The 114,431-nt window shown below is 67.9% G+C and carries 88 protein-coding genes, 1 tRNA gene and 25 pseudogenes (2 of these 114 running past the window's edge); 32 read left to right on the forward strand and 82 right to left on the reverse strand.

Annotated elements, in window-relative coordinates; all coding sequences use genetic code 11:
* The 5 genes and pseudogenes from miaB to lnt all read left to right on the forward strand — a co-directional run.
* Positions 1 to 792 carry the 3' portion of a tRNA (N6-isopentenyl adenosine(37)-C2)-methylthiotransferase MiaB gene (gene miaB, locus ACSJDS_RS16490; protein ID WP_473034194.1) on the forward strand. The gene continues 552 nt to the left of window position 1, outside the view, so the window shows 792 of its 1,344 coding nt (coding positions 553–1,344); its start codon lies off the left edge, out of view; it ends in the stop codon at positions 790 to 792.
* Between the two features lie 210 nt (positions 793 to 1,002).
* Entirely contained in the window at positions 1,003 to 2,097 is a 1,095-nt protein-coding gene (locus ACSJDS_RS16495) for a PhoH family protein (RefSeq protein ID WP_473034196.1), read from the forward strand.
* A complete protein-coding gene (ybeY, locus tag ACSJDS_RS16500) occupies positions 2,054 to 2,620 on the forward strand; it encodes an rRNA maturation RNase YbeY (RefSeq protein ID WP_473034197.1) in 567 nt (188 codons plus the stop codon). Before ACSJDS_RS16495 ends, ybeY begins: the two co-directional genes overlap by 44 nt.
* The gene (locus ACSJDS_RS16505) at positions 2,617 to 3,489 is read left to right on the forward strand and encodes an HlyC/CorC family transporter (RefSeq protein ID WP_473034198.1); all 873 of its coding nucleotides are present in this window, start codon (positions 2,617 to 2,619) and stop codon (positions 3,487 to 3,489) included. The genes ybeY and ACSJDS_RS16505 overlap by 4 nt, the downstream gene beginning before the upstream one ends.
* 25 nt (positions 3,490 to 3,514) lie before the next feature.
* Positions 3,515 to 4,989, forward strand: a pseudogene (gene lnt, locus ACSJDS_RS16510) (apolipoprotein N-acyltransferase).
* Between the two features lie 63 nt (positions 4,990 to 5,052).
* On the opposite strand, the pseudogene phaC reads toward lnt, so the two are convergent.
* The 5 genes and pseudogenes from phaC to prmB form a co-directional block, all read right to left on the reverse strand.
* A pseudogene (phaC, locus tag ACSJDS_RS16515) lies at positions 5,053 to 6,893 on the reverse strand (class I poly(R)-hydroxyalkanoic acid synthase).
* A 202-nt stretch (positions 6,894 to 7,095) separates the two neighbouring features.
* Positions 7,096 to 7,554: a phasin family protein gene (locus ACSJDS_RS16520; protein ID WP_473034199.1), complete on the reverse strand. Its 459-nt coding sequence runs from the start codon at positions 7,552 to 7,554 to the stop codon at positions 7,096 to 7,098.
* A gap of 139 nt (positions 7,555 to 7,693) precedes the next feature.
* Positions 7,694 to 8,107 carry a hypothetical protein gene (locus ACSJDS_RS16525; protein WP_473034200.1) on the reverse strand — a complete coding sequence of 138 codons (414 nt, stop codon included), beginning with the start codon at positions 8,105 to 8,107 and terminating at the stop codon, positions 7,694 to 7,696.
* A 71-nt stretch (positions 8,108 to 8,178) separates the two neighbouring features.
* Positions 8,179 to 9,263, reverse strand: a pseudogene (gene aroC, locus ACSJDS_RS16530) (chorismate synthase).
* A gap of 31 nt (positions 9,264 to 9,294) precedes the next feature.
* Positions 9,295 to 10,239, reverse strand: a complete 945-nt coding sequence (prmB, locus tag ACSJDS_RS16535) for a 50S ribosomal protein L3 N(5)-glutamine methyltransferase (protein WP_473035055.1) — start codon at positions 10,237 to 10,239, stop codon at positions 9,295 to 9,297.
* Positions 10,240 to 10,366: 127 nt separating this feature from the next.
* On the opposite strand from prmB, the gene ACSJDS_RS16540 reads away from it, so the two are divergent.
* Positions 10,367 to 10,942, forward strand: coding sequence for a Smr/MutS family protein (locus ACSJDS_RS16540; protein WP_473034201.1), 576 nt, complete (start codon positions 10,367 to 10,369; stop codon positions 10,940 to 10,942).
* 159 nt (positions 10,943 to 11,101) lie between these two features.
* Here ACSJDS_RS16540 and ACSJDS_RS16545 read toward each other — a convergent pair whose 3' ends face one another.
* From ACSJDS_RS16545 to ACSJDS_RS16555, 3 genes and pseudogenes are all read right to left on the reverse strand, one after another.
* Complete coding sequence (locus ACSJDS_RS16545) at positions 11,102 to 12,148, reverse strand: patatin-like phospholipase family protein (protein WP_473034202.1); 1,047 nt, start codon at positions 12,146 to 12,148, stop codon at positions 11,102 to 11,104.
* A pseudogene (locus tag ACSJDS_RS16550) lies at positions 12,145 to 13,062 on the reverse strand (alpha/beta fold hydrolase). Before ACSJDS_RS16550 ends, ACSJDS_RS16545 begins: the two are co-directional and overlap by 4 nt.
* Entirely contained in the window at positions 13,059 to 13,871 is an 813-nt protein-coding gene (locus ACSJDS_RS16555) for an alpha/beta fold hydrolase (protein ID WP_473035056.1), read from the reverse strand. Before ACSJDS_RS16555 ends, ACSJDS_RS16550 begins: the two are co-directional and overlap by 4 nt.
* Before the next feature lie 214 nt (positions 13,872 to 14,085).
* Here ACSJDS_RS16555 and ACSJDS_RS16560 point away from each other — a divergent pair, with 214 nt between their 5' ends.
* Positions 14,086 to 15,033 carry an AEC family transporter gene (locus ACSJDS_RS16560; RefSeq protein ID WP_473034203.1) on the forward strand — a complete coding sequence of 316 codons (948 nt, stop codon included), beginning with the start codon at positions 14,086 to 14,088 and terminating at the stop codon, positions 15,031 to 15,033.
* On the opposite strand, the gene sixA is transcribed toward ACSJDS_RS16560, so the two are convergent.
* The 7 genes and pseudogenes from sixA to ACSJDS_RS16595 all read right to left on the reverse strand — a co-directional run bounded on the left by sixA (position 15,030) and on the right by ACSJDS_RS16595 (position 23,044).
* Positions 15,030 to 15,503 carry a phosphohistidine phosphatase SixA gene (sixA, locus tag ACSJDS_RS16565; RefSeq protein WP_473034204.1) on the reverse strand — a complete coding sequence of 158 codons (474 nt, stop codon included), beginning with the start codon at positions 15,501 to 15,503 and terminating at the stop codon, positions 15,030 to 15,032. The genes ACSJDS_RS16560 and sixA overlap by 4 nt on opposite strands.
* Positions 15,496 to 16,580: pseudogene (locus ACSJDS_RS16570) on the reverse strand (NAD(P)H-dependent glycerol-3-phosphate dehydrogenase). The gene sixA and the pseudogene ACSJDS_RS16570 overlap by 8 nt, the downstream one beginning before the upstream one ends.
* A gap of 286 nt (positions 16,581 to 16,866) precedes the next feature.
* A pseudogene (locus ACSJDS_RS16575) lies at positions 16,867 to 18,307 on the reverse strand (NAD(P)(+) transhydrogenase (Re/Si-specific) subunit beta).
* 16 nt (positions 18,308 to 18,323) lie between these two features.
* Positions 18,324 to 19,892: a Re/Si-specific NAD(P)(+) transhydrogenase subunit alpha gene (locus ACSJDS_RS16580; protein WP_473034205.1), complete on the reverse strand. Its 1,569-nt coding sequence runs from the start codon at positions 19,890 to 19,892 to the stop codon at positions 18,324 to 18,326.
* Between the two features lie 259 nt (positions 19,893 to 20,151).
* Positions 20,152 to 22,055, reverse strand: a pseudogene (gene htpG / locus ACSJDS_RS16585) (molecular chaperone HtpG).
* A gap of 94 nt (positions 22,056 to 22,149) precedes the next feature.
* Positions 22,150 to 22,617 (reverse strand): PaaI family thioesterase, encoded by a 468-nt coding sequence (locus ACSJDS_RS16590; protein ID WP_473034206.1) that lies wholly within the window; start codon positions 22,615 to 22,617, stop codon positions 22,150 to 22,152.
* A complete protein-coding gene (locus ACSJDS_RS16595; protein ID WP_473034207.1) occupies positions 22,610 to 23,044 on the reverse strand; it encodes a PaaI family thioesterase in 435 nt (144 codons plus the stop codon). Before ACSJDS_RS16595 ends, ACSJDS_RS16590 begins: the two co-directional genes overlap by 8 nt.
* A gap of 276 nt (positions 23,045 to 23,320) precedes the next feature.
* Between ACSJDS_RS16595 and ACSJDS_RS16600 the strand changes: the two are divergent.
* A pseudogene (locus tag ACSJDS_RS16600) lies at positions 23,321 to 25,283 on the forward strand (transglycosylase SLT domain-containing protein).
* 361 nt (positions 25,284 to 25,644) lie between these two features.
* On the opposite strand, the gene ACSJDS_RS16605 reads toward ACSJDS_RS16600, so the two are convergent.
* Positions 25,645 to 25,896 carry a hypothetical protein gene (locus tag ACSJDS_RS16605; protein WP_473034208.1) on the reverse strand — a complete coding sequence of 84 codons (252 nt, stop codon included), beginning with the start codon at positions 25,894 to 25,896 and terminating at the stop codon, positions 25,645 to 25,647.
* Positions 25,897 to 25,970: 74 nt separating this feature from the next.
* Positions 25,971 to 26,614 (reverse strand): annotated as a pseudogene (locus ACSJDS_RS16610) (LysE family translocator).
* A 253-nt stretch (positions 26,615 to 26,867) separates the two neighbouring features.
* On the opposite strand from ACSJDS_RS16610, the gene ACSJDS_RS16615 reads away from it, so the two are divergent.
* From ACSJDS_RS16615 to ACSJDS_RS16625, 3 genes are all read left to right on the forward strand, one after another.
* The gene (locus ACSJDS_RS16615; protein WP_473034209.1) at positions 26,868 to 27,533 is read left to right on the forward strand and encodes a Tar ligand binding domain-containing protein; all 666 of its coding nucleotides are present in this window, start codon (positions 26,868 to 26,870) and stop codon (positions 27,531 to 27,533) included.
* Positions 27,518 to 28,549: a methyl-accepting chemotaxis protein gene (locus ACSJDS_RS16620; protein ID WP_473034210.1), complete on the forward strand. Its 1,032-nt coding sequence runs from the start codon at positions 27,518 to 27,520 to the stop codon at positions 28,547 to 28,549. Before ACSJDS_RS16615 ends, ACSJDS_RS16620 begins: the two co-directional genes overlap by 16 nt.
* Before the next feature lie 312 nt (positions 28,550 to 28,861).
* Positions 28,862 to 29,068 (forward strand): cold-shock protein, encoded by a 207-nt coding sequence (locus ACSJDS_RS16625; protein WP_163559488.1) that lies wholly within the window; start codon positions 28,862 to 28,864, stop codon positions 29,066 to 29,068.
* 130 nt (positions 29,069 to 29,198) lie between these two features.
* On the opposite strand, the gene ACSJDS_RS16630 is transcribed toward ACSJDS_RS16625, so the two are convergent.
* From ACSJDS_RS16630 to ACSJDS_RS16645, 4 genes are all read right to left on the reverse strand, one after another.
* Complete coding sequence (locus ACSJDS_RS16630) at positions 29,199 to 29,921, reverse strand: hypothetical protein (RefSeq protein WP_473034211.1); 723 nt, start codon at positions 29,919 to 29,921, stop codon at positions 29,199 to 29,201.
* Between the two features lie 90 nt (positions 29,922 to 30,011).
* Complete coding sequence (locus ACSJDS_RS16635; protein WP_473034212.1) at positions 30,012 to 31,340, reverse strand: M48 family metalloprotease; 1,329 nt, start codon at positions 31,338 to 31,340, stop codon at positions 30,012 to 30,014.
* Positions 31,310 to 31,945, reverse strand: a complete 636-nt coding sequence (locus ACSJDS_RS16640) for a M48 family metalloprotease (protein WP_473034213.1) — start codon at positions 31,943 to 31,945, stop codon at positions 31,310 to 31,312. Before ACSJDS_RS16640 ends, ACSJDS_RS16635 begins: the two co-directional genes overlap by 31 nt.
* Before the next feature lie 82 nt (positions 31,946 to 32,027).
* On the reverse strand, positions 32,028 to 32,624 hold the full coding sequence (locus ACSJDS_RS16645) for a LemA family protein (protein WP_473034214.1): 597 nt from the start codon (positions 32,622 to 32,624) through the stop codon (positions 32,028 to 32,030).
* Between the two features lie 182 nt (positions 32,625 to 32,806).
* Here ACSJDS_RS16645 and ACSJDS_RS16650 point away from each other — a divergent pair, with 182 nt between their 5' ends.
* Genes ACSJDS_RS16650 through ACSJDS_RS16665 form a run of 4 tightly spaced genes read left to right on the forward strand, consistent with a single transcriptional unit; the run spans position 32,807 to position 35,396 of the window.
* On the forward strand, positions 32,807 to 34,321 hold the full coding sequence (locus ACSJDS_RS16650; protein WP_473034215.1) for a DUF1538 domain-containing protein: 1,515 nt from the start codon (positions 32,807 to 32,809) through the stop codon (positions 34,319 to 34,321).
* Between the two features lie 6 nt (positions 34,322 to 34,327).
* Complete coding sequence (locus ACSJDS_RS16655) at positions 34,328 to 34,678, forward strand: P-II family nitrogen regulator (RefSeq protein WP_473034216.1); 351 nt, start codon at positions 34,328 to 34,330, stop codon at positions 34,676 to 34,678.
* 23 nt (positions 34,679 to 34,701) lie between these two features.
* Complete coding sequence (locus ACSJDS_RS16660) at positions 34,702 to 35,088, forward strand: CBS domain-containing protein (protein ID WP_473034217.1); 387 nt, start codon at positions 34,702 to 34,704, stop codon at positions 35,086 to 35,088.
* A gap of 20 nt (positions 35,089 to 35,108) precedes the next feature.
* Positions 35,109 to 35,396, forward strand: a complete 288-nt coding sequence (locus tag ACSJDS_RS16665) for a hypothetical protein (protein ID WP_473034218.1) — start codon at positions 35,109 to 35,111, stop codon at positions 35,394 to 35,396.
* Positions 35,397 to 35,468: 72 nt separating this feature from the next.
* Here ACSJDS_RS16665 and pepN read toward each other — a convergent pair whose 3' ends face one another.
* The 5 genes from pepN to ACSJDS_RS16690 all read right to left on the reverse strand — a co-directional run bounded on the left by pepN (position 35,469) and on the right by ACSJDS_RS16690 (position 40,423).
* Positions 35,469 to 38,102, reverse strand: a complete 2,634-nt coding sequence (pepN, locus tag ACSJDS_RS16670) for an aminopeptidase N (protein ID WP_473034219.1) — start codon at positions 38,100 to 38,102, stop codon at positions 35,469 to 35,471.
* A gap of 69 nt (positions 38,103 to 38,171) precedes the next feature.
* Positions 38,172 to 38,579 (reverse strand): YbaN family protein, encoded by a 408-nt coding sequence (locus ACSJDS_RS16675; RefSeq protein WP_473034220.1) that lies wholly within the window; start codon positions 38,577 to 38,579, stop codon positions 38,172 to 38,174.
* A 141-nt stretch (positions 38,580 to 38,720) separates the two neighbouring features.
* On the reverse strand, positions 38,721 to 39,254 hold the full coding sequence (locus ACSJDS_RS16680) for an Hsp20/alpha crystallin family protein (RefSeq protein WP_473034221.1): 534 nt from the start codon (positions 39,252 to 39,254) through the stop codon (positions 38,721 to 38,723).
* 147 nt (positions 39,255 to 39,401) lie between these two features.
* A complete protein-coding gene (locus ACSJDS_RS16685; RefSeq protein WP_473034222.1) occupies positions 39,402 to 39,887 on the reverse strand; it encodes a YajQ family cyclic di-GMP-binding protein in 486 nt (161 codons plus the stop codon).
* Between the two features lie 68 nt (positions 39,888 to 39,955).
* Positions 39,956 to 40,423, reverse strand: coding sequence for a GNAT family N-acetyltransferase (locus ACSJDS_RS16690; protein ID WP_473034223.1), 468 nt, complete (start codon positions 40,421 to 40,423; stop codon positions 39,956 to 39,958).
* Positions 40,424 to 40,589: 166 nt separating this feature from the next.
* On the opposite strand from ACSJDS_RS16690, the gene ACSJDS_RS16695 reads away from it, so the two are divergent.
* The 3 genes from ACSJDS_RS16695 to cobO are packed head-to-tail and all read left to right on the forward strand — an operon-like array spanning position 40,590 to position 42,787.
* Positions 40,590 to 41,525, forward strand: a complete 936-nt coding sequence (locus tag ACSJDS_RS16695) for a RimK-like ATPgrasp N-terminal domain-containing protein (protein ID WP_473034224.1) — start codon at positions 40,590 to 40,592, stop codon at positions 41,523 to 41,525.
* Positions 41,486 to 42,127, forward strand: coding sequence for an ATP-grasp domain-containing protein (locus tag ACSJDS_RS16700; RefSeq protein ID WP_473035057.1), 642 nt, complete (start codon positions 41,486 to 41,488; stop codon positions 42,125 to 42,127). Before ACSJDS_RS16695 ends, ACSJDS_RS16700 begins: the two co-directional genes overlap by 40 nt.
* A gap of 60 nt (positions 42,128 to 42,187) precedes the next feature.
* Entirely contained in the window at positions 42,188 to 42,787 is a 600-nt protein-coding gene (gene cobO / locus ACSJDS_RS16705; RefSeq protein ID WP_473034225.1) for a cob(I)yrinic acid a,c-diamide adenosyltransferase, read from the forward strand.
* Between the two features lie 88 nt (positions 42,788 to 42,875).
* Here the strand turns inward: cobO and ACSJDS_RS16710 are convergent, their stop codons facing one another.
* From ACSJDS_RS16710 to ACSJDS_RS16760, 11 genes and pseudogenes are all read right to left on the reverse strand, one after another.
* On the reverse strand, positions 42,876 to 44,171 hold the full coding sequence (locus tag ACSJDS_RS16710) for an adenylosuccinate synthase (RefSeq protein WP_473034226.1): 1,296 nt from the start codon (positions 44,169 to 44,171) through the stop codon (positions 42,876 to 42,878).
* Positions 44,172 to 44,270: 99 nt separating this feature from the next.
* On the reverse strand, positions 44,271 to 45,446 hold the full coding sequence (locus tag ACSJDS_RS16715) for an ATP phosphoribosyltransferase regulatory subunit (protein ID WP_473034227.1): 1,176 nt from the start codon (positions 45,444 to 45,446) through the stop codon (positions 44,271 to 44,273).
* A 160-nt stretch (positions 45,447 to 45,606) separates the two neighbouring features.
* Positions 45,607 to 46,491 (reverse strand): protease modulator HflC, encoded by an 885-nt coding sequence (gene hflC / locus ACSJDS_RS16720; protein ID WP_473034228.1) that lies wholly within the window; start codon positions 46,489 to 46,491, stop codon positions 45,607 to 45,609.
* Positions 46,492 to 47,718 (reverse strand): FtsH protease activity modulator HflK, encoded by a 1,227-nt coding sequence (gene hflK, locus ACSJDS_RS16725; protein ID WP_473034229.1) that lies wholly within the window; start codon positions 47,716 to 47,718, stop codon positions 46,492 to 46,494.
* A 141-nt stretch (positions 47,719 to 47,859) separates the two neighbouring features.
* A complete protein-coding gene (gene hflX / locus ACSJDS_RS16730) occupies positions 47,860 to 49,182 on the reverse strand; it encodes a ribosome rescue GTPase HflX (protein ID WP_473034230.1) in 1,323 nt (440 codons plus the stop codon).
* A 9-nt stretch (positions 49,183 to 49,191) separates the two neighbouring features.
* Positions 49,192 to 49,440 (reverse strand): RNA chaperone Hfq, encoded by a 249-nt coding sequence (gene hfq / locus ACSJDS_RS16735; RefSeq protein ID WP_473034231.1) that lies wholly within the window; start codon positions 49,438 to 49,440, stop codon positions 49,192 to 49,194.
* Between the two features lie 87 nt (positions 49,441 to 49,527).
* On the reverse strand, positions 49,528 to 50,466 hold the full coding sequence (miaA, locus tag ACSJDS_RS16740) for a tRNA (adenosine(37)-N6)-dimethylallyltransferase MiaA (protein WP_473034232.1): 939 nt from the start codon (positions 50,464 to 50,466) through the stop codon (positions 49,528 to 49,530).
* Positions 50,467 to 50,661: 195 nt separating this feature from the next.
* Positions 50,662 to 52,602, reverse strand: a complete 1,941-nt coding sequence (gene mutL, locus ACSJDS_RS16745; protein ID WP_473034233.1) for a DNA mismatch repair endonuclease MutL — start codon at positions 52,600 to 52,602, stop codon at positions 50,662 to 50,664.
* Positions 52,603 to 52,749: 147 nt separating this feature from the next.
* The gene (locus tag ACSJDS_RS16750) at positions 52,750 to 54,216 is read right to left on the reverse strand and encodes an N-acetylmuramoyl-L-alanine amidase (protein ID WP_473034234.1); all 1,467 of its coding nucleotides are present in this window, start codon (positions 54,214 to 54,216) and stop codon (positions 52,750 to 52,752) included.
* Entirely contained in the window at positions 54,213 to 54,713 is a 501-nt protein-coding gene (gene tsaE / locus ACSJDS_RS16755) for a tRNA (adenosine(37)-N6)-threonylcarbamoyltransferase complex ATPase subunit type 1 TsaE (RefSeq protein ID WP_473035058.1), read from the reverse strand. Before tsaE ends, ACSJDS_RS16750 begins: the two co-directional genes overlap by 4 nt.
* Before the next feature lie 28 nt (positions 54,714 to 54,741).
* Positions 54,742 to 56,318, reverse strand: a pseudogene (locus tag ACSJDS_RS16760) (NAD(P)H-hydrate dehydratase).
* Between the two features lie 101 nt (positions 56,319 to 56,419).
* On the opposite strand from ACSJDS_RS16760, the pseudogene queG reads away from it, so the two are divergent.
* A pseudogene (queG, locus tag ACSJDS_RS16765) lies at positions 56,420 to 57,539 on the forward strand (tRNA epoxyqueuosine(34) reductase QueG).
* Positions 57,540 to 57,690: 151 nt separating this feature from the next.
* Here queG and orn read toward each other — a convergent pair.
* Complete coding sequence (orn, locus tag ACSJDS_RS16770; RefSeq protein WP_473034235.1) at positions 57,691 to 58,275, reverse strand: oligoribonuclease; 585 nt, start codon at positions 58,273 to 58,275, stop codon at positions 57,691 to 57,693.
* A gap of 89 nt (positions 58,276 to 58,364) precedes the next feature.
* Between orn and rsgA the strand changes: the two are divergent.
* The 3 genes and pseudogenes from rsgA to asd all read left to right on the forward strand — a co-directional run bounded on the left by rsgA (position 58,365) and on the right by asd (position 61,251).
* A pseudogene (gene rsgA, locus ACSJDS_RS16775) lies at positions 58,365 to 59,394 on the forward strand (small ribosomal subunit biogenesis GTPase RsgA).
* 66 nt (positions 59,395 to 59,460) lie between these two features.
* Entirely contained in the window at positions 59,461 to 60,291 is an 831-nt protein-coding gene (locus ACSJDS_RS16780; protein ID WP_473034236.1) for a sulfurtransferase, read from the forward strand.
* Between the two features lie 118 nt (positions 60,292 to 60,409).
* Positions 60,410 to 61,251: pseudogene (gene asd, locus ACSJDS_RS16785) on the forward strand (archaetidylserine decarboxylase).
* A gap of 126 nt (positions 61,252 to 61,377) precedes the next feature.
* Here asd and epmA read toward each other — a convergent pair.
* Both epmA and efp read right to left on the reverse strand, forming a co-directional pair.
* A complete protein-coding gene (gene epmA / locus ACSJDS_RS16790) occupies positions 61,378 to 62,364 on the reverse strand; it encodes an EF-P lysine aminoacylase EpmA (protein WP_473034237.1) in 987 nt (328 codons plus the stop codon).
* A gap of 218 nt (positions 62,365 to 62,582) precedes the next feature.
* The gene (gene efp, locus ACSJDS_RS16795; RefSeq protein WP_473034238.1) at positions 62,583 to 63,149 is read right to left on the reverse strand and encodes an elongation factor P; all 567 of its coding nucleotides are present in this window, start codon (positions 63,147 to 63,149) and stop codon (positions 62,583 to 62,585) included.
* A 102-nt stretch (positions 63,150 to 63,251) separates the two neighbouring features.
* On the opposite strand from efp, the gene epmB reads away from it, so the two are divergent.
* Positions 63,252 to 64,298, forward strand: coding sequence for an EF-P beta-lysylation protein EpmB (gene epmB / locus ACSJDS_RS16800; protein WP_473034239.1), 1,047 nt, complete (start codon positions 63,252 to 63,254; stop codon positions 64,296 to 64,298).
* A 318-nt stretch (positions 64,299 to 64,616) separates the two neighbouring features.
* On the opposite strand, the gene leuA is transcribed toward epmB, so the two are convergent.
* The 8 genes and pseudogenes from leuA to pgi form a co-directional block, all read right to left on the reverse strand.
* The gene (leuA, locus tag ACSJDS_RS16805; protein WP_473034240.1) at positions 64,617 to 66,323 is read right to left on the reverse strand and encodes a 2-isopropylmalate synthase; all 1,707 of its coding nucleotides are present in this window, start codon (positions 66,321 to 66,323) and stop codon (positions 64,617 to 64,619) included.
* A gap of 332 nt (positions 66,324 to 66,655) precedes the next feature.
* Positions 66,656 to 67,514 (reverse strand): annotated as a pseudogene (locus ACSJDS_RS16810) (ion transporter).
* 151 nt (positions 67,515 to 67,665) lie between these two features.
* Positions 67,666 to 67,926 carry a TIGR02647 family protein gene (locus ACSJDS_RS16815; protein WP_473034241.1) on the reverse strand — a complete coding sequence of 87 codons (261 nt, stop codon included), beginning with the start codon at positions 67,924 to 67,926 and terminating at the stop codon, positions 67,666 to 67,668.
* Positions 67,927 to 68,004: 78 nt separating this feature from the next.
* Positions 68,005 to 69,225 carry a phosphoserine phosphatase SerB gene (serB, locus tag ACSJDS_RS16820; protein WP_473034242.1) on the reverse strand — a complete coding sequence of 407 codons (1,221 nt, stop codon included), beginning with the start codon at positions 69,223 to 69,225 and terminating at the stop codon, positions 68,005 to 68,007.
* An 86-nt stretch (positions 69,226 to 69,311) separates the two neighbouring features.
* Complete coding sequence (gene parC / locus ACSJDS_RS16825; protein WP_473034243.1) at positions 69,312 to 71,570, reverse strand: DNA topoisomerase IV subunit A; 2,259 nt, start codon at positions 71,568 to 71,570, stop codon at positions 69,312 to 69,314.
* Between the two features lie 397 nt (positions 71,571 to 71,967).
* Positions 71,968 to 73,847, reverse strand: a pseudogene (gene parE, locus ACSJDS_RS16830) (DNA topoisomerase IV subunit B).
* Positions 73,844 to 74,490, reverse strand: a pseudogene (locus ACSJDS_RS16835) (YqiA/YcfP family alpha/beta fold hydrolase). The pseudogenes parE and ACSJDS_RS16835 overlap by 4 nt, the downstream one beginning before the upstream one ends.
* A gap of 39 nt (positions 74,491 to 74,529) precedes the next feature.
* Positions 74,530 to 76,209 carry a glucose-6-phosphate isomerase gene (pgi, locus tag ACSJDS_RS16840; protein WP_473034244.1) on the reverse strand — a complete coding sequence of 560 codons (1,680 nt, stop codon included), beginning with the start codon at positions 76,207 to 76,209 and terminating at the stop codon, positions 74,530 to 74,532.
* 82 nt (positions 76,210 to 76,291) lie between these two features.
* On the opposite strand from pgi, the gene cmoA reads away from it, so the two are divergent.
* From cmoA to cmoB, 3 genes are all read left to right on the forward strand, one after another.
* Positions 76,292 to 77,032 (forward strand): carboxy-S-adenosyl-L-methionine synthase CmoA, encoded by a 741-nt coding sequence (cmoA, locus tag ACSJDS_RS16845; RefSeq protein ID WP_473034245.1) that lies wholly within the window; start codon positions 76,292 to 76,294, stop codon positions 77,030 to 77,032.
* 9 nt (positions 77,033 to 77,041) lie between these two features.
* Positions 77,042 to 78,472, forward strand: coding sequence for a phospholipase D-like domain-containing protein (locus tag ACSJDS_RS16850; protein ID WP_473034246.1), 1,431 nt, complete (start codon positions 77,042 to 77,044; stop codon positions 78,470 to 78,472).
* Positions 78,473 to 78,699: 227 nt separating this feature from the next.
* The gene (gene cmoB / locus ACSJDS_RS16855; protein WP_473034247.1) at positions 78,700 to 79,680 is read left to right on the forward strand and encodes a tRNA 5-methoxyuridine(34)/uridine 5-oxyacetic acid(34) synthase CmoB; all 981 of its coding nucleotides are present in this window, start codon (positions 78,700 to 78,702) and stop codon (positions 79,678 to 79,680) included.
* Between the two features lie 75 nt (positions 79,681 to 79,755).
* Here the strand turns inward: cmoB and ACSJDS_RS16860 are convergent.
* From ACSJDS_RS16860 to ACSJDS_RS16905, 10 genes and pseudogenes are all read right to left on the reverse strand, one after another.
* Positions 79,756 to 80,019: pseudogene (locus ACSJDS_RS16860) on the reverse strand (type II toxin-antitoxin system PemK/MazF family toxin); the annotation flags it as partial.
* Entirely contained in the window at positions 80,007 to 80,246 is a 240-nt protein-coding gene (locus ACSJDS_RS16865) for an AbrB/MazE/SpoVT family DNA-binding domain-containing protein (protein WP_473034248.1), read from the reverse strand. The gene ACSJDS_RS16865 and the pseudogene ACSJDS_RS16860, both read right to left, overlap by 13 nt.
* Before the next feature lie 68 nt (positions 80,247 to 80,314).
* A pseudogene (locus ACSJDS_RS16870) lies at positions 80,315 to 80,987 on the reverse strand (zinc metallopeptidase).
* A 351-nt stretch (positions 80,988 to 81,338) separates the two neighbouring features.
* Positions 81,339 to 82,762 (reverse strand): annotated as a pseudogene (gene cysN, locus ACSJDS_RS16875) (sulfate adenylyltransferase subunit CysN).
* A 53-nt stretch (positions 82,763 to 82,815) separates the two neighbouring features.
* Positions 82,816 to 83,175: a four helix bundle protein gene (locus ACSJDS_RS16880; RefSeq protein ID WP_473034249.1), complete on the reverse strand. Its 360-nt coding sequence runs from the start codon at positions 83,173 to 83,175 to the stop codon at positions 82,816 to 82,818.
* Between the two features lie 78 nt (positions 83,176 to 83,253).
* Positions 83,254 to 84,147: a sulfate adenylyltransferase subunit CysD gene (gene cysD, locus ACSJDS_RS16885; RefSeq protein WP_473035059.1), complete on the reverse strand. Its 894-nt coding sequence runs from the start codon at positions 84,145 to 84,147 to the stop codon at positions 83,254 to 83,256.
* Positions 84,148 to 84,344: 197 nt separating this feature from the next.
* On the reverse strand, positions 84,345 to 85,079 hold the full coding sequence (locus ACSJDS_RS16890) for a phosphodiesterase (protein WP_473034250.1): 735 nt from the start codon (positions 85,077 to 85,079) through the stop codon (positions 84,345 to 84,347).
* A 31-nt stretch (positions 85,080 to 85,110) separates the two neighbouring features.
* A complete protein-coding gene (locus tag ACSJDS_RS16895) occupies positions 85,111 to 85,557 on the reverse strand; it encodes a DUF1249 domain-containing protein (protein ID WP_473034251.1) in 447 nt (148 codons plus the stop codon).
* A gap of 1 nt (position 85,558) precedes the next feature.
* Positions 85,559 to 86,203, reverse strand: coding sequence for an NUDIX domain-containing protein (locus ACSJDS_RS16900; RefSeq protein ID WP_473034252.1), 645 nt, complete (start codon positions 86,201 to 86,203; stop codon positions 85,559 to 85,561).
* Positions 86,204 to 86,477: 274 nt separating this feature from the next.
* A complete protein-coding gene (locus ACSJDS_RS16905) occupies positions 86,478 to 87,113 on the reverse strand; it encodes a tetratricopeptide repeat protein (protein ID WP_473034253.1) in 636 nt (211 codons plus the stop codon).
* Between the two features lie 177 nt (positions 87,114 to 87,290).
* Here ACSJDS_RS16905 and greB point away from each other — a divergent pair, with 177 nt between their 5' ends.
* Genes greB through ACSJDS_RS16920 form a run of 3 tightly spaced genes read left to right on the forward strand, consistent with a single transcriptional unit; the run spans position 87,291 to position 88,321 of the window.
* Entirely contained in the window at positions 87,291 to 87,830 is a 540-nt protein-coding gene (greB, locus tag ACSJDS_RS16910) for a transcription elongation factor GreB (RefSeq protein WP_473034254.1), read from the forward strand.
* A gap of 10 nt (positions 87,831 to 87,840) precedes the next feature.
* On the forward strand, positions 87,841 to 88,092 hold the full coding sequence (locus ACSJDS_RS16915) for a DUF4160 domain-containing protein (RefSeq protein ID WP_473034255.1): 252 nt from the start codon (positions 87,841 to 87,843) through the stop codon (positions 88,090 to 88,092).
* Entirely contained in the window at positions 88,067 to 88,321 is a 255-nt protein-coding gene (locus tag ACSJDS_RS16920) for a DUF2442 domain-containing protein (protein WP_473034256.1), read from the forward strand. The genes ACSJDS_RS16915 and ACSJDS_RS16920 overlap by 26 nt, the downstream gene beginning before the upstream one ends.
* Here the strand turns inward: ACSJDS_RS16920 and ACSJDS_RS16925 are convergent.
* The 7 genes and pseudogenes from ACSJDS_RS16925 to ACSJDS_RS16955 all read right to left on the reverse strand — a co-directional run bounded on the left by ACSJDS_RS16925 (position 88,322) and on the right by ACSJDS_RS16955 (position 96,364).
* A pseudogene (locus ACSJDS_RS16925) lies at positions 88,322 to 89,390 on the reverse strand (methyltransferase).
* Positions 89,391 to 89,392: 2 nt separating this feature from the next.
* Positions 89,393 to 90,211 (reverse strand): methyltransferase domain-containing protein, encoded by an 819-nt coding sequence (locus tag ACSJDS_RS16930; RefSeq protein ID WP_473034257.1) that lies wholly within the window; start codon positions 90,209 to 90,211, stop codon positions 89,393 to 89,395.
* A gap of 162 nt (positions 90,212 to 90,373) precedes the next feature.
* Positions 90,374 to 91,954, reverse strand: a complete 1,581-nt coding sequence (locus ACSJDS_RS16935; RefSeq protein ID WP_473034258.1) for an amidase — start codon at positions 91,952 to 91,954, stop codon at positions 90,374 to 90,376.
* 15 nt (positions 91,955 to 91,969) lie between these two features.
* Positions 91,970 to 92,992, reverse strand: a complete 1,023-nt coding sequence (locus ACSJDS_RS16940) for an efflux RND transporter permease subunit (RefSeq protein WP_473034259.1) — start codon at positions 92,990 to 92,992, stop codon at positions 91,970 to 91,972.
* Positions 92,908 to 95,109 carry an efflux RND transporter permease subunit gene (locus tag ACSJDS_RS16945; RefSeq protein WP_473034260.1) on the reverse strand — a complete coding sequence of 734 codons (2,202 nt, stop codon included), beginning with the start codon at positions 95,107 to 95,109 and terminating at the stop codon, positions 92,908 to 92,910. The genes ACSJDS_RS16940 and ACSJDS_RS16945 overlap by 85 nt, the downstream gene beginning before the upstream one ends.
* Positions 95,106 to 95,525, reverse strand: a complete 420-nt coding sequence (locus ACSJDS_RS16950; protein WP_473034261.1) for an efflux RND transporter periplasmic adaptor subunit — start codon at positions 95,523 to 95,525, stop codon at positions 95,106 to 95,108. The genes ACSJDS_RS16945 and ACSJDS_RS16950 overlap by 4 nt, the downstream gene beginning before the upstream one ends.
* Before the next feature lie 11 nt (positions 95,526 to 95,536).
* Positions 95,537 to 96,364: an HlyD family secretion protein gene (locus ACSJDS_RS16955; RefSeq protein ID WP_473034262.1), complete on the reverse strand. Its 828-nt coding sequence runs from the start codon at positions 96,362 to 96,364 to the stop codon at positions 95,537 to 95,539.
* A gap of 172 nt (positions 96,365 to 96,536) precedes the next feature.
* Between ACSJDS_RS16955 and ACSJDS_RS16960 the strand changes: the two genes are divergently transcribed.
* A tRNA-Arg gene (locus ACSJDS_RS16960) sits at positions 96,537 to 96,613 on the forward strand.
* 11 nt (positions 96,614 to 96,624) lie between these two features.
* Here ACSJDS_RS16960 and ACSJDS_RS16965 read toward each other — a convergent pair.
* The 16 genes and pseudogenes from ACSJDS_RS16965 to ACSJDS_RS17040 all read right to left on the reverse strand — a co-directional run bounded on the left by ACSJDS_RS16965 (position 96,625) and on the right by ACSJDS_RS17040 (position 111,696).
* Positions 96,625 to 98,595 (reverse strand): sensor domain-containing diguanylate cyclase, encoded by a 1,971-nt coding sequence (locus ACSJDS_RS16965; RefSeq protein WP_473034263.1) that lies wholly within the window; start codon positions 98,593 to 98,595, stop codon positions 96,625 to 96,627.
* A 146-nt stretch (positions 98,596 to 98,741) separates the two neighbouring features.
* The gene (gene fnr / locus ACSJDS_RS16970) at positions 98,742 to 99,491 is read right to left on the reverse strand and encodes a fumarate/nitrate reduction transcriptional regulator Fnr (RefSeq protein WP_473034264.1); all 750 of its coding nucleotides are present in this window, start codon (positions 99,489 to 99,491) and stop codon (positions 98,742 to 98,744) included.
* Between the two features lie 282 nt (positions 99,492 to 99,773).
* Positions 99,774 to 100,760, reverse strand: coding sequence for a porin (locus tag ACSJDS_RS16975; RefSeq protein WP_473034265.1), 987 nt, complete (start codon positions 100,758 to 100,760; stop codon positions 99,774 to 99,776).
* 421 nt (positions 100,761 to 101,181) lie between these two features.
* Positions 101,182 to 101,784: a ProQ/FINO family protein gene (locus ACSJDS_RS16980; protein WP_473034266.1), complete on the reverse strand. Its 603-nt coding sequence runs from the start codon at positions 101,782 to 101,784 to the stop codon at positions 101,182 to 101,184.
* Between the two features lie 211 nt (positions 101,785 to 101,995).
* Positions 101,996 to 102,298: a hypothetical protein gene (locus ACSJDS_RS16985; RefSeq protein WP_473034267.1), complete on the reverse strand. Its 303-nt coding sequence runs from the start codon at positions 102,296 to 102,298 to the stop codon at positions 101,996 to 101,998.
* Positions 102,299 to 102,599: 301 nt separating this feature from the next.
* Positions 102,600 to 103,123 (reverse strand): annotated as a pseudogene (locus ACSJDS_RS16990) (dihydrofolate reductase).
* Positions 103,124 to 103,161: 38 nt separating this feature from the next.
* Positions 103,162 to 103,934, reverse strand: a pseudogene (locus ACSJDS_RS16995) (thymidylate synthase).
* Between the two features lie 92 nt (positions 103,935 to 104,026).
* Positions 104,027 to 104,545, reverse strand: a complete 519-nt coding sequence (locus ACSJDS_RS17000) for a hypothetical protein (protein WP_473034268.1) — start codon at positions 104,543 to 104,545, stop codon at positions 104,027 to 104,029.
* 20 nt (positions 104,546 to 104,565) lie between these two features.
* Positions 104,566 to 104,865: a nucleotidyltransferase domain-containing protein gene (locus tag ACSJDS_RS17005; RefSeq protein ID WP_473034269.1), complete on the reverse strand. Its 300-nt coding sequence runs from the start codon at positions 104,863 to 104,865 to the stop codon at positions 104,566 to 104,568.
* Positions 104,866 to 104,911: 46 nt separating this feature from the next.
* Positions 104,912 to 105,696, reverse strand: a pseudogene (lgt, locus tag ACSJDS_RS17010) (prolipoprotein diacylglyceryl transferase).
* 9 nt (positions 105,697 to 105,705) lie between these two features.
* Positions 105,706 to 106,499, reverse strand: a pseudogene (locus ACSJDS_RS17015) (sulfite exporter TauE/SafE family protein).
* Positions 106,496 to 106,990 carry a response regulator gene (locus ACSJDS_RS17020; RefSeq protein ID WP_473034270.1) on the reverse strand — a complete coding sequence of 165 codons (495 nt, stop codon included), beginning with the start codon at positions 106,988 to 106,990 and terminating at the stop codon, positions 106,496 to 106,498. The pseudogene ACSJDS_RS17015 and the gene ACSJDS_RS17020 overlap by 4 nt, the downstream one beginning before the upstream one ends.
* Positions 106,978 to 107,898: a hypothetical protein gene (locus ACSJDS_RS17025; RefSeq protein WP_473034271.1), complete on the reverse strand. Its 921-nt coding sequence runs from the start codon at positions 107,896 to 107,898 to the stop codon at positions 106,978 to 106,980. Before ACSJDS_RS17025 ends, ACSJDS_RS17020 begins: the two co-directional genes overlap by 13 nt.
* Positions 107,899 to 108,018: 120 nt before the next feature.
* Positions 108,019 to 108,828 (reverse strand): NRDE family protein, encoded by an 810-nt coding sequence (locus ACSJDS_RS17030; protein ID WP_473034272.1) that lies wholly within the window; start codon positions 108,826 to 108,828, stop codon positions 108,019 to 108,021.
* Between the two features lie 5 nt (positions 108,829 to 108,833).
* A pseudogene (gene ptsP / locus ACSJDS_RS17035) lies at positions 108,834 to 111,096 on the reverse strand (phosphoenolpyruvate--protein phosphotransferase).
* A 108-nt stretch (positions 111,097 to 111,204) separates the two neighbouring features.
* A complete protein-coding gene (locus tag ACSJDS_RS17040; protein WP_473034273.1) occupies positions 111,205 to 111,696 on the reverse strand; it encodes an RNA pyrophosphohydrolase in 492 nt (163 codons plus the stop codon).
* 195 nt (positions 111,697 to 111,891) lie between these two features.
* Between ACSJDS_RS17040 and ACSJDS_RS17045 the strand changes: the two genes are divergently transcribed.
* Positions 111,892 to 112,548, forward strand: coding sequence for a histidinol-phosphatase (locus ACSJDS_RS17045; RefSeq protein WP_473034274.1), 657 nt, complete (start codon positions 111,892 to 111,894; stop codon positions 112,546 to 112,548).
* A gap of 291 nt (positions 112,549 to 112,839) precedes the next feature.
* Here the strand turns inward: ACSJDS_RS17045 and ACSJDS_RS17050 are convergent, their stop codons facing one another.
* On the reverse strand, positions 112,840 to 113,814 hold the full coding sequence (locus ACSJDS_RS17050; RefSeq protein WP_473034275.1) for a malate dehydrogenase: 975 nt from the start codon (positions 113,812 to 113,814) through the stop codon (positions 112,840 to 112,842).
* Between the two features lie 452 nt (positions 113,815 to 114,266).
* On the opposite strand from ACSJDS_RS17050, the gene ACSJDS_RS17055 reads away from it, so the two are divergent.
* A protein-coding gene (locus ACSJDS_RS17055) for an efflux RND transporter periplasmic adaptor subunit (RefSeq protein ID WP_473034276.1) crosses the window boundary here: on the forward strand, positions 114,267 to 114,431 show its 5' portion. It continues 843 nt past the right edge of the window; only the first 165 of its 1,008 coding nucleotides appear in the window; its start codon is at positions 114,267 to 114,269; its stop codon lies beyond the right edge, outside the window.

The following is a 114,431-nucleotide window of genomic DNA, read 5'->3' on the forward strand; positions in this document are numbered from 1 at the left end:
GTGATCCACCTGGCCGATCAGGGGGTGCGGGAGATCAACCTGCTGGGCCAGAACGTCAACGCCTATCGCGGCGAGAATCAGCTCGGTGACGAGATCGACCTGGCCGAACTGATCGCCTGCGTGGCGGCGGTGGAGGGGATCGACCGCATCCGCTTCACCACCTCCCACCCGGTGGAGTTCTCCGACAGCCTGATCGAGGCCTACGGCGAGATTCCCGAGCTGGTCAGCCACCTGCACCTGCCGGTGCAGGCCGGCTCCGACCGCATCCTCGCCGCCATGAAGCGTGGCCACACCGCCGAGGAGTACGTCGAGAAGCTGGAGCGTATCCGCGCGCTGCGCCCGGATATCAGCTTCTCATCAGACTTCATCATCGGCTTCCCCGGCGAGACGGAAGCGGACTTCGAAGCGACCATGGACTTGATCGGTCGCATCGGCTTCGACCACTCCTTCAGCTTCGTCTACTCGGCGCGCCCCGGCACCCCGGCGGCTTCGCTGGACGATGACACGCCGGAAGCCACCAAGAAGCAGCGCCTGGCGATCCTTCAGGAGCGCATCAACCAGCAGGCGATGCAGATCAGCCGGCGCATGGTGGGCACCACCCAGCGCATCCTGGTCAGCGGCTTCTCGCCCAAGGACCCGGGCCAGCTCTCCGGACGCACCGAGAACAACCGGGTGGTCAACTTCCGCGCCGCCAACCCGGTGGAGCTGATCGGCTATTTCGTCGACGTGGAGATCACCGAGGCGCTGCCCAACTCGCTGCGCGGCGAGCTGGCCTCGCCCGAGATCTACTGAAACAGCCGGAGAGCACCACCCGGGCTGATCCGGGGCAAGCCTGCGGAGGAGGCGCTGTAAACCCATCCCTGGGCGCTACCGACGCCATCCCTGGCGTAGGACCTCCTCTTCGGCTCGCCCCGGCGCCCCTCACCCCAGTGCCATTATCGCCCCGGCGACCGCCGGGGCAGTAAGCTGAGCCTACATTCATCCTTTACGGACCGCCCTGTCTTGAGCCAACCTGCCTCTCAGGCCAACCGCATCATCACCCTGAGCCTTGAACCCAACGATCCCCAGCGCCTGGCCAACCTGTGTGGCCAGCGCGACGAGCACCTCAAGCTGGTCGAGTCACGGCTCGGGGTCACCCTGCGCAACCGCGGCAACGTCTTCCAACTGGCCGGCCCCGGCCCGCGGGTCAAGGCTGCCGCCAACGTGCTCGAACACCTCTACCGCGAGGCCGAGGCCAGCGACCTCTCGCCGGACACCGTCCACCTGTTCCTGCAGGAGTCGGGCCGCGAGGCCCTGGACGAAGAGGAAGGCATCGAGGACGACGAGGTGCTGCTGCGCACCCCCAAGGTGCTGATCAAGCCCCGCGGCGCCAACCAGCAGGGCTACGTGCAGAGCATCCGCGCCCACGACATCAACTTCGGCATCGGCCCGGCCGGCACCGGCAAGACCTACCTGGCCGTGGCCGCCGCGGTGGAAGCGCTCAACCAGCAGGAGGTGCGCCGCATCCTGCTGGTGCGCCCCGCCGTGGAGGCCGGCGAGAAGCTCGGCTTTCTGCCCGGCGACCTGGCCCAGAAGATCGACCCTGACCTGCGCCCGCTCTACGACGCGCTCTACGAGATGCTCGGCTTCGAGCAGGTGGGCAAGCTGATCGAACGCCAGGTGATCGAGATCGCCCCCCTGGCCTATATGCGCGGGCGCACCCTGAACAACGCCTTTATCATCCTCGACGAGAGCCAGAACACCACCCGCGAGCAGATGAAGATGTTCCTGACCCGCATCGGCTTTGGCTCCACCGCGGTGATCACCGGCGATGTCACCCAGGTCGACCTGCCCCGGGGCCAGAGCTCGGGGCTGATCCAGGTGCTCGAGGTGCTCAAGGACACGCCGGGGATCGGCGTCACCCACTTCGCCGCCAAGGACGTGGTGCGACATCCCCTGGTGCAGCGCATTATCGAGGCCTACGAGAGCTTCGAGGCCGACCAGGAGGTCGAGGAGCGGGCCCGCCGCGAGGCCCGCGAGCGTGAGCGGGAAGAGCGCCGGGAAGAGCGGCGCGATGAACGCCGCCGCGGCACCGCCCAGGACGACGACGCCAGATGAGCGCGCCCCCACCATCGACCGACAGGTGGCCCTGGCCACCGCCGAAGACGCGCTGCCGACCCCGGCGGCGCTGGCGGCCTGGGTCGGCGCCGTGCTGGCGCGCCACCCGGACGAGGAGCGCCACGAGGTCACGGTGCGCTTCGTCGACGCCGACGAGAGCCGCACCCTGAATCGCGACTACCGCGGCCGCGACAAGCCCACCAACGTGCTCTCCTTCCCCTTCGACAGCCCGCCGGGCCTCTCACTGCCGCTGCTCGGCGACCTGGTGATCTGCCATCCGGTGGTGGTGGAGGAAGCGCGAGCACAGGACAAGCGCCTGGAAGACCACTACGCTCATCTGGTGGTGCATGGCACCCTGCACCTGCTGGGCCATGACCACCTGGAGGATGACGAGGCCGAGGCCATGGAGCAGCTGGAGCGCGAGATTCTGGCCGGCTTCGGCATCGCCGATCCCTATGCGGCGCCCGACCCCGTGGGCGGCGAGCGACACATCGATACCGAGGACATGAGACGCGACCCATGAGCGAAGACCGAACGACCGGCCAGGCCGGGAAGTCCTGGCTGGACAAGCTGCTCGGCGCCCTCTCCGGGGACAGCGACGAACCCAGCTCGCGGGCCGAACTGATGGAGTTTCTGCGCCAGGCCGGCTCCCGGCTCAAGCTGGAAGAGGACGCCATGATGATCATCGAGGGCGCCCTGCAGATCAGCGATCAGCAGGTGCGCGAGGTGCTGATTCCCCGCTCCCAGGTGGCCGCTATCGCCGTCGACCAGCCCCCCGAAGAGTACCTGACGCTGATCTTCGAGACCGGCCACTCCCGCTACCCGGTGATCGGCGAGAATCTCGACGAGGTCAAGGGGCTGCTGCTGGTCAAGGACCTGCTCAAGCTGCTGCCCTGCACCAGCGAGGAGCGCGAGCGCTTCCGGCTCGAGGACGTGCTGCGCCCGGCGATGTTCGTGCCCGAGTCGAAGCGGCTCAACAGCCTGCTCAAGGAGTTTCGCGACACCCACAACCACATGGCGGTGGTGGTCGACGAGTACGGCGGCACGGCGGGCATCGTCACCATCGAGGATATCCTCGAGCAGATCGTCGGCGACATCGAGGACGAGCACGACACCGACGAGGATGACGATATCCGCGAGCTGGGCGACGGCCGCTACGCCATTCGCGCCCTCACGCCCATCGAAGACTTCAACGAGCGCTTCGGCACCCGCTTCCCGGATGACGAGTTCGATACCGTCGGCGGCCTGGTGATGCAGCGCTTCGGTCACCTGCCCGGGCGCGGCGAATTCGCCGATCTGGGCAGCTGGCGCTTCACCGTGCTCAACGCCGACAACCGCCGCATTCGCCTGCTGGAGGCGAGCCCCTGCGACGAGCTCAACCAGGACGAGTGATCGACCGCCAGACCAGGGACGACCCATGAACGAACTGCGCTTCTCTCCCCGCCTGGGCTACCTGGCGGCGCTGGCCGCCGGGGTGCTCACCACCCTGACCGCCTCCCCCTTCGAGCTGTGGTGGCTGGGCCCGGTAGCCGCCGGCCTGGTCTATCTGGGCATCCACGCCCTGACGCCCGGTCAGGCCGCGCTGCGCGGCTGGTGCTACGGCGTCGGACTGTTCGGCTCGGGGGCCTCCTGGGTGTACGTCTCCATCCATGACTACGGCTACACCGGCGTGCCCCTGGCGCTGTTTCTCACCGGGCTGTTCGTGGCCAGCATGGCGCTCTATTTCGCCGCCACCCTGTGGCTCTATCGCCGCCTGTGCGGGCCTCGCCTGGCATTTCTCAGCTTCGCTGGCGCCTGGGTGCTCGGCGAATGGCTACGTACCTGGCTGTTCACCGGCTTCCCCTGGCTGCTGCTGGGCGCTTCCCACGTGGACTCGCCGCTGGCCCCCTGGGCGCCTATCGGCGGCGTCTATGCCCTATCGTTGATCACCGTGCTCTCGGGCACCCTGGCGGTGGAGTTCCTGCGTCGACGCTGGTGGGCTACCGCGCCGGTGGCCGCACTCTGGCTCGCCCCCTGGCGCTGCCGACCCAGTGGACCGAGCCCGCCGGGGAGCCGCTAAAGGTGGCACTGCTGCAGGGCAACCTCGACCAGTTGATCAAGTGGACCCCCGAGGGGCAGCGCATCGCCGCCAACACCTATCTGCGCCTGACCCAGGAGCAGGAGGACGACGTCGACCTGATCGTCTGGCCGGAGGCGGCGCTGCCGATGTTCGAACAGGAAGCCGCACCGATCCTCGAACGCGCCCAGACCCACCTGGCCCCGGGCACCGCCCTGCTGACCGGCATCCTGCAGCGCGACGGCGACGGGCTCTACTACAACAGCGTGATCGGCCTGGGCAACGCCGAGGGGCAGTATCGCAAGGAGCACCTGGTGCCCTTCGGCGAGTTCCTGCCACTGGAGAACCTGCTGCGCGGCACCATCGCCTTCTTCGACCTGCCGATGCCGGCCATGACCCGCGGCCCCGCCGGGCAGCCACCGATGCAGGCCGCCGGCACGGTGATCGGCAACGCCATCTGCTACGAGATCATCTACGCCGACCTGGTGGCCGAGCGCGCCCGGGATGCCGAGCTGCTGCTGACGGTCTCCAACGACACCTGGTTCGGCGAGTCCATCGGCCCGCTGCAGCACCTGCAGATGGCGCGGCTGCGCGCCCTGGAGAACGGCCGCTACGTGGTGCGCGCCACCAGCAACGGTGTCACCGCGATCATCGACCCCCAGGGCCGGGTCACCGCCCGCGCGCCCCAGTTCGAGACCGTCGCCCTGACCGGCGAGGCCACCCCCATGCAGGGGCTGACGCCCTTCACCCGCACCGGCAGCTGGCCGGTGTGGCTGTTGGCCGCCCTGCTGGTCGCCCCGGGGCTACGGCTCCGCAACGTAAGCCGTAAGCCGTAAGCCGTAAGCCAGATAGTTAGCAAGACACTGGGCGCTACCCCTTACAGCTCATAGCTTACAGCTTCAAGCTCCCGGCGAAGCCGGGGGTTCGCCCAGCACCTCGGGGATGGTCATCTTGACGTAGCGGCCCGGGGCCTCCTCCAGCAGCGGCAGTTCGCCGTCGCCGGGCTGACGGGCGGGTACCCGCTTCTCCGGGTCGGCATAGCCGCCGTCTACCATCCACTGCTGCCAGTGCGGCCACCAGGAGCCTTCGTGCTGCTCGGCGCCGGCCAGCCACTGCTCATGGTCGTCCGGCAGCTCGGGGTTGGTCCAAAAGCCGTACTTGTTCTTGTGGGCGGATTGACGACACCGGCGATGTGGCCGGAGCCCCCCAGCACGAAGGTGACCGGCCCCTTGGGCAGCAGCGCTCCGTAGTAGGTGCTGTTCCACTTGGCGATATGGTCGTCGCGGGTGGAGATGAAATAGCTTGGCGTCGAGACCTTGCGCAGGTCGATCTTGACCCCGTCCAGCTCGATACCGCCCGGCTGCACCAGGCGGTTCTCCAGATACATATGGCGCAGGTACCAGCCGTCGGTGCCCGCCGGCAGGTTGGTGCCGTCGGTGTTCCAGTAGAGCAGGTCGAAGGGAGCCGGCCGGTCGCCCTTTAGGTAGTTGCTGATATAGAAGGACCAGAACAGGTCGTTCTCGCGCAGCAGGTTGAAGGTGAAGGCCATGGAGCGCCCATCCAGGTAGCCCTGCTCCTCCAGCTTGGCCTCGATGCCCTGCAGCACCGGCTCGTGGAGGAACACCCCCAGCTCGCCGGGGTCGCGGAAGTCCACCAGGGTAGTCATGTAGGTAGCCGACTTGACCTTGCGGCCCCGACGGGTGCTGGTCAGGTAAGCCACGGTGGAGGCCGCCAGGGTGCCGCCGATGCAGTAGCTGAGCAGGTTGACCGACTTCTCGCCGGTGGCCTGCTCGATGGCGCTCATGGCGTCTATGGGACCCATCTGCATGTAGTCGGCCCAGGTCAGGTCGCGCTGCTCGGGGCCCGGGTTGCGCCAGGAGATCAGGAAGACGGTATGGCCCTGATCCACCAGCCACTTGACCAGGGAATTGTCCTGGCGAAGGTCGAGGATGTAGTACTTGTTGATCCAGGGCGGCACGACCAGCAGCGGCGTCTTGAAGACCGTCTCGGTGGTGGGCGTGTACTGGATCAGCTGGATCAGCTCGTTCTCGTAGACCACATGGCCCGGCGTGACAGCGATGTTCTCGCCAATCTCGAAGGCGCTGCGATCGGTCATGGTCACGCTGAGTCCGCCGGCGGAGTTGGCCAGGTCTTCGCGCAGCTTGGCCAGGCCATCGACCAGGTTCTGCCCGCGAGTCTCCAGGGTCAGGCGCATCACTTCGGGATTGGTGGCGACGAAGTTGGTCGGTGCCATGGCGTTGACCACCTGGCGAGCGTAGAAGGCCAGGTTGCCCTTCTGCTGCTCCGGCAGGCCGTCCAGCTGCTCGATCAGTTCATCGACCATGCGCGAGAACAACAGGTACTGCTGCATGATCGCCTGGTAGTAGGGATCCTGGGTCCAGGCGTCGTCCTTGAAGCGGCGGTCGCCGCGCTCCGGGATCACCAGCGGGGTCGCCGGCTGGCCGGTGAGCGCCTGCAGGCCGTTTTGCCAAAGCTGCCACTGATCCTGGAGCAGCCGGGCCTGGGTCTGCCACAGCAGCTGCGGGTCACGCATCAGTGACTCGGCGCCGGCCCGGAAGGCCTCCCGAACGTCGGTCTGGATGGTATCGGCGGCCTCATCGGGGGCCATCCGTTCCAGCAGATCCTGCATCAAGGCCTGGTACTGCTGACCGATTTCCTGCAACTGCGCATTCCACTCTTCAAGTTCGGCCTGAGACGGACCTTCCAAACCTGGCTGCATTGACCCCTCCTGATCATCGACAACGGCGCAACATCAACGACACGAATGCCCCAAACAATACGAAGTTCCCGTTGCACCCGATCGCGGGGCCCGGGAAGCAAGATACCTTACGGCGGCCAGGCATGGCGCCACCTCAGGCCTTGTCCAACACGTCGCTGCGAGCCGGACAGCGCTCGGCTGGCGATCACGCCGAGCCGAGCACTCACCCATCACTTTCAACTCTTGCGCGAGGCCTGGCTGCTGGCCTTGGCCGGCGCGTCCGCCTTTTTGGCGGCTCCTTCAGCGCCCGGCTTGGCGGTCCCCCGGCCTGCTTGGCCTGGTCGGCCATCTGCTGGCCGGTTTCGCTGAACAGCTTCTCGAGCTCCGCCTTGAACTCCATGCTCATCTCGGAGAGGGCCTTGGCGTCTTCCATCATCTGCTGGGAAAGCTCGTTCATCATTTCGGCCTGCTGGGCGCCGAAATCCCGCAGCCCCTCGGGGTCGCTGACCTCGGTGGCGCTGCGCATGCGCTCGGTGCCCATCTGGCTGTAGCGCTTCATGGCCTCGAGCTGATACTCGGTCATCTTTTCCATGTTGCCCAGCATAAGCGAGTTGAGCTTGCGCATGGGCTCGAAGAACTGACGCGTTTGCTCGTTGAACTGCTCGGTCATCTTGTCCGACATGGTGAAACCTCCTGTGGAGCGGTAAACGCAAAGGTCGCAGCATTGCGACCCTCGCCATGCTGCACCGCACAAAGCGTAGTCTGCCAGGCAGCCGGATGCAACAGCCGGTCAGTGTCATCTGCGATGACGCCGGAGAGAGTCACTCCTTGCGCTGCGAACGCGACCGTGCGCTGGCCGTACTCTTGCGGCGACCGCCCTGAGCCTTGGCGCTGCCTGCCGCTTCCCCGCCGGACTCGGATTCGCTCTGCCCCGAGGCGGCATCGCCGCCGGAGCGGGCGCCGCTGGCGGCCTGGCGCAGCATGTCGAGCATCATCTGCTGGTAGGTGCCGAAGCTGGACAGCCCCTGGGAGAGGCCCTGGGAAAGCCCCTGAGGCATCCCCGGCTGCTGCAGGAAGGGCTGCATCAGGCTCATCGGATCATAGCCCTCCACCCCCGACTCCATCTGCTTCTGGATGCGGTTGAGCAGCTCCTGCTGAAAGGCCTCGATGTCGGGCAGGCCCAGGGCGCGACGGAACTCATCCGGTGTCAGATCGAACTCGACGTTGATTTTCATGGCAATCCTCTGCGCGGGTGTCACCCTCAGTGTAGCAGCCTGCGCCGACACTCAACGCAGCTCGCTTCCCTTCACCGTAGCACCGGTGTCTCGACGCTGACGCCGGCATTCTGGCCGCGATGGCGAAGCAGATGATCCATCAGCGTCAGCGCCATCATCGCCTCGGCGATGGGCGTGGCGCGAATGCCCACGCAGGGGTCGTGGCGCCCCTTGGTGACCACCTCCACGGAATTGCCGTGAACGTCGATGGAGCGCCCCGGGGTGGTGATGCTGGAGGTGGGCTTGAGCGCCAGGTGGGCGATCAGCGGCTGCCCCGAGGAGATCCCGCCCAGCACGCCGCCGGCATGGTTGGAGAGAAAGCCCTCGGGGGTCATCTCGTCGCGATGCTCACTGCCCCGCTGGGCTACCGACGCAAAGCCCGCGCCGATCTCCACGCCCTTGACGGCGTTGATGCTCATCAGGCCGTGGGCCAGCTCGGCGTCGAGGCGATCGAAGACCGGCTCGCCTAGCCCCGGCGGCAGCCCCTCGGCCACCACGGTGATCTTGGCCCCCACCGAGTCCTGGTCGCGGCGCAGCTGGTCCATGAAGGCCTCAAGCTCGGGCACCTTGTCCGGGTCGGGGCAGAAGAAGGGATTATCCTGCACGGCGTCCCACTGCTTGAAGGCGATTTCGATGGGACCCAGCTGGCTCATATAGCCACGCACGGTGATGCCCTGGGTGGCCAGGTACTGCTTGGCGATGGCCCCGGCGGCCACCCGCATGGCGGTTTCCCGGGCGCTGGAGCGCCCGCCGCCGCGGTAGTCGCGCCGGCCGTACTTGTGGTGGTAGCTGTAGTCGGCGTGGGCCGGGCGGAACTGGTCCTTGATGTTGGAGTAGTCCTTGGAGCGCTGGTCGGTATTCTCGATCACCAGGCCGATGGCGGTGCCGGTGGTGACCCCCTCGAAGACCCCGGAGAGGATCCTCACCCGGTCGGGCTCGCGGCGCTGGGTGGTATGACGCGAGGTGCCGGGGCGGCGCCGGTCCAGATCGCGCTGCAGGTCCGCCTCGGTCAGCGGCAGCCCCGGGGGCAGCCGTCGACGATGGCGCCCAGCGCCGGGCCGTGGCTCTCGCCGAAGGTGGTAACGGTGAACAGCTTGCCGAAGGTGTTGCCGGACATGGGCGCTCCTCGTGAGAGTCGGGTCGTAGGATCAGACGAAGGACGCCGCATGGGCGTCGAGTTGTGCGGCGGTGAGGGCGAAGACGCCCTGGCCGCCACGCTCGAATTCCAGCCACAGGAAGGGCACCTCGGGGAAGGCGGCCTCCAGGTGGCGGTCGGAGTTGCCCACCTCGACGATCAGCACCCCCTCGTCGCTGAGATGGTCGCGGGCCTCGCGCAGCAGGCGGCGCACGATATCCAGGCCATCGGCCCCGGCGCCCAGGGCGAGCGCGGGCTCGTGGCGAAACTCGGCGGGCATGGTGGCCAGATCCCGGGCATCCACGTAGGGCGGATTGCAGACGATCAGGTCATAGCGCCGCCCGACCAGGTTGGCGAAGAGGTCGGAGGCCACGGCGCGCACCCGCTCGCCGACGTCGTGGCGCACGATATTCTCGCGCGCCACTGCCAGGGCATCGTCGCTGATGTCGCTGAGATCCACCTCGGCGGTGGGCAGGTAGCGCGCGGTGGCGATGCCGATGCAGCCCGAGCCGGTGCACAGGTCGAGCACTCGGGCCGGCGGCTCCTCGGGAAACCAGGCGGCGAAGCCGTCCTCGACCAGTTCGGCGATGGGCGAGCGAGGGATCAGCACCCGCTCGTCGACGCTGAACGGAAAGCCGGCGAAGAAGGCCTCGCCAAGCAGGTAGGGCAGCGGCCGGCGGGTGGCGATGCGCTCGCGCACCAGGGCCACGATGCGCGAGCGCTCCATGGGCAGCAGGCGGGCGTCGAGCACCGCCGGGTCGACGTTCCAGGGCAGATGCAGGGCGCCCAGGGTCAGCGCCACCGCCTCGTCCCAGGGGGAGTCGGTGCCGTGGCCGTGGAAGAGCCCGGCCAGGTGGAATTCACTGGTCGCCCAGCGCAGGCAGTCGCGCAGGGTGATCAGCCCCGCGCAGAGCGACTCGTCGTCCAGGGTCAGCGTCGAGGGGAAACAGCGGTGGATTCGGCCACGGGAGATCCTGCGGGGTCGGTTGCGGATTGGGACAACGATTGTACCCGCGCCGGCGGGCGGTTCACAGCCGCGCTCAGGCCGCTATACTGGGCGCCCCGATCGAACTGCCGAGCCCCCTATGAGCCGACGCCGCCCGCCGCCGGACGATGACGATTTCAGCGCTTTCCGCCAGGCCCTGCGCGAGGCGGGGGTGCGCCGGATCGTGCATAACCGCGCCGACCCCGGGCGCTCCCGCCGCCAGGACGAAGCCGCCGCCCAGCGCCGCGCCGCCGCGGTGGCGGCCGACGGCAGCGAGACGGCCAGCCGCACCAGCGATGGACGAGTCGAGCCGGTGCGCCCCTCGCAGCCCCTCGACTTCGCACTGCCCGACCTGCCGTGGCGCATTCGCAGTCAGCTCAAGCGCGGCCGCATCGCCTGGGAGGCGGGGCTGGACCTGCACGGCTACACCCTGGACGAAGCGCGTCAGGAGCTGGAGAGCTTCCTGCGCGAATCCACCGCCCAGCGCCAGCGCTGCGTGCTGGTGGTGCACGGCAAGGCCTGGGGCTCCAGCGCCGACTATCCGGTGATCAAGAGCCACGTCAACGCCTGGCTCAGGGAGTGGCCCGGGGTGCTGGCCTTCTGTTCGGCGCGGGAGGCCGACGGCGGCACCGGCGCGGTCTATGTGCTGCTGCGGCGCCGCGGCCAGGACGCCTAAAAGGAAGCGCTGAACAAATCGCCGAGCGAGATGAAGCGCAAGGCGCCCGGAGCACAGGAACCGGAGCATATGGGGTATATGTGAGGATTCCGCCGGTCCGACGCTTCGGCACCGCGTAACGTAGCGATTCGCTCGCGCAGGCATTTGTGCAGTGTTTCCCTAGCCGCCGCCCGACTCCCGCTCGGAGGGCATCTGCGGGGGCTCGACGACCATCCCGCCGCCGCCCCCCTCGCCGCTATGGCGACGACCCTCGTAGCGGTCCAGCGCCTCCATGGCCAGGTGACGTCCCAGGCGAATCAGCGACCTGGCACGATGAAACTCGAAGGCGCCGCATACCGTCTTGGGCACTTCGATCAAGACGTCGGGGGGATAGCCGGCAATCTTGTACTTGGCCAATGACGCCTGGGTGATATCGAAGGAGGCCAGGATCATGTCCAGCCGGCCCCAGGCCCGCCGGCCGGTGGCGGGCCGCTCCTCCTCGCCGTTCTCCTCCCGTTCGCCGTTCTCGACCGCCCCCCGGCCCTCGAACAGCCAGCGGGTTGCGCCGCGCACGTCCATCCACCCCCGCGCGATCTCCTGCGCTTCCACCTCTTCCTGCTCGGGGGATGGCAGCAGGTCATCCAGCGTCACCGGACGGGCGCTATGGGCGGTCACGTTGACCGCCATCATCATGTCGGCATGGGACGAAACGGTGGGCGTGATGGGCAAGGGGTTGAGCAGGCCGCCATCGACCAGCGTCGTGTCGCCGATATGCACCGGGGTGATGACGCCGGGTATGGCAATCGAGGCGCGGATCGCACGCAGCAGCGGCCCCGACTGGAACCATACCTCCCGCTGCCGTGCCAGGTCGGTGGCCACGGTGGTCAAGGGGATCGGCAGGTCTTCGATCTGGATGTCACCGATAAGCTCCTCGAGCTTGCTCATCACCTTGCTGGCACGCATTGCCCCCATGGGGCTCCAGGTGACGTCCACCAGCCGCAGCACATCGAAGTAGTCCAGTTGGCAGACCCAGTCTCGATAGGCTTCCAGCTGGCCGGCAGCGAAGACGCCGGCAATGACCGAGCCCATCGAGCAGCCGGAGATGGCGCTGATCTCATAGCCACGCGCTTCCAGCACCTCGATCACCCCGATATGGGCATAGCCCCGCGCCCCGCCGCTGCCCAGGGTCAGCGCGACCCGCTTGCCCGCCTCCGTTTTCCTGCTCATGAGTCGTCCTCCTCTGAGGTCCCGTGCGCTGAGGTCCCAGGTGCTGAAATCACAGGGCCCGAACGCCCCTGCCAGGCGATGATGGCCTCCGCCACGCTACCGACTGTCGCCGGCTCCAGGTGCAGGTGATGCCCCCGGGCAGCACCCGGCGCGTCAGTGCGCCGAGCGCCCCACGGGCGGCGACCGCCTGCTCCCGCTCGCCGAGGATGCCACCATCGCCCTCCACCAGCAGTACCGGGCAGCATATTGCGCCCAGCAGCGCCAGGGCCTGCTCGGGCAGAGGCGCAGCGGCGAGGGCCACAGCAGCCGACCATCGGTGCGCAGGCGGACGTGACCGTCGCCCTCCTCCAGCAGATTGCGATGGACCAGCGGGGCGGCCGTCTCGGCATCAATCGGGGTCACCCCGCCGGCGACCCGGGCCGCCACCGCAGTCTTACCATCAGGATAGCGCGGTGCCGGAGAACGCGGGCGACGCGCCGCTTTCAGCCCCTTGCGCAGCTGGGCCGGTGCGCGGTCGGCGGCGGTGGTCACCGCTCCCAGGCCGTCGATCAGCATCAGCCGTGCCACCCGCTCCGGCAGTGCCGCGGCGGTGAGGCAGGCCACCCCGGCGCCCATGGAGTGGGCCAGCAGGGTCAGCCGCTCGATCCCCAAGTCATCGGCGGCGTCCAGCAGGTCGTGGCAGTAGTCCCAGAGGGCGTAGTCGCCCTGGCGATGCCGCGAGTGGCCGTGTCCGCTGAAGTCGAGGGCCACCACCCGGATGCCCAGCGCCTCGACCAGCCGCGGGGCGAGGCGCGTAAAGCTCGCCGCATTGTCGAGCCAGCCGTGCAGCGCCAGCCAGGTGGGAGCCTGCTCGTCCCCCAGGACAGGGCGGCCAGGCGGCCGTCGGCCAGGGTCAGTGTACGAGGCTCGCTCATGGCCGCTCCTCCGTCAGGGTGTCGAGCATCGTCAGCAGCGCCTGGCGGGTCTCCTCGGGATGCTCCATGGGAAACATGTGGGTGCCCGGCACCTTGGCCAGGCGGATGCCGTGGCGAATCAGGCGTCGGCGGCGGGCGGGGGTGATCAGGTCCGACTCGCTGCCGGCCAGCAGCCCGAAGGGTACCCGCAGTCGCCGGGGCAGCCGGGTCAGGTGGTCGGGCAGGTGACGAAAGATCTCGACCTCGACGGCCGGGTCGAAGAGCAGCTCCGCCTGGCCGTCGTCGCGCAGCCGGGTGCCACCCTCGATATAGTCGTGCAGTGCCTGCTCGGTAAAGCGGCGAAACAGCCCGCGGCGACGCAGGTAGTGGCCCATGGTATGCCGGTCGGGCCAGACCGCCCGGCGCCCCAGGGTCTTGCCCGCCGGGGTCACCCGGTCGACGAAGCCGAAGCGCTTGGCCACCTTCATGCTCCAGGCGTCCAGGCCCAGCATCAGCGGGGGGTCGAGCATCACCACGCAGCGGAAGCGTTCCGGCGCCCGCTCGGCAGCCATGGCCATCAGCACCCCGCCCATGGAGTGACCGACTCCGACAACCGGCTCGCCGCCGGCCGGCAGCTGGTCGAGCAGCTCCTCGCGCAGTGCCAGCCAGTTATCGCCGACGGGATAGCCGGGGTGGTGGCCCAGGCGGTCGACCGGGTGAACGTCGAAGCGCTCGGCGAGCGGCGCGAGCAGGCTGCGGTAGCTCATGCCGGGAAAGCCGTTGGCGTGGGCGAAGATCAGCCGCGGCCGAGAGGAGGCGTCGTGGGACATCATGCAACCCTGGTAGCGATAGCAGACTAACGGGATTACCATTCCCCTGTCGCCAACGCAAGCGGAAACAAACGCTTGTTCATTTTCTCCCCCCTCGATCAGGAGCTCCCGTGCCCGCCCCCAAGCCCCGACCCCGCGATACCCGCCTGCGTAACCGCCTGTTCTGGATCACCGCCAGCGTCGCCGTGATCGTCGGCCTGTGGCTGGCCCGCGGATGAACCTGCTCGAGGTCTTTCTCGGCACCCTGGAAGTCACCCTGCCGGTGTTCGCCATGGTGTTCATCGGGCTGGGGCTCAAGCGGCTGGGCTGGATCGACCAGGCCTTCGTCGCCACCGCCTCGCAGCTGGTGTTCAAGGCCACCATGCCCACGCTGATCTTCCTGAGCATCATCCGGGCCGACCTGGATGCGACCCTGAATCCCACCCTGCTGGGCTTCTTCGCCCTGGCCACCCTGGGCAGTTTCCTGTTCGCCTGGGGCTGGGCTGCCGCTCGGGTGCCCTACGCCGAACGCGGGGTCTACGTGCAGGGCGCCTTTCGCGGCAACTGCGGCATCGTCGGCCTGGCGCTGGCCGCCGGCCTGTACGGCGACTACGGCCTGTCGCTGGGCGGGCTGCTGCTGGGGGTGGTGATCCTGACCTACAACGCCTTCTCGGTGATCGCCCTGGTCACCTATCAGGAGGAGCAGCGCGCCGACTGGCGCAGTATCTTTGCCCACATCGCCCGCAATCCGCTGATCCTGGCGGTGGTGGCCGCCATTCCGGTGGCCGCTCTGGAGCTGCGCCTGCCCGGCTGGCTGATGACCTCCGGCGACTACTTCGCCTCGCTGACCCTGCCACTGGCGCTGATCTGCATCGGGGCCACCCTGTCGCTGGGTGCGATCCTAGAGTCGGGTCGCCTGGCCACCGGCGCCAGCCTGATGAAGATGGTCACCCTGCCGCTGCTGGCCACCGGCGCCGCCTGGCTGGCGGGCTTCGAGGGGCGCGAGCTGGGGGTGCTGTTCCTATTCTTCGCCAGCCCCACGGCCGCAGCGAGCTTCGTGATGGTCAAGGCCATGGGCGGCAATGCAGCACTCTCGGCCAATATCATCGCCCTGACCACGCTGATGGCCAGCGTGACCATCACCCTGGGGGTATTCGCACTGAAAGTGCTGGAGCTGATCTAGCCCAGGTCCGCGGGGGCGGTGAACCGCGCCAGCCGGGCGCAGCCCGCCGCCCATACCTCGGCCTCGAGCTCGGCCACGGCGGCGGTGGGAAAGCCGAGCCCGCGATCGCTTCGCCCCTCCACCAGCAGGCCGGTCAGGGCCCCCACCAGCGGCATATGGCTGACCAGCAGCAGCGGCCGCCCGGCCTCCTGCGCCAGCAGCCAATCGACCACGGCGGCAGGCGGGTCGTCCGGCGTGATGATCGACAGCGTCTCCACCTCGCCGTTCAGGGCGGCGGCCAGGTGCTCGGCCGTCTGGCAGGCGCGGCGATAGGGGCTGGCGAGAATCCGCGCCCCGTCCAGCGCCTGGTACTGCAGCCAGTCGGCCATGCGGGCGGCCTCGGTCTGGCCGCCGGCGGTCAGCTCGCGCCGGGCATCGGGGACACCGGGGCCGGCCTCGCCGTGACGCATGATTAGCAGGCGCTCACTCATGGCCCGCCTCCCGCTCGTCATGGGCCTCGACGCGGCGATGGGCCCGCTGCACGTCCTCGCGGGAGAGCAGGAACTCCACGTCGCTGCTCTGCTCGCCGCGCATCAGCATGCGCGCCATCTCCCGGGCCGGCACCCCCTGGAACAGCACCTGATAGAGTCCCTCGGCCAGCGGCATGTAGACACCGTCTTCACGCGCTTTCTCGCGCACCAGGCGCACGGTGTTGACCCCCTCGGCCACCTGCCCTAGGGCCGCCACCGCTTCATCCAGGGTCTTGCCCTCGCCCAGGGCGTAGCCGACCCGGTAGTTGCGCGACAGGCTCGACGAGCAGGTGACGATCAGGTCGCCGACGCCGGCCAGCCCCAGGAAGGTCATGGGGTTGGCGCCCTGATCGACGGCGAAGCGCCCCATCTCGGCCAGCGCCCGGGTCATCAGCATGCTGCGGGTATTCTCGCCCATGCCCAGTGCCGCAGCCATGCCGGCGGCGATGGCGTAGATGTTCTTGAGCGCCCCGCCGAGCTCCACCCGTAGCGGTCGTTACTGGCATAGACGCGGAAGTAGTCGCAGCTCAGCGCCTGCTGCACTCGGGTGCGGGTCAGGGCGTCATCGCTGGCCACCACCGTGGCGGTGAGCTGTTTCTGAGCGATTTCGGTGGCCAGGTTGGGGCCGGAGATCACGCCAATATGGGTAAAGCCGGTCTCCTCCTCGAGGATCCGGCTCATCAGCTTGAAGCCCTCTTCCTGGATGCCCTTGGTGGTGCTCACGAGGATCTGCTCGCGGGTCAGCCAGGGCAGCGCCTGGCGCACCACCTCGCGAAAGGCCTGGGAGGGGATCGCCACCAGCACCAGCTCGGCGCCACGCAGCACCTCGCCCATGTCGCTGGAGGCCTGCACCGCCGGGTTGATGGCGTAGTCGGGCAGGTAGCGGCCGTTGCGGTGCTCGCGGTTGATCTGGGCGACCAGCTCGGGGTCGCGCAGCCACTGACGGACGTCGGCGCCGTTGTCGGCGGCGATACTGGCAAGGGCGGTGCCGAAGCTGCCGCCGCCGAGCACCGCCACCCGCATGGATTCTTCTGACATGGTCGCCCCGAAAAGTGGGGTTCATCGCAGACTGGCGTGAATGGGCCTTGTGGGAGGGAGCTTCAGCTCGCGAAGTAGCGCGCAGCGCTACCCAGGGGGCGCCTGCGGCGCCTTCGCCCGGCAGAGCCGGCCTCCCACCATAGAACCTGCCAAACATGTTCACGCTAAAATGCGAAGAACCAAAAGTGGAAGGGTGTGCTAAGGATTGTAACGAAAAAACGCCCCGGCGAGGGGGCGCGTCGGTCACGAGACACCCGGGCCGGCGAGGCCAACCCGGGGGCCGCGGTCAGTCGAGCAGCGACAGCAGCGAGTCGATGCTCTCTCGGGCATCGCCGTAGAGCATGCGCGTGTTCTCCTTGTAGAACAGCGGGTTCTCGATACCCGAGTAGCCGGTACCCTGGCCGCGCTTGCAGACGAACACCACCCGCGACTTCCACACCTCGAGGACCGGCATGCCGGCGATGGGGCTCGAGGGGTCCTCTTGGGCGGCCGGATTGACGATATCGTTGGAGCCGATGACGATCGCCACGTCGGTTTTGGGGAAGTCGTCGTTGATCTCGTCCATCTCCATGACGATATCGTAGGGCACCCGCGCCTCGGCCAGCAGCACGTTCATGTGCCCCGGCAGGCGCCCGGCCACCGGGTGGATGGCGAAGCGCACCTCCTTGCCCGCGGCGCGCAGCTTGCGCACCAGTTCGCTCACCGCGTTCTGGGCCTGGGCCACCGCCATGCCGTAGCCCGGCACGATGATCACGCTGTCGGCGTTGTTCAGCGTGCTGGCCACGCCAGCGGCGTCAATGGCCACCTGCTCGCCCTCAATCTCTGTGGCCGGGCCTTGGGCCGCCCCAAAACCGCCCAGAATCACGCTGATGAAGTTGCGGTTCATCGCCTTGCACATGATGTAGGAGAGGATCGCCCCCGAGGAGCCCACCAGCGCGCCGGTGACGATCAGCAGGTCGTTGGAGAGCGTGAAGCCGATGGCCGCCGCCGCCCAGCCGGAGTAGCTGTTGAGCATCGACACCACCACCGGCATGTCGGCACCGCCGATGCCCATGATCAGATGGTAGCCGATGAAGAAGGCCAGCGCCGCCAGCACCAGCAGCGTCCAGAAGCCGGCACCGTTGACATAGAGGATGGCCAGCAGCAGCGACAGCGCCGCGGCACCGGCGTTGAGCAGATGCCCCCGGGCAGCTGCTTGGCCTTGCCGTCCACCTTGCCGGCCAGCTTGCCGAAGGCGATCACCGAGCCGGTGAAGGTCACCGCACCGATGAAGATGGCAAACACCACCTCGAGCTGCAGGAAGGTGAGCTCATCGGGTGCCTTGGTCGCCACCAGGGCGGCGAAGGCCGAGAATTCCTCGGTGGCCCCCTCCACGGCCTGGACGGCCAGCACCCGACGACGCTCCAGATCGGCGTTCCAGGCCACGAACACCGCGGCCAGACCGACAAAGCTGTGCAGCGCCGCCACCAGCTGGGGCATCTCGGTCATGGCCACCTGCTTGGCCACCTTCCAGCCGATCACCGAGCCGATCACGATCATGGGAATCATCAGCCAGTAGGCCCCGATGCCCGGACCGAAGGCGGTGAACAGCACCGCCACGGCCATGCCGACGATGCCGTACCACACCGCCCGCTTGGCCTTCTCCTGATTGCTCAACCCCCCAGCGAGAGGATGAAGAGCACGCTTGCCGCAATCGCCGCGGCCGATACAAATCCCTGACTTAACATGTTGTGTCTCCGCCGCTCACGATTTCTGGAACATGGCCAGCATCCGGCGTGTCACCAGGAAGCCGCCGACGATGTTGATGGTGGCGATCAGCACGGAGATGGCCGCCAACAGCACCACGATCCAGTTACCCGAGCCGATCTGCAGCACGGCGCCGAGAATGATGATCCCGGAGATGGCGTTGGTCACCGCCATCAGGGGCGTGTGCAGCGAGTGGCTGACGTTCCAGATCACCTGGAAGCCGACGAAACAGGCCAGCACGAAGACGATGAAGTGCTGCATGAAGGAGGCTGGAGCGATCTGCGCCAACAGCAGCATCAGGGCGCCCCCCACGCCGAGCAGAATCGCCTGGCGCTTGGTCTGCTCCACGAAGGTGGCGTGCTCGGCGGCGCGCTTCTCTTCCGGCGTGGGCTCCTTGACCTTCTCCTTGGGCTTGGCGGCGATGGCCTTGACCTTGGGCGGCGGCGGCGGGAAGGTGATCTCGCCCTGGTGGGCCACCGTGGCCCCGCGGATCACGTCATCCTCCATGTCATGCACGATCGTCCCGTCCTTGCCCGGGGTCAGGTCGGTGAGCATATGGCGGATGTTCGTGGCGTAGAGCGCCGAGGCCTGGGTGGCCATGCGCGACGGAAAATCGGTGTAGCCGACCACGGTCACGCCGTTGTCGCTGACCACCGTCTGGTCCGGCTGGGTGAGGTCGCAGTTGCCGCCCTTCTCGGCGGCCAGATCGATGATCACCGAGCCGCGCTTCATCGAGGCAACCATGTCCTCGAGCCACAGCTTGGGCGCCGGCTGCCCGGGAATCAGGGCGGTGGTGATGACGATGTCCACCTCGGGGGCCTGCTCGCGAAAGCAGGCCAGCTGCTTCTCGCGAAACTCGGGGCTGGAGGGCTTGGCATAGCCGCCGCTCTCCGAGCCGTCGGCGCTCTCCTCGAAGTCGAGGAACAGGAACTCGGCGCCCATGGACTCGATCTGCTCGGCCACCTCGGGACGCACGTCGAAGGCACGCACCACGGCGCCGAGACTGGTCGCCGTGCCGATGGCGGAGAGCCCCGCCACCCCGGCGCCGATCACCAGCACCTTGGCCGGTGGCACCTTACCGGCGGCGGTAACCTGGCCGGTGAAGAAGCGTCCGAACTGATTGCCTGCCTCAATCACCGCCCGGTAGCCGGCGATATTGGCCATGCTCGAGAGCGCATCCATCTTCTGGGCCCGGGAAATGCGCGGCACCATGTCCATGGCGATCACGGTGGCACCGGTAGCGCGGCAGCGCTCCAGCAGCGCCTCGTTCTGGGCCGGCCAGAAGAAGGCGATCAGCGTCTGGCCCTCGCGCAGGCGGTCGGCCTCCTCATCGGTCGGCTCGCGCACCTTGATGACCACCTCGGCGTCTTGCCAAAGGGCCTGGGCATCCGCCACCACGCTGGCGCCCGCCTCGCGGTAGGCCTCATCGGCGAAGCCGGCGGCCGTGCCGGCGCCGGCCTCGATGAGGCACTCGTGTCCCAGCTTGTGAATTTCCTTGACGCTCTCCGGGGTCAGGGCGACACGCGCCTCCCCCTTGGCGAGCTCTTTGGGTGCACCAATCTTCACGTTGGATCTCCCTTATGGTTATTGAAATCTGGCATAAATCGGTCCCGGTATTCATACCTGACGCTACTGCATTGCACAACTACCAAGTGAACCGATAGCGCTCTTTCCGGCGCGCTTTTTTGGCGTGACACGCCGCCCCTTGGCAAAAGGCTTCCCTTAACGTCAGCGTCAATTAACGCCTCAATATGGAAAAAAATGGCCGCCCAAAGGCGGCCATGAAGGGTGAATTGTCTCGGGCAACATGCCCGACTGAGAGGCGTCAGCGGATGAGCAGGGCGTTGAGCCGCTTCACGTAGGCCGCCGGATCGTCCAGGTGGCCACCCTCGGCGATGATCGCCTGGTCGAGCAGGATACGCGCGAGATCACCGAAGCTATCGCCCTCGGCGCTCTCCAGGCGCGCCACCAGAGCATGCTCGGGGTTGAGCTCGAGGATCGGCTTCACCTCCGGAAGGCTCTGGCCGGCCGCTTCCATGATGCGGCGCATCTGGAAGCCCATCTCGTGCTCGGGGAGCACCACGCAGGACGGCGAATCGGTCAGCCGGTGGGTCACCTTGACCTCTTGGACTTCCTCGCCAAGCGCCTCCTTGACCCGCTTGACCAGGTCCTCCTTGGCCTTGGCGGTCTCTTCCTGGGCCTTCTTCTCCTCCTCTCCCTCGATCTCACCGAGGTCAAGCTCGCCCTTGGCCACGTCCACAAAGCCCTTGCCGTCGAACTCGTGGAGATGGCTCATCAGCCACTCGTCGATGCGATCGTGCAGCAACAGCACCTCGATGCCCTTCTTGCGGAAGATCTCCAGATGCGGGCTCGACTTGGCGGCGTTGAAACCGTCGGCCACGATGTAGTAGATCTTTTGCTGGCCTTCCTTCATACGTTCGACGTAGTCGGCCAGGGACTGGTCCTGGGTGGCGCTGTCGGTGTGGGTGGTGGAGAAGCGCAAGAGGCCGGCGATCTTCTCGCGGTTGGCGAAGTCCTCCGCCGGCCCCTCCTTGAGCACGCTGCCGAAGGTGTTCCAGAAAGTCTGGTAGGCCGCCTTGTCCTTGGCCAGCTTCTTGAGCATGTCCAGCGCCCGCTTGGTCAGCGCGGACTTGATCTTCTCGACCTTGGGGTCCTGCTGAAGCAGTTCGCGGGAGACGTTGAGCGACAGGTCGCGGGTGTCCAGCACGCCCTTGATGAAGCGCAGGTAGAGCGGCAGGAACTGCTCGGCGTCGTCCATGATGAAGACGCGCTGCACGTAGAGCTTGACGCCCCGGGCGCCGTCGCGCTCGTAGAGATCGAAGGGCGCGCGGCCGGGCACGTAGAGCAGGCTGGTATACTCCAGCTTGCCTTCGACCTTGTTGTGGCTCCAGGTGAGCGGATCGGAGAAATCGTGAGCCACGTGCTTGTAGAAGGCCTGGTACTCCTCGTCGGAGATCTCGCTCTTGGGCGCACCCACAGCGCAGTGGCCTCGTTGACGGTCTCCCAACTGACCGTCTCGCTGCCCTCGATCTCCTTGCCCTCCTCGTCGCGGGCCTTCTCGACCTTGGGCATGCGCACCGGCACCTCGATATGGTCGGAGTACTTGCGCACCAGGCTCTTCAGGCGGAAGTCGTCGGCGAACTCCTTGGCGTCGTCCTTGAGGTGCAGGACGATCTCGGTGCCGTGGGCCTCGCGCTCGACCTCGGCAACGGTGAACTCGCCCTCACCCTTGGAGCGCCACTCCACGCCCTCGCCCTTGTCGCTGCCCGCCTTGCGGGTGCGCACCGTCACCTCGTCGGCGACGATGAAGCTCGAATAGAAGCCCACCCCGAACTGGCCGATCAGCCGGGCGTCCTTCTGCTGCTCGCCGGTGAGCTGCTTGAGGAATTCGGCGGTGCCGCTTCTGGCGATGGTGCCGAGGTTGGCGATCACTTCCTCACGGCTCATGCCGACGCCGTTGTCGCGCACGGTCACGGTGCCGGCCTCGGCGTCGTGATCGATCTCGATGCGCAGCTCGCTGTCGCCTTCATACAGGGCGTCGTTGTCCAGTGCCGCATAGCGCAGCTTGTCGCAGGCGTCGGCGGCGTTGGAGATCAGCTCGCGCAGGAAGATCTCCCGGTTGGAGTACAGGGAGTGAATCATCAGGTGCAGCAGCTGCTCGACCTCGGTCTGGAAGCCGAGGGTTTCCTCGCGGGTGGCAGTGGACATGGACCTTTTACCTCATGGCTTGAACCAGCGGCGACGCCCGAATGGCGCCGCCCGATAACAACTGGTCAGCGATATGGGGGCCGGTGCGATAATTTCAAGCGTCGTGTTCCGGCGGGCCCAGCACGAAGTGCAGCCGCGCCGTGGCCACCGGCTCCGACTCCTGCGCCTGCCAGGCGGTGACCCGGACGTTGGCCAGGCGCCGCCCCTCGCGCAGCAGGGCGCAGCGGGCGTGGGTCGGCACCACCCGCGCCGTGCGCAGGTAGTCGATGGAGAAATCGACGATGCGCGGCAGGCGCGGCTCCCGGGCGGCGAGCATCAGGTCCAGGGTCGCCGCGGTCTCCATGAAGGCCGCCACCACCCCGCCGTGCAGCGCCGGCAGCAGCACGTTGCCAATGTTGCGCTCCTGCGGCGTCAACACGAAGATCAGGCCATCGGCACGCGGGTCCGGCGCCGCCTCGACGCCGATGTGACGGGCATAGGGCACCAGCGCCAGCCAGGCGGCCACGTCGCTCTCGGCCCGGGTCCGCTCCAGCCAGGACACGTCGTGAAAGCCCTCAGGCATGGTCATCCTCCTCCGCGAACAGCGCCTCGACGAAACCCGGCGGCGTATTGCGCGGCCCCAGCCGCACGAAGTTGCCGATGCCCCGGGCAATGGGCCGCTGCGGCTGCTGCCACAGGGTACCCTCGGTGAACACCATGGACTCGGTGACCCGCAGCACCCGCGCCCGGGCGATGATGGTCTGGTCGGCCACCGCCGGGCGGTAGTGATCCACGCGCAGGTCCAGGGTCGGGCACACCTCGGGCGAGGGCAGCCCGCACAGCACCGAGGCGCCACAGACGGTGTCGAGCAGCATGGTCAGTGCGCCACCGTGGGCCAAGCCTTGGGAGGCATCGCCCAGCAGTGCCGGCTGCCAGGGCAGGCGCATGGTCACCTCGGGCGGCGCAACCGCCACCACTTCGAGGCCCAGCTCACGAGTATGGGGGATCACCGAGGCGAAGCGCTGCAGGGCGCGGCGCCAGGCCTCGGCGTCGGGACCGGCAAGCGCCGAGGGGGTGAATCGGTGGGGGCACGCCCTGGCTCCTTTAAAACAATCGTTTGATATCGTTGTTGCCTGAGCCTAGCCGGCAATTATCGACAGCACAAGCGCGCCCGTGTCGGTCAATGCTCACTCACCGGGAGAAAAAGCGTGGCTGTACCCTACTCAAACGCCACGCGATAGGCGACGATACTCTGGTCGAGTCATTTACCCCCGGAGACCCGCCCCATGCGCCAACGCCTTTCGCTGCGCCGCGCTGCCGCCTGGCTTGCCGCGGCCACCCTCTCGCTTCCGCTGCTGGCCGCCGCCCAGCCCGCTGCGGCGGCAAGCGATAGCGACCTTCGCGACGCCCTGGCCGCCGCCCGCGACCAGCAGTGGGACAAGGTCGATTTCGCCGCCATCGACGGCCATGTGCTGAGCGGCTATGTGGAGTACCATCGCCTGCGCAACCGCCTGCCCGACGTGTCCCCGCCCAGGTGCTGGACTACATCGATCGCCACGCCGACTCTCCCCTCGGCGAGTGGATGCGTGGCCAGGCGATCGCCCGCTACGGCGCGGCCCAGCGCCATGCCTACCTGCGCGCCGTGGCCGACGGCGAGCCCCGGGGAACGCACCGCCAGCGCTACTACTACACCGCACTGCTCGACGTGGCGCCCGAGCAGGCCGCCGAGGGCGGTCGAGCGCTATGGAACGTCGGGCGCTCCCAGCCCGATGCCTGCGACACCCTGTTCGATACCCTGCGCACCCGCGGTGAGATCGGTGAGCAGGAGATCTGGGAGCGCAAGATGCTGGCCTGGCAGGCGGGGGAAAGCGGCATGGTACGCTACCTGGGCCGAATGCTGGGCAGCCGCTGGGCCGAGGGCCGCGCGGCCGTGGAACGGCTGCAGCAGGACCATGCGGCAGTGACCCGAGTGCCGAGGTGCATCGGGCCGGAGTGCCGCGGCAGCGGGCCGCTGTTTGCCGCGGCCATGCACGGCCTCACTCGGGCCGATACCGAAGCAGCGCTGACGGCGTGGCGCCAGATCGCCGCGCAGCTGCCCATCGAGCCCGAACAGCGCCGGGCCATCGAGGAGGAGCTGGTCTTCTACTCGCTGGTCCGCGATATCGACAATAGCCGCGGCTGGGTCGACGAGACGCTGGCGCAGCTCGACTCCGACCGGGTGCTGGAGCTGCGGGTCCGGCGGGCCCTGACCGAGCGCGATTGGGCCGGCGCGCTGCGCTGGCTCGAGGCCATGCCCGACGACCAGCGCCAGCAGAGCCGCTGGCAGTACTGGACCGCCCGCGCCCATGAGCGGCTGGGCAACGCCGAGCGCGCCGAGGCCGCCTATGCCAGCTCCGCCCAGGGGCGCAACTTCTTCGGCTTCGCTGCCGCCGACCGGCTGGGCCAGCCCTACGCCCTCAACCTGGAGCGCAACGGCTTCGACGAGCGCTTCCGTGAGCAGGTGGCCGGCTGGCCTGCCGTGGTACGCACCGAGGCGCTGCTGCGCATCGGCGAGGATGGCCTGGCCGCCAGCGAGTGGTACGCGGCAGTGGCCCGAGCCGAGGAGCGCGAAGCGCGGGCGCTGGCCGACTATGCCCAGCGCCGCGGCTGGTACCCCAAGCTGGTGCAGACCACCATCACCGGCCAGATGTGGGACGCCCTGGAGTGGCGCTTCCCGGAGGCCTATCGCGAGCACTTCCTGCACTGGGGGCGCCTCAGCGGCGTCGACCCCTACCTGCTGATGGGGATCACCCGCCGCGAGAGCGCCTACAACCCTGAGGCCCTCTCCCCGCCGGCGCCCGGGGCCTGATGCAGATCATGCCGGGCACCGCCACCCAGCTGGCCCGCCAACTCGGGATCAGCGACCCGGGCCCCTATGGCGTGCTCGACCCTGAGCTCAACATTCGCCTGGGCAGCACCTACATCCGCGACATGATCGATCGCTATCGGGGCAACCGGCTGGCCGCCGCAGCGGCCTACAACGCCGGGCCAGGACGGGTGGATCGCTGGCTGCGCGATGCCCCGGATGAGTTCGACCTCTTCGTCGAGAGCATCCCCTTCCGTGAAACCCGCGACTATGTCCAGGCGGTGCTGACCTATCGCGTCATCTTCGAGAGCCTGGCCAACGGCGGCAGCAGCGAAGGGGTGTCGATGCTCAGCCCGGGAGAGAAGAGCGTGCGCTACGACCGTTCGCTGCTGGCGCGAAACTGACTTCCGGCGGTGTTGCCAGCGCTGGCGACACCGCCGGGGCGCCTACCGGCGCCAGTCGCGATGCGGAGCAGCGCTCCTACAAGGTCAGCGATTGCCGCGCTGTAGGAGAATCTTCAGATCGCGACTGGAGGCGACAGCCTCCCGGCGGTGTTGCCCACGCTGGCGATCAGCGCCCGCGCCAGCGACCTCCGCCGGCGACCTCCGCCAGGGCGCCGACGGCGCCAGTCGCGATGCGGAGCAGCGCTCCTACAAGGTCAGCGATTGCCGCGCTGTAGGAGAATCTTCAGATCGCGACTGGAGGCGACAGCCTCCCGGCGGTGTTGCCCAGCGAGCGACACGCACTGACATCGGCGCCCTGCCGTCAGGAGGAGGCATTGCCATTGGATGGCGATGACGGCCCGGCATCGGTCAGGAAATGCTTGGCGGCCTGGCCGCAAATCCAGAAAATGGCGGCCAGAATAATGAAGAACAGGCTGCCCGAAAGCAGATTAAAACTCAGTGGGTACCCATCGAAGGCAAGCAGATACACCAGACCGGCCACCAGAGCGAACATCACGACGATGGCCCCTGCCGAAAAGAGAAAGTACAGGGCAATTCCCAGCTTGTTGCGCATATTCCTCTCCTCTCGCAGCTCAAATATTCGTCTTAAGTATAGCCCATATCGGTGACGGCTACTCAAGCCGCCTATCAGACCGGCTGGCGCTCGAAGGCAAGTCGCACGCCCAGCACCACCAGCACCGCACCGGTGGCGCCGTTGAGCCCCCGAGCGAAGGCACGGCTGGCCAGCAGCCGGCCCGCCCCGCCAACCATCACCGCGATGGCGATCTGCCACAGGTTGGCAATGACGAAGTGCACCCCGGCCAGGAACAGCGACTTGACCAGCGCCGGGTCCCCGGGGGCGATGAACTGAGGCAGAAAGGCCATGTAGAAGACCACCGTCTTGGGGTTGAGCACATTGCAGAGAAAGCCCTCGCGCAGCGACTGCGCGGCCGGCACCGCCTGACGCTCACCGCTGACGCCGGCCACCGGCAGCCCCCGCCCGCGCCGTGCCGCCAGCAGGCTGGTGATGCCCAGCCACACCAGGTAACCGGCACCCGCAAGCTTGAGCACCCCGAAGGCCCATGCCGACTGCAGCACGATCAGCGAAATGCCCAGCGCCGACACCGAGGCATGAACGAAGAGCCCGCAGCAGATCGCCAGGCTGGTGAGTGCACCGTCGCGAACGCCACCGCGGGCGGTATTGCGAATCACCAGCAGGGTATCCACCCGGGACTCATGGTCAGCAGGGTGATGGCCACCAGGAAGGGCCAGAACTGAGCATCCACCAGCATCGCGACAACTCCTGCCAAACAAGGCCGTACGGCATTTCAAGGGGCAAAGACGGCATTGTACGCAAAAGCGGCGCCTCTTGATGGCCATCCTCACTGGTCGACATTTATCGATCAAATTGTATACATTAAGAAATACTCCAGGCATGCTAGAGAGCCCCTCGATAACGGCCGCCCCAGACGGCCAATCGGCCATGCCGGGTCGATGACCCCCTGCAACGGTCGCTATCGACTACAACAACAGGAGAGATGCCCAATGCGCCTACTGGACAACCTGTCGGTGAGAATGAGCTGGACCCTGGTCCTGCTGGTCTTTACCGCCCTGCTGATGGTGCTGAGCGGTGTAGGACTCTATGCGGTCAACCACAGCCAGCGCAGCCTCGAGGCGTTCAACGCCATCAACGTCAATCAGCAGGCCACCCTCAATCGCACCAACTCCACGCTCCAGGCGGCCCGCTTGGAGCTGGCACGCCTCTACGAGGCCACGATCGAGCCGGGTACCGTACTCTCCGACGCCGAGCGCCAGACCCGGGCCCGGGAGGCCGCCGACGCCTTGGCCTCCGCCGCCGATGCCATGGCCGACTTTCTCGCCCTGCCGGCCGAGCCCGAGCATGAACCGCTGATCGCCCCCATCGCCGAGAGCTTCGAGCGGCTCATGGCCGAGACGCTCCAGCCCCAGGCCGAGGCGCTGGCCAGGGGTGAGAGCGATGCCTACCGCTCGCTGCGTCCCGCCGCCTATGACCAGTACCGGGACTTCTATCAGGATGCCATCGGCTTCTTCCACAGGGTGGAGGCCGAAGGGAGCCAGCGCACCGACGGCTTCGAATGGGTGGTCAACACCGCCCGCATCGCCATCATCGCGGTATTCATCGCCGCCCTGCTCACGGTCTGCCTGGTCTTCTGGGGGTGGGCGCCAACCTGATCCGTCCCCTGGACAGGATCATCGAGCACTTCCAGCGCATGGCCAAGGGCGACCTGAGTGCCAAGATCGAGACCCGCGGGCGCAACGAGATCGGCAAGCTCTACGCCGCCCTGCGCGACATGCAGCGTGGCCTCTCGACCACCGTGACCACGGTGCGTGACAGCAGCGGCGAGATCCTCTCCAGCGCCCGCGAGATCGCCGGCGGCAACCAGGACCTGGCCGAGCGCACCGAGCGCCAGTCCGCCTCGCTGACCGAGACCGCCTCGAGCATGGAAGAGATGACCTCGACCATGGAGCGCAACAGCGAGAACGCCGCCCAGGCGAGTCACGTGGCACGCGAAGCGGCCGGCCGCGCCGAGCAGGGCAACCAGGTGGTGGCCAACGTGGTGGCGCGCATGCATGAGATTCGCCAGGGTTCGCAGCAGATCACCGAGATCATCGGCCTGATCGACTCCATCGCCTTCCAAACCAATATCCTGGCGCTGAACGCCTCGGTGGAGGCCGCCCGGGCCGGCGAGCACGGCCGCGGCTTCGCGGTGGTGGCCAGCGAAGTTCGCCAGCTCGCCACCCGCAGCGCCGAGGCGGCGACCGATATTCGCCAGCTGATCGAGACCTCGGTCGAACAGATCGCCGCCGGTACCCAGCAGGCCGATACGGCCAGCACCACCATGAGCGAGATCATGGCCTCGGTGCAGCGGGTCAATGACCTGATGGACGAGATCGCCGTAGCGTCGCGGGAGCAGCGCTCCGGCATCGGCGAGGTAAACACGGCGGTCGGCGACATGGACCAGACCACCCAGCAGAACGCGGCGCTGGTCCAGCAGGCCAGCCGCGCGGCCAACCAGCTGCAGACCGAGGCGCAGCGCCTCACCGAGGCGGTGGCCAAGTTCCAGCTGTCGGGACGCGAGCGGCCGTCGCGGCCCGCAACAGCCGCCGACCCAAGGCCGAGCCGGCGCCCGACGGCCGCGGCGCAACCCGCCCAGCAGCGCCGCGAGGCCGAGTGGGAGGCCTTCTAGTCCCGGCCGACGCTGCAACGGCGAGAGCGCCATCGGGGCGACGCCATGCCGCCCCCGAGGCGCTGGACGCTCTGGGATTTTCGCTCTACAGTGGAATTGGCGGGTATCGGCGCCGGCGACGAGCCGTCTGGTTGACGCTCCTCCGGCTCCCGATGCATGATCCGCTGCGTAGGACAGCAAGGTGAAAGTCGTCAGTTGTATTTCGATTTCTCGAAACACCCGAAGCGCACTTTTCCTGTTTGCCCACGCACTTCGGGCCTTCGGCACCGCCGAGTGCCCAGCACGATCCATCAGTATGCAAGGAAATCGACAATGGCAACTGGCACTGTCAAGTGGTTCAACGACACCAAGGGCTATGGCTTCATCTCACCGGACGACGGCGGTGACGACCTGTTCGCCCACTTCTCCGAGATTCAGGCAGAAGGCTTCAAGAGCCTGCAGGACGGACAGAAGGTCTCCTTCGACGTCACCCAGGGCAAGAAGGGCCTTCAGGCCTCCAACATCCGGGTCACCAACTGAGCCCAAGGCTCGACCAGCGGATGACGCTGCCGCCTTGTCACACAAGGCCAGCCGCCCCAGACGAAAGGCCCACCTTGCGGTGGGCCTTTTTCTTGGCTGGCGCTCCTAACGGCCGCGTCGGGTCGGTCCGCTACTCGTCGACGTCGCCGAACTCGTCGTATTCCAGCGGGTCGCGCTGCTCGGCCTCCTCGAACTGCTCGTCGAGGCGCCGCTGAGCCTCCTCGAAGCGCCGCTCGGTCTCTTCCAGCAGGGCGTCGATGTCCGTGCCGGTGGTTTCACCAGGCAGGGCAGCCTCGTCACCCAGGGTGCCAGTCATCTCCTGCTCCGAGTCGACCGGGTCGCCCTCGATCGGCTCGAGACGGGTGTCGAAATCCATGGTATCGCCCATGGGCTCGAACACCGGATCATCACTCTCCACCGCTTCGAACTGCTCTTCGATACGGCGCTGCGCCTCCTCGAAGCGGCGCTCCTGCTCTTCGATGATGGCGTCGATTTCATCAGGGGTGGTCTCGCCGGGCAGGGCCGCGCCCTCATCCAGGGTGTCCGCCGGGGACTCGCCCAGGGTCTCGGTATCCGCCGCGACCTCCTCCTCGGGCGTCAGGTCATCTTCGCCCAGGGCTTCTGGATCATCGACGAGGGCCTCTTCCTCGCCGGGAAGGGGCTCATCGGCCGCGGGCAGGGCCTCCTCTTCGGGCGGCGCTTCAGCCTCCAGTGCCTCGTCCTGCTCTGCCGCGACGGCGGGCACCTCGGTCTCTTCGGCGTCGGCTGTGTCCTCTTCGGCATCTCCACAGCCCGCCAGTCCCAGCGCGAGGGTCAGCGCCACCGCTGCCGGTATCCAGGCTCTCTTCGCCATTCAGGTATCTCCTGCACTGTCACGTGTCGGCCATCAAAGGAGTTACATTGCAGCAAAGCCTTGATGCACCTGCAAGTCTCCCAGTTTTTTTCAAGGTTCCTGACCCTTGGACACTGCCGCGGAAAAATGATCCGTCGCCGCCTCATCGATGGCGGTAACCGGCAGCGGGCAGCCCAGCGACCAGGCCACCGCACGCAGCAGCTCGGCCTCGGCCGCCGCGATCCGGCCATCATGGGAGACGCAGCGGGCCATGGCGGTGAGCAGGCGAATCCGGTCATCATCGACCAGCGCCCGGAGCTGCCCCATCGCCCAGTCGAGCTCGGCAGCGCTGGCGCAGGAAGCGACGTAGGTGAGCGGCAGGGAGTCGGCGGCTGCGGTGAAGGCCTCGCGGGCCTGCGTCTCCTCCCCCTCACCGGCCCGGGCCAGGCTCGACATCAGCAGCCCCGCTGGACCGGCGAGCTGCTCCAGCCGACGGCGATGGCGACCGGAACCGGCCTCCCCTTCGATACCGACCCGCACCAGCCGATGCAGCGCCCACTGCAGGGCGCCGGGAGCCGTCTCCTCGGCCAGCAAGCGGTCGAGACAGTGGCGAAAGCGGGCGTACTGGGCGGTGGAGAGCTGGCCCAGCACCGGCAGCACCAGCTCGATCAGCGGCAGCCGCTGCCCCGGACTCAGGCCGGCCAGGGGTTCGGCCAGGCGGTCGAGCTCCTCGAGCACCTCCGGCAGCGCCTGGTCGACCAGCGCCCGGCGCTGGCGCTCACGGCTCTCCGGCGCCACGCCCATCAGCATGCCGTAGACCAGCGCTCGGGCGGCGTAGGGATCATGGGCGGCCTCGAGCAGGAGCGGGTCGAGGCCGGCCAGGGCCTGGCGGGCGCGCACGAGGTCCTCCGGCCCCGGCTGTCCGACCCGCTTGCCAAGGGACTCGATGCCCGACCCGCTTGGTGCTGCACCACCGGGCGAGCGCCCCGCCGCCAGGCCGGCGGCCTCGGGCGCCCCCCTGCCCGGCGCCGCGCCGTCGGCTGCCGCAGCATCGGCTGCCGCACCGTCCGCGACGACCTCCGGCGCTTCGGGGCGCCTCGGCGCCGGCAGGCTGCCGTCCCAGCCGGGCTCCAGTCGCCGAATGCGCGCCTCGAGCGGAGGATGGGTGGCGGTGAGACCGCCAAGCCCCGCCACCCCGCGGCCAAAATAGAGATGGCTGAACTCGGCGGCCTGGGGGGCGCGCAGCTCGGAGCCCCGAGCATGGGCGGCCAGCCGCTTGAGGGCGCCGGCGATGCCCGCCGGGTTGCGGGTGTACTGCACCGCGCTGGCATCGGCGAGATACTCCCGCTGCCGGCTGACCGCCGCCTTGATCAGATTGCCGCTCAGCGTGCCGGCATAGCCCACCACCATCAGCGCCACCCCCACGCCGAGGATCGCCACATGCCCCCGCCGCGCCGCGCACCGCGCACCCGTCGGCGACCGCCCATCATGCCGCGTAGCAGCATCCGACCGGCCAGGCCGATCAGCAGAATGCCGTGGAGCAGCGCCACCAGGCGCAGGTTGAGGCGCATATCGCCGTGCAGGATATGGCTGAACTCATGGGCGACCACGCCCTGCAGCTCATCGCGATCCAGGGCCTGGATGGCGCCGCGGGTGACCCCGATCGCCGCGTCCTGGGGGGCGTGACCGGCGGCGAAGGCGTTGATCGCCGGCTCCTCCAACACATAGACCGAGGGCACCGGCACGCCCGAGGCGATGGCCATCTCCTCCACCACGTTGAGCAGGCGGCGCTCATCGGCGTTGCGGGTGTTAACGTTGAGCAGCCGTCCGCCCAGGGCCTCGGCCACCGCCGAGCCGCCGCGACGCAGCTGCAGGTGTCGCATCAGGCTGCCGAGCCCCACCACCGCCAGCACGCCCAGCGCCACCGTGCCCAGCAGTCGCGGGTCAAGGGCCCGGGAGAGGGCATCGGCTTCCATCTGCCCGCCATCCATCAGCACCACCGCCAGCGCCACCACCAGGGTTGCCGCGGCGATCAAGCCCAGCACCGCTAGCAGCAGCAGTCCAATCAGCCAGCCAGTCTGGCGTCGCGCCCGGTCCTGGGCACCGAAAAATCCATATGGTGCCCCGTCAGAAGCTGACCTTGGGCGCCGCCTGGATGGCGGCGCTATCCTCGAACTCCAGGAGCGCCGCATCCTCGCGGTGTCCCATCGGCCCCGCCAGCACCACCGGAGGGAAGCTCTGTTTGTAGGTGTTGTACTGCATCACCGCATCGTTGAAGGCCTGGCGGGCGAAGGCCACGCGGTTCTCGGTGCTGGTCAGGGTTTCGGAGAGCTGGCGCATGTTCGCCGAGGCCTTGAGATCCGGATAGGCCTCCATGACCACGTTGAGACGCCCAAGCGCCGCCCCAAGCGCCCCTTCCGCCCCGGCCAGCTCGGCCATGGCCCCCGGCTCCCCGGGGCGGGCGGCGGCGCTTTCCAGCCCGGAGAGGGCGGCATTGCGCGCCTCGGTGACCGCCTGCAGGGTCTCGCGCTCATGGGCCATGTAGGCCTTGGCGGTCTCCACCAGGTTGGGGATCAGGTCGTAGCGCCGCTTGAGCTGGACCTCGATCTGGGCGAAGGCGTTCTGATAGCGATTCCTCAGCGCCACCAGGCGGTTATAGATGCTGACGCTGTAGATCACCAGCACCCCTAGCACCACCAGCAGCACGATCAACGACACGCTCATCGGTTTCTCCTTGTATCCTTTCGCCCTTGATATCGATCAACACCATGCACCTTGGAGACGCGCGCCATGGCACTCTCCGATGGTATAGTGAGCCAGTTGCCACGTCATGCTCGGGTCACACTCCCCAGGCTAGACGACAGGCAGGTGAGCGCACCAAGGGAACCGCTTCCAGGGAGTCGGTCTTGACAGAGCAACTCAAGGATTTTCTCCACGCGCTGGTCCATGCGCTGCGCAACCTCTTTCCGATCATCGCCGTCGTGGTGGCCTTCCAGGCCCTGCTGCTGCGGGAGTGGCCGGAAGGGGGACTTGGCATCGCCGTGGGCCTGCTGATCGTGGCGCTAGGCGTGGCGCTGTTTCTGCGCGGCCTGGAGCTGAGCATCTTTCCGGTGGGCAAGAGCCTCTCCAACCAGTTCGCTCGCCGCGGCTCCATGCCGCTGCTGATGATCTTCGGCTTCGCCATCGGCTTCTCGGCGGTGGTCGCCGAGCCGGCACTAATCGCCGTGGCCGAACAGGCCGCCCAGATCAGCGATGGACGCATCGATGCGCTCACCCTGCGTCTGATCGTCGCCGCCTCGGTAGGGCTGGTGATGGCCCTCGGTGTGTTCCGCGTGATCCTTGGCCACCCCATCCACTGGTACATGATCGGCGGCTATGTGCTGGTGGTGCTGGTCACCTTTTTCGCCCCGGAGGAGATCGTCGGCCTCGCCTATGACTCCGGCGGGGTGACCACCAACATCGTTACCGTGCCGCTGATCGCGGCGCTGGGCATCGGCCTGGCCTCTTCGATCCGCGGCCGCAACCCCTTGATCGACGGCTTCGGGCTGGTCGCGCTGGCGGTGATGGTGCCGATGATCAGCGTGCAGCTCTACGGGATCCTGGTCTACGCCGATCCCGGCAGCGTGCCGGCCGATGCGGCGCTGCTCGCCGCCCAGGACGACATCGACACGCCCTCCGGGCCGCTGGTGATGCTGCTCGACCTGTTCTCCATGCTGCGCGACGTGCTGCCGATCATCCTGGTCATCCTGTTCTTCCAGTACGCGGTGCTCAAGCGCAAGCTTTCCAACCCCCTCAAGGTGACCACCGGCTTTGCCCTGGTGATCATCGGCCTCTATGCCTTCGTGGTGGGCCTCAAGCTGGGCCTCTTCCCCATCGGCGAGCGCATGGCCGAGCAGCTGATCGGCTTCGACACCTGGCTATGGGTCTACCTCTTCGCCTTCTGCATCGGCTTTGCCACCACCATGGCGGAGCCGGCGCTGATCGCCGTGGGCCAGCAGGCCGAAGAGGCCGCCGCGGGCAAGATCCGGGGCAGCGTGATACGTATCCTGGTGGCGGTGGGCGTGGCCATCGGCATCACCATCGGCGTGCATCGCATCATCAGCGGCGACTCCATCCACCATTACATCATCGGCGGCTACCTGCTGGTCATTCTGCTCACCGCGCTGGCCCCCCGCTATATCGTGGCACTGGCCTTCGACCTAGGCGGGGTGACCACCTCAGAGGTAACGGTGCCGCTGGTCACGGCGCTAGGCATCGGCCTGGCCAGCCAGATCGAGGGCCGCAACGTACTGATCGACGGCTTCGGCCTAATCGCCTTCGCCTCGATCTTTCCTATCGTGACCGTGATGAGCTATGCCATTCTGGTCGACCTGTTGGATCGACGGCGTCGGGCCAGTGACACGAGCCAAACTGCGAGGTAACCGCCCATGAAGTTCTCCCTGCTGGTGGCCATCGTGCCGGAAGACATGGAGCAGGAGTGCATCGATGCCGCGACCGAGGCCGGCGCTGTCGGCATGACCCTGATGAGCGGACGCGGCATCGGCGGCGAGCGCAAGAAAACCTTCTTCGGCCTGACCTATGAGGGCAGCCAGAGCGTGCTGCTGATGACCCTGGAGAAGGGGCTCTCGCTCAAGGTGCTCAAGGCGATTCGCCAGATTCTCAACCCCACCGGGGACGACTCCAAGGGGCTGGTGATGACGCTTCCCGTGGAGCACCTCGGCGGCATCGACATGGCCCAGGTCAAGCGCTTCGAGGAGCGCCTCAGGCACGACGTCTGACCCCTGAATGACGGAGTAGAGATATGCTGGTCAAGGACATCATGACGCGGGACGTGGTCACTGTCTCCCCCTTCGCTACCCTGCGCGAAGCGCTCGGGCTGATGAAGAAGCACGACCTGAAGAATCTGGTGGTGGAGCGCCAGGACCCCCACGACGCCTGGGGGCTGATCACTTACACCAATATCCTCAAGACCATCGTTGCCGAAGCGGGCGACATCGACCTGATCAACGTCTACGACGTCTGCGCGAAGCCGGCCATCGGCGTCGGCGAATCGCTGGACGTACGCCATGTGGCGCGCCTGATGACCGACAGCGTAGTCAAGCGGGTCCTGGTGCTGCATGACAACGAGCTGCTGGGGCTGGTCACCATGGACGATATCGTCGGCACCGTGCTCGACATGATCGAGTGAATCCCGACTGAGGTTCCGGCATGCAGGAGTTCTTTACCTGGCTTGGCACCACCCTCGGCGAGATCATCCGCTTCGTCGTCGACCTGCTGATCCAGTTCTTCCGTAACCTCGGCGAGGCCGCCCAGGGCTTCCTGGACGGCCTCGCCGCTTCGCTGGGCATCGCACCGTCGCTGGTCAGCCTGCTGGTGCTGCTGCTGGGGCTATGGCTGCTCTATCTCGCCCTGCGCGCCCTGCTGCGCCGGCGCCTGATCGGCGGGCTGCTCTGGGCGTTTCTCGGCGTGGTGGTGCTGAGCTGGCTGATCTATTGAATCAAGCCCGCTCGTGAAAGCGCCGCCCCTGGGGGCGGCGCTTTTTCTCGCTAGCAGGACATTACCCTTTCCTCAGGCGAGAGCCTTCTCGACGACTTCATACACGTTCGGCGAGAGCTCCTCGGCCCGGATGCGCTCCAGCTCCTCCTTCATGAGCGCCTGGCGCGCCTCGTCGAAGCGCTGCCAGCGGGTCAGGGGAGTGATGATCCGCGCGGCGATCTCCGGATTGAGGCGGTTGAGCTCGATCACCACGTCGGCCAGCAGCCGATACCCTTCGCCGTCGAGGCGATGGAAGTTGACCCGGTTCTGACCGGCGAAGGTGCCGATCAGCGCGCGCACCTTGTTGGGGTTCTTGAGCGAGAAGGCCGGGTGCTCCATCAGGAACTTGACCCGGTCGAGCGCATCGGACTGCGGCCGGGTCACCTGAATGGCGAACCACTGATCCATCACCAGCGGATCCTGGGCCCACTTCTCGCCGAAACGGCGCAGCGCCGGCTCGGCCAGGTCGTCCCGGGAGCTGTGCACCAGCAGCGTCAGCGCGTGGCGGACGTCGGTCATGTTGTGATCCGACGCGTACTGGCGGCGCGCCAGCTCGATGCCCTCCTCGTCCTCGATGGCCATGAGATAGGAGAGCGCTACGTTCTTGAGGCTGCGCGCGGCGATCTGCTCTGGCTCGGGCGCATAGGGAGCCTCGGACTGGTTGGCCTGGTAGACGGCCAGGAAGTCGTCGCGCAGGGCAGCCGCCAAGGACTGCTTGACGAAGGTGCGGGCGGCATGGATGGCGTCCACGTCCACCAGCGGCTGCTGCTCGGCGATATAGGCCTCCGAGGGCAGGCTCAGCATCTCGGCGAGCACCGCCTTGTCATCGGTCTCGGCCTTGAGCAGGCTGCGGAAGGCCTCCACCACCCGGCTGTCCATGACCTTCTCGACGCCGTTGCGGTGGGCGGCGATCAGATCGTCCAGCGCCAGCATCGCCAGGCGCTGACCGGCATCCCAGCGGTTGAAGCCGTCGCTGTCGTTGGCCAGCAGGAAGGCCAGATCCTCGCGGCCGTCGGGAAAACGCAGCTTGACCGGCGCCGAGAAGCCGCGAGCAAGCGACGGCACCGGCGCCTCGCTGACGTCGGTGAAAACGAACTCCTGCTCATCCTCGCGCAGGTGGATCACCGCGTCGCTGCCCAGCGCCTCGCCGTCCAGGGTCAGCGGCAGGTCACGGCCGCTCTTGGTACCCACCAGCCCCAGCCGGATGGGGATATGCAGCGCCAGCTTGTCGGGCTGGCCCGGGGTGGCCGGGGTGCGCTGACGCAGGATCAGGCGATACTCGGCGTTGGCATAGTCGTATTCGCCATGGGCGTCGATCTCCGGCGTGCCGGCCTGGGAGTACCAGCGCATGAACTGGTCAAGGTCCTGGCCAGACGCCTCCTCCATGCAGGTAACGAAATCCTCGATGGTCACCGCCTGACCGTCGAAGCGCTCGAAGTAGCGATCGCTGCCGCGCCGGAAGGCCTCCCAGCCCACCAGATTGCGCAGCATGCGCACCGCCTCGGCGCCCTTCTCGTAGATGGTCAGGGTGTAGAAGTTGGTGATCTCGATATAGTGGTCCGGGCGAATCGGATGGGCGGTGGGGCCGGCATCCTCGGCGAACTGGGCGGTGCGGAAGAAGGAGACGTCCTCGATGCGCTTGACCGGCGCCGAGTTGGTGTCGGCGGAGAAGCACTGATCGCGAAAGACCGTAAAGCCCTCCTTGAGGGAGAGCTGAAACCAGTCGCGGCAGGTGACCCGGTTGCCCGACCAGTTGTGGAAGTACTCGTGGGCGACGATGCCCTCGACTCGCTGGAAGGCGGCATCGGTGGCCGTGTGGGGGTGGGTCAGCACCGCCGCCGAATTGAAGATGTTGAGCCCCTTGTTCTCCATGGCGCCCATGTTGAAGTCGTTGACCGCCACGATCATGAACAGATCGAGATCGTACTCGCGTCCGTAGGTCTGCTCATCCCAGGCCATGGCGCGCTTGAGCGAGGCCATGGCATGGTCGGTCTTGCCAAGGTTCTCCGCTTCCACCCAGATCTGCAGGGTCACCTCGCGCCCGCTCATGGTGGTGAAGCGGTCCTCCACCTTCTGAAGGTCGCCGGCCACCAGGGCAAAGAGGTAACAGGGCTTGGGGTGCGGGTCTTCCCAGGTGACGAAATGACGACCGTTCGGCAGCTCGCCCCGCTCCACCGGATTACCGTTGGAGAGGAGCACCGGCTCGCGCCGGGCGTCGCCGATCACGGTGGTGGAGAAGGTCGCCATCACGTCGGGGCGGTCCGGATAGAAGGTGATGCGCCGGAAGCCCTCGGCCTCGCACTGCGTGCAGTACATGCCGTTCGACTGGTAGAGCCCCTCCAGGGCGGTATTCGCCTCGGGGGCGATCTCCACCTCGGTGTCGAGCAAGAAGCGTTCCGGCACGCGATGCACGGTCAGCCCATGCTCGGTCACCGCATACTCGTGGTCCTCCAGCGGCTGGCCGTCGATGGCGATGGCCTTGAGCGCAAGCCGCTCGCCGTCCAGCGTGAGCGGCAGGCCCGATTCGCGCTCCGGGTGACGCTCCAGGTGGAGGCGCGCCTTGACCCGCGTCGCGGTCGGGTCGAGATCAAAGGTCAGCTCGGTGTGCGTCGCGCGGTAGGCCGGGGGCCGATAGTCGCGCAGGTAGGTCGGCTTGGGGTCGGACATCGCAATCAGGCTCCTGTCAGGAATCGACGCACATTGTACGGCCGCCGCCCCGGGAACCTCAAAGGGAACTCAGTGGCGCAGCAGGCGGCTGGCCGGCACCTCATCCACCAGCCGCGGCTCGGGGCGCGTAACGATCCACAGCCCCAGCAGCGCCAGGCCGAGGATCAGCGCGAGCTTGAGCCAGCCTAGGCTGAGGGTCAGGGCCAGTACCGCGACGGAAAATGCCAGCATCAGCAAGGCCACCCACTTGGCACGGCGCGGAATCGCCCGCTCGCCCTCCCAGGCCACCACGGCGGGACCGAACCGCGGATGCTCGCGAATCCACAGCGCGAAGCGGGGCGAGCCCCGTGAGGCGGCCCAGACCGCCAGCAGCATGAAGCAGGTGGTGGGCATCAGCGGTACGAAGACGCCAATGACGCCCAGCGAAAAGCTGAACCATGCCAGGACGATATAGGCGGCGCGGCGAAGCGACGGCATGCACTTCCTCCGGAAGCTGGGGGCGTCTTCATTCATTGAAACCCATGGCCCGCCGTCTGGCCAATCGGCTGTGGCTATAATGGCGTTTCATCCCCGATGCGACGAACCCGCCGGCTGGCGGGTTCGTCGCGTCGGAGCTGTCTACTTGATGGGGATCTGGCGGCGCGCCGCCTTGCGCTCTGCGCTGCGCGGTACGCTGACCTGCAGGACGCCGTTGGTGAAGGACGCCTTGATCTCCTCCGCCTGGGCATCGGCGGGCAGATCGAGGACGCGCCGGAAGCTGCCGTAGGCGCGTTCGACACGCTGGTAGCGGTCATCCCCGCTGGCGCTCTCCTGGCGCTTTTCGCCTTCGATCACCAGGCGGTGCTCGTCCAGGGTCAGGCTGATGTCCTTCTCCTCCACGCCCGGCACCTCGACGCTGATCAGGTACTCGTCGTCGCGCTCGGCGATATCCAGCTGCGGGCGCAGCATGGTCGGCATGTCGCCGAAGCGGCTCTCCAGGGCGGGCATGCCGAACTGACGCATGACGCCGTCCATCCAGCGATCTAGCTCCTGATGCATGCCCAGCAGCGGCGAGAGCTCGCCGCGACGGGGCTCGGTCGGGGTCGGTGCCGCGGGGGCGTCGACGCCTTCGCTCTTGAACCAGTTCCAGGGTGAGAATTTCTGCAGATTCATACGCCACCTCCTGTTCACTCAGTCGATACGTGACGCAATACAACAGTGGAACCTCGGGCTTCGCCCTTGGCATCTACAGAATTGGTGGCGCCTCAGCATTTTTCAATGCTGCCACACCCCGTCATTGACCTGGATCAGCGCCGCCGTTCAGTCGCGGAAATTGTCGAACTGCAGGGCCAGATCGGGGCCGTTCTCTCCCCGGAGCAGCGCCATGATCTGCTGCAGGTCGTCGCGCTTCTTGCCGGTGACGCGGACCTTGTCGCCCTGAATCTGAGCCTGGACCTTGAGCTTGGTCTCCTTGATCCGCTTGACGATATCCTTGGCCTCCTTCTGCTCCAGCCCCTGCTTGAGGGTCACCTCCTGGCGGGCCCGCACGCCGGACAGCACCGGCTCCTGCACTTCCATGCAGCGCGGGTCGATGCCGCGTCCGATCAGCTTGTTGCGCAGCACATCGAGCATCTGCTTGAGCTGGAAGTCGACTTCGGCCTCGAGCTGCACGGTCTCACCGCTGAGTTCCAGGCTTGCCGTGACGCCCTTGAAGTCGAAGCGTCCCTGGATCTCGCGATTGGCCTGGTCCACGGCGTTGCTGGCTTCGTGCTTGTCGAACTCGGAGACGATATCGAAGGAAGGCATGGTCAAGTTCCGCTGGTCGATAAAGAAAGTGAATGGAAAGGACGCATTCTAGCAGCCCCGGGGGCCATTCACCCGCCGCACGCCGGCTCCAGCGCTTTTTCCATCTCCCAGCCGGCGCAGCCATCGGCATAGTAGTCCGCCAGCCAGCGCACCAGGCGAAAGCCCATGCGCCGATAGAGCTTCAGGGCCACGCGGTTATCGACCCGCACCTCCAGTCCCAGCCGCTCGCCGCCTCGCCGCCGGGCATGGGCTTCCAGCACCTGCAGCAGCTGGCGCCCCAGCCCCAGCCCGCGGGCCTCGGGATGCACGCAGAAGGAGTAGAGGCGAACCCGCCGGCTGCTGCGTCGAAACAGCAGTACGCCGTAGGCCAACACCCGCCCCGCCTCATCTTCGGCCAGCAGGGTCAGGGCGTTGGCGCGATTGAGCAGGTGCCACAGCTGGCGGCGGCTGAAGCGATCGCCCTCGAAGGCGAGCTGTTCGAGGCGCACGAGGGCGTCCAGATCCTTGGCCAGCGCCTGGCGCAGCGTGATGGTCATGTCGTGCCTTCCCGGGAGTCCGAAGCGGATTGTGACCATCTGGATGCCGCCTGTCAGCGCATCGCTGAGTGAAATATTTTCACGCTTCTTGCGGCTTGTCCGGTGAACGTCTCAAGGGCATGCTGAGCGTTCGGTCATGCCCCCTCATCTCGGCAGGTAACGCCCCATGTGTGCATTGCGCATCGTCGTCGACCGTCTCGACGACTGGTCTCCCTACTACCCTACCGAGGACCTGGTCAGCGTCGACGACTTCCTGTCCCTCGACCGGAGGCATCGCGCCCCCGGAGACAGCAGCCAGCATCATGCCACCCGCATCATCAACCTGTGCAGCGACCTGGACTACCTGGGCAGCGGCTACTATGTGTCGCTGCTCGCCGAGGCTCGCGGTCAGCGCGTGCTGCCCGCCGTGGAAACCCTCAACGCCCTCTCCCGCAAGGCGCTGATCGACCTGGAGCTCGACAGCCTGGCCCCGCTGCTCGACGAGCTAACCCGCCGGGGTAGCCTGAGCGGCGAGCCGCTGACCCTGCGCGTGCTGTTCGGGGAGTGCCATGACCCGGGACTGGCACGTCTCGCCCGCCGCCTCTTCGAGCGATTGCCCTGTCCGCTGCTGGAGGCGAAACTGGCCCTGCGCCAAGGCCGCTGGCGGCTGGTTCGGCTCAGGCCGCTGCGCCTGCGCGACCTTCTCCCGACCGAGCAGGACCGCTTCGCCGCGGCACTCAATCACCACTCGCGACGGGTCTGGCGAACCCCCAAGGCCCGCAAGCGTTACCGCTACGATCTCGCCATCCTGATCGACCCGAAGGAGACACTGCCTCCCAGCAACCGCGGCGCGCTGCGGGCCTTCATCCGTGCGGGACGCCGCCTGGGCATCGACGTCTCGCTGATCACCAAGCGCGACGCCGGCCGGCTCGCCGAGTTCGACGGCCTGTTCATTCGCGAGACCACGGCGCTGGACCACCACACCTATCGCATGGCGCGACGCGCCGAGTACGAGGGGCTGGTGGTGATCGACTCCCCCGGGACATCCTGCGCTGCACCAACAAGGTCTACCTGCATGCGCTGCTGCGCGCCCGCGGTGTCCCGGCGCCCGACGGCGTCCTGATCAAGCGTGGGGATCTCGGGCAGCTGGGCGAACGGCTCGGGGCCCTGGGCTTCCCACTGGTGCTCAAGATCCCCGACGGCGCCTTCTCCCGCGGGGTGGTCAAGGTCGCCGACCTCGCCGAGCTGGAGCGCGAGGCCGGCCGGCTGTTTGCCACCTCCGCGCTACTGCTCCTCCAGGAGTGGCTGCCCACCGACTATGACTGGCGCATCGGCATACTCGATGGCCAGGTCCTGTTCGCCAGCCGCTACTACATGGCCCGCGGCCACTGGCAGATCTACGACCACTCCGGCGCCCGCGTGAAGAGCGGCGGTTTCACCACCCACGACCCCGCGGAGGCGCCGCCGGCGGTGATCCAGGCGGCGCTCAAGGCCACCCGCCTGATCGGCAACGGCTTCTATGGCGTAGACCTCAAGCAGACCGGGGCACGGGTGGTGGTCATCGAGGTCAACGACAACCCCAACGTCGATGCCGGCATCGAAGATGCGGTCCTGGGGCGCACGCTCTACGAGCGGATCATGGGCGTGTTCCTGGCCCGCATGGAGGCGCAGCGGCGACTGATCGAGAAAGCGCCGCCCATGACCGCCCCTTGCGAGCTGACGTGAGCCGGCCAGTGACGTAGGCTACGCTCGGACGCTTTCCCCTGCCCCGACGATGGAGTCCCCATGAGCGAACGCGAGACCCGACACAAGCAGGCGATGCAAAAACTCAAGGCCCACGTGGACGACAAGGTCGCCGCGGCCACCGAACAGCGCGGCCTGCTGATGGTGTTCACCGGCAACGGCAAGGGCAAGACCACCGCCGCCTGGGGCACCGTGACCCGGGCGCTCGGCTACGGCTACCGGGTGGGGGTAGTGCAGTTCATCAAGGGCATGTGGGAGTGCGGCGAGCGAGAGCGGCTGGCCGAGGATCCCCGGCTGGAAGTCGCCATCATGGCCACCGGCTTCACCTGGGAGACCCAGAACCGCGAGGCCGACACCGCCGCCTGCCAGGCGGTGTGGGCCGAGGCGGAGCGGATGCTCGCCGACCCCGAGGTCTACCTGGTGGTGCTCGACGAGATCACCTACATGCTCAAGTTCGGCTATCTTGACATCGCCACGGTCAAGCGGGCGCTGTCGAACCGCCCACGCGAGCAGACCGTGATCGTCACCGGGCGCAATGCACACCGCGAGCTCACCGCCATGGCCGACACCGTCACCGAGATGCAGGAGGTGCGCCACGCCTTCAACGCCGGGGTGCAGGCGCGCCGCGGCATCGACTACTGACGGGAATAGAAGGCCCCGCTTGCGCGGGGCCTTCTGTTGCCGGACCCTCGGCTCGGGTCCGGCTGGAGCCAGCCGGAGCCGGCCGCGCTCAGCCCGCGAAGGGGTTGCGCAGCACGATGGTCTCGTTGCGGTCGGGGCCGGTGGAGATGATGTCGATGGAGGTCCCCACCTTCTCCTCCAGATAGCGGATATAGGCACGGGCCTGGGTCGGCAGGTCCTCGACCCGCTTGGCGCCCAGGGTCGACTCGCTCCAGCCGGCCAGGTCCTCGTAGACCGGCTCGATGGCCTCATACCCTTCGGAATCCACCGGGGTGTCGAGCACCTCGCCATCCTTGCTGCGATAGCCCACGCAGACGCGAATGGTCTCCAGGCCGTCGAGGACGTCGAGCTTGGTCGAGCAGATGCCGGAGACGGAGTTGATCTGCACCGCATGGCGCAGGGCCACGGCATCGAACCAGCCACAGCGGCGCGGGCGGCCGGTGGTGGCGCCGAACTCGTGGCCGCGCTCGGCCAGGTGCCGGCCATGATCATCGAACAGCTCGGTAGGAAAAGGCCCGGAGCCGACCCGGGTGGTGTAGGCCTTGGTGATGCCCAGCACGTAGTCGAGATAGAGCGGCCCCACGCCGGAGCCGGTGGCGGTGCCCCCGGCGGTGGTGTTGGAGCTGGTCACGAAGGGATAGGTGCCGTGGTCGATGTCCAGCAGCGAGCCCTGGGCGCCCTCGAAGAGGATGTTCTCGCCGGCCTTGCGATAGTCGTGCACCAGGCTGACGGTGTCGCAGACCATGGGGCGCAGCTCCTCGGCCATCTCCAGGGCCTCGTCGAGCACCTGCTGGAAGTCCACCGCGGTCTCGCCATGGTACCGGGTGAGCACGAAGTTGTGGTAGTCGAGTACCTCGCCGAGCTTGGAGGCGAAGCGCTCGCGGTGCAGCATGTCGCCCAGGCGCAGCCCGCGGCGGGCGACCTTGTCCTCGTAGGCCGGGCCGATGCCGCGGCCGGTGGTGCCGATCTTGGCCACGCCGCGAGCCTTCTCGCGGGCCTGGTCGAGGCGCACGTGATAGGGCAGGATCAGCGGGCACGCCGGGGAGAGGCGCAGGCGCTCGCGCACCGGGACGCCCTTGGCCTCGAGCTCGCGAATTTCCTTGATCAGCGCCTCCGGCGAGAGCACCACGCCGTTGCCGATCACGCAGGTCTTGTCCTGGCGCAGGATACCGGAGGGAATCAGGTGCAGGACGGTCTTTTCCCCGTCGATGACCAGGGTGTGGCCGGCGTTGTGCCCGCCCTGGAAGCGCACCACCGCCGAGGCCGACTCGGTCAGCAGGTCGACGACCTTGCCCTTGCCCTCGTCACCCCACTGGGTGCCCAGTACGACTACGTTCTTGCCCATTGGTCTCTCGTCTCTCGTGTCAGCGCCGCGCGGCTGCGCGTTGAAATCCGGCCCGCGGGCCGCGTTCGTGACCGGCCTGCCTGGGCCGGCCATGCTTGTCTACAGTGTCACCGTCTGCCACAGGCCATCGCGCTGCGTCAGGCGACGGCTGCAGCGGTGGGCCTCGGGGCCGGTGGTCTGGCCGGGGAGCGCCTGCACGACGCGCTCGCCGCGCTCGCGCAGCGCGGCGATGGCCTCGGCGATGCCCTCCCCCTCCGCCGGTGCCCAGATCCCATCGCTGGGCGGCTCGCTCTGGATCAGCGATGCCAGCAGCTTGAGGTCCATGGAGAAGCCGGTGGCGGGGCGTGCCCGACCGAAGGCGCGGCCGGTGTCGTCATAGCGTCCGCCCTTGGCCAGCGCCTGGCCGTAGCCAGGGGCGAAGACGGCGAACATCATGCCGGTGTGATACTGGTAGCCGCGCAGCTCGGCCAGATCGAAATAGAGGTCGACCTCGGGGTGCGCTGCGGCCACGCCCTGATGGAGCGCACGCAGCTGGGCCAGGGCTTCGCCTACCGCCGCCGGGGCGCCGGCGAAGGCCTCGCGCGCCTCGTCCAGCACCTCGGGGCCGCCGTGCAGGGTACCCAGGGCCTGGAACATCTCGGCCAGCGCCGGGTCGCTTACGCTGTCCGATACCTGGGCCGCTAGCTCCACCGGCGACTTGAGCTCCAGCGCCTCGAACAGTGCGCGCTCCTCGTCGCGTCCCAGCTCGGCCGCCTGCACCAGGCTGCGGTAGATGCCGATATGGCCCAGCGCCAGGTGGAGCTCCTCGGCGCCGGCCTCCTTGAGGCTGGTCAGCGCCAGACGCAGGATCTCCAGGTCGGCCTCCAGGCCGGCATGGCCGAACAGCTCGACGCCCACCTGCACGGGGCTGCGTCCGCCCTGCAGCTGGTCGGCCTTGGCGCGCAGCACATTGGTACAGTAGCAGAGGCGCGCCGGCCCCTGGTGACGCATGGAGTGGGCGTCCATACGCGCCACCTGGGGGGTGACATCGGCGCTCACCCCCATCAGACGGCCGGTGAGCTGGTCGGTGAGCTTGAAGGTCTGCAGATCCAGGTCGGTGCCGGTGCCGGTGAGCAGGGAGTCGAGGAACTCCACGGGCGGCGGCATCACCTGGTCGTAACCCCAGCGATGGTAGAGATCGAGCAGCGCCCGGCGCAGCTCTTCCATGCGGCTCGCCTGGGGCGGCAGCACTTCGTCCATGCCGTCGGGCAGCAGCCAGCGGTCAGCAATGGTCATGATGTCAATCCTGCTAGACGGTAGAGGGCGCAGCGGCGGAACACCGAACGATGCCCACAAAAAACCGGGCCACGCCCGGTTGAAGGAGTTTACCACGTTTGGCGCCGGGTTGAACCCCGCCCACCGGGCGGGGTTGACGTCCACGCCATCGATGCCGGGCTCAGTCGAGCCCACCGGGCATCGCGCTCTTCAGATAGCGGAAGAAGTCGCTGGAGGGATCGAGCACCAGCATGTCCTGCTCGCCGTCGAAGCTGTCGCGATAGGCGTTGAGGCTGCGCCAGAAGGTGAAGAACTCCTGGTCCTGGCCGTAGGCCTCGGCGAAGATGGCGGCCGCCTCGGCGTCACCCTCACCGCGCAGCGTCTCGGAACGCTCGGTGGCCTGGGCCAGCAAGACCTGGCGTCGACGGTCGGCGTTGGCGCGAATCCGCTCGGCCTCTTCCTCACCCTGGGCGCGCCACTCGCGTGCCTCCCGCTCACGCTCGGAGCGCATGCGGTCGAAGACCGCCGCGGAGACATCTTCCGGCAGGTCGATCCGCTTGACCCGGATGTCGCGAATCGCCACCCCGAGCTCCTCGCGCATCAGCGCATCGAGCTCCTCGGTGGGGCGGATCATCAGGTCGTCGCGACGCTCGGCGATGATCTGCTGCAGATCCAGGCGACCGAACTCGTTACGCAGGCTCTCGTCGACCCGCGGCTGGATCAGGCGGATCGCCATCATCTCGTCGCCGGCGGTCGCCTCGTAGTAGCGGGTGGGGTTGACCACCTGCCACTTGACGTAGGAGTCCACGATCACCGCCTTCTGCTCGAGGGTCAGATAGCGGCTGGTGTCGGTATCCAGGGTCAGCACCCGGGTGTCGAACTTGCGCACCGTCTGGGTGATCGGCACCTTGAAGTGCAGGCCCGGCTGAATGTTCTCCTCGATGACCTCACCGAAGCGCAGCTTGACGGCGCGCTCGGTCTCGTCAACCACGTAGAGGCTGTTGCTGGCCAGCCAGGCGGCGGCGGCCAGGCCGCCAACGATAATCAGGGAACGATTATTGATCATTTAGCGGCCCTCCCGGCGGATACCCGTGGTGCTTCCGCCCTGCGTCGAGGTGGTGGTGCGCAAACGCTCGAGGACGCGCGGGTCGAGTTCGCCGCTCTCGCCGCGGGCGCGCTCGCCATCGCCTTCGCCGCTACGCACGCCGCCGGGGCGCTGGTCGAGCGGCAGGTACATGAGCGGGGTCTCGTCGCTGACGTCGATCAGCACCTTCGGCGTCTTGCCGAAGACTTCGGCAATCGCATCCAGGTAGAGACGCTCACGCATGATCTCCGGGGCATTGCGGTACTGGGCCAGCAGCGCATTGAAGCGGTTGGCCTGACCGCGCGCCTCGGCGACCACGGATTCACGATAACCCTGACCCTGCTCGACCAGGCGCTGGGCCTGACCCTGGGCCGCCGGGATGATGGCGTTGGCGTAGGCCATGCCTTCGTTGATGGTCCGCTGGCGATCCTCGCGGGCCCGGATCACGTCGTCGAAGGCGTCGATGACCGGCGCCGACGCCGAGGTAGACTCGATGTTGATGGTCTGCAGGCTGATCCCGGTGCCATAGCTGTCCAGGTAGGTCTGCAGGCGGCTGCGCACCGAGCTGCCGAGGATCTCACGACCCGAGGTCAGGATCTCGATCATGTCGGTACCGCCGACCACGTGACGCAGCGCGGAGTCCAGCGCGTTCTCGATGGAGAGCTGCGGGTTGCGCACGTTGAGCACGAAGTCGCGGGGATCGGCGACCTGGTACTGGGCCGAGATCTCGACCTCGACGATGTTCTCGTCGCGGGTCAGCATCGACTGGGTCTGGGTCAGCGAGCGAACCCGCGTGACGTTGACCATTCGCACGTCGTCGATCAGCGGCGGGTTCCAGTGCAGGCCCGGCGTCACCACTTCCTGGAACTTGCCAAAGCGCAGCACCACGCCGCGTTCGGCCTGATCCACCAAGTAGAAGCCGGTTGCCGCCCAGATCGCCAGGGCGATCACGATCAGCAGGCCCGGCAGGGCGAAGGTGTTGCGCGGCTTGCCGCCGCCCCCCTTGCCGCCCTTGCCGCCGCCGCCCTTGCCGCCGCGACCGCCCAGCATGTTGTTGAGCTTGTCCTGAAACTTCTTCAGGGCCTCGTCTAGATCGGGTGGCCCCTGATTGCCACCACGGTTACCGCCACCGCCGCCACCGCCGCGTCGGCCGCCACCGCTCCAGGGGTCGTGCTGGTTGCCACCACCACCAGGCTCATTCCAAGCCATACGTCGTCTCCACTCTGCGTTGCCTCCCTGCCACCGTTAGCCCGGTAGCAAGCAGGTCGGTTGCCATCCTGTCGGCGCCGCCGGCGCCGTGGCCGTGTTCGTTATCCGGCGCGCCGTCCAGCCTCGACGGCACGCTCGCTGTCATGTCTCGCCTTCCCAGACCGGTCGCTCCTGCAGCTCCACCGGCAGGTAGTCGTCGGCGCGCTCGCCCAGCCGCGCCATCAGCTGCAGGAAATCGCGACGCGGCAGGCGCACTTCGAGCCGGCTGAGGCCGTGCTCATCGAAACGCTCTTCCCGCACCGCGCCCAGCTCGTGCAGCGCTGCCCGCAGACGCCCCTGCTGTGGCGTCAGCGTCAGGCCGAAGTCGATGACATCGTCGGACAGACACTCCGAGAGCGCCTGGGCAAGCAGCTCGAGTCCGCGCCCCTCCCGGGCCGAGAGCCAGACGACCTCGGGACGCCCGTGGGCGTCGCGCTCGATGCGCGGGGCACTGTCGAGCAGGTCGATCTTGTTCATGACCCTGAGACTGGGCACCTCATCGGCGCCGATCTCCGCAAGAACGCCCTCCACCTGTTCCACGTTGAGCTCCCGATCGGGGTCGGCAGCATCGATCACGTGCACCAGCAGCTCGGCCTCCGCGGCCTCCTGCAGGGTGGCCTGGAAGGCTTCCACCAGCTTGTGCGGCAGGTGGCGGATGAACCCGACGGTATCGGCCAGCACCACCGGCCCGACGTCGTCGATCTCGAGGCGCCGCAGGGTCGGGTCGAGGGTAGCGAACAGCTGGTCGGCCGCATAGACCTTGGACTCGGTCAGGGCGTTGAAGAGCGTTGACTTGCCGGCGTTGGTATAGCCGACCAGCGAGACGCTGGGAATCTCGGCCCGGGCCCGCGCCCGACGGTTCTGGCTGCGCTGCCCACGCACCTTGTCGAGGCGCTTGTGGATCGCCTTGATCCGCGCCCGCAGCAAGCGGCGGTCGGTCTCGAGCTGGGTTTCCCCCGGCCCGCGCAGGCCGATGCCACCCTTCTGGCGCTCCAGGTGCGTCCAACCCCGCACCAGCCGCGTAGACATGTAGCCCAGCTGAGCCAGCTCGACCTGCAGCTTGCCCTCGTGGGTACGCGCCCGCTGGGCGAAGATGTCGAGGATCAGCCCCGTGCGATCCAGGACGCGACACTTGAGCTCGCGCTCCAGATTGCGTTCCTGGGAAGGGCTCAGGGCATGATTGAAGATCACCAGCTCCGCCGCATGAACGGCCAGGGCCTGACGAAGTTCCTCTAGCTTTCCGCTGCCGATGAAGGTGCGAGGATCGGGGCGCTGCCGACTCCCGCTCAGCAGAGTCGCCGGCTCGGCCCCGGCAGAGCGCACCAGCTCCAGGAACTCGCCCGGATCCTCGCGCTCACGCTCATCCTGAAAGTCCACATGTACCAGTACCGCCGTTTCGCCGGCGTCGGGACGTTCAAAAAACAATCAATGACCTCACGCGTTGCTGTCCTGCTGGGCAGGATCCTGGACCGGCAGTCGCACATTGCGCGACGGCACCACGGTGGAAATGGCGTGCTTGTAGACCATCTGGCTGACGGTGTTGCGCAGCAGAATGACGAACTGATCGAAGGATTCGATCTGTCCCTGCAGCTTGATCCCGTTGACCAGGAAGATCGACACCGGAATGCGCTCCTTGCGCAGGATGTTCAGATACGGGTCTTGAAGGGACTGCCCTTTGGACATGTTGCCTCTCCCAAATTCATTCTCTTGAGGGGTGGAAATTCTATTATTGGGGCTGGTCACCCGGCCGCTTGACGCCAACATCTTACGCTAACAGCCGGATTCGCGCACGAGTTTCAGGACTTGGCCCAGCGGGTCAGGGCCCAGGGCATCGACCCAGCACAGCTCGGGCCAGCTGCGCATCCAGGTCAGCTGGCGTTTGGCCAGCTGCCGCGTGGCGATCACGCCACGCTCTCGCAGACTCGCCAGGTCCCCCTCCCCGTCCAGGTATTCCCACACCTGGCGGTAGCCCACGCTCTTCATGGACGGCAGGCCCAGGTGCAGATCGCCCCGGGCCCGGAGCGCCGCCACTTCTTGCCGCAATCCGGCGGCGAGCATGGCATCGAAGCGCTCGGCGATACGGCCATGCAGCACGCGCCGGTCGAAGGGCGTGAGTCCTATCGACAGCACTTGCCAGGGGAAGGTTTCAGCGCGCTGTGCCTGCCAGAGGTCGCTGAGGGTCTGGCCGCTGATTCGATAGACCTCCAGCGCCCGCATCAGGCGCTGGGGATCGTTGGGGTGAATGCGCGCCGCCGAGGCCGGATCGACTCGGGTCAGCTCATCGTGCAGGGCGGCCAGGCCGTGCCGATGGGCCAGCTGCTCCAGCTCAGCCCGCACCGCCGGATCCGAGGCCGGCAGGTTGGCCACGCCCTCGAGCAGCCGCTTGGCGTACATCATGGTGCCGCCCACCAGCAGCGGCACCTTGCCGGCGGCGCTGATCTGTCGCATCTCGACGAGCGCATCCTCGCGAAACTCCGCCGCCGAATAGGGTTCGGCAGGGTCGCGGATATCGATCAGCCGATGCGGCGCCCGGGCCAGCTCCTCCGGGGACGGCTTGGCGCTGCCGATGTCCATGCCGCGATAGACCATGGCGGAATCGACGCTGATCAGCTCAACGCCCAGGTGCTCGTGGAGCGCGATGGCGAGATCGGTCTTGCCGGCGGCGGTGGGCCCCAGCAGCAGAATGGCCAGGGGGCGAGAATCAGTCATGGCCTGTCCAGCTTCCAACTGTGGGAGGCCGCTTCAGCGGCGGTTCGACGCTTCGACGAAGCAGCGCGCAGCGCTGCCCGAACAGGGCGCCTGACGGCGCCTTCGCGCGGCAGAGCCGCCCTCCCACCCGGCATTCCTTACCAGCCAGGAAACCGTCATGGGGAAACCATTGCATCATGCGTCTACTCTGTCCGATCACTGGCCGCGCAAGAAGAGCCGATCCAGCTCCTTCATGCTCATCTCGGTCCAGGTGGGGCGGCCGTGGTTGCACTGCCCGCTGCGCTCTGTTCGCTCCATGTCGCGCAGCAGGGCGTTCATCTCGGCCAGGGTCAGGCGGCGGTTGGCGCGCACGCTGCCGTGGCAGGCCATGGTGGCGAGCAGCTCGTTGATATGCGCCTCGAGCCGGTCGGAGCGGCCGTAGCGCTCCAGGTCGGCGAGCATATCGCGGATCAGCGGCTCCACGTCGGCGTCGATCAGCAGCGCCGGCAGCTGACGCACCAGTAGCGTCTCGGGGCCGGCCACGTCGAGCTCCACCCCGAAGCGGGCGAAGGCCTCGCGCTCGGCCTCGGCGGTGGCGACCTCGGCGGCGCTGGCGGCAAGCGAGACCGGCACCAGCAGCGGCTGGGCGTCCAGCCGGCCGTCGTGCACCTGGGCCTTCATGCGCTCGTAGACGATGCGCTCGTGGGCGGCGTGCATGTCCACCATCACCAGGCCCCGTTCGGTCTCGGCGAGGATATAGACGCCGTGCAGCTGGGCGATGGCGTAGCCCAGCGGCGGCGCCCGGGTATCGTCCTGCTCGGCCATGGCCGGGCGCGGCGCGGCAACGGCGACATCCGAGCCGGCCTCGGGGCGGCGCTCACGGGAGGCCACCTCGGCGGCCAGGCCGCCGGGGGCGGCCGGCTGCGGGGTCAGCAGCTGCTCTTCGTGCTCGGGATGCAGGGCGCGATACCCGTCCATAAAGGCCCGGACCCGGTCTGGCGTGACCCGGTCTGGCTCGCCGTCTGGGCGTTGATGCAGCGCCATGGGCTGCTGCTGCCAACGCCCGGCGCTCTCGCGCACCCCCGGGGTGTCGGCCTGCGGGGAGGCCGGCGCCTCGGCGTCTTCTGCCTCCGACTCCCCCGGGCGCGCCTCGGCCAGGGCCCGGTGCAGGCTCGAGAACAGGAAGTCGTGGACCAGGCGGCCGTCGCGAAAGCGCACCTCGTGCTTGGTGGGGTGGACGTTGACGTCCACCACCGCCGGGTCCACCTCGAGGTAAAGCACGAAGACCGGATGGCGGCCGTGGAAGAGCACGTCACGGTAGGCCTGACGAATGGCGTGGGCCACCAGGCGGTCGCGCACCACCCGGCCATTGACGAAGAAGTACTGCTGGTCGGCCTGGGCCCGGGAGTGGGTGGGCAGGCCCACCCAGCCCCACAGCCGCAGGCCGCCGGCCTCGAGATCCAGGTGCAGGGCGTTGTCCAGAAAGCCCTTGCCCAGCAGGGCGGCGATGCGCCGCTCACGGGCGGCAGGCTCATCGCCGTGGGGCAGCTGGTGCACCGTCTTCTGATTGTGGCGCAGCACCCAGGCGATATCGAAGCGCGACAGCGCCAGGCGACGAAAGGCCTCTTCCACGTGGCCGTACTCGGTCTTCTCGGTGCGCAGGAACTTGCGCCGCGCCGGGGTATTGAAGAAGAGGTCGCGCACCGTCACCGAGGTACCGCGGGGATGCGGCGCCGGGGTGACCCGCGGCGCCATCTGGCGCCCCTCGGCCACCACCCGCCAGCCGCCGCGGGGGTCGTTCTCGACGTTGGAGACCAGCTCCAGTCGCGACACCGAACTGATCGAAGCCAGCGCCTCGCCGCGAAAGCCGAGGCTCGCCACCCCCTCGAGCTCCTCCAGGGAGGCGATCTTGCTGGTGGCATGGCGCGACAGCGCCAGCGGGAGATCCTCCTCACCGATGCCGCTGCCGTCGTCGCGGACCCGAATCAGACGGGCGCCGCCGGCCTCGAGCTCGACCTCGATGCGCTGGCTGCCGGCGTCGATGGCGTTCTCCACCAGCTCCTTGGCCACCGAGGCGGGGCGCTCGACCACCTCGCCGGCGGCGATCTGGTTGGCCAGACGCGGGTCGAGGACCCGGATGCGTCGCTGTTCTGACATATCACTCCACTAAAGCCATAAGCCGTAAGCCGTAAGCCGTAAGCCGTAAGCCGTAAGCCATAAGCCGAGACGTTACCCCCAGCCCCGTCGCTGGCAACGGGTTTCTCTTACAGCTTAAAGCTTACAGCTTATCGCTCCCCGAAGGGGTTATGAACGGGGAATCCTCAGCACCTGCCCCACCCGAATCACGTCGCCGTTGATCTCATTGGCCTGCTTGAGCCGAGACGTGGAGACATTGTGGCGGGCGGCGATCTGCGAAAGCGTATCCCCGGGCTGGATGCGATACTCGTTGCTGGTGGGGCTGCGCTGGTTGTCGCGCTGCCAGGCCAGCAGGCTGGCCGGCGGCGGGTTGCGGCGGAAGTGATCGCGAAGTCCCGCATGGATCGCCTCGGCAAGCTTCTGCTGGTGGCCCGGGTCGCGCAGCCGGCGCTCCTCTTCGGGATTGGAGATGAAGCCCGCCTCGATCAGCAGCGACGGGATGTCCGGCGACTTGAGCACCATGAAGCCGGCCTGCTCGACCCGGCTGCGGTGCAGGCGATTGACCCGCCCGAGCTGGTCGAGCACCTGGCCGCCGATAGCCAGCGAGTCGTTAAGGGTGGCGGTCATGGTCAGGTCGAGCAGCACGCCGCGCAGCACCTCGTCCTTGTCGTTGAGGGAGAGATTGCCGTCCACCCCGCCGATCAGGTCGGCGCGGTTCTCGCTTTCGGCCAGCCACTGGGCGGTCTCGGAGGTAGCGCCGCGCTGGGAGAGCGCGTAGACCGAACTGCCGTGGGGTCGCGGGCTGGTAAAGGCGTCGGCGTGGATCGAGACGAAGAAGTCGGCCTTCTGTTCGCGGGCGATCTGGGTGCGCTGGCGCAGCCCCACGTAATAGTCGCCGTCGCGGATCATCACCGCGCGAAAGCCCTCGGCCCCGTTCACCAGCTTCTGCAGCCGACGGCTGATCTCCATCACCACGTCCTTCTCGCGGGTGCCACCGGGGCCGATGGCGCCGGGGTCCTCGCCGCCGTGGCCGGGGTCGATGGCGATGATGATGTCGCGCCGGGGGTGGGGCTTGGCCTCCTGCCGCGCCACCACCTCGGGGTCGACGCGGGGTGCCGCTTCAGCGCTATGCCGATTGGCCGCCATTTCCTGTTCGCGGATCATCGCCTCGATGGGGTCGATGGGATTCTCCACCGCGCTCTCGCCGGGGTACTCCATGTCCACCACCAGACGGTGGCCATACTGGTCGTTGGGGGGCAGGGTAAAGTGGCGCGGATCCACCTCGCGGGAGAGCTCCAGCACCACCCGAAGGCCGGTGCCGTCCCGCACGCCGCTGCGCACCGTGGTGATGGCGCTGCCGTCCAGGTTGAGCTTGGCGAGGTCGGTATTGAGGCCGCTGTCGTCGAGGTCGATGACCAGCCGTCGCGGATCCTCCAGGGTGAAAACGTTGGCATCGGCGTGGGTCGAGAGGTCGAATACCAGGCGGGCGTGATCGGGCGCCGCCCACAGGCGAACGTTGTCGACCTGGGCCGCCTGGGTCCGACCGCCGAGCAGCACCAGGCACAGCGCCACCAGCAGCACCAGGTAGCAGCGTCCGGCAAGGGTCGCGGGGCCAGAGGATCGGGTCGTCGTCACGATGGTCTGGGTTCCTGCTCGATGGTCGCGAATTCCAGCTTAGCCTCCTCGGCCAGCCGCGTCAGCACCGCCGCGCCGTGGTCGGAGCCGGCGACGAGCTCGGCCTCTCGGCCCGGCTCGCCCAGGCTCAGGGTCACCGCCAGATCCGGCGTCGGCAGCCAGCCGCGGCCGCGGACGGGCCACTCGACCAGGCAGAGAGCCTCGTCGGCGAAGAGGTCGCGCCCGCCGATGAACTCCAGCTCCTCCGGGTCCCCCAGGCGGTAGAGGTCGAAGTGGTAGATACGCTGTCCGTCGAGCGCATAGGGCTCGACCAGGGTATAGGTGGGGCTTTTCACCGCCCCATGGTAGCCGTAGGCGCGCAGGATACCCCGCGCCAGCGTGGTCTTGCCCGCGCCGAGCTCACCTTCCAGGTAGACGCGCCCTTCGCCGGCCAGGGCGCGCCCCAGGCGTTCGCCGAAGGCGACCTGGCGCTGTTCATCTTCCAGCCTTACGCGCATCGTCACCCTCTGTCCTTCATTGCATCGATTATCGCCACGATTCGGCATCCCGATGCCCTCCGCGCCCCGCCGTTTCCGGGGCTCCCTCAGGGTTGATCAAATTCCGCGCATAGGATGCCAGATCGCCGGCCAGCAGACCACGCTCACCGGCATCAACGGCGGCGCGGTCGGCGGCCAGGGCATGCACCAGCACGCCGAGTCGAGCGGCACTCTCCAGCGCCACCCCTTGCGCCAGCAGCGCGCCCAGGATACCGGTCAGGGCGTCGCCCATGCCGCCGGACGCCATACCCGGGTTGCCATAGGGGCAGACCGCCAGCCCGCCGGGGCCGGCCACCAGGCTGCCGGCGCCCTTGAGCACCACGACCCCTCCGCGACGGCGCTGCAGTTCGAGGGCGGCGGCGGGGCGGTCTGCCTCCACCTCGGCGGGGCGCAGACCCAGCAGCCGGGCGGCCTCGCCCGGGTGCGGCGTGAGAATCCAGTCGTCGCGACGCGCTTCGGGAAAGTTCGCGGCCAGCAGGTTGAGACCGTCGGCATCCACCACCAGCGAACGGTGGCTGCCCAGGGCCGCCTGCAGCATGCCCTGCCCCCAGCTGCCCTGCCCCAGCCCAGGCCCCACCGCCAGCACATCGGCGTGGCTGGGCAGCTCGCCAAGGTCGGCGGCACCGCGCACGCCATGGACCATCACCTCGGGGCGGCGCACCAGGCAGGCGGCGACATGGGCCGGCGCCGTTGCCAGACTGACCTTGCCCGCCCCCAGCCGCGCCGCGGCCTCGCTGGCCAGCAGCGCCGCACCGCCGAAGCCCGGGGCCCCGCCCACCACCAGCAGGTGGCCCATATCGCCCTTGTGGGCGTCGCGCTCCCGCGGCGGCAGCAGTCGGGCCACCAGGCTCTCGTCGAGCAGCCGAGCGGCGGGGGCAGGTCGTCGTGGGTCTCGGCGTCCACCCCCAGGGCGCGAAAATCCACCTCGCCGGTGAGCGCCGGCGCCCGGCCGGTGTGCAGACCGAGCTTGTCGCCGATGAAGGTCACCGTGCGGGTGGCGCGCACCGCCACGCCAAGCTTGGCCCCGGTGTCGGCGGCGACCCCGGAGGGAATGTCGATGGCCAGCACCGGCAGCCCGCTTGCGTTGATGGCCTCGATGGCCTCGCGGAAGGCGCCTCGCACCTCGCCGCCAAGGCCGGTGCCCAGCAGGGCGTCCACCACCACCTCGCCGGTGAAGGTCATGCCCGGGCGCCAGGGCACCAGGCCGACGCCGGCGGCACTGGCCATCTCGGCGGCCCGGGCGGCATCGCCGGTCAGCTCATCTGCCGCCTTCAGCCCGACGCGCTGCACCTCGAGGCCGGCCACCGCGGCAAGAGCGGCCAGCACATGTCCATCGCCGCCGTTGTTGCCACCACCGCACAGCACGGTCAGACGCCGCACCCTCGGCCAGCGCCCCTTGAGGCTCTGCCAGGCCGCAGTGGCGGCGCGCTGCATCAGCGCGAAGCCCTCGATGCCGCCGGCGATGGTGCGCCGGTCGAGCTCCCGGACCTGCTCGGCGCGGTAGAGCGGGCGCAGCGGCCGGAGGGCCGCCTCCCGGTCGGCTGTGTCGATGTGACGCTTGGACATCCGGTGTCTCCCCTGGTGGCATTGCTTTATCATGGAGAGTGTAATCCCGATGGCGGCTTCGCCAACCCACCCGCGCGCTTTTCCGTGGTTTTTGCTTGAAGATGACACTCCCCTCCACCGCTCCCACCGCCCTGGATGACAGCGACCTGGCGACCCTGGCCGACACCATCAAGATCTGGGGCCGCGAACTGGGCTTCCAGCAGGTCGGCATCGCCGACGTCGACCTCACGGCCGACGAGGCGCATCTGCAGCGCTGGCTGGACGCCGGCTACCACGGCGAAATGGGCTTCATGGCCAAGCATGGCACCAAGCGCACCCGCCCCGAGGAGCTGGTGCCCGGCACCCTGAGGGTAATCAGCGTGCGGCTCGACTATCTGCCGGCCGAGGTGGAGAGCGCCAAGGTACTGGGCCAGCCGGAGACGGCCTATGTGTCACGCTACGCGGTGGGCCGCGACTACCACAAGCTGATGCGCAAGCGCCTGGCCACCCTGGCCAAGTGGATCGAGGCGAAGGCCGGGCCCTTCGGCTATCGCGCCTTCGTCGACTCGGCGCCGGTGATGGAGCGCGCCCTGGCCCGCAAGGCCGGGCTCGGCTGGGTGGGCAAGAACGCCATGCTGCTCAACCCCAAGGCCGGCTCGCTGTTCTTCCTCGGCGAGCTCTACGTCGACCTGCCGCTACCGGTTGACCCAGCCTTCGCCGACGAGCACTGCGGCAGCTGCAGCGCCTGCCGCACGGCCTGTCCCACCGGTGCCATCGTCGAGGACAAGGTGGTCGACGCTCGCGCCTGCATCTCCTATCTCACCATCGAGCTGTTTGGGCCCATTCCCGAGCACTTTCGCGAGGCTATGGGCAACCGCGTGTTCGGCTGCGACGACTGCCAGCTGGTGTGCCCCTTCACCCGCTTCGCCCGGGCCACCGCGGAGGACGACTTCGCCCCGCGCCACGCCCTGGACCGCGCCAGCCTGGTGTCACTGTTCGCCTGGGGAGGAGGAGTTCCTGGAGAAGACCGCCGGCAGCCCGATCCGGCGCATCGGCTACGAGCGCTGGCTGCGCAACCTGGCGGTGGGCCTGGGCAACGCCCCCTGGAGCGAGGGCGTGGAGGCCGCCCTGCAGGCGCGGCTGCCCTACCCCTCCGACCTGGTTCGCGAGCACGTGCGCTGGGCGCTGGCCCGGCAGCGGGAGAAGCGCCAACAGCTGATAGCCGTAAGCCGTAAGCCGTAAGCCGTAAGCCGTAAGCCGTAAGCCGTAAGCCGTGATGCTACCACCAGCCCCGTCGCTGGCAACGGTTTTCTCTTACAGCTTAAAGCTTAAAGCTTACAGCTCCCGGCTCCCGGCTCCCGGCTCCCGGCTCCCGGCTCCCGGCACAGCAGGGTCACTCCTCCTCGTCCCGCTCACTGCCGGCAAGCTTCAAGAACGTATTGCGGTAGTGGGCAAGCTCGGCGATGGACTCCTTGATATCGTCCATGGCGAGATGCACGTTGCGCTTCTCGAAGCCGGCCTTGGCGCCGGGGTTCCAGCGCTTGGCCAGCTCCTTGAGGGTGGAGACGTCCAGATTGCGATAGTGGAAGAAGGCCAGCAGCTCGGGCATTTCCCGCTCCAGGAAGCGGCGGTCCTGGTGCACGCTGTTGCCGCACATCGGCGAGCTGCCGGGCTTCACGTAGGCCTTGAGGAAGTCCAGGGTGCGCCGCTCGGCGTCGGCGGTGTCGACCCGGCTCGCCTTGACCCGCGCCACCAGCCCCGACTCGCCGTGGGTCTTCTGATTCCAGTCGTCCATGGCGTCGAGCAGGCTGTCGGGCTGCTTGACGGCGATCACCGGCCCCTCGGCTACCGTATTGAGGTCGCCGTCGGTGATCAGGGTCGCCACCTCGATGATACGCTCACGATTCGGGTCCAGCCCGGTCATCTCCAGGTCGATCCACACCAGCAGGTCCTGGCGCGGGGTGGAAGTATCGGTCATGGGCAAGGCTCCAGGCTAAAGCGCGCGCAGCAGGACAGGCCGGGCCACGCTGGTTACAATGCCGACATTGTAACGATCTTCAGGCGCCCATGAGCAAACGCAAGTTGACCCGCCAGCAACGCTGGCGCATCGAGAAGGTTCAGGCCGAGCGCAACCGCCGCGCCGAGCAGCGCGATGCCCGGGAGGCACAGAAGCTCGCCGCCGGCGAATATGGCCCCGAGCGTCCCGGCCGGGTGATCGCCCATTACGGCCGCACCCTGGACGTTCGCGGCGAGGACGCCACAGCGGTGCGCTGCCACCTGCGCGCCAATCTCGACGGGCTGGTCACCGGCGACCGGGTGGTATGGCGTGCCGCCGAGGACGACCAGGGCCGAGTGGTGGACGGCGTGGTAGTGGCGCGGGGCGAGCGCGACAGCGTGCTGGAGCGCCCCGACGCCCGCGGCCAGCTCAAGCCGGTGGCCGCCAACATCGACCAGATCCTGATCGTCTTCGCCGTGGAACCCGCCCCCCACGCCAACCTGATCGACCGCTACCTGGTGGCCGCCGAGGCCACCGGCATTCCCCCGGTACTGGTGCTTAACAAGATCGACCTGCTGCCGGAGGGCGGCGGCGACCTCATGGCGCTGCTCGAGCGCTATGCGGCGCTGGGCTATCCGGTAGTGAGCACCACCACCGCCGCGGACGCCGGGCTTTCCGATCTGCTGGCGCGCCTAGATGAACGCACCTCGGTGTTCGTGGGTCAGAGCGGGGTGGGCAAGTCCTCGCTGATCGACCGCCTGCTGCCCGATGAGGCCCTGCGCATTGGCGCGCTGTCGAAGGATTCCCGCAAGGGCACCCACACCACCACCACGGCCCGGCTCTACTCCTTGCCCGCCTCGCGGGGGGCGAGCTGATCGATTCCCCGGGGATTCGCGAGTTCGGCCTGACCCACCTGGACGAGCAGCAGGTCGCCGAGGGCTTCATCGAATTTCGCCCCTGCTGGGGCGCTGCCGCTTCCGCGACTGTCGGCATCGCCAGGAGCCCGGCTGTGCGCTGCTCGAGGCCGTGGAACAGGGCACCATTCACCCCGAACGCTTTGCCAGCTACCGGCGCATCGTCGACAGTCTCGATGAGACCTGACGGCGCCGCTGCGTAACGACTCCGCCCCGCACAAGGCCGGAACAGGCCGCATAAAGGAGGTGTGCCATGAGCTCTGAAGCCAACCTGCTACCGCTGATCGTCGAGCCCGAGCAGCTTGCTGCCCATATCGATGATCCCCAGCTGTTGATCATCGACGTGCCCCTGCGCGCCGAGAGCTACCAGATGGGGCATGTTCCCGGGGCGATTTTTCTCGACCACCGCCTGCTGCTGCGCGGCGAGGGCGAGGCCCCCAGCGACGCCCCCACCGCCGAGGCGCTGTCGCGGCTCTTCTCGTCGCTGGGGCTGACCCGCGATACCCATGTGGTCGCCTACGACGACGAGGGCGGCGGCTGGGCGGGACGCCTGCTGTGGACCCTGGAGCTGATCGGCCACGGTCGCTACTCCTATCTCAACGGCGGCATCCATGCCTGGCGCCAGGCCGAGCTGCCGGTGTCCACCGAGCCCCTGGCCCCCACGCCCAGCGACTATGAGGCCGAGATCCTCCACCCCGAGGTGGCGATCGACCGGATCGAGCTGGCCGAACGCCTCGGCGAGAAGGGCTTCGCCATCTGGGACGCCCGCTCGCCGGAGGAGTACCGCGGCGAGCGAGGCAACAACCGCCGCCTCGGCCATATTCCCGGCGCCGTGAACCTGGAGTGGACCCGGGCCATGGACCCGGAGCGCGGCCTGCGCATCCGCGACTACGCCGAACTGATCACCGAGCTCGAGGCCCTGGGCCTGACCCCGGACATGGAAGTGGTCACCCACTGCCAGAGCCACCATCGCAGCGGCTTCACCTGGCTGGTGGGCCGTGCGCTGGGCTTCGAGCGCATGCGCGGCTACGGCGGTTCCTGGATGGAATGGGGCAACCGCGACGATACGCCGATAGAAAAGTAAGCCGTAAGCCAGTATGCAGCCGCCAAGTCTTGCAACAGGGATTGACTTAACGCTTATGGCTTACAGCTCAGCGCATCACTCTCTCTAATCCCCCTCCCCTTTGAGGAACCATTCCTTCGTGACTGCCGCCAAGCTATTTGCCCTGATCCAGTACCCGCTGCCCCACCACCTGCTCTCGCGGCTGGTGGGCCGGCTCGCCGAGACCCGGGTCGGCTGGCTCAAGAACCTGCTGATCAAGGCCTTTATCAAGCGCTTCAAGGTCGATATGCGCCAGGCCGCCGAGCCGGATCCCAGCGCCTACGCCAGCTTCAACGACTTCTTCACCCGCCCGCTCAAGGAAAGCGCCCGCCCGCTGGGCGAGGGCCTGCTGTGTCCCGCCGACGGCACTCTCTCCCAGTTCGGCGGGGTAACGGCGGGCGAGCTGCTCCAGGCCAAGGGGCACCGCTTCACCATGGCCGACCTGCTGGGTGGCGACGATGAGGCCGCCGAGCGCTACCGGGACGGCAGCTTCGCCACCGTCTACCTGTCGCCCAAGGACTACCACCGGGTGCATATGCCGCTGGCGGGCACCCTCACCGAGATGGTCTATGTGCCGGGCCGGCTGTTCTCGGTGAACGCCGCTACCACACGCCATGTACCCAGGCTGTTCGCCCGCAACGAGCGGCTGGTGTGCCATTTCGATACCGAGCACGGGCCCATGGTGCTGGTGCTGGTGGGGGCGATGATCGTCGCCGCCATCGAGACGGTGTGGGCCGGCCAGATCACGCCGCTACCCCGGGGCGGCGTGCAGCGCATCCGCTTCGACACCCCGGTGCGCCTGGAGCGCGGCGCGGAGATGGGGCGCTTCAAGCTCGGCTCCACGGTGGTGATGGGCTTCGCCGAGCCGGTTACCTTCGCCGATAAGCTCGCCCCGGCGCCAAGGTGCAGATGGGGCAGTCGCTGGGCGAACAGACTCACTAGGACCAGGGCTTTCCCGGCGGAAAGTCTGCCCGGAGGCGCTGTAAACCCATCCCTGGGCACTACCGATGCCATCCCTGGCATAGGACCTCCGCTTCGACTTCCCCCCGGCGCCCTGGTCTCCCAGGCCTAGCAGCGCGGCGTGGCGAAGGCCATCACCTCCGCCACGCTCGCCTTGCCCAGGGCCAGCTGGATCAGCCGGTCGATGCCCAGCGCCACGCCGCTGCCGGCCGGCATGCCGTGCTCGAGTGCCGCCAGCAGCCGCGTATCAACGTCCACCTCGGGCAGCCCCGCCGCCCGGCGTTCGGCATTGTCCGCAGCGAAGCGCGCCGCCTGCTCGGCGGGGTCGGTGAGCTCGTCATAGCCGTTGGCGAGCTCAAGGCCCTCCAGATAGAGCTCGAAGCGCGAAGCCACCCACTCGCCATCCTCCGGGTCGCGATGGCGCCGCGCCAGGGCCGCCTGGCTCGCCGGGTAGTCCACCACCACGTCGATACCCTCACGGCCCAGCTGCGGCTCGATTACCAGGCTCAGCAGCAGGTCGAGGCAGTCGTCCCGGGGGGCCTCGTCCATGGCCAATCCGCCCCGCTCGGCGGCCAGGCGGCGCAGCTCGGCCAGCGGCGCGGCAAAGGGGTCGAGAGCCAGGGCGTCGCGAAACAGCTCCCGATAGCGGCGCAGCCGAAGCGGCCCCACCTCATCCCCGGATTCTCGGCCCAGCACCCGGCGCACCAGCTCGGCCGTCTCCTCGATCAGCTCGTCGAGGGTAAAGCCGGGGCGGTACCACTCCAGCATGGTGAACTCGATATTGTGGCGTCCTCCCACCTCGCCGTCACGAAAGCTCCTGGCCAGCTGGAAGATCGGCCCGGAGCCGGCGGCCAGCAGGCGCTTCATATGGAACTCCGGCGAGGTCTGCAGCCATAGCCGCTCGCGCCCGGCCGGGGTGGTCGCTTCGGCCGAGAGCGAGGCCAAGTGGCGGTCGGTGCTGCCGCCGTGACCCAGCACCGGAGTCTCCACCTCCAGCACGCCGCGCTCGGCGAAGAAGGCGCGTACCTCGGCCAGCCGCCGCGCCCGCTCGCGCAGGGTCTCGATCGTCGCCGTGGGGCGCCAGTCGGTTGCCATCGAAGATTACTCCAGAAAGACGAAGGCCACGCCGAATCAGCGTGGCCTTTAGAGCCGTAAGCCGTAAGCCGTAAGCCGTAAGCCGTAAGCCGTAAGCCGTAAGCCGTAAGCCGTAAGCCGTAAGCCGTAAGCCAAGAGACTGCCAAATGATTCGCTAATGGCAATGGTTTTTCTTAAAGCTTACAGCTTCAAGCTTACGGCTCCGGGCGCAGCCCGGCTCAGGCGCGGGAGACGTACTCGCCGCTGCGCGTATCGACCTTGAGCACCTCGCCCTGGTTGATAAACAGCGGCACCCGCACCACGGCGCCGGAGGAGAGGGTCGCCGGCTTGGAGCCACCCTGGGCGGTGTCACCCTTGAGGCCGGGGTCGGTCTCGACCACTTCCAGCTCGATGAAATTCGGCGGGGTCACATTGATGGGATTGTCGTTCCACAGGGTCACAGTGTAGGCCACCTGCTCCTTGAGCCACTTCTCGGTATCACCCAGCGCCTTCTTCTCCACCGGATACTGCTCGAAGGAGCCGTCGGTCCTCATGAAGTACCACATCTCGCCATCGTTATAGAGGTACTCCATCTCCAGGTCGAGCACGTCGGCGCCTTCCAGCGACTCGCCGGACTTGAAGGTGCGCTCCCAGACGCGGCCGGTGATCAGGTTGCGCAGCTTGACCCGGTTAAAGGCCTGGCCCTTGCCCGGCTTGACGTACTCGTTCTCGAGGATTGCACAAGGGTCGCCGTCCAGCATCACCTTCAGACCGCCCTTGAATTCATTGGTAGAATAGTTCGCCATGTTGCCTCTCGAATGATGGGGCGCGCCCCGACAGCACCGGGCGCGCGAAACAATCGTATCGACGAGGTCCCAAGCCCTCGCCCCTAGTGACTGGTGTGCCGCATGATAACCCGAAGCCCTGTCGTTTTGCAGAGACAGGAGACCTCGCAGCCTGACGCGACGCCCTTGATCCCGCGATCCAACTGGCAGTCCCAGCTGGCCGGGGCCATCCGCGACCCCGCCGAGCTGTGCCGACGGCTGGGCCTCGATGAGCGGTGGCTGCCCGGCGCACGAAGGGGACATGCCCTGTTCGAGGTCCGCGTGCCCGAGGCCTTCCTGGCCCGGATGCGGCCGGGCGATCCCCAGGACCCCCTGCTGCGTCAGGTACTGCCGCTAGGCGATGAGGCCGCGCCGGCGCCCGGCTATGTGGCCGACCCCCTGGCCGAGGCCCAGCATACCCCGGCGCGCGGGCTGATCCACAAGTACGCCGGCCGGGTGCTCTTGATCGCCAGCCCCGCCTGCGCAGTGAACTGCCGCTACTGTTTTCGTCGCCACTTCCCCTACGCCGAGAACGCCCCTTCCCGCGCCCAGTGGGAGCAGAGCCTCGACCATCTGCGCGGCGACCCCACCATCGTTGAAGCGATCCTCTCCGGCGGCGATCCGCTGGCCGCCAGCGACCGCCAGCTCGCCTGGCTGGTCGAGCGCCTGGACGCCATTCCCCATCTACGGCGGCTGCGCCTTCACACCCGGCTACCGGTGGTGATCCCCGACCGCATCGACGACACCCTGCTCGACTGGCTCGGTGGCACGCGCCTGCAGAAGGTGGTGGTGCTGCACATCAACCACGCCCACGAGATCGATGACGACGTAGTCGCGGCCTGTGAACGGCTGAAGGGGGCGGGCGTTACCCTGCTCAACCAAAGCGTGCTGCTGCGCGGCGTCAACGACTCGGTCAATGCCCTGGCCGCGCTCTCCGAACGGCTCTTCGAGGCCGGCGTGCTGCCCTACTACCTGCACGTCCTCGACCCGGTGGCTGGCGCCGCCCACTTCGACGTCCCGGACGAAGAGGCCCGCGAACTGGTCGCGGGCCTGAGGGAGATACTGCCGGGATTTCTGATGCCGAAACTGGTCAGGGAGATCCCCGGCGAGGCAAGCAAGACGCCGCTTTGAGCTGAAAGCCATAAGCCGTAAGCTATAAGAAAAGACTCTTCGCAGACTGGCGTGAACTGGCTAAGTGGGAGGGACGGTTCGACGCCTCGACTTCAGCTCCGGTTCGACGCTTCGACGAAGTAGCGCAAAGCGCTACCCATGGGGCGCCTTCGTCGAAGCGTCAAACCGCCGGCAGAGCCGGCCTCCCACCATAAAGCCTGAAACATGTTCACGCTAAAGTGCGAAGAACCTAAGAAAAACCCCAAGGCTCTGAACTGAGCCTTGGGGGTTTGTCACTTACAGCTTAAAGCTTACCGCTCCCGAGCCCGGCGTAGCCGGTCAAGCGAGGGTGGCAGCCGTCACATTGGCCGCCGGGGCCTGGGTGGAGACGTGACGGTTGATGGCGCTCATCACCGCCTTCATCGATGCCGTGGTGATGCTCTCGTCGATGCCCACGCCGAACACCGCCTTGCCGTCGAGACGCACCTCCACATAGGCGATCGCCTCGGCGTCGGCGCCCTGGCCGCGGGAGTGCTCGTGGTAGTCGATGATCTCGACATCGTGCCCCTGGGCCGCCAGGGCCCGGATAAAGGCGGCCAGCGGACCGTTGCCCTCGCCGCGAATCACCTGGCGCTCGCCGCCTTCGGTGACCTGGGCCTCCAGATGCACCCGGGGGCTGTCCGGCTCGGAGGAGAGCCGGTGGTTGACCAGCGCGAAAGGCGCGGTCTGCTCCACGTATTCGTCGGCAAACGCCTGGTAGATCATCTGCGAGGTGATCTCGCGACCGGTGCGATCGGCCACCTCCTGCACCACCTGGCTGAACTCGATGGAGAGCCGCCGCGGCAGTTCGATCCCGTGCTCCTGCTCCAGCAGGTAGGAGACCCCGCCCTTGCCCGACTGGCTGTTGACCCGGATCACCGCCTCGTAGCTGCGCCCCACGTCCATGGGATCGATGGGCAGGTAGGGCACCTCCCAGACTGCCTCGGGATTGGCGCGACGCTCGGTCATGCCCTTCTTGATGGCGTCCTGGTGAGAGCCGGAGAAGGCAGTGAACACCAAATCGCCCACGTAGGGGTGGCGCGGGTGCACCGGCAGCTGGTTGCAGTACTCCACCTCGCGCATGATCGGCGTGATGTTAGAGAAGTCCAGCGCCGGGTGCACGCCCTGGGTGTAGAGGTTCATGGCCAGGGTGACGATATCCACGTTGCCGGTGCGCTCGCCGTTGCCGAACAGCGTCCCCTCGACCCGATCCGCGCCGGCCATCAGGCCCAACTCCGCCGCTGCCACTCCGGTGCCGCGATCGTTGTGCGGGTGCAGGCTGACGATCAGGCTGTCACGGTTGTTGACATGGCGACAGAACCACTCGATCTGGTCGGCATAGTTGTTGGGGGTGGCGGCCTCCACGGTGGCCGGCAGGTTGACGATCATCGGCGCCTCGGGCGTCGGCCCATAGGCGGCCATCACCGCCTCGACCACCTCTACGGCGAAGTCCATCTCGGTGGTGGTGAACAGCTCCGGCGAGTACTGGAAGGTCCAGTTCGTCTCCGGCGCCTCGTCCATGCGCTGCTTGATCAGGGTGGTGGCGTCCACGGCGATTTGGGTGCACTCGGCCTTGTCGACGTTGAACACCACCCGGCGGAAGACCGGGTCGGTGGCGTTGTAGACGTGGACGATGGCGTTCTTGGCCCCCTTGAGAGATTCGAAGGTGCGATCGATCAGGTGCGGACGCGCCTGGGTCAGCACCTGGATGGTGACGTCATCCGGCACCTTGTTCTGCTCGATCAAGGCGCGCACGAAGTCGAAGTCGATCTGGGAGGCCGAGGGGAAGCCCACCTCGATCTGCTTGAAGCCGATCTTCACCAGCAGGTCGAAGAGACGCTGCTTGCGCTCATGGTCCATGGGGTCGATCAGCGCCTGGTTGCCATCGCGCAGGTCGACGCTGCACCACAGCGGCGGCGTCTCGATCCGCTGGGCGGGCCACTGGCGGTCGGGCAGGTCGACGGCAACGAAAGGACGGTACTTGGTGGCGGGGTTATCGAGCATCATGGCGGCATTCTCCCTGGCTGGCGGTGGGGCAGTGATCGGTTACGGTCGATTCGATGACGACACGAACGGCAACGCCCCGACGGCCGGAGCCGGTCGGGGCGTTGCGGTCGAGCGAAACGGGCGGGCTGCTCGGCATCGCATGGGCGAAGCGGCCGACGGCAGCGGCGCGGACTCTCATGGGGAAGACGTTAGCTGTGACTGACATGGTACCACCTCGTTTCGATCTGGACAGTGGCAATGCAGGCGGCATTGCCCAGCGCGCTCAAGAGCGGGCTAGTAGTCGTAGATCGAGGTCGAGGCGGTACGCTGTCGTGTTCATGGCTACTAGAGAATCAGCCTCGGGCCTCTTTGTCAACTCCGGACGCGGCCCGCTCACCCAGCATGGCCTCCATTCGCGTCAACTGACTGCGCAGCTCGCGCACGTCATCGCGCAGGCCATGGAGCTCGGCGGCCTCCCCCTCGCCGGTCTCCAGTTCGATGGCCAGGCTCTCCTTCTGCATCACGTCGAGCACGATGCCGATCATCATGTTGAGGAAAATGAAGGCGTTGAGAAAGATGAACGTCAGGAAGTAGATCCAGGCGTAGGGGTAGTGCTCCATGGTGGGATAGAGCACCGCCGTGGCCCAGCTCTCGAAGGTGGCCACCTGAAACAGCGTCAGCATGGCCAGCGAGATATTGCCCCACAGCTTCTCATCGACGCTGGCGAACAGGAAGCTGCCGATGGCCCCGTAGATGTAGAAGATGATGAACATCAGCAGCGCCACATAGCCCATCCGCGGGATCGACTTGAACAGCGCCACCATCAGGATGCGCAGCTCCGGGATCATCGACACCAGGCGCAGCACGCGGAAGATACGCAGCAGGCGCGCCAGCAGCACCATCTCTGAGTCGTCCATGGGGATCAGGCTGGCGGTGACGATCAGGAAGTCGAAGACGTTCCAGCCCTTCTTGAAGAAGTCGCGCAGGCGCCTCTCCGCCGCCATGCGAATCAGGATCTCCACCAGGAAGAACACCGTCACTCCCACGTCGAAGACCAGCAGCAGCTGCTCGAAGCGGGTGGTCTCCTCGTAGCGTCTTGGCACCGATCAGCAGCGCCGAGAGGATGATGATGGCGATGACGACGGATTCGAACAGTTTGTTGGCGCGCAGCCGCTCGAAGCGGTCGCGCCAGGTCTCGAAGCGGGTGCTCATGAGCATATCGGTCGGCGCTGGCGTATGCGTCCCCCAGGGGACGCCTCGCGGGAAGTGGATGACGGGGGCGGATTATCGCCGATTGCCGCCGGTGGGCAAAGTATTGCCGCCCGCCTCAGGGAGAAGCGGGCGCCAACGAGAGACAGGGGGATCAGGTGGTGAGTTCGACGGGGTCGAGAATACCTCGCAGGGCCTGGGCGTGGGCGGCCGCCTCGCGGCCGAGTGCGGTGAGATAGCCGCCGTCGGTCTGGGTCACCAGGCCCTTGGCATGCAGTCGCGCGACGGCCGCCACCGCTTCGGGTGCGGCGGTGCCGGCGTGCACCTTGATACCCTCCTGGGTGGAGTCCGGGTTGAACAGGCAGAGCAGATTGAGCTCCTCGAGCTGTTCGGCGGTGAAACGCGTTTGGGGCATGGCGACCTCCGGGTCCGATGGGGTTCCCCGAAGGTAAGCCACAATGGGGCCGACGACCAGCCCCGTCGCTCGCCTGGGCTATTCGTCCTCCAGATCCACCTGGCGATAGCCCATCAGGTAGAGCACGGCGTCGATGCCCAGCGTCGAGATCGACTGGCGCGCCTGGCTGCGTACCAGCGGCTTGGCGCGAAAGGCGATGCCGAGCCCGGCCGCCGCCAGCATCTTGAGGTCGTTGGCGCCGTCGCCCACGGCGATGGTCTGCTCCAGGGTCAGGCCCTCGCGCTCGGCGATCTCGCGCAGCAGCTCGGCCTTGCGGCTGGCGTCGAGGATCGGCTCGCGCACCTCGCCGGTGACCTTGCCGTTCTCGATGACCAGTTCGTTGGCGTGGATCTCGTCGAAGCCGAGCGTCTCCTGAAGGTGACGGGCGAAGTAGGTGAAGCCTCCGGAGAGGATCGCGGTGCGATAGCCCAGGCGCTTGAGATGGCGCATCAGGCGCTCGACGCCATCCATCAGCGGAAGCTCCTCGGCGATCTCGGCCAGCACCGCCTCGTCGAGTCCGCGGAGCTTGGCCATGCGCTCGCGGAAGCTCTGCTGGAAGTCCAGCTCGCCGCGCATGGCGCGCTCGGTGACCTCGGCCACCTCCTCGAAGACGCCGTGGCGCCGGGCCAGCTCGTCGATCACCTCGGCCTGGATCAGGGTGGAGTCCATGTCGAAGCAGACCAGGCGGCGATGCCGGCGCCAGATGGAGTCCTCCTGGATGGCGATATCGACGCCGTGCATGGCGCCCAGCGCCAGGGCCTTCTCGCGCAGGGCGTCGAGGTCGACCTCCTCGCCGCGCAGCCAGCACTCCACGCAGGCGCCCTGGGTGTGGTGGTCGCGGGGCACGCCGCCGTCCAGGGGCTCGCGACCGGAGAGGCGGTGGATCAGCTCCACGGTGAGACCGTGCTCGGCGGTCAGCGCCCCTACCTCGGCCAGGATACCGGCCGGGAGATGCGGCGCCAGCAGGGTCAGGATCAGCCGCGGCTGGCTGGCCTGCACGCTCCAGCGCTGGTAGTCCTCGGCACCGACCTGGATCGCCTGGACGTCCAGGCCCAGGCTGGCGCCGGCCGCGCTGAGCGCCCCCTCCAGGTCGCTGTCGTGGTCCAGGCCCACCAGCGCCTCCAGCGAGACCATGCCGAAGGTCACGCTCTGGTTGATGTCGAGCAGGCGGGCGCCGCTGCGCGCCATGGCCTGGCCCAGGCCGGCCAGCTGGCCGGGTCGTGCCGCGCCGGTGGCGCGAATCAGCAGTCGTCTTGTCATGTTAACCTCAGTTTCGAGCCGTAAGCTATAAGCTGTAAGTAACCCCATGATAGGCCTGTCTTTTCTTACAGCTTACGGCTTAAAGCTTATAGCTCCCCTTCAGGGGCGAGCCGGTCGACCTTCTGCAGGCCGCGGGGCAGCTTGCTGCCGCGGCGGCCGCGCTCCCCGCGATAGTAATCCAGATCGGCCGCCTTGAGGGTGAGATGCCGCTTGCCGGCATGGACCACCAGGCTGGCGCCGGCGGGCAGCACCACCAGGTCGCGCACGAGCTCCTCACGCCGCGCCGCCCGGGCGCCGGGGATGTCGATCATCTTGTTGCCCTTGCCCTTGGCCATCTCGGGCAGCTGGTCGAGCGGAAACACCAGCAGCCGCCCCTCGTTGGAGACCGCCGCCACCCAGCTATCCTCGCCCTCCGGCACCGCCACGGGCGGCAGCACACGACAGCCCTTGGGCACCGTGAGGACTCCCTTGCCGGACTTGTTCTTGCCGGTCAGCGCCTCGAGCCGGGCCACGAAGCCGTAGCCGCCATCGCTGGCGAGCAGGTAGCGACTCTCGGGTGGAGCCAGCATCAGGCCCGCCATATGGGCGCCAGCGACGACATTGACCCGCCCGGTGACCGGCTCGCCCTGGCCGCGGGCGCTGGGCAGGTTATGGGCGGCCAGGGTGTAGGCGCGCCCGGTGTCGTCGAGCAGCACCAGCGGCTGGTTGGTCTTGCCTCGAGCGGCCAGGGCGAAGCGATCTCCCGACTTGAAGGCTAGCCCTTCGGGGTCGATCTCATGGCCCTTGGCGGCCCGAATCCAGCCCTTCTCGGAGAGCACCACGGTGATCGGGTCGGCGCCGAGCAGCTCCACCTCGGAGAGGGCCCGAGCCTCCTCGCGCTCCACGATGGGCGCGCGGCGGGCATCGCCATGCTCCTGTCCGGCGGCGCGGATCTCCTCCTCGATCAGGTCGGTGAGCGCCGCCTCGTTGCCGAGCAGCTCCTGGAGCCGCTTGCGCTCCGCCTCGAGCTCCTCCTGCTCGCCGCGGATCTTCATTTCCTCGAGCTTGGCCAGGTGGCGCAGGCGCAGCTCGAGGATCGCCTCGGCCTGGCGCTCGGAGAGCCCGAAGGCGGCCATCAGGGCGGGCTTAGGGGCGTCCTCCTCGCGAATGATCCGGATCACCTCGTCGATATCGAGGTAGGCGATCAGCAGCCCCTCGAGAATATGCAGGCGATCTTCGACCTTGCCCAGGCGGTGCTCCAGGCGCCGGCGCACCGTGGCGCGGCGAAAGCGCAGCCACTCGCCGAGCAGGTCGGGCAGCGGCATCACCCGCGGCCGGCCGTCGAGACCGATCACGTTCATGTTGATGCGGATGTTCTTCTCGAGGTCGGTGGTGGCGAAGAGGTGCGCCATCAGCGCCTCGATGTCGACCCGGTTGGAGCGCGGCTCGATCACCAGACGGGTGGGCTCTTCGTGGGTCGACTCGTCGCGCAGGTCGGCCACCATGGGCAGCTTCTTGGCCTGCATCTGGGCGGCGATCTGCTCGAGAATCTTGGCACCGCTCACCTGGTAGGGCAGTGCCGTGACCACGATGCTGCCCTCCTCCATCACATAGCGCCCGCGCAGCTTCACCGAGCCGCGCCCGCTCTCGTAGACCTTACGCAGGTCGGCGCGGGAGGTGATGATCTCCGCCTCGCTGGGAAAGTCCGGGGCCGGCAGGTGCTTGATCAGATCCGCCGTGGTGGCCTCGGGGTGGCGCAGCAGGTGGCAGGTCGCGTCGACCACCTCGTTCACATTGTGGGGTGGGATGTCGGTGGCCATGCCCACGGCGATGCCGGTGCCGCCGTTGAGCAGCACGTGGGGCAGGCGCGCCGGCAGCACCACGGGTTCGCTCATGGTGCCGTCGAAGTTGGGGGTCCAGTCCACGGTGCCCTGACCCAGCTCGGCCAGCAGCACCTCGGAGAACTTCGAGAGCCGCGCCTCGGTGTAGCGCATGGCGGCGAAAGACTTGGGATCGTCGGGGCTGCCCCAGTTGCCCTGGCCGTCCACCAGCGGGTAGCGGTAGCTGAAGGGCTGGGCCATCAGCACCATGGCCTCGTAGCAGGCGCTGTCGCCGTGGGGGTGGAACTTGCCCAGCACGTCGCCGACGGTGCGCGCCGACTTCTTGTACTTGGCGTTGGCGTTCAGCGCCAGCTCGCGCATGGCGTAGACGATGCGCCGCTGCACCGGCTTCATGCCGTCGCCGATATGGGGCAGCGCCCGGTCGAGAATCACGTACATCGAGTAGTCGAGGTACGCCTTCTCGGTGTATTCGCGCAGCGAAAGGCGCTCGACGTCGCCCTCCGCCACCTGGATATCCATGGTCATGGGATTGGGCCCTATCTGCCATCATGGAAACTTCGCGGGCCGTGGCCCGCACGATACGTTCTGGAAGAGCTGTAAGCCGTAAGCTTTAAGCTGTAAGTCACCCCATAGCTGCACCGGTTTTTCTTGGTTCTTCGCAGACTGGCGTGAACAGGCTATGTGGGAGGGACGGTTCGACGCCTCGACTTCAGCTCCGGTTCGACGCTTCGACGAAGTAGCGCGCAGCGCTACCCATGGAGCGCCTGCGGCGCCTTCGTCGAAGCGTCGAACCGCCGGCAGAGCCGGCCTCCCACCATCAAACCTGCCAAACATGTTCACGCTAAAGTGCGATGACCCTTTTTCTTACAGCTTACAGCTACAGGCGAAGCCTGAATGGCTTACAGCTCCCGGCGAAGCCGGGTCAGACCTCGATGTCGGCGAGATTACCGTAGTCCTCGAGCCAGCTCTTGCGGTCGGCGGCGCGCTTCTTGGCCAGCAGCATGTCCATCATCTCCATGGTGCCGTCGCCGGCCTCGCGGGTGAGCTGCACCAGGCGGCGGGTCTCCGGCGCCATGGTGGTCTCACGCAGCTGCAGCGGGCTCATCTCGCCCAGCCCCTTGAAACGCTGCACGTTCACCGTGCCGCGCTTGCCCTCCAGCTGGCGCAGGATCGCCGCCTTCTCGCTCTCGTCCAGGGCGTAGAAGACCTCCTTGCCCCGGTCGATGCGGTAGAGCGGCGGCATGGCCACGTAGACGTGGCCGGCGTCCACCAGCGCCGGGAAGTGGCGCACGAAGAGCGCGCAGAGCAGGGTGGCGATATGCAGGCCGTCGGAGTCGGCGTCGGCGAGGATGCAGATCTTGTGGTAGCGCAGCTTGGAGAAATCGTCGCTGCCCGGGTCCATGCCGATGGCCACGGCGATGTCGTGGACCTCCTGGGAGCCGTAGATATCGTGGGACTCCACCTCCCAGGTGTTGAGTATCTTGCCGCGCAGCGGCAGGATCGCCTGGCTCTCGCGACTGCGCGCCTGCTTGGCGCTGCCGCCGGCGCTGTCCCCTCCACCAGAAAGAGTTCGCTCTGGGCCGGGTCCTGGCCGGAGCAGTCGGCCAGCTTGCCGGGGAGCGCTGGGCCGGCGGTGACCTTCTTGCGGGCCACCTTCTTGGCGCTCTTCTGGCGCCGCTGGGCGGCGCTGATGACGAGATCCGCCAGCGCTTCGGCCTGGTCGACGTGGTGGTTCAGCCACAGCGAGAAGGCGTCCTTGACCACCCCGGAGACGAAGCCCGCCACGGTGCGCGAGGAGAGGCGCTCCTTGGTCTGGCCGGCGAACTGGGGGTCGAGGAGCTTCACCGAGAGTACGTAGGCGACCCGCTCCCAGAGGTCGTCGGCGGTGAGCTTGACGCCCCGGGGCAAGAGGCTCCTGTATTCGCAGAACTCGCGCAGTGCCTCGAGCAGCCCCGAGCGCAGCCCGTTGACGTGGGTGCCGCCCTGGGGGGTGGGAATCAGGTTGACGTAGCTCTCCATGAGCGGCTCGCCGCCCTCCGGCAGCCACTGGATCGCCCAGTCCACTCCCTGCTCGTCGTCGGCGAAATGCCCCACCAAGGGCGAGGCGGGCAGCACCTCATAGCCGTCGGTGGCCTGGGCCAGGTAGTCGCGCAGGCCGTCGGCGTACTGCCAGACGCTCTCGCTACCGTCGGCCTCCACCAGGGTGACCTTGAGCCCCGGGCAGAGCACCGCCTTGGCGCGCAGCAGGTGCTCGAGCCGCCCCAACGCCAAACGCGGACTGTCGAAGTAGCCGGGATCCGGCCAGAAGCGCACCAGGGTGCCGGTGGCACGCTTGGCGACGCTGCCGATGACCGTGAGCTCCGAGGCCTTGTCGCCGTGCTCGAAGGCCATGGCGTAGCGGTTGCCGTCGCGCAGCACCTCGACTTCCAGGCGCCGGGAGAGCGCATTGACCACCGAGACGCCGACCCCGTGCAACCCGCCGGAGAAGCGGTAGCTCGAGGCGGAGAACTTGCCGCCGGCGTGCAGCCGGGTGAGGATCAGCTCGACCCCGACGACGCCGTGTTCCGGGTGCAGGTCGATGGGCATGCCGCGACCGTCGTCGGTCACCTCGATGCCGCCGTCCTCGAACAGTCGCACGCTGACCTCGCGGGCATGGCCGGCCAGGGCCTCGTCGACGCTGTTGTCGATCACCTCCTGGATCAGGTGGTTGGGGCGGCTGGTGTCGGTGTACATCCCGGGGCGCTTGCGCACCGGGTCGAGCCCAGAGAGTACTTCGATTGAGCTGGCGCTGTACTGTGTCATGCGTCGTCCATATCCAGATCCTGATCGGGAAGGCGCCCGGGCGCCAGACGGTGGCCACCGTGGGCGAAGATCGCCGGGAGATAGTCGGCCAGCACGTCAAAGCCGTGGTCGCTGCGCGGGTGCACGATGGTACGCGCGCCGCGGTAGAGAGCGAAGGCCTGGGCCGGGTCCAGGGTTTCATCCCGGCTGCCCAGCAGCAGCAGGTAGCGCTCGGGGGCGGTGATATGCTCGGGCGTCAGGGCCTCGAGCTCCGCCAGATGCGCCTCGCCTACCGTGAAGCGCTCGCCGCTGTCGTGATTGACGAAGGCCTCGCCGACCCAGCCCGCCACCAGCGTCGCCGGCCGCACCGCCGGATTGATCAGGGCGGCGGACAGGGCATGGCGCTCCGCCAGGCAGGTGGCGAGAAAGCCCCCAGGGAGCTGCCGGCCACCAGCGGCGCCGGCCCCAGGCCAGCCAGCAGCGCCTCGGCCAGGGCGAAGGCCGCCCCGGGCCGATGGGGCAGCTGCGGGGTCTGGCAGGGCACTCCCAGCCTGCGGCAGGCCGCCCGCATCAACGCCGCCTTGGGCGAGCCGGCACCGCTGTTGAAGCCGTGCAGATAGAGCAGGCCGCTGGCCGGCGGGCAGGCATAGAGTGGACTCAGCATACCCAAAACCCTGTATGCATGACCAGTCTTTTCGGAAAGTCACTCATGATTGGCGTCTTCCGCCCGCCAGACCGCTTCGACCAGGGCGCGGGTCGAGGCGTCCATCCGCTCGTGGTCGCTGCGGCTCTCGAGGATGCGCTGGGTCTCGCCGGCGATCTGCTTGCCCAGCTCCACGCCCCACTGGTCGAAGGGGTTGATGCCCCAGATCACGGCCTGCACGAACACCTTGTGCTCGTAGAGGGCGATCAGCGCGCCCAGCGTTGCCGGCGTCAAGCGGTCGAGCAGCAGCGTGGTGGAGGGCTGGTTGCCGCGATAGTGCTTGTGTCCCGGCCGCTCGCCGGGTTCGTCGATGGCCGCGTCGCCCAGCATCAGCAGGCGCGACTGGGCGAAGCAGTTGGCCAGGGTCAGGCGATGCTGCTCCATCAGGTGATCGCGGGTGTCCGGGTCGGGCACGTCATCGTAGCGCACAAGCGGGGCGATGAAGTCGCAGACCACCGGCTGGGTGCCCTGGTGCAGCAGCTGATAGAAGGCGTGCTGGGCATTGGGGCCGAGCTGGCCCCACAGCACCGGACAGGTCGAATACCCGACCTGGCGACCTTCGAGCGTCGACGACTTGCCGTTGGACTCCATCTCCAGCTGCTCGAGATAGGCGGCGAAGTACGCCAGACGGCCGTCGTAAGGCAGGATGGAGTGGGCGCGAATATCCAGGAAGTTGACGTTCCAGATGCCCGCCAACGCCAGCAGCACCGGCAGGTTGTCGGCCAGCGGCGCCTCGGCGAAATGCCGATCCAGGGCGTGGGCGCCGGCCAGCAGGTCGCGGAAGTGGGCCATGCCGATCACCAGGGCGATGGGCAGGCCGATGGCGCCCCACAGCGAGTAGCGTCCGCCGACCCACTCCCAGAATTCCAGCTGGTTGGCCTCGGCAATCCCCCACTCGGCCATCTTCTCGGGGCTCGCCGAGACGCCGATGAAGTGCTGGCGCATCACCAGCGCCTCATCGATGCCCTCTGTCCCGGGCTGCACCAGACGGGTCATCAGCCAGTCCCGCGCCGTGCGGGCGTTGGAGAGGGTGTCGATGGTGGTGAAGGACTTCGAGGAGATCACGAACAGCGTGGTCTCAGGGTTGAAACGGGTCAGGTAGTCGACCAGCTGGGAGCCGTCCATGGTCGAGGCGAAATGCACCTCGACGTGATGGGCATCGGCGGGCCGATAGTCGGCCAGGGCGTGGGTGACCATCAGCGGCCCCAAGTCGGAGCCGCCCACCCCCAGGTTGACCACGTCGTGGATCGGCCGCCCGGTAGCCCCGCGCCACTGGCGGGCATGAAAGCGCTCCACCATGGTTTCCATCCTGTCCAGGGTGGCCTGCACGCCGGGCACCAGGTCTTCGCCCGCCACCGTCAGCGAGGCCTCCGGCGGCAGCCGCAGGGCGGTGTGCAGGGCCGGGCGGTCCTCGCTGACGTTGACCCGCTCGCCGGCCAGCAGATCGCCAATGGCCTCGGGCACGCGCGCCGCCCGGGCCAGGTCCAGCAGCCGTGCCAGGGTCTCGTGGCACCAGCGCTGCTTGGAGAGATCCAGGGTCAGCCCGGCGGCATGACGGGTGAAGGCGAGCCCCCGCTGCGGATCGGCGAACAGCTCGCCCAGATGACGCCCACGCACCTTGTCCGCATGCGCCGCCAGGGCCTGCCAGGCGGCGGTCTGATCGATCGGAAGGTGGCTCATGCGGTGACTCCTCGGTATCCAGTCGTGCAGAGGGGCCGCGACACGCGTAAAATAACGGCCAACCTGCATTTTCGGCATTCCCATGAGTGACGCATCTTACCGTGACGCGATCTTTTCCACACCCCTGGACCGGGTCGCGCGCTTCTCCTTCGACGAGCGGGTGGTGGCCTGCTTCCCGGACATGATCCGCCGCTCGGTGCCCGGCTACGGCCAGATACTGGGCATGCTGGGGCTGATCGCCCAGCGCCACCTGCGCCATGGCGCCCACGTCTACGACCTGGGCTGCTCGCTGGGGGCGGCCGGCCTGGCGCTGGCCGGCAGCCTGCCGCCGGAGGCCTTTCGCCTCACCGGGGTGGACCTCTCGCCGGCCATGGTGGCCCGCGCCCGGGAGACCCTGACCGCCGAATGCCCCGACCACGCCATCGAGGTGATCGAGGGCGACATTCGCACCCTCGACTACCGCCCCTCGGGGATGATCGTGCTCAACTTCACCCTACAGTTTCTGCCTCCGGCGGATCGCGACGCCGTCATCGCCCGGCTGTACGAGGCCCTGGAACCGGGCGGCGTGCTGGTGCTGTCGGAGAAGGTGGTTGACCCCGACGAGGCCGACAACGCCTGGCGGGTGGAGCGCTATCACGATTTCAAGCGTGCCAACGGCTACAGCGACCTGGAGATCAGCCAGAAGCGCACCGCCCTGGAGAACGTGCTGTTACCGGACAGCCTCGAAGGGCACCGCGCCCGCCTGGCACGGGGCGGCTTTCCGCGCTCGCTGACCTGGTTTCAGTACCTCAACTTCGCCTCGATGATCGCCTTCAAGCGCTGAGGAGCCGCCATGAGCGCCGCCTGGGGAGTCGCGCTGGGCCTCGGTCTGGCGCTCTATCTCGCCACCGCCTGGTGGCACTCGCGCAAGCCGCTGCCGCCGGGGCTGCGCCTGGAAGGTCCCTGGCGGGACGCCGAAGGGGCGCGGCTGCTGCGCGACGAGACCTTTATCGACGCCCAGGGGCGGCAGCGCTGCCGCCAGCAGATCGTCGACGAGCTGCTGGGCCTGATCGCCCAGGCCCAGCGGCTGATCGTCATCGATATCTTCCAGCTCAACGACCCCGAGCAGGCGCCGCCCGACTGCCACCGCCGGGTCTCCGCCGAGCTGATCCAGGCGCTGCTGGCGCGCCGGCGCGAGGTGCCGACGCTGGCGATCGTGCTGATCACCGACCCCATCAACCACGTCTACGGCGGTCAGCCGGCCGGCCACTTCGAGACCCTGCGCCAGGCGGGCATCCGGGTGGTGGAGACCCACCTGCCCGCTTCCCGCGATCCCAACCCCAGCTGGAGCGCGCTGTGGCGCCTGACCATGCGCTGGTGGGGCAACGCGCCGCGCAGCGGCTGGCTGCCCAACCCGGTGGGACCAGGCAAGGTCACCCTGCGCAGCTACCTGGCCTCGCTGAACCTGAACGCCAATCACCGCAAGACCCTGATCGCCGATCATGGCGATACCTGGCGAGCGGTGGTCAGTTCCTGCAACCTCAACGATACCAGCAGCCACTACCGAGAGCTGGGGCTCAGCTTCGCCGGGCCCGCCGCCCTGGACCTGCTGGCCTCGGAGCAGCGTATCGCCGGCTATTCCGGTACCCCCGTCGATCCGCCTGCCACGGCGGGAGTCGCCGCCTCACGAAGGGGGACGCCGCGGCTGCGAGTGCTCAGCGAAGGGGCGATACGCGACGCCCTGCTGGATACGATTCAAGACGCCAGACCCAGCGAGCGGCTGGATATCGAGGTGCTCTACCTGTCGCACCGGGGGGTGATCGCCGCGCTGCACGATGCCCACCGCCGCGGGGTGATCCTGCGCGTGCTGCTCGACCCCAGCAAGGCCCACTTCGGCCGCCCCAGCCCCGGGATTCCCAACCGCCCGGTGGCCGGCGAGCTGCACGCTGCCGGGATCGCGGTACGCTGGAGCGACACCCGTGACGAACAGGCCCACGCCAAGCTGCTGCTGCGCAGCGGCGGCGATCGCCCGGCGATGCTGCTGCTCGGCTCGGCCAACTTCACCCGTCGCAGCCTCGACGACCTCAACCTGGAGGCCAACGTCCAGCTCGAGGCCGAGCACGACCATCCGGCCATGGCCGACGCCCGGGCCGCCTTCGAGCGCCACTGGCACAATGGCCCCGAAGCGCGCTACAGCACCGACTACGCGGCCTACGCCGACCGCTCGCGGCTGCGCTACTGGCGCTACCGGCTGATGGAGGCCACCGGCTGGTGCACGTTTTAGACTCTTCGCAGATTGGCGTGAACTGGCTCTGTGGGAGGGAGCTTCAGCTCGCGAAGTAGCGCGCAGCGCTACCCATGGGGCGCCTGCAGCGCCTTCGCCCGGCAGAGCCGGCCTCCCACAATCAAACCTGCCAAACATGTTCACGCTAAAGTGCGAAGAACCACTTTTAAGCAAGCCCTGATCTCTTGCGACGCTCGCTGCCCCACCTACCACCCACAGGATTCAGCATGCCACACCGCGACCTCTACCATGCCTTCGTCGACCAGGGGCTCGATACCTGGCTGGCCCGGCTTCCCGACCAGCTCGCCGCCGGCCTGGACCGCCGACGCTACGGCGACCTGCCCGCCTGGGAAAAGGCCGTGGCCAAGCTGCCGGCGCTGCCCGACGCGCGCCGGGTCCACCTCGACCGGGACACGGTGACGGTGGCCTGCGAGCTGGACGACAGCCGGCGGCGCCAGTGCGACAGCCTGCTAAGGGCGCTCATGCCCTGGCGCAAGGGGCCCTACGCGCTTGCCGGCATCCTTATCGACACCGAGTGGCGCTCCGACTGGAAGTGGCGGCGCGTGGCCCCTCACCTGGCGCCGCTGGCCGGCCGTCGGGTGCTCGACGTGGGCGGCGGCAGCGGCTACCACGGCTGGCGCATGGCCGGCGCCGGCGCCGACTTCGTGCTGGTAATCGACCCCTCGCCGCGCTTCTACTACCAGTTTCAGGCGCTGCGCCACTTCGTCGGCGACGCCGACGGCCACCGCACTCACTTCCTGCCGGTAGGCATCGAGGAGGTCCCGGCCCGGCTCGAGTTCTTCGATACGGTCTTCTCCATGGGGGTGCTCTACCACCGTCCCTCGCCCCTGGAGCACCTCCAGCAGCTCAAGGAGGCCCTGCGCCCCGGCGGCGAGCTGGTGCTGGAGACCCTGGTGGTAGCCGGCGACGAGACCACCGTGCTGCTACCCGGCAGCCGCTACGCGGCGATGCCCAACGTCTACTTCCTGCCGTCGTCGGCCGCGCTCTGCCAGTGGCTCCTGCGCTGCGGGTTCGAGAATGTCCGGGTGGTGGACGAGGCGGTGACCACCACGGACGAGCAGCGCTCGACCGAGTGGATGACCTTCCAGTCGCTGGCCGACTTCCTCGACCCCGAGGACCCGACCAGGACCCGGGAGGGCTACCCCGCGCCACGCCGCGCCGTGGTCATGGCCAATCGGCCGAAGTGAAACAAGCGGGGAGCTACTGGAACATCTCCAGCAGGGTGGGATGCCAGATCGAAGGCGGAATATCCCCATCTTGCCCAGGATCCGACGTTTATCGATGCAGCGCAGCTGATCAAGCAGTATCCGGGCAGGCTTGTCCTGAAAGATCAAGGAGGGACGGCAGCCGAGAGGCTGCCCCTTGCTGGTCACCGGCGCCACGATGACCCTGGGGAGCGCCGCATTCATATCATCCGGCGAGATGATAAGCGCAGGACGTGTCTTGCGAATCTCGGTGCCCACCGTGGGATCGAGGTTGACCCAGTAGACCTCGCCGCGGCGGATCTCTCGGCCTACCACTGCCACTCTTCCTCATCAGCTTCACTCTCAACCAGCTCATCCCAAACCGCATCATCATGGCTGGCATCATAGCCATCAAACCAGTGACGGCGCGGCTGCTTGACCGGCTCCACCACCAGCCGCTGCCCCTCCAGATGAATCTCGACTTCATCACTGACCCCCAGCTCCGCCAGCATGGCAGCCGGAATCAGTACCCCTTTCGAGTTTCCGATCTTTCTAAGATGCGTCCTCACTTCACCCCTCCTGCCAAATAGGCACTGCGTATGTAATAACATGGTTATTACACTTGAGCATCAGGATGTCAACGCCTCAGGATCACCAGCCAGCGTCCCAGGTTGAGGATGCTGGCAAGCGACGCCGCCACATAGGTGAAGGCGCAGGCGGTCAGCACATGGCGGGCGCCGGGCATGTCGTAGGGGGGATGTACTCCTTGAGCAGCGGCAGGGCCCGCTGGAAGCTGGCGTCGAACTCCACCGGCAGGGTCACCAGATGCACCAGCGCCGCGGTGCCGAAGCTGATCACCGCCGCGGCCACCACGATGGCCAGGCCGCCGGGCAGGCGGGTGAGCACGAACAGGAAGGGGGCCGCCATCATCAGCACGGCGCCCAGCTTCTCGGCCTTCTGGGCCACCGCCACCAGCCGTGAGCGGGCCAGCAGCGGCGCATAGCCCTGATGATGCTGGATGGCGTGGCCCACCTCGTGGGCCGCCACCGTCACCGCGGTGAGCGAGCGCCCCCATAGACCTCCGGCGAGAGCCGCACCCGGCGCGCCTCCGGGTCGTAGTGATCGCCGTGATCGGTAGGCTCCACCTTGACCCCCTCGATGCCCAGCCGACGCAGCAGATGGTCGGCCAGCTCCGCCCCAGTGCCCGGGTAGTCATCGCGAGCTTGGGCGTGGCGCTTGATGACCCACTGGGCCCAGACATTGGGCAGCAGGAAGATGGCCAGCAGCAGGAGAACGGCAATAACGATCATCGAGGCGGGGCTCCGGGTCGGCTGTGATGCATTGGACACAGCCTACCAGAGCGGGTTTCCTCGGCGATCATTCCTTAAGGATTGCTCCAGCATTGCTCAAGGCTGTCCCCGGCGCCTTTCGCTGGCGCGCCCCGGTTACTTCAGACGCTTCGCAGACTGGCGTGAACTGGCTTTGTGGGAGGGACGGTTCGACGCCTCGACTTCAGCTCGCGAAGTAGCGCAAAGCGCTACCCATGGGGCGCCTGCGGCGCCTTCGTCGAAGCGTCGAACCGCCGGCAGAGTCGAGACGTCGAACCGCGGCCTCCCACCATCAAGCCTGCGAAACATGTTCACGCTAAAGTGCGAAGCACCTTACTTCAGCAGCTCGCGGATGTCCTTCGCCTCCCAGTGGGGAAGTACTTGCGCACCAGGGCGTTGAGCTCGATCTCGAAGCCGGCCCAGTCGACCTCGCCGATCGGCGTCTCGCCGCCTTCGGCCACCCGGCGCACCATCCCGGCGCCCACCGTCACGTTGGAGAGCCGGTCGATGACGATGAAGCTGCCGGTGCCGGGGCTCTTGTCGTAGGCGTCCAGCGGCACCTCGGCGGTCAGCTCCACCCGGCAGCGGGCGATGGCGTTGAGCTCGAGGCGCTCGGCCGAGTGGCGCTCCAGGGTGTTGACGTCCACCTGATGGAGGATCTCGCCGACCTGCCCCGAAACCGAGCGGCCCGCCAGGCGGATGTCCACCGGACGCCCCGGCACCAGCGGCTGCTCGTGCATCCAGACGATATCGGCCTCGAAGGCGTTGGACATCGCCACCTCGGCGTCTTCGGCCACCAGCCAGTCGCCGCGGGAGATATCCAGCTCGTCGGCCAGGGTCACGGTGATCGCCTCGCCCGGCCAGGCCGCCTCCAGGTCGCCATCGAAGGTGACCACCCGCTCCACGGTGGAGGTCTTGCCCGAGGGCAGCGCCTTGACCGCTTGGCCCGGGCGCAGCACCCCCGCCTCCAGGGTCCCCGCATAGCCGCGGAAGTCGAGGTTGGGGCGGTTGACGTACTGCACCGGCAGTCGCAGGTCGACCAGGTTGCGGTCCCGCGACACCTCCACGTTCTCCAGCAGCTCCAGCAGCGGCGGCCCTGCGTACCAGGGGGTGCGCTCGCTGCGGTTGACCACGTTGTCTCCCTCCAGCGCCGACATCGGCACGAAGCGAATATCCCGGGCCGAGAGCTGCTCGGCAAAGGCGCGGTAGTCGGCGACGATGGCATCGAAGCGCACCTGGTCGAAGTCCACCAGATCCATCTTGTTGACCGCGATCACCAGATGCTGGATACCCAGCAGATCGGCGATGAAGCTGTGGCGCCGGGTCTGGGTTTGAACGCCATACCGCGCATCGATCAGGATGATGGCGAGACTCGCCGTGGAGGCCCCGGTGGCCATGTTGCGGGTGTACTGCTCGTGGCCCGGGGTGTCGGCGATGATGAACTTGCGCTTGTCGGTGGAGAAGAAGCGATAGGCCACGTCGATGGTGATGCCCTGCTCGCGCTCGGACTGCAGGCCGTCCACCAGCAGCGCCAGGTCCACGGCCTCACCGGTGGTACCACTCTTCTTGGAGTCCCGCGTCAGCGCCGCCAGGTGATCGTCGAAGATCATCTTGGAGTCGTGCAGCAGCCGGCCGATCAGGGTCGACTTGCCATCATCGACGCTGCCGCAGGTGATGAAGCGCAGCAGGTCCTTGTTCTCGTGCTCGTGCAGGTACTGCTCGATATTGTCGGCGATCAGAGTCGATTGATGTGCCATACAAAACCCTTTAGCTATAAGCCGTAAGCGATAAGCTGTAAGTAAAACCAACCCTAGCTTGCAGCAAAGTCATCTTTGTCCAGCGAGGTGATCAAGCCATATAGCATGGAGGAAATTTCACGAGTCTCCAGCAGCCAATGTCGACCTTGCTGGGAGTCGATATAGTCAATATCCATGCCGATATAGATCTGCGTACGCAGCTCAGAGCAGGAACCTCTTGCGATAATCAGAAAATGCCGTTTGTCCTTGGTGGTATAGCGCGTCATCCCTTCCGCGATATTGCTGGGTATGGATAGGCCGGACCTTGTTATCTGATCCTTAAAGCCGAAATCTCTGAGGTCCCGCATCGCCTTGTAGAGCTCTGCTGACAGCCTTGCCGAGCGTTTCCATACTTGCAGCTTCTCAAAATTCATTGCCGCCACCTCTGCAAACTGTTGGAAGTACTTACAGCTTACAGCTTAGGGCTTACGGCTCTTCTAGGCGCTCCGCGCCTAGAAGTACCCCTCGCGCTTCTTCCTCTCCATGGAGCCCGCCTGGTCGTGATCGATCGCCCGGCCGCTGCGCTCGCTGGTGCGGGTCAGCAGCATCTCCTGGATGATCTCCGGGAGAGTGTCGGCCCGCGACTCCACCGCCCCGGTCAGCGGATAGCAGCCCAGGGTGCGGAAGCGCACCCACTTCTCCTCCGGCACCTCGCCGGGTTGCAGCGGCAGGCGCTCGTCGTCGACCATCACCAGCATGCCGTCGCGCTCCACCACCGGACGCGGTGCGGCGTAGTAGAGCGGCACGATGGGAATCTGCTCGAGATGGATGTACTGCCAAATATCCAGCTCGGTCCAGTTGGAGAGCGGAAAGGCGCGGATCGACTCGCCCTTCTGGACCCGGGCGTTATAGAGGTTCCACAGCTCGGGACGCTGGTTCTTGGGGTCCCAGCGATGGAACTTGTCGCGGAAGGAGAACACGCGCTCCTTGGCGCGGCTCGCCTCCTCGTCGCGGCGCGCGCCGCCGAAGGCGGCATCGAAGCCGTACTTGTCCAGGGCCTGCTTGAGGGCCTGGGTCTTCATCACGTCGGTGTAGCCGCTGGAGCCATGGTCGAAGGGGTTGATGCCCGCGGCGCGCCCCTCCTCGTTGGTATGGACCAGCAGCTCCATGCCGGCTTCCGCGGCCATGCGGTCGCGGAATTCGATCATCTCGCGAAACTTCCAGGTGGTATCCACGTGCAGCAGCGGGAAGGGCGGCGGGCCGGGATAGAAGGCCTTGCGCGCCAGGTGCAGCATCACCGAGGAGTCCTTGCCGATGGAGTAGAGCATCACCGGGTTGGCGAACTCGGCGGCCACCTCGCGGATGATGTGGATGGACTCGGCCTCCAGCTGCTTGAGGTGAGTCAGCCGCTGGGGCGTCGGCGCTGCCCCGACCGGGGGGCAGCCGGCTCTCGCGCTGGTGCATGAAGACTGGTCATCGGCCCGGATACCTCGCATGACGATGGGCGAAAAGGATCATGCGAGACAGGGTACCGCCGGGCCAATCATAACGTAAAAGAATGATTGCCTATCTTTTTAGGCCAACAAAGAATATCAGATACGCCTCAGAGGTCGACGCGCTCTACCCACGTAACCCAGCTATCGCTGCCCAGATCCAGCACCCGATAGCCGGGGCGGGAGGCCTCGTCGATGGCGAAGGTCGTCGCGCCGGGCAGGAACTGGTCGGTAGTGGAGGGGCAGCCGTAGACCGCCACCTCGCCCTGGACCTGGTGCTGATGGCTGGCAAAGGCCTGATGGATATGGCCACAGAGGATCGCCTTGACCTGCGGATAGGCCGCCAGGGTCTGCCAGAAGGCGTCGCGGTCGGCAAGGCCGATCTCGTCGAGCCAGGCGGAGCCGATGGCCAGCGGCGGATGGTGCATGGCCAGCAGCGTGGGGCGATCGTCCTCCTCGAGGCGCTCGGTCAAAGCGGCGAGGCGTTCCGGCCCCAGCTCACCATGGGGCTGGCCGCTGACCCGGGAGTCCAATACCAGCAGGCGCCAGTCGCCGAGGTCAATCTCATCGTGGGTCTCGCGGACCGCCGCCATCAACGCCGGCTCGTCGTGGTTGCCGGCCAGCCAGAACCAGGGGCAGCCCAGCCGCGACAGCGTCTGGTCGGCCAGCCGGTAGGAGGCATCGGTTTCGTCCTGGCTGATATCGCCGGTCACCACCACCAGGTCGGGGCGCTCCCGCCCGGCCGCCTCGACCACCGCTTCGAGCTGGCGCAGCGGGAAACCGGCGCGGGAGCGCGCGGCGGGATCGGCGTGAAGATGACAATCGGTGATCTGTACCAGGCGCATCGGGGCAACGTCTCGTCAAGGAAGCGGGGGATCAGGGAAGCTGGGGCTGGTCGACGGCGTGACCGTGGGCCAGGCCATGGGCCAGCCACTCGCCGAGGAAGCGGTTGAGCTGCAGCTTCTCGTCGGGCTGGAACATGCGCAGGTTAGGGTAGCGGTAGCGGCCGTCGAAGTGGCGCTCGCGCTGGAAGTCGGTGACCTCGGCCATGCGCACGTCGTGATAGAGGTGTACCCGCATGCGCGGCGGCTCGATCAGGGCGTCCATGAGGCCGCTCTGGGTGACCCGCACGATGGTGGTGTAGGGCGCGCGTTCGAGCACCGCCATCAGCAGCGTGCCGAAGCGGCCGCGCTTGCCGGCCAGCTCGAGCTCCCGCGTCTCGCCGGCCGCCAGATTGCCCAGCAGCCGGGTCAGGCGCAGGTAGTTGGCGCTGCACTCCCCCTGCAGGCCCTTCAGGTCGGTCACATAGGCGCTTCTTGCCACGCTACCTCCTTGCTCTCAGGGACGCTCGCTGGCCGGCCAGCCAGTGAAAGGCGATCAGACACATGGCATTGTCGAGTCGCCCGGCCTGCAGGAGTTCCCAGGCCTGGGAAAACCCCAGCACATGGACGCGGATGTCCTCGTGCTCCTCGTCGACGCCGTGCACCCCGCCGAGCCCGCTGCTGTCGACCAGGGCGCAGTACAGGGTGACCCGCTCGTCGCAGGCGCCGGGGCTGGGGTAGTAGGTATGCAGCTCGACCAGCTCGCCCACCGGGCAGCCGGCCTCCTCCATGGCCTCGCGGCGCGCCACCTCGGCCGGGCTCTCGCCGGCTTCCACCAGGCCCGCCACCACCTCGAGCTTCCAGGGTGAGTCGGGGTCGCTGAGGGCGCCGGCGCGGATCTGCTCGACCAGCACTACGGCGTCTCGCTCCACATCGTAGAGCAGCACGCCCACGGCATCGTGGCGACAGTGTACCTCGCGAACCACCTCGCCGCTCCAGCCGCCCTCGAAGAGACGGTGGCGCAGGCGCACCTGCTCCAGGCGAAAGAACCCCTGGTGCAGGCAACGCCGCTCTATCACCTCCACGTCGGCGGCGGTGAAGGGCTCGAGCAGGCCGGCGCCCCGGCTCGGGTCGCTGCGGTCGGGCATGCGGGTCTCCGAATTCGACGAATGGCGACCATTATCATGACCGGAGCGGGGCCTGCCAACCTCCATCTTGCCGACATCAAGGATATCGCAGATAGCTTGCATAGCTCGGGGCTGACTGTCGGCAAGCCTGCAAGGAGGCGCTGTGAACCCCTCCCTGGGCGCTACCGGCGCCATCCATGGCGCAGGACCTCCTTTTCGGCTTGCCCCAGCGCCCCACGCTTTTCGTAACGGCGATAGCCCTTTTGCCGACACGGAAGGGGGCGCCGCGCGGGGGTCAGAGCCGGTCGAGCAGCGCGCTCGCCTGGTCGCGCAGCGCCTCGTCGGAGGCGGGGCGGCTGGCCCGCGCCTCGCCCTCCACGGCGCGGCGGGCGTGCTCGCGCGCCTCGTCCAGGCGTCCCTCTTCCTCCAGGAAGGCAGCGTAGTAGAAATTGACGTCGATGCCGTCCGGGCGAATCTCGAGGGCGCGCTGGAACATCTGCTCGGCGGTGTCGCTGCTGCCGAAGCCTACCAGGCCGCCGGGCACGCGGTCGTAGAGCGCGCCCAGGGTCACATAGGCCGAGCCGTTGCCGCCCTCGGGGTCGAGCTCGATGGCCCGCTCCAGGGAATCGCGGGCGCTGCGCGCGCTGGACATTGCCCCCAGGCCGCTGCGCTCCCGGGCGTGAGAGGCTTCGATGATGCCGTGCCAGATCAGCGGCATCGCCTCGTCGGGGTGGGCGGCCGCCAGCGCCTCGGCCTCATCGGCCAGGGCATCGAGGGCGCGCCGGGCATCACCGCCTGCCGCTCCGGTGGTGATCGCCTCCCAGCGCTCGGTCAGGGTCCCCACCTCCGCCTCCCAGGCCAGGGCGTTGGAAAGCGGTGCCAGGGTCAGGCCGAGGCCCAGGACGGTGGCCAGCAGTCGAGGTCGCATCATCGGGTGTCTCCTTGTTCGGTTCGTTGTTATCCCGCGGCAGAGCCGCGTTGCCACACCCGCAATGTAACGAACGTTTGAATGATCCGCCACTCAGGGGGTCACGCGATACCGCTGCCCCTTGGCGCCGACGCCCACCTGGCGTATGTTCCAGCCACAGGCGAGACAGCGAGGAACCTCATGAAAGGCCGCAACATGACCCGCTGGCGCGATCCCGCCAAGGACCCGCGCCAGGAGCCCAAGAGCAACCTGATCACCGCCGAGGGGGCCGAGCGGCTGCGCGGCATTCTCGACCATCTCTCGAGGGTCAAGCGCCCCGCCCTCTCGGCCAAGGTGGGCGAAGCCGCCGCGCTCGGTGACCGCAGCGAGAACGCCGACTACACCTACAACAAGAAGGAGCTCAACCGGGTCATCGCCCGCATCCGCTACCTGACCAAGCGGCTCGACGAGCTACAGGTGGTAGATCGGCTGCCGGCGGACACCGGCAAGGTCTATTTCGGCGCCTTCGTCACCCTGGAGGACGACGAGGGCGAGGAGACCCGCATCCGTATCGTCGGCCACGACGAGATCGACACCGCCAAGCGCTGGATCAGCGTCGATTCGCCGCTGGCCAAGGCCCTGCTCGGCAAGCCCCTGGACGAGGAGGTGACGGTGGCCGCTCCCGGCGGCGAGACCACCTACGTGATCACCGAGATCGCCTATCGCGATCCTCAGGCATAGGAGCCCTGCCATGCCGGTCGTCTTTCGCTACAAAGGAATCAGGTTTTTCTTCTATTCCAACGAGGGAAATCCGCTAGAGCCTATACATATCCATGCAGAGAGCGGGGACGGAGAAGCCAAGATCTGGCTCGAGCCTCAGATCGCTATCGGCAGCAGCGCTGGCTACAATCGAAAGCAGCTTTCACAGCTCATGCAGCTGGTGGAAGCACATCGTGACGAGATCGAGAGGGCCTGGAATGAGCATTTCCGCCAAGACCGTTAGCTTTGATGACTACACCATGTGGGTCGAGCTCAATGACGGCAGGACATTGGGTGTGCCATTGGCCTGGTTTCCGCGCCTCCTGCATGCCAGCCCTGCCGAAAGGACTCAGTGCCGCATCAGCTATTCCGGCAAGGGCCTGCACTGGGATGAGCTCGATGAGGATATCTCTGTGGAGGGGCTACTTGCCGGCCGTGGGGACATGACACAGCACCACGAGCGTGTCGCCTGATCAGCGCTTGACCGCTCGATATACCCGGAAGCGGCGGTCGTCGGCGAGTATCTCGAAGCCGCCGAAGGCGCGCTCGAGCAGGTCCGGGTAGGGCAGGAAGGCGTTGGCCACCAGGATCAGCGAGCCGCCGGGCCGCAGGTGCGCCGGGGCCTCGCGAATCAGCCGCCCGGCCGGGCCGTAGTCGATGGCCCGCTCCTGGTGGAAAGGCGGGTTGCTGACGATGGCATCGAAGGTTCGCCCGGCCAGCGCCGAGTAGACGTCGCTTTCTAGCGCCTCTGCCCTCAGGGCGTCGCCCGCCTGGGCATTGGCGGCGAGGGTGCGCCGGGTCGCCTCCACGGCGAAGGCGTTGACGTCCACGGCGGTGACCGCATGGCCTCGCCGCGCCAGCCAGGCGGCCAGGATGCCGTCGCCGCAGCCCATATCCAGAATATCGCCCAGCGCGCCTCCCGAAGCGTCGCCTGCCGGCAGCGCGCCTGGCAGGGTCTCCAGCAGCAGCCGGGTGCCGTCGTCGAGCTTGCCGTGGCCGAAGACGCCGGGGTGGCTGGCCAGGGTGAGCCGCTCGGCTCCCGGGTCGACCTCGAAGGAGGTCCAGGCCGCCTCGGGGTCGAGTGCCACCCGGTCCAGTCGCGTCTGGAACAGCGAGCAGCGCCGGGCGCTGTCGCGCTTGCGCGAGCCCAGGCCCAGCGCGGCCAGCACCTTGAGCACCCGCTTGATGCCGCCCTGGTTCTCCCCACCAGCTGCAGCGGCGTCCCCGGCGGCAGCGCGGCGCACAGCCACAGCAGCCACCACTCCCCCAGCGCATGACTCTTGGGCCAGAAGAGCACCGCCCCGGGGGGCGGCGGCGTGCCGGGCGCCACCTCGAAGGGCGAGACGCCTTGCCGCCCGGCGGCTTGCCAGGCAGCGCGCACCGCCAGATCGGCGCTGATCGCGGTGCCCCGCCCCCCTCCAGCCAGGGGTCCCGGGGCGGGGCCACCCACCACCAGCCGCGGTAGTCGGCGTCCTGGCGCGCCAAGAGCTGGCAGACCGGGGTCACGGCACGGGTCGTCTCGGGTCCGGCGTCTTGCGTCAAGGTCAGGGCTCCTCGGCGGATGTCGCAGTGACGGCGGCCTCTGGGCGCACCAGGGTGTAGAGCAGGTAGCGACCCAGCCGCCAGTGGGGGTCGACCCGGCAGTAGCGCCACTCGAGCTCGATCAGCCGGGTCAGGTCGTCGCCCGCGGCCGGCGGCTGGCGCAGGTAGTCGTGGAAGACGCGAATCCCCGCCACGGCGCGCAGCTCGAGGCCGCACTCGGCGCTCCAGGCCGCGATCTGGGCATGGGTCAGGGGCGAGATCGGCGTCAGCCGCTGGCGCAGCCCCTTGCCCTCCAGGCGATCCGCCAGGGCCTTCTCCAGGTTGCCCTTGACCACGTTGGAGAGCCGCAGGGCGTCGCGATTGAAGACCATCAGCGAGAGCTGGCCGCCCGGCGCCAGCCGCGCCGCCAGGGTGGCCAGCGCCGCGCGCGGGTCGGCGAGCCACTCCAGCACCGCATGGCAGGCGATCAGCGACCAGGGGCCGGGCGCGACGTCGGGAAGCCGCTGCAGCGGCGCATCCACGAGTGTCACGGGCCATCCGGTCAGCTGCGCGCGCGCCCGCTCGCGCATCTCGGCGGCGGGCTCCACCAGGGTCACGGCGTGGCCGCGCTCGGCAAACCAGGCGGCCAGCTGGCCCAGTCCGCCGCCCACGTCGAGCAGCGGCTGCCCCTCGAGGGCCAGCATCTCCGGCAGCAGGCGGTCGAGCAGCGCCAGGCGCAGCTCGCCGCGGGCCTTGCCATAGAGGCTGGCGGCGAACTTGTCGGCCAGGCCGTCGAAGTGACGGTCGCCGGCGGGTGAGAGCGGGGAGTCGGCATCGGGCATGGGGCGAACCGGTTGGCGCAGGTGGCGCGCATTCTACCCGGCTTTGCCCGTGGACTCACGATCTACGCCGGCCGGGCGAGGTCTATCGTGGATAGCTCGCATCGCTCGAGGCTAAGCTGCAGGCAAGCCTGCGTGGAGGCGCTGTGAACCCCTCCCTGGGCGCTACCGGCGCCATCCCTGGCGCAGGACCTCCACTTCGGCTTGCCTCCAGCGCCTCTCGCTATTCGGAAATGCGATAGCCCCTTCGGCCGGGCGCGGCAGATGGTGGGCCCAGGGGGTATCGGCCTCGATCTGGGCCGCCAGGGCCAGCAGGCGCCGCTCCTCGCCCATGGGGCCGAGCACCTGCACGCCCACCGGCAGTCCCTCGGGCGTGATATGCAGCGGCAGCGACATGGCCGGCTGGCCGGTGAGGTTGGCCAGCTGGGTGAAGGGGGTACGCGCCAGGGATTCCCGGGCCAGACGCTTGAGCATCCCCGCCTTGAGCGCCAGCGCAGGCATCCCGGGCAGGGCCAGCAGCGCCATCAGCCGCTCCCTGGCCGGCGGCGGGTAGAGCTCGCCCCGCCGCGGCGCCGGAGCGGCGGCCACCGGCATCAGCAGCACGTCGAAGCGGCGGTGAAAATCCGCCATGGCCCGGGCCACGTCGTTCCAGTAGCGCTTGGCTAGCTCGTAGTCGCGCACCGGCAGACGGCGCCCCAGCCGGCCGATGGCGCGGGTCGAGGGCTCGATGGCCAGCCGCGACACGGGCACCCCGGTCTGCCGGGCGATCCAGGCCAGGTCCGCCGAGAGATGGCCCAGGTATAGGGTCAGATAGCTGTCGGCCAGCCGCTCGCCGTCCACCGGCGGGTCGGCCCACTCGACCCGATGCCCCAGCGATTCCAGCTGCGTGGCGGCCCGCTCCACGGCCTGGCGCACCTCGGGGTCGAGCCGCGTGCCGAGGGCATCGCCCAGCGGCTCGCCCAGCGAGACCGCCACCCGCAGCGGGCCGGGCGCTCGCTCGGTGGCCGCCAGGAAGCCCTGCTCCCTGGGCAGCGGCCAGGGGCTGCCGGGGTCCATGCCGTTGACGGCGTCGAGCAGCGCGGCGCTGTCGCGCACGCTGCGGGTCAGGGCGTGCTCCACCACCGCGCCCTGCCACACCTCGGCGAACATGGGCCCCAGCGGCACCCGCCCGCGGGAGGGCTTGAGGCCGAAGAGCCCGCAGTAGCTGGCGGGGATGCGGATCGAGCCGCCGCCGTCGCCGGCCATGGCCAGCGGCACCAGCCCGGCGGCCACCGCGGCCGCGGCCCCGCCGCTGGAGCCGCCCGGCGAGTGCTCGGGCGCCCAGGGATTGACCGGATGGGGAAAGGCGCGCGGCTCGGTGATGCCCATCAGGCCGAGCTCCGGGGTGGCCGTCTGGCCGAGGATCGTCAGGCCCGCCTCGCGCAGCCGGGTGACCAGGGTGGCATCCTGCGGCGGCCGCCAGTCGGCCAGGGCCGCACTGCCAAAGGCCAGCGGCTCGCCCTCGATGGCCATCAGCAGGTCCTTGGTCAGCGTCGGCACCCCAGCGAAGGGGGCGTCGGCGGCGACCGCCCGCCCCTCCTTCGCGGCGCGCTCGAAGCGGGTGCGCACCACCGCGCCGAGGTCGGGATTGTGCGCCTCGATGGCCGCGCAGGCGGCCGCGAAGACCTCGCCTGCGCTCACCTCCCCCGAACGAATCAGCGCCGCCAGGCCCAGGGCGTCGTAGCGCCGGTACTCATGACTCTCCATGGATCGCCTCCTCGGTCAGCCCCCGGTGTCCCCTGCCTCGCGTCGACGCTGCCAACCCGCCAACCGCTCCCGACCGTGCTCGAGATAGGAGAGCAGCGCCGGGGTGACCAGCAGCACCAGCAGGGTCGAGCCGCCGAGCCCGAAGGCGATGGAGGCCGCCATGGGGATCAAAAACTGGGCCTGCAGCGAGGTCTCGAAGAGCAGCGGCAAGAGGCCGCCGATGGTGGTCAGGGAGGTGAGCAGCACCGCCCTGACCCGCTGCACCACCGCCTCGTTGAGCGCCTCGTCGATGGCCAGGCCGCGGTCGCGCTGCTCGCGGTAGAAGGTCACCAGGATGATGGCGTTGTTGACCACGATACCGGAGAGGCCGAAGAGACCAAACAGCGACAGAATCGTCAGCTCGATGCCCAGCAGCCAGTGGCCGAGCAGCGCCCCCACCAGCGAGAAGGGAATGATCGCCATGACGATCAGCGGCAGGCTCCAGGAGGCGAAGACCCAGGTCAGCACGCCGTACATGAGGCCCAGCCCCACCAGCAGCCCGACCCGCATATCGGCCAGGGTCTCGCGCTGGTCGGCGGCACGCCCCTCGAAGCTGTAGCTCAGGTGGTGGTCCCGGGCCAGCGCCGGGAGCACCGAGGCCGAGAGGCTCTCGCGGATCTGCTCGGCGGAGGTCGCCTGGGTATCGATCTCGGCGGTGACCTCCACCGCCAGCCGACCGTCGGCGTGGCGCAGCGCTTCGAAGCCCTGGCGATGGGAGAGGGTCATGACCTGATCCAGGGCTACCTGGCGGCCGTCGGGCAGGGCCACGGCCAGGCTCGACAGGGTCGCCAGGCGCTCGCGCTGCTCACGCGGCAGCTGAACGCGCACCTCCACCTCGTCGGCGCCCGCCTGGTGCACCTGCACCACCCGGCCGTCGAAGGCGGTGCGCAGCTGACCGCCCAGCTCGGCGGTGGTCAGCCCCAGCGCTTCGCCGAAGGCGTTGACCGAATAGACCAGCTGCTCACGCCCCCAGGGCATGTCGTCGGCGGTGTCGAGCACCCCGGGCAGGCTGGCCAGCGACTGGTTGAGGGAGTCGGCGGCGCGGCGCAGCGCCAGGGGTCCTCGCCGGTCAGGCGGATATTGACGTCGCGCCCGGGCGGGCCGGCGGCGCGCTCGTTGATGGCCAGGGCGTCGAGCCCAGCCGGTTCCTGGATGCGGTCGCGCCAGGCGCGAATGAACTCGGTGTTGCGCACGTCGCGGTCGTCCGGCGAGGTCAGCTCGATCATCAGCGAGCCCACTTCGTCGGCGCTGCGGCTGGGCGCCCCGCCCTCCAGGGTCGCGCCATAGCGGGTCACGGCGATCTCGACCAGCCCGCCGCCCAGGGCGCGGTCGGTCTCCTCGAGGCTCTCTTCCAGGTGATCGAGGAAGGCCGCGACGCGGCCGCGGTCGGTGCCGGCGACGAAACTCGCGTTGGCATAGAGCACGCTGGGCTCCGGGGCCGGGAAGAAGTTGAAGCCGATGCGCCCCCCGGCCAGCAGCCCCACGGTAACCAGGGTCACCGCCAGGGCCGTTGCCAGGGTGGCCGCCCGGTGGCGCAGGGTCAGCGCCGAGAAGCGCCGGAAGGGGCCCTCGCGGAAACGCTGGAAGCCGGCCTCGAAGCCGGCGCGCCAGCGGGCCAGCCCGCGCGGGGCCCGCTCGCCGCCGCGACGCGGCACGAAGGCGTTGCGCAGGTGCGCCGGCAGCACCACGAAACACTCCAGCAGCGAGGCGATCAGCACGCAGATCATGATGATGGGGATGTCGCCGAGGATATTGCCGATCACCCCGCCCACCATCAGCAGCGGCATGAAGGCCGCCACCGTGGTCAGCGAGGAGGCCAGCACCGGCCACAGCATGCGCCGCGCCGCCCCCGCCGAGGCGTTGCGCGGCGCCTCGCCCAGGCGATGGTGGGCATCGGCGTCCTCGCCCACCACGATGGCGTCATCGACGATCACCCCCAGGGCCATGATCAGCGCGAACAGCGACATCATGTTGATCGAGCCGCCGATGCCCCAGAACACCCCCAGGGCGGCCATGAAGGCGGTGGGAATGCCGATGGCCACCCACAGCGCCACCCGCGCCGGCAGGAAGAAGTAGAGCAGGATCACCACCAGCAGCAGGCCGGTGGCGCCGTTGGTGACCAGCAGCTTGATGCGCTCGTCGATCAGCTGCCAGGATTCGTCGTGGACCTCCAGGGTGACGCTGTCCGGCAGCGTCGGGCGGGTCTCGTCGAGCCAGTCATCGAGCAGGCGGGCCGCGGCCAGGGAGTTGCCCGCCTCGGCGCGCTGCAGCTGCAGCTCCACCGCCGGCTTGCCCAGCCGGCTGAGCGCCACCTCGCCCTCCCGCGGCTCCTGGCGCACCACCGCGATATCGCCCAGGCGCAGCTGGACCCGGTCGCCGCTGAGGATGGCCAAGTCTTCGAAGGCCAGGGGATCGCGGCGCTGCGCCAGGGAGCGCAGCTCCCGGGCGCTGTCCTGCTGGCCCAGGATGCCCGCCGGCAGGTCCCGCGACATGCCCTGCACCCGCTCGGCGATCGCCTCCAGGGAGAGCGACAGGCCCTGCAGCCGCTCCGCCGGCACCTCGATGCTGATCTGCTGCTCGGACAGTCCGGCGATCTCCACCCGGTCGATGCCCCGGGCCAGCAGCTCGTCCTCGAAGCGCTGGGCCAGCTGGCGCAGCTCGCGCCGGTCCAGCTCACCGTACACCAGCAGCCGCGCCACCGGCTCGAAGCGGGCCAGCCGGGTGACCTGGGGCGTCTCGGCATCCGCCGGCAGGTGGGAAAAGCCGTCGACCTCCTGGCGCACCTCGTCCAGGGCCAGCACCGGGTCGGTGCCTTCGACGAACTCCAGGGTGATATTGGCGATGCCCTGGGCGGAGGTGGAGGTCATGCGCTTGAGTCCCTGGAGGCTGCGCAGGCGCTGCTCCAGGGGATTGGTGATGCCGGCCTCCACATCCTCGGCGGAGGCCCCGCTCCACACCACCCGCACGCTGACCACGTCCAGGGCGAAGGTGGGAAAGAACTGGACATTCATGCGCGCGATGCCCAGCGCCCCGCCCAGCAGCATCACCAGCATCACCAGGTTGGCGGCCACCCGGTGGTGAACGAAGAAGCCGATCAGGCCGCGGCGACGGGTCATGCCTCGGGCTCCTCGCCGTCGTCATGCCGGCCGCCGGCCTCGGCGAGCTCCACCCGCAGCCCCTGCATGGCGTTGGGCAGGTGGGTGACGGCGATGCGGTCCCCCTCCTCCAGCTCCGCGGCGCGCACCAGCAGCCAGCGCTCGCCCTCGGGCCCCGGGGTCTCGCCGAGCCGCTCGACCCGGACGCGCCGCAGGCGGCTGTCGTCATCGATGCGGTAGAGCACGTCGCTGCCGTGCAGGGCGCCGAACGGCACCGCCATCGCCTCCTCTACCGCCGGGCGCTCCAGCAGCACCGCCACCAGGCTCCCCGGGCGCAGCCCGGCCGCCGGCCCCTCCAGCGCCAGGATCGCCTCGGTGCCGGCGGGATCGCCCTCCCCCGCCAGGCGCTCGAGCACGAAGCGCTGGTCGCCCTCCACGGCCCGGGCCGTCAGCGTCTCGCCCCGGTCGAGCCGCGCGCCGAGCTCGGCCTGATAGCGCTGAGGAATCCGGGCGCGCAGCTCCAGGCCGTCGGGGGATAGAGCGAGAGCAGCGCGGCACGGGCGCCTACCTGGTCGCCGGGCGCCACCTGCACGCCGCTGACCACCCCCTCGAAGGGAGCCACCACGCGGCTGCGCTCGGCGTCGCGCCGGGCCGCATCACGCAGGGTCTCGGCGCGGGACAGCTGCGCCTGGAGGCGGCGCAGCCGCGCCGGATGCTCCGCCAGCTGGCTCTCGCGCTGGGTCACGGTGAGGCGCGCCTGGGCCAGGGCATCCCGGGCGGCATCCAGCTCCGACTGGGAGGAGAGGTTGCGCTCCACCAGCGAGCGGGTGCGCTCCAGCTGGCGGGCGGCGTTGTCGCGGATCTCACGCTCCCGCTCCAGCGCCTGGCGGTCATTGTCGTGGCGAAGGCGCTCGTTGTCGATCTGCGCCTCCAGGTCCGCCACCTCGGCCTCGGCCTGGCGCAGGGGCGGCAGCGTATCGGCCTCGTCCAGCGCCACCAGCAGGGCACCGGCGGCGACCCGCTGGCCGTCGCGCACCGGGCGCTCGGCCACCCGGCCCGCCATGGGCGCCACCAGGCTGAGGCGCTCGGGGGCCACCACCTCACCGAACAGCGGCAGCACCGGCACCCGTTCGGCGAAGCTTACCGACATGGCTTCCACCCGCCAGCTGCGCTCCTGGGGCGTCGCCGCCGGCGGCTCGGGCCGCGTCAGGCGCAGGGCGAGAAAGCCGGCCACGCCGATGGCCAGTATCAGCACGGGAACCAAGCGTTTGATCATCGACAAATCCCGGAACAAGCTAAGAACAAAATGGAATGACAGGGAGCCACTATACCGGCTTCGGCCTCGGAAGAAGAGACGCCCAAGGGGAATATCACGGAGACAAAGCGCCGCACCGGGCATGCCGGCGGTTTATCTCCCTCGCCGCATTCCCTATAATGCGCCCGGTCGCGCCCCTATAGCTCAGCTGGATAGAGCGTCCCCCTCCTAAGGGGAAGGTCCCAGGTTCGAATCCTGGTGGGGGCGCCATCCCTCCCCCCTCAAGAAGACGCCACCGCCTCGCTCAGCGTGTCCTGGGCCACCACCACGCGATTGCGCCCCTGGCGCTTGGCATGGTAGCTGGCGCGGTCGGCGCGCTTCACCAGCGGCCCCCCGTCCCGGTCATCCGGATCCAGCCGCGACACCCCGATGCTGGCGGTTACCCGAAAGCAGTGCCCCTCGGCGTGAAAGGCCAGGTCGGCAATGCGCTCGCGCACCCGCTCGGCGATCTCCCGCGCCTGGGCCAGCGGACAGGCCGGCAGCAGCAGCGCGAACTCGTCGCCGCCGAGCCGGGCCACGGCATCCTGCTGGCGAACCGTCTCCTGCAGCAGCTGGCCAATCAGGCGCAGCAGCTCGTCGCCGGCCCCGTGGCCGGCGGTGTCGTTGACCGGTTTGAAGTGGTCCAGGTCCATCATGATCAGCGACAGCACCTTGTCGCTGTCGCGGCGATGCAGGGTGCAGGCCTCTTCCAGACGATTTTCGAAACCACGGCGGTTCAGGCAGCCGGTCAGCGGGTCGTGCTCGGCCTCCCAGCGCTGCTTGGTTTCCCGGGCCTGTCGCTCGGTGATGTCCTGCACCGTCCCCACGAACCCCAGCGGCGTCTTGCCCAGCGTGACCTGGCTGACCTGCACCTCCAGCCAGAGCAGCTCGCCGTCGTCGCGCTGGAAACGATACTGGCGGGGCCGCTCCTCCTCCCCGCTCAGCATGGCCCGCCAGCGCTCGACGAAGGGGCGGCGATCCTCGGGATGCACGTGGCGCAGCCACTCGCTGTCGGGATGGTCGCCGACCGCGTAGCCGGCAATGGCTTCCAGCTCCGTGTTGACGTAGTTGACCCGACCGTGCATGTCGACCAGGAACATGCCCACCGGCGAGGAGGCCAGCACCGCGTGCAGGAAGGCTTCGCGGGACTCCCGTGAGGCAAGGGCCTCCCGGCGATTGCCTTCCAGGCGGTTGAAGGCGTCGGCGACCTGGCGCAGCTCGTTCATCGAGGTACGCAACGTCAGCCGCTCGGCGTCGCCGCGACCGATCCGGATGATCTGCTGCTCCAGGCGATGCAGCGGCGCCAGCCCCAGGCCCAGCAGCCACCAGAGCAGCGGCAGCATCACTGCCACCGTGGCGAGCCCCACCCAGCGCAGCTCGCTGGCGTAGCGCTGAATGGGGGCGTTGACCTGGCTCGTGGGAAGAAAGACCCCCACCACCCAGTCGGCCGACCACACCTGGCGAAAGGCCATCAGCGCCGGCTCGCCGTCCAGCTGCTGGCCCACGCCGCTCCCCTCCCAGCCAAAGCGCGCCAGCTCCAGCAGCGGCAGCTGCTCGGCGTCCGGCACCGGCTGCATGAGCCGGCTGGCATCCGGGTGGCTGATCACCCGCCCCTCGACGGTGGCCAGCAACACGTGCCCCTCATCGCCGATGCGCCGCGACTGCAGGTTGAGGAAGGCGTCGCCGTGGCGCAGGCTGGTGTTGCCGCCCAGGATCCCGGTGAAGTTGCCCGCCTCGTCGAGCAGCGGCTCGATCACCATCACCTGGTCGATGCCGGTCTCGCCGCCGCGGTAGGGCTCGCTAACCAGGGGGCGGCGAAAGCCCCGCGCCTGATGAAAGTAGTCACGCTCGGCGATATCGGGGCCGCCTTCCGGGAAGGGTGGCCAGGCCGCCACCGGCTCGCCCTCGGCGTCGAACACCATCAGCCGGTCGAACAGCGCCAGCAGCCCCTCCTGGGCCCGCAGCTTATCCAGCAGAGCAGGGTCATCGACGGAAAGGCTGGGGCGCAGCCGGGCCAGCGCCCGCTGGCGATCCTCGACGGAGCGCTGCAGCTGATCGGCGATCAGCTCGGCCTCGTAGGCCAGGTGGGTCAGGTTCTCGCGCTGCGCCAGGGCGCCCCCGCTGATATGGCTGTAGCCCAGCAGCGCCACCACCAGCGCCAGCCAGCCGAGGCTGACGCCAAACAGCAGGCGGGAACGCAGGGTGGGAAGCATCCATTCCGGCAAGGGGTGGCACCCGTGATCAGTGGGTTGAGACTCGATCATGACACCGGCGACCCGCCAGCAAAAGGAGCGGCGTCAACTATCGGGCCGATAGAGGGGGCCATAAACCGAGCCTCAACGCCGAATGACTGCCAGCGTCAGATCCCCGAGTGGCGCCCGACGCCCTCTTCGGCCAGGGCCACCAGCGCCGGATGGTCGTGGATGGTCAGCTCACGGCCCTCCACCGCCACTAGCCCCTGCTCCTGGAAGCGGCCCAGCACCCGGCTGACGGTCTCCAGCGCCAGGCCGAGGTAGCTGCCGATATCGGAGCGCGACATGGAGAGGTGGTAGCGATAGGGGGAGCAGCCCCGGGCCCGGAAGCGCTCGGAGAGTCCCAGCACGAAGCTGGCCAGGCGCTGGTCGGCGGTGCGCCCGGAGAGCAGGCACATCATGCGCTGGTCGTTGCGCAGTTCGCGGCTCATGCAGCGGTAGAGCTGGCCGCGCAGCTCCGGCAGCCGCTCGGCGAGGTCCTCCAGGCGGGTGAAGGGCAGCTCGCAGACGAAGGCGGACTCCAGCGCCGTCACGCTGCCGTAGCAAGCGCTGTCGCCGATGCCGTCGAGCCCCACCAGCTCGCCGGGCAGATAGAAGTGGGTGACCTGGTCACGCTGGGCATCCTGGGCGACCGACTGCTTGAGGCTGCCCGAGCGCACCACGTAGAGGCTCTCGAAGCGGTCGCCCTGGCGCACCAAGGCCTCGCCCCGCTTGAGCGGTCGCGGCCGCTCGATGATGGCATCAAAGGACTCCAGCGCCTTGACATCAAGCCCCAGGGGCAAGCAGCGCGCATGCAGGCTACAGCGCTCGCAGCGGGTCTCGTTGACCGGCTGGCGCCGACTAGACTCAGGCTTCATGGACTCTCCTTGCCTCGTGTTGCCTAGCGTGCTCAACGCCCCAACCGACCCGACCGCAGGCGCTGACAGGCAGCGGCGGCTGGTTCGGAGGGTTCCGGGCGTCACTACAAGATGAGTGATATTTTGACGTGTATCAAGCACCAATACTACCGCTTTCGCCCCGGGTAGCAGCCCAGGCTGCCGCCTCAGGCAACGCCCCACAGCAAATAAGCCGCTGGTAACACATACAAAAAACCGGCCCCCGAAGGAGCCGGCTTTTGTCTAGCCTAGGCTAGGCGCTGCTTAGAACATGTAGCGAGCGCCGGCCACGACGTAGGTGTCTTCAGTCTCGATATCGCGATCATTGATCTCGGTGAAGACGTTGACGTTCTGGTTCAGACGGTAGTAGGCGCCAGCAACGAATGTGTTGCGGCTATCAAAACCGTCAGGAGTGTCGACATGGTAGTAGTCGCCGGCCAGGGTGAACTGACCCATGCTGAAGGTGCCGCCCAGGCCGTAGACGTCCTGACCGTCGCCATCGAAGGCATCACGCTGAGCGTCGATACCCAGGCGACCGCTGAACATGTCGTTAAAGGCGTAGGTAGCGGTAGCGCCGTAGCGGGTCTTGTTGCTCAGGTTGTTAGAGACTTCGAGGGGCTCCGGCTCGGCCCAGCCGGCGGCCAGACGCAGGCCGGCCACTTCGTAGGTCGCACCACCCTGGGAGCGCACCTTGCTGCTGTCCAGGCCGAGGTTGTCGTTGGCGCTGTAGTGCTTGCCCTGGATAAAGGCCTGGAAGCCCTCCAGGTTCGGGGTCATATAGGCGATGGAGTCGCCGCGAGAGTTGAACGGGTGACCGGTCATCTCATAGCCGCGATCCAGGTAGATATCGAACGGGATCAGGACTTGGCTGTTGTACAGGCCGGCGAAATTACCGCCCATCACGGTACCGAAAGTCTGGCTCTCGACACCCACCAGGCTGGTGCGCACTTCGGTGAAGGCGTCATCGGTGTTGCGCTCGTCGCCGTCGAAGCGCCACTCGACTTCGAAGAAGCCACGCAGGTCCGGGTCGATCTGGCTGGAGCCGTTGATGTTCAGGCGCGAGTAGATATTGCGGAACTCGGAGCCGGAGCCGTCGGTAGCAGCAGCATCAGTGTTGGACACACCAATGGCCACACGACCGCCGATGTTCAGCTGGGTGCCGTCCTGGTCGTAAACGGTGGCGGCTTGTACGGCGGTGCCGGTGAGGGCCATGGCGCCGGCAACGGCAGTCGCTAACAGTGTCTTTTTCATCGCGATAGTTCCTTTACTAGCTTACTGTTTCGATCGTTGCTGCCCGATCGGAATGATCGGTGCAGGGTAGCTTGCCGGGCATGCGTCTCGCCGTGGTTGGCGCGGCTCCTTCCCAGGAGGGTCGCCAGGCCGGACATGTCCGCAGCGAAGCCTTGTTATAGTCCAATGCTCGCAGGTAGAACTCTATACCGGGATTTTCGGGAACGCAACAAGAAAAAACACTGTTTTCCTTCACGCCTGCCCCTAACCACGGAACCTTCCCCTGCTAAAGCGGTCATCGCGCATCCTAACGCGAGCCGCGGCCGCCGGCCTGTCAAAACAGCGACCTGGCAGCGATGAGCCCGCACATGATGCCCCGCTGATACAGCGGGAGGCAAGTGCGGGGCGCTTCAACGTTTGATGCAGAACAAGGGCGAGGGGCTCAGCGGCGGCGCTGGCTGCCGCCGTGCTTGGCGAGCAGCGCCGAGAGCTTGGCCTCCAGGCGCTGTTCGGGGCTGGCGCTGTCGGCACCCGGCGGACGCTCGGTGTCCGCATGCGCGGCCGAGCCGGGCGGCGCGGCCGTGGTTGTCGGGGTCGCCCGGGAGGCGTCGGGCCGGGGCGCCTTACGCGACGTATCGGGCTGGACGCCCCCGCTGGCCGCAGCCGCCGGCTTCGCCTTCCGGCCCCCTCTGGCGGCGCGGCCCTTGCCCCCGGCTGCCGAGGGCTTGCGGCGCCGCTCGGCCTGCAGCCGCTCGAGCTTGCGCCGGGCGTGTTCGGCGGCCTGGGCGTCGACCCGCCCCTGGGGGCGGCCGGTCAGGTCGATGCGCTCGGCGCCCTCACGCACCGCCTTGAGATAGCGGGGCAGGTTGACGTAGCCAGCCAGGGCGCGGCGCACCAGCTTTTCCGGCCAGGGCTCGTCGGCGGCCAGGTCGAGGTGAATGCCCACCTTCAGGGGTCTCGTGTGGCCCTTGAAGAAGGCCTGGGGATAGCGCCGGTACCACTGGTCGAGCAGCGCCTCGGCGGAGGGCGCGGGCTCGATGGGCAAGCTGCCCTGCTGGTCGGATGGGACTTGCGGCGTTGCCCCATCGCCGGAAACCGTCGCTTCGGCACCGGCCGGCTCGGCGGCTGGCGGCGTGGTCGGGACCGGTTCCGGGGCGGGGGCTGCGCCGTCGGGCTCGGCGGCTGGCGCCGTGGTCGGGGCCGGTTCCGGGGCGGGGGCTGCGCCGTCGGGCTCGGCGACGGCCGGTGGCGTCGTCTCACGGGGGCGGTGACCGATCAATGCGGAAAGCCCCTGGGCGCGCCGCGTCCGGGCGGGGGCTCGGGGCCGGCTCGCCGCTCTTGAGCCGCTCGAGCAGCCGCGCGTTGTGCTCCTCGAGTTCGCGATTCTGCTCGTCAAGCTCGCGATTCTCCTCCTTGAGCTCCAGGCGCTCCGCCTCCAGCTCGGCGAGTCGGGCGTTGAGCGCCTCGAGTCGTTCATGGAAGGCTTGCAGTTGACCCAGGGCGGTGTCGGTGCGCGCTTCCAGCGCGTCCAGCAGGCGGTGTGAACGTTCTTCGGTCAAACCGGAACCCTCCAGGCAGACTCTTCTTGCGTATCCGTCATGCGGCCCGTGCCGCCCACGGGTGCAAGTCTGTGCCAGAAGCCTCGCCATGACAAATGACTCTTCGCAGACTGGCGTGAACTGGCTCTGTGGGAGGGAGCTTCAGCTCGCGAAGTAGCGCAAAGCGCTACCCATGGGGCGCCTGCGGCGCCTTCGTCGAAGCGTCGAACCGCCGGCAGAGTCGAGACGTCGAACCGCGGCCTCCCACCATAAAGCCTGCGAAACATGTTCACGCTAAAGTGCGAAGTACCTGACAATCTGCTTACTCACCGCGGCGGCGATACTCCACGAAGTCGTAGGCGGGCTGGCCGACGGCGGGACTGCCCGGCACGCGCTGGGTCTCCTGCCACTCGGCCGGGTCGAGCTCGGGAAAGCGGGCGTCGCCCTCCACCTCGATATCGACCTCGGTGAGGTAGAGCCGGCTGGCATGGGGCAGCGCCTGGGCGTAGATCTCCCCGCCCCCATCACCATGATCTCCTCCGCGGCATCGATGGTCGCCTGCTGGTCGGCCAGGGCCAGGGCCGCGGCCAGGTCGTGGCAGACCCGCACCCCGTCGTGGTGAAAGTCGGGGGCGCGGGTCACCACGATATTGAGCCGCCCGGGAAGCGGGCGGCCGATGGAGGCGAAGGTCTTGCGGCCCATCACCAGCGGCTTGGCCTGGGTCATGCGCTTGAAGAACGTCAGATCCTCCGGCAGGTACCAGGGCAGCCGGTTGTCCACGCCGATCACCCGGTTACGATCCATGGCGGCGATCATGGCGATGGGCACCAGGGTCTCGTCGGTCATCTCGCTTGTTGTCTCGTCGGTCACGAAGCGGGCCTCGCTTATACCGCCACGGCGGCCTTGATATGGGGATGGGGGTCGTAGCCCTCGATGGCAATGTGCTCGAAGCGGAAATCGAACAGGTCGGTAACGCCGGGGTCGAGCACCAGGCGCGGCGCCTGCCGGGGCGTACGGCTGAGCTGCTCTTCGGCCTGCGCCAGATGGTTCCGGTAGAGGTGGGCATCGCCCAGGGTATGGATGAACTCCCCCGGCGCGAGCCCCGAGACCTGGGCGATCATCTGGGTCAGCAGGGCGTAGCTGGCAATATTAAAAGGCACGCCCAGGAAAATATCGGCGCTGCGCTGGTAGAGCTGGCAGGAGAGCCGCCCATCCGCCACGTAGAACTGGAACAGGCAGTGACATGGCGGCAGGGCCATCTCGTCCACCAGCGCCGGGTTCCAGGCCGAGACGATCAGCCGGCGCGACTGCGGATCAGTGCGGATCTGCTCCAGCAGGGTGGCGATCTGGTCGACGTGGCCGCCGCGGGGGTCGGGCCAGCTGCGCCACTGGTAGCCGTAGACCGGGCCCAGGTCACCGTTAGCATCGGCCCACTCGTCCCAGATGCGCACCCCGTGCGCCTTGAGGTAGGCGATATTGGTATCGCCGGCCAGAAACCACAGAAGCTCGTGAAAAATCGAGCGGGTGTGCAGCTTCTTGGTGGTCAACAGCGGAAAGCCCCGGGCGAGATCGAAGCGCATCTGGTGGCCGAAGAGCGAGCGGGTCCCCGCCCGGTGCGGTCGTCGCGCTCGACGCCGTGGTCGAGCACCTGGCGCATCAGATCCAGGTAGGGCTGTTCGAGGGGCGGAAGCGTCGGGTCGGTCACGGCGTAGCCTGGGCTGGAAAATGGGGAAAGAATTCTACCGGATCTCAGCTGGCATGTTGATCGGGCATTACCAGTGAATCGGGCAGCTCCGCCTCAAGGGCCATCCGCTGCTCGGCGTAGCTACGTATTCGGTTATAGGTCGCCATCAACATCAGTGAGGCCTTCCTGGCGGCGCTCAGCGCCTCGGCAAAAGCCTCCGGATCCTGCATGTATTCATGGACCAGCTGGTTGCGTAACTTGCGGGCCGCCAGCCAGCTTTCCGTGCTTTCCAACACACTGAGCCGTTCGGCTCGATTGAGGTTCTCGATCTGGCTACCGGTATGCTCGGCAAGACTTTGCAGCCAGCGTGGTATCAGTTTGTCGGCAATGGTGTCCTGCATTCGGCTGTAACGCGAGACGAAGGCTTCGAGCCTGACCGCTTCCTCGGGCCGCTGATCGAGCGACGCGACCCAATGGGCATCGAGAGTGACGCCGGACTCGAACAGGGAACTCCAGCTGTAGCGCAGATGATGCCCCTCCCGACGCACGATCTCGAGCGTCCACAGGAAGCGATCGATCGGCAAGAGTGTCTGCTTTTCATCTGTCATAGCGTCTGGGCCGTGTCACGTGCGTGGCGGTGGACCGGGTTCAAGGGAGTGGTCGGGTCGACCACCAGGATATCGATGGGCTGATCACCGAGACGAAGCTGAAGGCGTGCCGTGAGAGTCAGCATCTTGTCCATCTTGCCGACGATTTCACGCGGACTTTCCACCAGAAGGTCAATATCACCTCCCCTGGCGCCGTCATCCAGGCGTGAACCGAACAGCCTGACGCTTACCTCATCGCCGAACACCTCGGCCGCCGACTGCTTGATGATTTCCACTTGTTCCGGCGTCAATCGCATCGGACACCATCCTGATCGATGAGCAAATCTCGCGATGTATCGGGCTTTATATTCTGGCATCCACCGGCTGCCGGCGCGACCAGAGGATCAGGGTGATGCCGAAGGCGATCATCGGCAGGGTCAGCAGCATGCCCATGGTCACCCAGCCGAAGGCGATGAAGCCGATATGGGCGTCGGGCAGGCGCACGAACTCCACACTGAAGCGGAACACCCCGTAGAGCAGCAGGAAGAGCCCGGAGACCAAGCCGCGGGCACGGGGCTTGGCCGACACCCACCACAGCACCACGAACAGCACCAGCCCCTCGAGGAAGGCCTCGTAAAGCGCCGTGGGGTGGCGCGGCTCGGGCCCCATGCCGGGAAAGGGCATGCCCAGGGCAGCTCGGTGACCCGGCCGGGCAGTTCGCGGTTGATGAAGTTGCCGATACGCCCGGCACCCAGGCCGATGGGCACCAGCGGGGCGATGAAGTCGGTGAGGGTAAAGAAGGCCATGCGCTTCTTGCGGGCGAAGTAAAGCGCGGCCAGCAGCACCCCGATCAGCCCGCCATGGAAACTCATGCCGCCGTCCCAGATACGCAGGATCCACAGCGGGTCGGCCAGCCACTGGCCCATGCCGTAGAAGAGCGCATAGCCCAGCCGGCCGCCGAGCACCACGCCGATGGCGGCATAGAACAGCAGGTCGCCCACGTCGTCGCCGCTCAGGCCGAAGCGGGCGGCGCGGCGGCGCCCCAGCCACCAGGCGGCGACGAAGCCGATGACGTACATCAGGCCGTACCAGTGCACCTGAAAGGGGCCCAGGGAGATGGCCACCGGGTCGATGTCGGGATAGGTCATGGCAGCCTCTCAGAGCAGAAAGCGCAGCCCCACCACCGCCAGCAGGGCGGCGAAGGCGAGGCGCAGAACGTGGGCCGGCAACACGTGAGCCAGGCGGGCACCAACCCGGGCGAAGGGCACGCTGGCAATCACGATGCCGAGGAAGGCGGGCCACATGACGAAGCCGGTGGCACCGGCGGGCAGCGGCGGGTGCCCCCAGCCGACCACGATGAAGGTGGCCGCGCCGAACAGCGCGATGGGCAGGCCACAGGCGGCGGAGGTCCCCACCGCCTGGGTCATGGTCGCCCCGCAGCGCGAGAGCCAGGGCGCGCAGAGGGTGCCGCCACCGATGCCGAACAGCGCCGAGACGCCGCCGATCGTGCCACCGGCGAGGCCCATGCCCAGCCGCCCCGGCGCCACCGTGCCGGGCTTGGGGCCAAGCCCAGCGCCATCTTGCCCGCCACCAGGAGCACGAAGACCCCGAAGAGGCGTCCCAGCAGCCCGCCGGAGAGGGCCCCGGCCACGAAGACCCCGGCGATGGCGCCCAGCACCAGGCCCGGCAGCAGCGCCACGAACCAGCGGCGCTGGATGCTGCCGCGCTGATGGTGGGCCCAGGCCGACGACGCCCCGGTGATCACGATGGTAGCCAGCGAGGTGCCCACCGCCAGGTGCATGGCGATCGCGGGATCGACGCCCTGCAGGCCGAAGGCGAAGACCAGGGCCGGCACGATGATCAGCCCGCCGCCCACGCCGAACAGGCCCGCCATGGTGCCGGCGGCGGCGCCCAGGGCCAGGTAGCCGAGAAGGGTAATGAACAGGGTCATGTCGATGCGGTTTCCTCGAAGGCATCCGGCCGCCAGTGGCGAAGCATGTCGATCAGCGCCCGGGGCCGGTACGGCTTGGCCAGATAGTCGTCCATGCCGGCCTCCTGGAAGCGCCGGCGGTCACTCTCGGTGGCATTGGCGGTCAGAGCCACCAGCACGCTGCGGGCGCGGCCGGGGTCGTCGGCTTCCGCCTCCCGCCAGCGCCGCGCAGTCTCCACGCCATCGATATCGGGCATGAAGATATCCATGAAGACCAGATCGTAGGCGTGACGGCGGCGGCTCTCCAGCGCCTCCTGGCCACCGGCCACGCTATCCACCGTCACGCCCTGCCCTTCCAGCACCTGGCTTGCCAGCATGCGATTGACGGGCCCATCGTCGACCACCAGCACCCGCAGGCTCGGTCCCCGGTCGGGCAGCGAAGGCGCATCGGCTTCCGCCAGGCCGTCGCGGTCGTCGGCCAGGCTGTTGAGCAGCAGGGTCACGTCGGCCATGCGCTCGCGCAGCTCGGCGAGACGCCGGGCCTCGACGCCTCCCCCAGCGCGCTCCAGCTCGGCGGCCAGATCGCCCAGCAGCGGCGCAAGCTCGCGCTGCAGCAGTCCCAGGTAGCGCGACTTGAGCCGCGAATCCTCCCGGGCCCGCTCACGGGCCGCGAGCAGGCCACCCAGCTGTGGCAGCCCCCCTGGGGCTCGTCGAAAAGCAGCAGCTCATAGCCCTGGGTCTCGAGGCGCTCCACCGCCAGCCGGCGCCAGCGGCCCTCGGCGTCGCGCACCTGCATGGTGGCCGGCTCGCCGCCCTCACCGTGACTGCCGCGCAGCCGCGTTGCGGCGCTCTGGCCGCGCAGCGCCGCGGCGCTTTGCCCCAGCAGCTGCTCCATGGCCAGATTGGCCGCCACGACACGCTGCTCGAACAGCAGCAGCGCCGGGCGGGAGGCCGCCACCAGCAGCCCCGTCAGGTCCGGCGACTGCTGCCAGCGTGCCTGCAGCTGGCCGAGCGCCTGGTCGAGCCGACCGAGCCGTTCGGCCAGTCGATCGTCTGCGGCAGGCGGCTCCCCCGATGACGGTGTCTCCGGCGGAGGCAGCCACTCCGGCAGGCTATCCGCCAGGCCCCCCAGGCGTCGTTCGACCCGCGCCAGGCCGTCGTCGACGCCGGCTTGAAAGTCGCTCAGGCGATGGCGTAGCTGCAGCAGGAAGGCCGCCGTGGTCAGGGTGGTGCCGACCAGCAGCATCAGCAGCAGCCAGCCGGCCTCAGCCCAGGAGGTCGGCTCAGGTGTACCCAACCACAGAAACAGCCCCACCGCCAGACACAGCAGCACCAGTACCAGTTGGGCCAGCAGAAAGGGCCATAGCAGTGGCCAGACAAGTCGCGACCAGAAGCGGTCCTTGCAAGGTGCAGCGGGCATGCTCATCCCTGTGGCAATGCAACGATGGACCGAGTGTACGTGGCCGGGCCGCCGCTGTCATGGCAGCGCGGCGGGGTTCAACGCCCTGGCGGTTACGACAGCCAGACATACCGGCAAAGTTCAGCCCCGAGCGACGCGAGTGCCCTCAGCGGGGGCTGCGTCCAGCAAGATGCGCTCCTGGTGTTCCCCGAGCGGTCGGCCGCCGGGGCCGAAGCGGCGCTCGCCGAGGCGAATGCAGCCGGCCTGGGCCTGCCACTCGAGCCAGGTCATGGCGCGGGTGCCGTACTGCTCGCCGAGAATGAAGGGAGAGGACAGCCGCCGCTCGAGCTCCAGCCCGACGCCGGTCTCCGGCAGATGGGCGTCATCGGCGGGCTGGGTATCGCCCAGCGCGGCCAGCGCCTCGTCCGGCCAGCGCCCGCGACGCAGCGCCTCCAGCAGCCCCTGGCGCACGCTGATCAGCTTCGGCCAGGGGGTATCCAGGCTGGCATTGGAGAGCCCGTGGACGCCGGGCCTGACCGCCGTCAGACGCAGCAGGTCGCGCCCCCGGTGCAAATGCCAGAGCCGGTGGCCGTCGCCGGCCAGCAGGTTGAAGCCGGCAAAGCGCCACCCTTCTCCACCGGCCAGCTCCTCCAGCCAGGCGGGCAGATCGGCGCACTCCAACGCCTCCCGCACCAGCTGACCGCGGCTCGGGGCGCTCGCCGACACCTTGAGCTCGGGGTCGCGGACATTGGTCACTGCGGCGACGCGGCCGCGGCGGTGCACGGCCAGCCAGGTGCCGCCGGCCTCCAGGTCGCGACCACCGACGATCGCCGGCGCATCCTGCCAGACTCCCAGGGGAGCGGCGGGGCGCTGGTGAAATTCGTCCCGATTGGCCACCAGCCGCAGCGGAATCGCACTATCAGGCCGAAAATCGAAAGCGATCAGGCACATGGCATTCAGTCCCGGGGCGGCAGCAGATGCGACAGCTGCCACTCGGTCATGCGGCGGATCAGGTGGTCGCGCACCGCTCGAGGGGTGTTCAGGGCCAGGGTCTCCTGCACCAGGGCCTGGGCCGCATCCAGGGGCACGCGGCGGATCGCCGCCCGCACCCGCGGCAGACTGGGCGCATTCATGGAGAGCGAATCGAACCCCATGCCCATCAGCAGCAGCGCCCCGGCCGGGTCACCGGCCAGCTCGCCGCACAGTGACAGCGGCATCTTGAGCTTGTGGGCATCCTCGGAAAGCCGCGCCAGGGCCGAGAGCACCGCCGGATGGCAGGCGTCGTAGAGGTCGGCGACCCGCGGGTTGTTGCGGTCCACCGCCAGCAGGTACTGGGTCAGGTCGTTACTGCCCACCGAGAAGAAGTCGGTGCGCTCGGCCAGGGCATCGAGCTGGTAGAGGGTCGCCGGGACCTCCAACATGACGCCCACCTTGGGCCGTTCGACCACGACCCCCTCCTCGCCCAGCTCGCGCACGGCGCGGTCCAGCAGGCGCAGGGCGTCGTCGACCTCATCGACGTTGGTGACCATGGGCAGCAGCACCTGGAGATTGTCCATGCCCTGGGAGGCGCGCAGCATGGCCCGCAGCTGCACCATCAGCACTTCCGGGTGGTCCAGGGTCACGCGAATGCCGCGCCAGCCCAGGAAAGGATTGGCCTCCTCAATGGGAAAGTAGGGCAGGTCCTTGTCGCCGCCAATATCCAGGGTGCGCATCACCACCGGCAGCGGAGCAAAGCTTCTCCAACTGGTCGCGGTAGAGCCGCGTCTGCTCCTGCTCGCCGGGGAAGCGCTCGGTAATCATAAAGGGCACTTCAGTGCGGTAGAGCCCCACCCCGCCGATGCGCTTCTTGAGCGGTCCCACCGTATCGATGGCCAACCCGGTGTTGACCATCAGCGGCATGACGTGGCCATCGGGGGTCTCGCTGGGCAGGTCCTGCTCGTGCTCCAGCAGCTCGCTCAAGGCCTCTTCCTCAGTGATCAGCCCCTGGTAGTGACTCTCCAGCTCCGAGGAGGGGCGCACGAAGAGGCGGCCGCGGTGGCCGTCGAGGATCACCGGCGCCCCGGAGAGACGCGGCAGCGGCAAATCGACCATGCCCAGCACCGTGGGAATGCCCATGGCGCGGGCAATGATTGCAACGTGGGAGGTACTGGAGCCGCGTACCGACACCAGCCCGGCCAGCCGCTCGCGGGGGATTTCCCCTAGCGTCGCCACGCTGATCTCGTCGCCCACCAGGATGCTGTTCTCGGGGTAGCGATTCGGCGTACTCGCGCACTCCTCCTGAAGATGGGCCAGCACCCGTCGGCCCAGGTCGCGAACGTCGGCGGCCCGCTCGCGAAGGTAGTCGTCGTCGACCCGCTCCAGATACTGGACGTGACGGCGCACCACGTCGGCGAGGGCCCCCGGCGCCCACTGCCCTTCTCGGATACGCTTCTTGATCTCCTGGGAGAGCGCGGCCTCGCCCAGCATCTGCTGATAGACCTCGAACAGCGCCAGTTCCTGGGCGGAGATCCGGTTGGCCAGCCGCTCGCCGGCGGCCCGGATCTCCTCGCGGACGCGCTCGATGGCCACCCGGAGTCGCTCGATCTCGTGGTCGACATCGGTGGGAATGAGATCGGGCACGCTGTCCAGGTCGGCCGGCGGGGCGATCACCACGGCCTCGCCGATGGCCATACCGGGCGAGGCGGCGACCCCGGTGAACATCGCCTGGCCACCATCCAGGCTGGGGCGACTGAGGCTTCCGGTCACCAGGGCATGGGCCAGCACGCCGGCCAGCTGGGCCCCCATGGTGACCAGGAAGGCTTCGTCCTCTTCGTCATAGCGGCGCTTGGCGCCCTGCTGCACCACCAGCACCCCGAGCATGCGGCGCTGATGGATGATGGGCACGCCGAGAAAGCTCGAGTAGCGCTCCTCGCCGGTGGCCTCGAAGTAGCGAAAGCGCGGATGTGCCGGCGCGTCCTCCAGGTTCAGCGGCTCCTCGCGCTCGGCCACCAGCCCCACCAGGCCCTCTCCCACGCGCAGCGTCACCCGCCCCACCGCCTGAGTGTGCAGGCCGATGGTCTCCATCAGCACCAGCTCCTCGAGCTCGGCGTCATAGAGATAGAAGGAGCAGACATCGGTGCGCATCGCCTTGCGGATGCGGCGCACCATGGTGGCCAGGGCGGCGTCCAGGCTACGGGCCGAGTTGACCTCCTGAATGATCCGTCGCAGCACCTCTAGCATCGGCGTCTTGCGTTCCATGGTTGTTGTCTCCCGCCTGCTGAGGACTTGATGACGATCACGCCGCCGTGGAGGTTCCGGGCTTGCGCCGCCCGCCGGGCGGCAAAGGGATCAGCGGCCTTCCAGGGCCAGCCGCTGTGCGCGGGGAGACAGCTCCCTCAGGGCGCGGCGGTAGACCTCACGCTTGAACGGCACCACCTGCCCCAGAGGATACCAGTAGCTCACCCAGCGCCAGCCATCGAATTCCGGTTTGGGCGAGCCATCCATGCAAATGCGGCTTTCCTGACAGTGAATCCGCAGCAGGAACCACTTCTGTTTCTGGCCGATGCACACCGGCCGGGAGTTGATGCGAACCATGCGTCGCGGCAGGCGATAGCGCAGCCATCCCCGGGTACAGGCAAGCACTTCGACGTCATCGGCAGTCAGGCCGATTTCCTCTTCCAGCTCGCGATAGAGGGCCTGTTGCGGTGTCTCGGATGCCTTGATGCCTCCCTGGGGAAACTGCCACGCATTCTGTCCTACCCGACGCGCCCATAGCAGCTGCCCCTGGGCGTTGGCGATGATGATGCCAACGTTGGGGCGAAAGCCGTCAGCGTCGATCACGGACGTCACCTTATAAATCGTCATTGGAGCCATTCTTCCACAAGGGCACAAAGCGCATCAATACAACAAAGTGGCAGTCTGTCCTGGGCGTCGCCATCCGGCCGGGGCGTGTCGCTTAGCACCGACGGCGGATGTCTGCCATAATCGCGGGCTTTCGCGCATCGCGCTCCATCCAACAATCGCAAGGGGTAAGCCGTGAGTCTGGCCATCTTCGACCTGGACAACACCCTGCTGTCCATCGACAGCGACCATGCCTGGGGCGAGTTCCTGCTGGAACAGGGCGCCGTGGACCCGGTCGCCTACCGGGAAGCCAACGACCGCTTCATGGCCGACTACGACGCCGGCACGCTGGATATCCACGCCTTTCTGGAGGTGGCGCTCAAGCCGCTGGCGGACAACTCGCCGGAGCAGCTGGCCGCCTGGCACCAGCAGTTCATGGCCAGCAAGGTCGAGCCCAGCATCCTCGCCAAGGGCGAGGAGCTGCTGGCCCGCCACCGCACCCGGGGCGATACCCTGCTGATCATCACCGCCACCAATCGCTTCATCACCGGCCCCATCGCCGAGCGCCTGGGCGTGGATCATCTGATCGCCGTGGAGCCCGAAGTGGTCGACGGCCGCTACACCGGACGGGTCAGCGGCACGCCGAGCTATCGGGAGGGCAAGGTCGAGCGTCTGGAAGCGTGGCTTGCCGACAAGGAGCTAACCCTGGACGACGCCTGGTTCTACAGCGACTCCCACAACGACCTGGCGCTGCTGGAGCAGGTGGACCACCCGGTAGCGGTGGACCCGGACGACACCCTGCGCGAAGTGGCCAAGCAGCGCGGCTGGCGGATCATCAGCCTGCGGGAGTGACGGAGGCGCCGGCGGTTAGTGCCAACGCTGGCGCTCCTACAGTCGAAAAACCCCGCCAGGCGTGCCTTGGCGGGGTTTTTCTTAGATTCTTCGCATTTTAGCGTGAACATGTTTGACAAGCTTCAAGGTGGGAGGCCGGCTCTGCCGGGCGAAGGCGCCGCAGGCGCCCCTTGTGTAGCGCTGCGCGCTACTTCGCGAGCTGAAGCTCCCTCCCACAAAGCCGTTCACACCAGTCTGCGATGAACCTTTTCTTACGGCTTACGGCTTACGGCTTACGGCTGGGGTCGAGGGTCAGCCCAGCAGGTGCTCGACGGCGGCGCGCTCTTCACGCAGCTCGTCTTCGGTGGCCTTCATCTTCTGCTTGCTGAAGCCATCCAGCTCGAGGCCCTGGACGATCTCGTACTTGCCGCCCTGGCACTTGACCGGGTAGGAGTAGATGATGCCCGGCTCGACGCCGTAGCTGCCGTCGGACGGGATCGCCATGCTGACGATGCCGTCGCTGCCCAGCGCCCAGTCGCGCATATGGTCGATGGCGGAAGAGGCGGCGGAGGCGGCGGAAGAGGCACCACGTGCCTTGATGATGGCCGCGCCGCGCTGCTGCACGTCGGGGATGAAGGTGTTCTCGTACCAGTCGCGCTCGACCAGCTCGGCGGCGGGGGTACCGACCACCTTGCAGTGGGCGATGTCGGGGTACTGGGTGGCGCTGTGGTTGCCCCAGATGATCATGCCCTCGACGTCGGTGACGTGCTTGCCGGTCTTCTGGGCAAGCTGGGTCAGGGCGCGGTTGTGGTCCAGGCGGGTCATGGCGGTGAACTGACCCGGATCCAGGTCCGGCGCGTTGCAGGAGGCGATCAGGGCGTTGGTGTTGGCCGGGTTGCCCACCACCAGCACCTTGACGTCGCGGCTGGCGTTGTCGTTGAGCGCCTTGCCCTGGACGGAGAAGATCGCCGCATTGGCTTCCAGCAGGTCCTTGCGCTCCATGCCCGGGCCGCGCGGGCGAGCGCCCACCAGCAGGGCGAAATCGGCATCCTTGAAGGCGACGTTGGCGTCGTCGGTGGCAACGATCTCCTGCACCAGCGGGAAGGCGCAGTCGTTGAGTTCCATTACCACGCCCTTGAGGGCTTCCATTGCCGGGGTGATCTCGAGCAGCTGCAGGATGACCGGCTGGTCCTTGCCGAGCATGTCGCCGGAGGCGATGCGGAAGGCGAGGGAGTAGCTGATCTGACCGGCGGCACCGGTAATGGCAATACGGACGGGATCTTTCATCGTGGCTCCTTGGGTTTTCAACGCGCGGGTTGACGCCGTGAGGATGGGCCTGACGGGGTACGCCCGCCCTGGCCGGGATTCGAACCGCCAAGATGGTATGCCTGCAGTGCACAAAACTCAATCCGACCTCCGACTAGGGAAGGGGTATCGCTAGGGCAATCACACGGCAAGAATGACTCTCGTCAAGGGGTGATTCCTACCGTGGGAGGCCGCTTCAGCGGGCGAAGGCGCCGCAGGCGCCCTATGAGTACCGCTGCGCGCCACTTCGTCGAAGCGTCGAACCGGAGCTGAAGTTGAGGCGTCGAACCATCCCTCCCACCGAGCCAGTTCACGGCAGTCTGCGAAAAGTCTTTTCTTAACAATGATCGCCCCACGCCTCGGCTCGCTCGGTCGAAAATCTCGCCGTGGCTGCGCTATGCTGGGGCCATTCGGTTTCGCCATTGGATGGCCCCATGCCACGTCGACCTCCGCTCTCCTACCTGCTGGCCGCCGGCATGCTTCTGGCCCTCCTGGCGTGGCTGGCCCTTGGCGACCTGCAGCGCTTCCAGACCCGCGCCCCGGCCGATGAACCCGCGCCCGAGCCAGCCCCCATCCGGGTCGAGTATCGCCACAGCCAG

This window comes from Halomonas sp. SL18_1, from assembly GCF_055755715.1.

Coding starts and splice junctions, on each gene's coding strand:
- ybeY (WP_473034197.1), top strand. CDS start 2,054: ATGAACGCCGCCGCGGCACCGCCCAGGACGACGACGCCAGATGAGCGC.
- ACSJDS_RS16505 (WP_473034198.1), top strand. CDS start 2,617: ATGAGCGAAGACCGAACGACCGGCCAGGCCGGGAAGTCCTGGCTGGAC.
- ACSJDS_RS16520 (WP_473034199.1), bottom strand. CDS start 7,554: ATGTCGGACAAGATGACCGAGCAGTTCAACGAGCAAACGCGTCAGTTC.
- ACSJDS_RS16525 (WP_473034200.1), bottom strand. CDS start 8,107: ATGAAAATCAACGTCGAGTTCGATCTGACACCGGATGAGTTCCGTCGC.
- ACSJDS_RS16540 (WP_473034201.1), top strand. CDS start 10,367: ATGAGCCGACGCCGCCCGCCGCCGGACGATGACGATTTCAGCGCTTTC.
- ACSJDS_RS16545 (WP_473034202.1), bottom strand. CDS start 12,148: ATGAGCAGGAAAACGGAGGCGGGCAAGCGGGTCGCGCTGACCCTGGGC.
- ACSJDS_RS16555 (WP_473035056.1), bottom strand. CDS start 13,871: ATGTCCCACGACGCCTCCTCTCGGCCGCGGCTGATCTTCGCCCACGCC.
- ACSJDS_RS16560 (WP_473034203.1), top strand. CDS start 14,086: ATGAACCTGCTCGAGGTCTTTCTCGGCACCCTGGAAGTCACCCTGCCG.
- sixA (WP_473034204.1), bottom strand. CDS start 15,503: ATGAGTGAGCGCCTGCTAATCATGCGTCACGGCGAGGCCGGCCCCGGT.
- ACSJDS_RS16590 (WP_473034206.1), bottom strand. CDS start 22,617: ATGCCTGAGGGCTTTCACGACGTGTCCTGGCTGGAGCGGACCCGGGCC.
- ACSJDS_RS16605 (WP_473034208.1), bottom strand. CDS start 25,896: ATGCGCAACAAGCTGGGAATTGCCCTGTACTTTCTCTTTTCGGCAGGG.
- ACSJDS_RS16615 (WP_473034209.1), top strand. CDS start 26,868: ATGCGCCTACTGGACAACCTGTCGGTGAGAATGAGCTGGACCCTGGTC.
- ACSJDS_RS16625 (WP_163559488.1), top strand. CDS start 28,862: ATGGCAACTGGCACTGTCAAGTGGTTCAACGACACCAAGGGCTATGGC.
- ACSJDS_RS16630 (WP_473034211.1), bottom strand. CDS start 29,921: ATGGCGAAGAGAGCCTGGATACCGGCAGCGGTGGCGCTGACCCTCGCG.
- ACSJDS_RS16645 (WP_473034214.1), bottom strand. CDS start 32,624: ATGAGCGTGTCGTTGATCGTGCTGCTGGTGGTGCTAGGGGTGCTGGTG.
- ACSJDS_RS16655 (WP_473034216.1), top strand. CDS start 34,328: ATGAAGTTCTCCCTGCTGGTGGCCATCGTGCCGGAAGACATGGAGCAG.
- ACSJDS_RS16660 (WP_473034217.1), top strand. CDS start 34,702: ATGCTGGTCAAGGACATCATGACGCGGGACGTGGTCACTGTCTCCCCC.
- ACSJDS_RS16665 (WP_473034218.1), top strand. CDS start 35,109: ATGCAGGAGTTCTTTACCTGGCTTGGCACCACCCTCGGCGAGATCATC.
- pepN (WP_473034219.1), bottom strand. CDS start 38,102: ATGTCCGACCCCAAGCCGACCTACCTGCGCGACTATCGGCCCCCGGCC.
- ACSJDS_RS16675 (WP_473034220.1), bottom strand. CDS start 38,579: ATGCCGTCGCTTCGCCGCGCCGCCTATATCGTCCTGGCATGGTTCAGC.
- ACSJDS_RS16680 (WP_473034221.1), bottom strand. CDS start 39,254: ATGAATCTGCAGAAATTCTCACCCTGGAACTGGTTCAAGAGCGAAGGC.
- ACSJDS_RS16685 (WP_473034222.1), bottom strand. CDS start 39,887: ATGCCTTCCTTCGATATCGTCTCCGAGTTCGACAAGCACGAAGCCAGC.
- ACSJDS_RS16690 (WP_473034223.1), bottom strand. CDS start 40,423: ATGACCATCACGCTGCGCCAGGCGCTGGCCAAGGATCTGGACGCCCTC.
- ACSJDS_RS16695 (WP_473034224.1), top strand. CDS start 40,590: ATGTGTGCATTGCGCATCGTCGTCGACCGTCTCGACGACTGGTCTCCC.
- cobO (WP_473034225.1), top strand. CDS start 42,188: ATGAGCGAACGCGAGACCCGACACAAGCAGGCGATGCAAAAACTCAAG.
- ACSJDS_RS16710 (WP_473034226.1), bottom strand. CDS start 44,171: ATGGGCAAGAACGTAGTCGTACTGGGCACCCAGTGGGGTGACGAGGGC.
- ACSJDS_RS16715 (WP_473034227.1), bottom strand. CDS start 45,446: ATGACCATTGCTGACCGCTGGCTGCTGCCCGACGGCATGGACGAAGTG.
- hflC (WP_473034228.1), bottom strand. CDS start 46,491: ATGATCAATAATCGTTCCCTGATTATCGTTGGCGGCCTGGCCGCCGCC.
- hflK (WP_473034229.1), bottom strand. CDS start 47,718: ATGGCTTGGAATGAGCCTGGTGGTGGTGGCAACCAGCACGACCCCTGG.
- hfq (WP_473034231.1), bottom strand. CDS start 49,440: ATGTCCAAAGGGCAGTCCCTTCAAGACCCGTATCTGAACATCCTGCGC.
- miaA (WP_473034232.1), bottom strand. CDS start 50,466: ATGACTGATTCTCGCCCCCTGGCCATTCTGCTGCTGGGGCCCACCGCC.
- mutL (WP_473034233.1), bottom strand. CDS start 52,602: ATGTCAGAACAGCGACGCATCCGGGTCCTCGACCCGCGTCTGGCCAAC.
- tsaE (WP_473035058.1), bottom strand. CDS start 54,713: ATGCGCGTAAGGCTGGAAGATGAACAGCGCCAGGTCGCCTTCGGCGAA.
- orn (WP_473034235.1), bottom strand. CDS start 58,275: ATGACCGATACTTCCACCCCGCGCCAGGACCTGCTGGTGTGGATCGAC.
- ACSJDS_RS16780 (WP_473034236.1), top strand. CDS start 59,461: ATGAGCTCTGAAGCCAACCTGCTACCGCTGATCGTCGAGCCCGAGCAG.
- epmA (WP_473034237.1), bottom strand. CDS start 62,364: ATGGCAACCGACTGGCGCCCCACGGCGACGATCGAGACCCTGCGCGAG.
- efp (WP_473034238.1), bottom strand. CDS start 63,149: ATGGCGAACTATTCTACCAATGAATTCAAGGGCGGTCTGAAGGTGATG.
- epmB (WP_473034239.1), top strand. CDS start 63,252: ATGATAACCCGAAGCCCTGTCGTTTTGCAGAGACAGGAGACCTCGCAG.
- leuA (WP_473034240.1), bottom strand. CDS start 66,323: ATGATGCTCGATAACCCCGCCACCAAGTACCGTCCTTTCGTTGCCGTC.
- ACSJDS_RS16815 (WP_473034241.1), bottom strand. CDS start 67,926: ATGCCCCAAACGCGTTTCACCGCCGAACAGCTCGAGGAGCTCAATCTG.
- serB (WP_473034242.1), bottom strand. CDS start 69,225: ATGACAAGACGACTGCTGATTCGCGCCACCGGCGCGGCACGACCCGGC.
- parC (WP_473034243.1), bottom strand. CDS start 71,570: ATGACCATGGATATCCAGGTGGCGGAGGGCGACGTCGAGCGCCTTTCG.
- pgi (WP_473034244.1), bottom strand. CDS start 76,209: ATGAGCCACCTTCCGATCGATCAGACCGCCGCCTGGCAGGCCCTGGCG.
- cmoA (WP_473034245.1), top strand. CDS start 76,292: ATGAGTGACGCATCTTACCGTGACGCGATCTTTTCCACACCCCTGGAC.
- ACSJDS_RS16850 (WP_473034246.1), top strand. CDS start 77,042: ATGAGCGCCGCCTGGGGAGTCGCGCTGGGCCTCGGTCTGGCGCTCTAT.
- cmoB (WP_473034247.1), top strand. CDS start 78,700: ATGCCACACCGCGACCTCTACCATGCCTTCGTCGACCAGGGGCTCGAT.
- ACSJDS_RS16880 (WP_473034249.1), bottom strand. CDS start 83,175: ATGAATTTTGAGAAGCTGCAAGTATGGAAACGCTCGGCAAGGCTGTCA.
- ACSJDS_RS16890 (WP_473034250.1), bottom strand. CDS start 85,079: ATGCGCCTGGTACAGATCACCGATTGTCATCTTCACGCCGATCCCGCC.
- ACSJDS_RS16900 (WP_473034252.1), bottom strand. CDS start 86,203: ATGCCCGACCGCAGCGACCCGAGCCGGGGCGCCGGCCTGCTCGAGCCC.
- ACSJDS_RS16905 (WP_473034253.1), bottom strand. CDS start 87,113: ATGATGCGACCTCGACTGCTGGCCACCGTCCTGGGCCTCGGCCTGACC.
- greB (WP_473034254.1), top strand. CDS start 87,291: ATGAAAGGCCGCAACATGACCCGCTGGCGCGATCCCGCCAAGGACCCG.
- ACSJDS_RS16915 (WP_473034255.1), top strand. CDS start 87,841: ATGCCGGTCGTCTTTCGCTACAAAGGAATCAGGTTTTTCTTCTATTCC.
- ACSJDS_RS16920 (WP_473034256.1), top strand. CDS start 88,067: ATGAGCATTTCCGCCAAGACCGTTAGCTTTGATGACTACACCATGTGG.
- ACSJDS_RS16930 (WP_473034257.1), bottom strand. CDS start 90,211: ATGCCCGATGCCGACTCCCCGCTCTCACCCGCCGGCGACCGTCACTTC.
- ACSJDS_RS16935 (WP_473034258.1), bottom strand. CDS start 91,954: ATGGAGAGTCATGAGTACCGGCGCTACGACGCCCTGGGCCTGGCGGCG.
- ACSJDS_RS16945 (WP_473034260.1), bottom strand. CDS start 95,109: ATGACCCGTCGCCGCGGCCTGATCGGCTTCTTCGTTCACCACCGGGTG.
- ACSJDS_RS16955 (WP_473034262.1), bottom strand. CDS start 96,364: ATGATCAAACGCTTGGTTCCCGTGCTGATACTGGCCATCGGCGTGGCC.
- ACSJDS_RS16965 (WP_473034263.1), bottom strand. CDS start 98,595: ATGCTTCCCACCCTGCGTTCCCGCCTGCTGTTTGGCGTCAGCCTCGGC.
- fnr (WP_473034264.1), bottom strand. CDS start 99,491: ATGAAGCCTGAGTCTAGTCGGCGCCAGCCGGTCAACGAGACCCGCTGC.
- ACSJDS_RS16975 (WP_473034265.1), bottom strand. CDS start 100,760: ATGAAAAAGACACTGTTAGCGACTGCCGTTGCCGGCGCCATGGCCCTC.
- ACSJDS_RS17005 (WP_473034269.1), bottom strand. CDS start 104,865: ATGCGATTGACGCCGGAACAAGTGGAAATCATCAAGCAGTCGGCGGCC.
- ACSJDS_RS17020 (WP_473034270.1), bottom strand. CDS start 106,990: ATGGCCGACGTGACCCTGCTGCTCAACAGCCTGGCCGACGACCGCGAC.
- ACSJDS_RS17025 (WP_473034271.1), bottom strand. CDS start 107,898: ATGCCCGCTGCACCTTGCAAGGACCGCTTCTGGTCGCGACTTGTCTGG.
- ACSJDS_RS17030 (WP_473034272.1), bottom strand. CDS start 108,828: ATGTGCCTGATCGCTTTCGATTTTCGGCCTGATAGTGCGATTCCGCTG.
- ACSJDS_RS17050 (WP_473034275.1), bottom strand. CDS start 113,814: ATGAAAGATCCCGTCCGTATTGCCATTACCGGTGCCGCCGGTCAGATC.